General features: G+C 31.6%; 124 protein-coding genes (2 of these 124 running past the window's edge). 51 read left to right on the top strand and 73 right to left on the bottom strand.

Features of this window, described 5'->3' with window-relative positions:
• Nucleotides 1–409, bottom strand: the 5' portion of a protein-coding gene (locus KO500_RS11180; protein WP_215956633.1) for a DUF3592 domain-containing protein. The gene continues 59 nt to the left of window position 1, outside the view; 409 of the gene's 468 nt are visible here — the first part of the coding sequence; its start codon is at nucleotides 407–409; the stop codon falls past the left edge of the window.
• 368 nt (nucleotides 410–777) lie between these two features.
• On the opposite strand from KO500_RS11180, the gene KO500_RS11185 reads away from it, so the two are divergent.
• Together KO500_RS11185 and hpf are read left to right on the top strand one after the other, a co-directional pair.
• Entirely contained in the window at nucleotides 778–1,176 is a 399-nt protein-coding gene (locus KO500_RS11185) for a VOC family protein (RefSeq protein ID WP_215956634.1), read from the top strand.
• A gap of 7 nt (nucleotides 1,177–1,183) precedes the next feature.
• Nucleotides 1,184–1,486, top strand: a complete 303-nt coding sequence (gene hpf, locus KO500_RS11190) for a ribosome hibernation-promoting factor, HPF/YfiA family (RefSeq protein WP_215956635.1) — start codon at nucleotides 1,184–1,186, stop codon at nucleotides 1,484–1,486.
• Between the two features lie 53 nt (nucleotides 1,487–1,539).
• Here the strand turns inward: hpf and KO500_RS11195 are convergent, their stop codons facing one another.
• Nucleotides 1,540–2,088: a DUF421 domain-containing protein gene (locus tag KO500_RS11195; protein ID WP_215956636.1), complete on the bottom strand. Its 549-nt coding sequence runs from the start codon at nucleotides 2,086–2,088 to the stop codon at nucleotides 1,540–1,542.
• Between the two features lie 198 nt (nucleotides 2,089–2,286).
• Between KO500_RS11195 and KO500_RS11200 the strand changes: the two genes are divergently transcribed.
• Entirely contained in the window at nucleotides 2,287–2,439 is a 153-nt protein-coding gene (locus tag KO500_RS11200) for a YqaE/Pmp3 family membrane protein (RefSeq protein WP_215956637.1), read from the top strand.
• Nucleotides 2,440–2,601: 162 nt separating this feature from the next.
• Nucleotides 2,602–4,731 carry a catalase gene (locus KO500_RS11205; RefSeq protein WP_215956638.1) on the top strand — a complete coding sequence of 710 codons (2,130 nt, stop codon included), beginning with the start codon at nucleotides 2,602–2,604 and terminating at the stop codon, nucleotides 4,729–4,731.
• Between the two features lie 76 nt (nucleotides 4,732–4,807).
• On the opposite strand, the gene KO500_RS11210 is transcribed toward KO500_RS11205, so the two are convergent.
• The gene (locus KO500_RS11210; protein ID WP_215956639.1) at nucleotides 4,808–5,218 is read right to left on the bottom strand and encodes a response regulator; all 411 of its coding nucleotides are present in this window, start codon (nucleotides 5,216–5,218) and stop codon (nucleotides 4,808–4,810) included.
• Nucleotides 5,219–5,737: 519 nt separating this feature from the next.
• On the opposite strand from KO500_RS11210, the gene KO500_RS11215 reads away from it, so the two are divergent.
• On the top strand, nucleotides 5,738–7,039 hold the full coding sequence (locus KO500_RS11215; protein WP_215956640.1) for a dipeptidase: 1,302 nt from the start codon (nucleotides 5,738–5,740) through the stop codon (nucleotides 7,037–7,039).
• Between the two features lie 336 nt (nucleotides 7,040–7,375).
• Here the strand turns inward: KO500_RS11215 and KO500_RS11220 are convergent, their stop codons facing one another.
• From KO500_RS11220 to KO500_RS11240, 5 genes are all read right to left on the bottom strand, one after another.
• Nucleotides 7,376–8,785 carry an MBL fold metallo-hydrolase gene (locus tag KO500_RS11220; protein ID WP_215956641.1) on the bottom strand — a complete coding sequence of 470 codons (1,410 nt, stop codon included), beginning with the start codon at nucleotides 8,783–8,785 and terminating at the stop codon, nucleotides 7,376–7,378.
• 87 nt (nucleotides 8,786–8,872) lie between these two features.
• A complete protein-coding gene (locus KO500_RS11225) occupies nucleotides 8,873–10,600 on the bottom strand; it encodes a SulP family inorganic anion transporter (RefSeq protein ID WP_215956642.1) in 1,728 nt (575 codons plus the stop codon).
• A 71-nt stretch (nucleotides 10,601–10,671) separates the two neighbouring features.
• On the bottom strand, nucleotides 10,672–11,448 hold the full coding sequence (locus KO500_RS11230; RefSeq protein ID WP_215956643.1) for an aldose 1-epimerase: 777 nt from the start codon (nucleotides 11,446–11,448) through the stop codon (nucleotides 10,672–10,674).
• Nucleotides 11,449–11,452: 4 nt separating this feature from the next.
• Nucleotides 11,453–12,745, bottom strand: coding sequence for a M20/M25/M40 family metallo-hydrolase (locus KO500_RS11235; RefSeq protein WP_215956644.1), 1,293 nt, complete (start codon nucleotides 12,743–12,745; stop codon nucleotides 11,453–11,455).
• Between the two features lie 29 nt (nucleotides 12,746–12,774).
• Entirely contained in the window at nucleotides 12,775–14,016 is a 1,242-nt protein-coding gene (locus tag KO500_RS11240; protein ID WP_215956645.1) for an ABC transporter permease, read from the bottom strand.
• A gap of 3 nt (nucleotides 14,017–14,019) precedes the next feature.
• On the opposite strand from KO500_RS11240, the gene KO500_RS11245 reads away from it, so the two are divergent.
• Complete coding sequence (locus KO500_RS11245; protein ID WP_215956646.1) at nucleotides 14,020–15,264, top strand: exo-beta-N-acetylmuramidase NamZ family protein; 1,245 nt, start codon at nucleotides 14,020–14,022, stop codon at nucleotides 15,262–15,264.
• On the opposite strand, the gene KO500_RS11250 is transcribed toward KO500_RS11245, so the two are convergent.
• The 3 genes from KO500_RS11250 to KO500_RS11260 form a co-directional block, all read right to left on the bottom strand.
• On the bottom strand, nucleotides 15,261–16,094 hold the full coding sequence (locus tag KO500_RS11250) for a sterol desaturase family protein (RefSeq protein WP_215956647.1): 834 nt from the start codon (nucleotides 16,092–16,094) through the stop codon (nucleotides 15,261–15,263). The genes KO500_RS11245 and KO500_RS11250 overlap by 4 nt on opposite strands.
• Before the next feature lie 85 nt (nucleotides 16,095–16,179).
• Nucleotides 16,180–16,674, bottom strand: coding sequence for a YkgJ family cysteine cluster protein (locus KO500_RS11255; protein ID WP_215956648.1), 495 nt, complete (start codon nucleotides 16,672–16,674; stop codon nucleotides 16,180–16,182).
• Complete coding sequence (locus KO500_RS11260; protein WP_215956649.1) at nucleotides 16,674–17,189, bottom strand: DUF2059 domain-containing protein; 516 nt, start codon at nucleotides 17,187–17,189, stop codon at nucleotides 16,674–16,676. Before KO500_RS11260 ends, KO500_RS11255 begins: the two co-directional genes overlap by 1 nt.
• Before the next feature lie 67 nt (nucleotides 17,190–17,256).
• On the opposite strand from KO500_RS11260, the gene KO500_RS11265 reads away from it, so the two are divergent.
• Together KO500_RS11265 and KO500_RS11270 are read left to right on the top strand one after the other, a co-directional pair.
• Nucleotides 17,257–17,967, top strand: coding sequence for a class I SAM-dependent methyltransferase (locus tag KO500_RS11265; RefSeq protein WP_215956650.1), 711 nt, complete (start codon nucleotides 17,257–17,259; stop codon nucleotides 17,965–17,967).
• Between the two features lie 53 nt (nucleotides 17,968–18,020).
• Nucleotides 18,021–18,851 (top strand): hypothetical protein, encoded by an 831-nt coding sequence (locus KO500_RS11270; RefSeq protein WP_215956651.1) that lies wholly within the window; start codon nucleotides 18,021–18,023, stop codon nucleotides 18,849–18,851.
• Between the two features lie 16 nt (nucleotides 18,852–18,867).
• Here KO500_RS11270 and KO500_RS11275 read toward each other — a convergent pair whose 3' ends face one another.
• Nucleotides 18,868–19,500: a 7-carboxy-7-deazaguanine synthase QueE gene (locus tag KO500_RS11275; RefSeq protein ID WP_215956652.1), complete on the bottom strand. Its 633-nt coding sequence runs from the start codon at nucleotides 19,498–19,500 to the stop codon at nucleotides 18,868–18,870.
• Nucleotides 19,501–19,629: 129 nt separating this feature from the next.
• Between KO500_RS11275 and KO500_RS11280 the strand changes: the two genes are divergently transcribed.
• From KO500_RS11280 to KO500_RS11295, 4 genes are read left to right on the top strand one after another with little or no spacing between them, the layout of a single operon-like run.
• Nucleotides 19,630–21,138, top strand: coding sequence for a helicase HerA-like domain-containing protein (locus tag KO500_RS11280; protein ID WP_215956653.1), 1,509 nt, complete (start codon nucleotides 19,630–19,632; stop codon nucleotides 21,136–21,138).
• Nucleotides 21,139–21,175: 37 nt separating this feature from the next.
• On the top strand, nucleotides 21,176–21,787 hold the full coding sequence (locus KO500_RS11285; RefSeq protein ID WP_215956654.1) for a hypothetical protein: 612 nt from the start codon (nucleotides 21,176–21,178) through the stop codon (nucleotides 21,785–21,787).
• A 38-nt stretch (nucleotides 21,788–21,825) separates the two neighbouring features.
• A complete protein-coding gene (locus tag KO500_RS11290) occupies nucleotides 21,826–22,194 on the top strand; it encodes a cupin domain-containing protein (protein ID WP_215956655.1) in 369 nt (122 codons plus the stop codon).
• Between the two features lie 5 nt (nucleotides 22,195–22,199).
• Nucleotides 22,200–23,027, top strand: coding sequence for an alpha/beta fold hydrolase (locus KO500_RS11295; protein WP_215956656.1), 828 nt, complete (start codon nucleotides 22,200–22,202; stop codon nucleotides 23,025–23,027).
• 17 nt (nucleotides 23,028–23,044) lie between these two features.
• Here the strand turns inward: KO500_RS11295 and KO500_RS11300 are convergent, their stop codons facing one another.
• The 5 genes from KO500_RS11300 to argS form a co-directional block, all read right to left on the bottom strand.
• Complete coding sequence (locus tag KO500_RS11300; RefSeq protein ID WP_215956657.1) at nucleotides 23,045–24,097, bottom strand: PAS domain-containing sensor histidine kinase; 1,053 nt, start codon at nucleotides 24,095–24,097, stop codon at nucleotides 23,045–23,047.
• Between the two features lie 182 nt (nucleotides 24,098–24,279).
• Nucleotides 24,280–25,164 carry a bifunctional 5,10-methylenetetrahydrofolate dehydrogenase/5,10-methenyltetrahydrofolate cyclohydrolase gene (locus KO500_RS11305; protein WP_215956658.1) on the bottom strand — a complete coding sequence of 295 codons (885 nt, stop codon included), beginning with the start codon at nucleotides 25,162–25,164 and terminating at the stop codon, nucleotides 24,280–24,282.
• A gap of 76 nt (nucleotides 25,165–25,240) precedes the next feature.
• Nucleotides 25,241–26,578, bottom strand: a complete 1,338-nt coding sequence (gene ffh, locus KO500_RS11310) for a signal recognition particle protein (RefSeq protein ID WP_215956659.1) — start codon at nucleotides 26,576–26,578, stop codon at nucleotides 25,241–25,243.
• Nucleotides 26,579–26,765: 187 nt separating this feature from the next.
• Nucleotides 26,766–27,548 carry a zinc-dependent peptidase gene (locus KO500_RS11315; protein WP_215956660.1) on the bottom strand — a complete coding sequence of 261 codons (783 nt, stop codon included), beginning with the start codon at nucleotides 27,546–27,548 and terminating at the stop codon, nucleotides 26,766–26,768.
• 16 nt (nucleotides 27,549–27,564) lie between these two features.
• Nucleotides 27,565–29,343, bottom strand: coding sequence for an arginine--tRNA ligase (argS, locus tag KO500_RS11320; RefSeq protein ID WP_215956661.1), 1,779 nt, complete (start codon nucleotides 29,341–29,343; stop codon nucleotides 27,565–27,567).
• 140 nt (nucleotides 29,344–29,483) lie between these two features.
• Between argS and KO500_RS11325 the strand changes: the two genes are divergently transcribed.
• Nucleotides 29,484–29,909: a hypothetical protein gene (locus tag KO500_RS11325; protein ID WP_215956662.1), complete on the top strand. Its 426-nt coding sequence runs from the start codon at nucleotides 29,484–29,486 to the stop codon at nucleotides 29,907–29,909.
• A gap of 9 nt (nucleotides 29,910–29,918) precedes the next feature.
• Nucleotides 29,919–31,349 carry an SDR family oxidoreductase gene (locus KO500_RS11330; RefSeq protein WP_215956663.1) on the top strand — a complete coding sequence of 477 codons (1,431 nt, stop codon included), beginning with the start codon at nucleotides 29,919–29,921 and terminating at the stop codon, nucleotides 31,347–31,349.
• On the opposite strand, the gene ctlX is transcribed toward KO500_RS11330, so the two are convergent.
• The 38 genes from ctlX to rpsL form a co-directional block, all read right to left on the bottom strand.
• On the bottom strand, nucleotides 31,346–32,275 hold the full coding sequence (gene ctlX / locus KO500_RS11335) for a citrulline utilization hydrolase CtlX (protein ID WP_215956664.1): 930 nt from the start codon (nucleotides 32,273–32,275) through the stop codon (nucleotides 31,346–31,348). The genes KO500_RS11330 and ctlX overlap by 4 nt on opposite strands.
• A gap of 35 nt (nucleotides 32,276–32,310) precedes the next feature.
• Nucleotides 32,311–33,222, bottom strand: a complete 912-nt coding sequence (locus KO500_RS11340; RefSeq protein ID WP_215956665.1) for a dimethylarginine dimethylaminohydrolase family protein — start codon at nucleotides 33,220–33,222, stop codon at nucleotides 32,311–32,313.
• Between the two features lie 106 nt (nucleotides 33,223–33,328).
• Entirely contained in the window at nucleotides 33,329–34,612 is a 1,284-nt protein-coding gene (locus KO500_RS11345; RefSeq protein WP_215956666.1) for a citrate synthase, read from the bottom strand.
• A gap of 138 nt (nucleotides 34,613–34,750) precedes the next feature.
• Complete coding sequence (locus KO500_RS11350; protein ID WP_215956667.1) at nucleotides 34,751–36,292, bottom strand: glycogen synthase; 1,542 nt, start codon at nucleotides 36,290–36,292, stop codon at nucleotides 34,751–34,753.
• A 146-nt stretch (nucleotides 36,293–36,438) separates the two neighbouring features.
• Entirely contained in the window at nucleotides 36,439–37,731 is a 1,293-nt protein-coding gene (gene eno / locus KO500_RS11355; RefSeq protein WP_215956668.1) for a phosphopyruvate hydratase, read from the bottom strand.
• A gap of 117 nt (nucleotides 37,732–37,848) precedes the next feature.
• Nucleotides 37,849–38,961, bottom strand: coding sequence for a glutamine-hydrolyzing carbamoyl-phosphate synthase small subunit (gene carA, locus KO500_RS11360; RefSeq protein ID WP_215956669.1), 1,113 nt, complete (start codon nucleotides 38,959–38,961; stop codon nucleotides 37,849–37,851).
• A gap of 212 nt (nucleotides 38,962–39,173) precedes the next feature.
• A complete protein-coding gene (gene rplQ, locus KO500_RS11365; RefSeq protein ID WP_215956670.1) occupies nucleotides 39,174–39,668 on the bottom strand; it encodes a 50S ribosomal protein L17 in 495 nt (164 codons plus the stop codon).
• Between the two features lie 62 nt (nucleotides 39,669–39,730).
• A complete protein-coding gene (locus KO500_RS11370; protein ID WP_215956671.1) occupies nucleotides 39,731–40,723 on the bottom strand; it encodes a DNA-directed RNA polymerase subunit alpha in 993 nt (330 codons plus the stop codon).
• Between the two features lie 20 nt (nucleotides 40,724–40,743).
• Nucleotides 40,744–41,349, bottom strand: a complete 606-nt coding sequence (rpsD, locus tag KO500_RS11375) for a 30S ribosomal protein S4 (RefSeq protein ID WP_215956672.1) — start codon at nucleotides 41,347–41,349, stop codon at nucleotides 40,744–40,746.
• A 106-nt stretch (nucleotides 41,350–41,455) separates the two neighbouring features.
• On the bottom strand, nucleotides 41,456–41,848 hold the full coding sequence (gene rpsK / locus KO500_RS11380; protein ID WP_215956673.1) for a 30S ribosomal protein S11: 393 nt from the start codon (nucleotides 41,846–41,848) through the stop codon (nucleotides 41,456–41,458).
• A gap of 107 nt (nucleotides 41,849–41,955) precedes the next feature.
• Nucleotides 41,956–42,330 (bottom strand): 30S ribosomal protein S13, encoded by a 375-nt coding sequence (gene rpsM / locus KO500_RS11385; protein WP_215956674.1) that lies wholly within the window; start codon nucleotides 42,328–42,330, stop codon nucleotides 41,956–41,958.
• A gap of 2 nt (nucleotides 42,331–42,332) precedes the next feature.
• Nucleotides 42,333–42,449: a type B 50S ribosomal protein L36 gene (gene ykgO / locus KO500_RS11390; protein WP_010181906.1), complete on the bottom strand. Its 117-nt coding sequence runs from the start codon at nucleotides 42,447–42,449 to the stop codon at nucleotides 42,333–42,335.
• A 9-nt stretch (nucleotides 42,450–42,458) separates the two neighbouring features.
• Nucleotides 42,459–42,674, bottom strand: a complete 216-nt coding sequence (infA, locus tag KO500_RS11395) for a translation initiation factor IF-1 (protein ID WP_013751343.1) — start codon at nucleotides 42,672–42,674, stop codon at nucleotides 42,459–42,461.
• A 3-nt stretch (nucleotides 42,675–42,677) separates the two neighbouring features.
• Nucleotides 42,678–44,018 (bottom strand): preprotein translocase subunit SecY, encoded by a 1,341-nt coding sequence (gene secY / locus KO500_RS11400; protein WP_215956675.1) that lies wholly within the window; start codon nucleotides 44,016–44,018, stop codon nucleotides 42,678–42,680.
• A 9-nt stretch (nucleotides 44,019–44,027) separates the two neighbouring features.
• Nucleotides 44,028–44,480 carry a 50S ribosomal protein L15 gene (gene rplO, locus KO500_RS11405; protein WP_215956676.1) on the bottom strand — a complete coding sequence of 151 codons (453 nt, stop codon included), beginning with the start codon at nucleotides 44,478–44,480 and terminating at the stop codon, nucleotides 44,028–44,030.
• 14 nt (nucleotides 44,481–44,494) lie between these two features.
• A complete protein-coding gene (rpmD, locus tag KO500_RS11410) occupies nucleotides 44,495–44,674 on the bottom strand; it encodes a 50S ribosomal protein L30 (RefSeq protein WP_215956677.1) in 180 nt (59 codons plus the stop codon).
• Between the two features lie 11 nt (nucleotides 44,675–44,685).
• Nucleotides 44,686–45,210, bottom strand: a complete 525-nt coding sequence (rpsE, locus tag KO500_RS11415) for a 30S ribosomal protein S5 (RefSeq protein ID WP_215956678.1) — start codon at nucleotides 45,208–45,210, stop codon at nucleotides 44,686–44,688.
• Between the two features lie 6 nt (nucleotides 45,211–45,216).
• On the bottom strand, nucleotides 45,217–45,573 hold the full coding sequence (rplR, locus tag KO500_RS11420) for a 50S ribosomal protein L18 (protein ID WP_215956679.1): 357 nt from the start codon (nucleotides 45,571–45,573) through the stop codon (nucleotides 45,217–45,219).
• A gap of 13 nt (nucleotides 45,574–45,586) precedes the next feature.
• On the bottom strand, nucleotides 45,587–46,129 hold the full coding sequence (gene rplF, locus KO500_RS11425) for a 50S ribosomal protein L6 (protein ID WP_215956680.1): 543 nt from the start codon (nucleotides 46,127–46,129) through the stop codon (nucleotides 45,587–45,589).
• A 19-nt stretch (nucleotides 46,130–46,148) separates the two neighbouring features.
• On the bottom strand, nucleotides 46,149–46,547 hold the full coding sequence (gene rpsH, locus KO500_RS11430; protein WP_215956681.1) for a 30S ribosomal protein S8: 399 nt from the start codon (nucleotides 46,545–46,547) through the stop codon (nucleotides 46,149–46,151).
• Nucleotides 46,548–46,617: 70 nt separating this feature from the next.
• A complete protein-coding gene (rpsN, locus tag KO500_RS11435; RefSeq protein ID WP_215956682.1) occupies nucleotides 46,618–46,887 on the bottom strand; it encodes a 30S ribosomal protein S14 in 270 nt (89 codons plus the stop codon).
• Between the two features lies 1 nt (nucleotide 46,888).
• Nucleotides 46,889–47,440 carry a 50S ribosomal protein L5 gene (gene rplE, locus KO500_RS11440; RefSeq protein ID WP_215956683.1) on the bottom strand — a complete coding sequence of 184 codons (552 nt, stop codon included), beginning with the start codon at nucleotides 47,438–47,440 and terminating at the stop codon, nucleotides 46,889–46,891.
• Nucleotides 47,441–47,442: 2 nt separating this feature from the next.
• The gene (gene rplX / locus KO500_RS11445) at nucleotides 47,443–47,754 is read right to left on the bottom strand and encodes a 50S ribosomal protein L24 (RefSeq protein WP_215956684.1); all 312 of its coding nucleotides are present in this window, start codon (nucleotides 47,752–47,754) and stop codon (nucleotides 47,443–47,445) included.
• Nucleotides 47,755–47,768: 14 nt separating this feature from the next.
• Complete coding sequence (rplN, locus tag KO500_RS11450; RefSeq protein WP_215956685.1) at nucleotides 47,769–48,137, bottom strand: 50S ribosomal protein L14; 369 nt, start codon at nucleotides 48,135–48,137, stop codon at nucleotides 47,769–47,771.
• 2 nt (nucleotides 48,138–48,139) lie between these two features.
• Complete coding sequence (rpsQ, locus tag KO500_RS11455) at nucleotides 48,140–48,397, bottom strand: 30S ribosomal protein S17 (protein WP_047416265.1); 258 nt, start codon at nucleotides 48,395–48,397, stop codon at nucleotides 48,140–48,142.
• Nucleotides 48,398–48,410: 13 nt separating this feature from the next.
• A complete protein-coding gene (gene rpmC / locus KO500_RS11460; protein WP_215956686.1) occupies nucleotides 48,411–48,602 on the bottom strand; it encodes a 50S ribosomal protein L29 in 192 nt (63 codons plus the stop codon).
• A gap of 18 nt (nucleotides 48,603–48,620) precedes the next feature.
• Nucleotides 48,621–49,040, bottom strand: a complete 420-nt coding sequence (gene rplP, locus KO500_RS11465; RefSeq protein WP_215956687.1) for a 50S ribosomal protein L16 — start codon at nucleotides 49,038–49,040, stop codon at nucleotides 48,621–48,623.
• 19 nt (nucleotides 49,041–49,059) lie between these two features.
• Complete coding sequence (gene rpsC, locus KO500_RS11470; protein ID WP_215956688.1) at nucleotides 49,060–49,779, bottom strand: 30S ribosomal protein S3; 720 nt, start codon at nucleotides 49,777–49,779, stop codon at nucleotides 49,060–49,062.
• Nucleotides 49,780–49,782: 3 nt separating this feature from the next.
• Nucleotides 49,783–50,190, bottom strand: coding sequence for a 50S ribosomal protein L22 (rplV, locus tag KO500_RS11475; RefSeq protein ID WP_215956689.1), 408 nt, complete (start codon nucleotides 50,188–50,190; stop codon nucleotides 49,783–49,785).
• Nucleotides 50,191–50,193: 3 nt separating this feature from the next.
• A complete protein-coding gene (rpsS, locus tag KO500_RS11480; RefSeq protein WP_215956690.1) occupies nucleotides 50,194–50,472 on the bottom strand; it encodes a 30S ribosomal protein S19 in 279 nt (92 codons plus the stop codon).
• Between the two features lie 13 nt (nucleotides 50,473–50,485).
• Nucleotides 50,486–51,310: a 50S ribosomal protein L2 gene (gene rplB, locus KO500_RS11485; RefSeq protein ID WP_215956691.1), complete on the bottom strand. Its 825-nt coding sequence runs from the start codon at nucleotides 51,308–51,310 to the stop codon at nucleotides 50,486–50,488.
• 16 nt (nucleotides 51,311–51,326) lie between these two features.
• Nucleotides 51,327–51,617, bottom strand: a complete 291-nt coding sequence (gene rplW, locus KO500_RS11490; RefSeq protein WP_215956692.1) for a 50S ribosomal protein L23 — start codon at nucleotides 51,615–51,617, stop codon at nucleotides 51,327–51,329.
• A gap of 7 nt (nucleotides 51,618–51,624) precedes the next feature.
• Nucleotides 51,625–52,254, bottom strand: a complete 630-nt coding sequence (gene rplD, locus KO500_RS11495; RefSeq protein WP_215956693.1) for a 50S ribosomal protein L4 — start codon at nucleotides 52,252–52,254, stop codon at nucleotides 51,625–51,627.
• Nucleotides 52,254–52,871, bottom strand: coding sequence for a 50S ribosomal protein L3 (gene rplC, locus KO500_RS11500; protein ID WP_215956694.1), 618 nt, complete (start codon nucleotides 52,869–52,871; stop codon nucleotides 52,254–52,256). Before rplC ends, rplD begins: the two co-directional genes overlap by 1 nt.
• Before the next feature lie 154 nt (nucleotides 52,872–53,025).
• Nucleotides 53,026–53,331: a 30S ribosomal protein S10 gene (gene rpsJ, locus KO500_RS11505; RefSeq protein WP_008613600.1), complete on the bottom strand. Its 306-nt coding sequence runs from the start codon at nucleotides 53,329–53,331 to the stop codon at nucleotides 53,026–53,028.
• A gap of 18 nt (nucleotides 53,332–53,349) precedes the next feature.
• Nucleotides 53,350–55,476, bottom strand: coding sequence for an elongation factor G (fusA, locus tag KO500_RS11510; RefSeq protein ID WP_215956695.1), 2,127 nt, complete (start codon nucleotides 55,474–55,476; stop codon nucleotides 53,350–53,352).
• Between the two features lie 9 nt (nucleotides 55,477–55,485).
• On the bottom strand, nucleotides 55,486–55,962 hold the full coding sequence (gene rpsG / locus KO500_RS11515; protein ID WP_215956696.1) for a 30S ribosomal protein S7: 477 nt from the start codon (nucleotides 55,960–55,962) through the stop codon (nucleotides 55,486–55,488).
• 20 nt (nucleotides 55,963–55,982) lie between these two features.
• Nucleotides 55,983–56,357, bottom strand: coding sequence for a 30S ribosomal protein S12 (gene rpsL / locus KO500_RS11520; RefSeq protein WP_013305196.1), 375 nt, complete (start codon nucleotides 56,355–56,357; stop codon nucleotides 55,983–55,985).
• A gap of 417 nt (nucleotides 56,358–56,774) precedes the next feature.
• On the opposite strand from rpsL, the gene KO500_RS11525 reads away from it, so the two are divergent.
• From KO500_RS11525 to rlmB, 5 genes are all read left to right on the top strand, one after another.
• On the top strand, nucleotides 56,775–60,014 hold the full coding sequence (locus KO500_RS11525) for a SusC/RagA family TonB-linked outer membrane protein (protein ID WP_215956697.1): 3,240 nt from the start codon (nucleotides 56,775–56,777) through the stop codon (nucleotides 60,012–60,014).
• Between the two features lie 11 nt (nucleotides 60,015–60,025).
• Nucleotides 60,026–61,702: a SusD/RagB family nutrient-binding outer membrane lipoprotein gene (locus KO500_RS11530; RefSeq protein WP_215956698.1), complete on the top strand. Its 1,677-nt coding sequence runs from the start codon at nucleotides 60,026–60,028 to the stop codon at nucleotides 61,700–61,702.
• A gap of 15 nt (nucleotides 61,703–61,717) precedes the next feature.
• The gene (locus KO500_RS11535; protein ID WP_215956699.1) at nucleotides 61,718–62,602 is read left to right on the top strand and encodes a hypothetical protein; all 885 of its coding nucleotides are present in this window, start codon (nucleotides 61,718–61,720) and stop codon (nucleotides 62,600–62,602) included.
• A 140-nt stretch (nucleotides 62,603–62,742) separates the two neighbouring features.
• A complete protein-coding gene (locus KO500_RS11540; RefSeq protein ID WP_215956700.1) occupies nucleotides 62,743–63,456 on the top strand; it encodes a hypothetical protein in 714 nt (237 codons plus the stop codon).
• Between the two features lie 27 nt (nucleotides 63,457–63,483).
• Nucleotides 63,484–64,239 carry a 23S rRNA (guanosine(2251)-2'-O)-methyltransferase RlmB gene (gene rlmB, locus KO500_RS11545; RefSeq protein ID WP_215956701.1) on the top strand — a complete coding sequence of 252 codons (756 nt, stop codon included), beginning with the start codon at nucleotides 63,484–63,486 and terminating at the stop codon, nucleotides 64,237–64,239.
• 4 nt (nucleotides 64,240–64,243) lie between these two features.
• Here rlmB and KO500_RS11550 read toward each other — a convergent pair whose 3' ends face one another.
• The gene (locus KO500_RS11550) at nucleotides 64,244–64,981 is read right to left on the bottom strand and encodes a rhomboid family intramembrane serine protease (RefSeq protein ID WP_215956702.1); all 738 of its coding nucleotides are present in this window, start codon (nucleotides 64,979–64,981) and stop codon (nucleotides 64,244–64,246) included.
• Between the two features lie 89 nt (nucleotides 64,982–65,070).
• Here KO500_RS11550 and KO500_RS11555 point away from each other — a divergent pair, with 89 nt between their 5' ends.
• Entirely contained in the window at nucleotides 65,071–66,348 is a 1,278-nt protein-coding gene (locus KO500_RS11555) for a replication-associated recombination protein A (RefSeq protein ID WP_215956703.1), read from the top strand.
• Here KO500_RS11555 and KO500_RS11560 read toward each other — a convergent pair.
• The 9 genes from KO500_RS11560 to KO500_RS11600 all read right to left on the bottom strand — a co-directional run bounded on the left by KO500_RS11560 (nucleotide 66,345) and on the right by KO500_RS11600 (nucleotide 74,366).
• Nucleotides 66,345–67,175, bottom strand: a complete 831-nt coding sequence (locus KO500_RS11560; protein ID WP_215956704.1) for a hypothetical protein — start codon at nucleotides 67,173–67,175, stop codon at nucleotides 66,345–66,347. The genes KO500_RS11555 and KO500_RS11560 overlap by 4 nt on opposite strands.
• Nucleotides 67,176–67,187: 12 nt before the next feature.
• Complete coding sequence (locus KO500_RS11565) at nucleotides 67,188–68,621, bottom strand: DUF5723 family protein (RefSeq protein ID WP_215956705.1); 1,434 nt, start codon at nucleotides 68,619–68,621, stop codon at nucleotides 67,188–67,190.
• Nucleotides 68,618–69,148, bottom strand: coding sequence for a hypothetical protein (locus KO500_RS11570; RefSeq protein WP_215956706.1), 531 nt, complete (start codon nucleotides 69,146–69,148; stop codon nucleotides 68,618–68,620). Before KO500_RS11570 ends, KO500_RS11565 begins: the two co-directional genes overlap by 4 nt.
• 34 nt (nucleotides 69,149–69,182) lie before the next feature.
• Nucleotides 69,183–69,872: a YjjG family noncanonical pyrimidine nucleotidase gene (locus KO500_RS11575; protein ID WP_215956707.1), complete on the bottom strand. Its 690-nt coding sequence runs from the start codon at nucleotides 69,870–69,872 to the stop codon at nucleotides 69,183–69,185.
• On the bottom strand, nucleotides 69,865–71,160 hold the full coding sequence (locus KO500_RS11580) for a polysaccharide deacetylase family protein (protein ID WP_215956708.1): 1,296 nt from the start codon (nucleotides 71,158–71,160) through the stop codon (nucleotides 69,865–69,867). Before KO500_RS11580 ends, KO500_RS11575 begins: the two co-directional genes overlap by 8 nt.
• 23 nt (nucleotides 71,161–71,183) lie before the next feature.
• Nucleotides 71,184–71,882, bottom strand: a complete 699-nt coding sequence (gene radC, locus KO500_RS11585) for a RadC family protein (RefSeq protein WP_215956709.1) — start codon at nucleotides 71,880–71,882, stop codon at nucleotides 71,184–71,186.
• A 125-nt stretch (nucleotides 71,883–72,007) separates the two neighbouring features.
• Nucleotides 72,008–72,712: a hypothetical protein gene (locus KO500_RS11590; RefSeq protein WP_215956710.1), complete on the bottom strand. Its 705-nt coding sequence runs from the start codon at nucleotides 72,710–72,712 to the stop codon at nucleotides 72,008–72,010.
• A gap of 16 nt (nucleotides 72,713–72,728) precedes the next feature.
• Nucleotides 72,729–72,944 carry a hypothetical protein gene (locus KO500_RS11595; protein WP_215956711.1) on the bottom strand — a complete coding sequence of 72 codons (216 nt, stop codon included), beginning with the start codon at nucleotides 72,942–72,944 and terminating at the stop codon, nucleotides 72,729–72,731.
• A gap of 48 nt (nucleotides 72,945–72,992) precedes the next feature.
• Nucleotides 72,993–74,366, bottom strand: coding sequence for a UDP-N-acetylmuramate--L-alanine ligase (locus KO500_RS11600; protein ID WP_215956712.1), 1,374 nt, complete (start codon nucleotides 74,364–74,366; stop codon nucleotides 72,993–72,995).
• A gap of 199 nt (nucleotides 74,367–74,565) precedes the next feature.
• Between KO500_RS11600 and KO500_RS11605 the strand changes: the two genes are divergently transcribed.
• Nucleotides 74,566–77,484: an AsmA-like C-terminal region-containing protein gene (locus tag KO500_RS11605; RefSeq protein WP_215956713.1), complete on the top strand. Its 2,919-nt coding sequence runs from the start codon at nucleotides 74,566–74,568 to the stop codon at nucleotides 77,482–77,484.
• Nucleotides 77,485–77,570: 86 nt separating this feature from the next.
• On the opposite strand, the gene KO500_RS11610 is transcribed toward KO500_RS11605, so the two are convergent.
• The 3 genes from KO500_RS11610 to KO500_RS17570 form a co-directional block, all read right to left on the bottom strand.
• The gene (locus KO500_RS11610) at nucleotides 77,571–80,207 is read right to left on the bottom strand and encodes a glycoside hydrolase family 2 protein (RefSeq protein ID WP_215956714.1); all 2,637 of its coding nucleotides are present in this window, start codon (nucleotides 80,205–80,207) and stop codon (nucleotides 77,571–77,573) included.
• Nucleotides 80,208–80,375: 168 nt separating this feature from the next.
• Nucleotides 80,376–80,702 (bottom strand): lipid A-modifier LpxR family protein, encoded by a 327-nt coding sequence (locus KO500_RS17565; protein WP_354668438.1) that lies wholly within the window; start codon nucleotides 80,700–80,702, stop codon nucleotides 80,376–80,378.
• Entirely contained in the window at nucleotides 80,692–81,330 is a 639-nt protein-coding gene (locus KO500_RS17570; protein ID WP_354668439.1) for a lipid A-modifier LpxR family protein, read from the bottom strand. The genes KO500_RS17565 and KO500_RS17570 overlap by 11 nt, the downstream gene beginning before the upstream one ends.
• Between KO500_RS17570 and KO500_RS11620 the strand changes: the two genes are divergently transcribed.
• The 10 genes from KO500_RS11620 (at nucleotide 81,309) to KO500_RS11665 (ending at nucleotide 87,611) form a co-directional block, all read left to right on the top strand.
• On the top strand, nucleotides 81,309–81,488 hold the full coding sequence (locus KO500_RS11620; RefSeq protein WP_215956715.1) for a hypothetical protein: 180 nt from the start codon (nucleotides 81,309–81,311) through the stop codon (nucleotides 81,486–81,488). The two genes, KO500_RS17570 and KO500_RS11620, sit on opposite strands and share 22 nt — an antisense overlap.
• Nucleotides 81,489–81,557: 69 nt before the next feature.
• Entirely contained in the window at nucleotides 81,558–82,112 is a 555-nt protein-coding gene (locus KO500_RS11625; protein WP_215956857.1) for an RNA polymerase sigma factor, read from the top strand.
• 26 nt (nucleotides 82,113–82,138) lie between these two features.
• Nucleotides 82,139–82,423: a hypothetical protein gene (locus KO500_RS11630; protein ID WP_215956716.1), complete on the top strand. Its 285-nt coding sequence runs from the start codon at nucleotides 82,139–82,141 to the stop codon at nucleotides 82,421–82,423.
• 1 nt (nucleotide 82,424) lies between these two features.
• Nucleotides 82,425–82,868: a hypothetical protein gene (locus KO500_RS11635; protein WP_215956717.1), complete on the top strand. Its 444-nt coding sequence runs from the start codon at nucleotides 82,425–82,427 to the stop codon at nucleotides 82,866–82,868.
• A 144-nt stretch (nucleotides 82,869–83,012) separates the two neighbouring features.
• Nucleotides 83,013–83,402 carry an EF-hand domain-containing protein gene (locus tag KO500_RS11640; protein ID WP_215956858.1) on the top strand — a complete coding sequence of 130 codons (390 nt, stop codon included), beginning with the start codon at nucleotides 83,013–83,015 and terminating at the stop codon, nucleotides 83,400–83,402.
• 30 nt (nucleotides 83,403–83,432) lie between these two features.
• The gene (locus KO500_RS11645; RefSeq protein ID WP_215956718.1) at nucleotides 83,433–83,579 is read left to right on the top strand and encodes a hypothetical protein; all 147 of its coding nucleotides are present in this window, start codon (nucleotides 83,433–83,435) and stop codon (nucleotides 83,577–83,579) included.
• Nucleotides 83,580–83,705: 126 nt separating this feature from the next.
• Nucleotides 83,706–85,187, top strand: coding sequence for an aryl-sulfate sulfotransferase (locus tag KO500_RS11650; protein ID WP_215956719.1), 1,482 nt, complete (start codon nucleotides 83,706–83,708; stop codon nucleotides 85,185–85,187).
• 131 nt (nucleotides 85,188–85,318) lie between these two features.
• Nucleotides 85,319–85,903 carry a Tll0287-like domain-containing protein gene (locus tag KO500_RS11655; protein ID WP_215956720.1) on the top strand — a complete coding sequence of 195 codons (585 nt, stop codon included), beginning with the start codon at nucleotides 85,319–85,321 and terminating at the stop codon, nucleotides 85,901–85,903.
• Complete coding sequence (locus tag KO500_RS11660; protein WP_215956721.1) at nucleotides 85,904–86,650, top strand: YoaK family protein; 747 nt, start codon at nucleotides 85,904–85,906, stop codon at nucleotides 86,648–86,650. It begins immediately after the preceding gene.
• Nucleotides 86,640–87,611, top strand: coding sequence for a bile acid:sodium symporter family protein (locus tag KO500_RS11665; RefSeq protein ID WP_215956722.1), 972 nt, complete (start codon nucleotides 86,640–86,642; stop codon nucleotides 87,609–87,611). Before KO500_RS11660 ends, KO500_RS11665 begins: the two co-directional genes overlap by 11 nt.
• 35 nt (nucleotides 87,612–87,646) lie before the next feature.
• On the opposite strand, the gene KO500_RS11670 is transcribed toward KO500_RS11665, so the two are convergent.
• Complete coding sequence (locus KO500_RS11670) at nucleotides 87,647–87,979, bottom strand: hypothetical protein (protein WP_215956723.1); 333 nt, start codon at nucleotides 87,977–87,979, stop codon at nucleotides 87,647–87,649.
• Between the two features lie 108 nt (nucleotides 87,980–88,087).
• On the bottom strand, nucleotides 88,088–89,395 hold the full coding sequence (locus KO500_RS11675; RefSeq protein WP_215956724.1) for a voltage-gated chloride channel family protein: 1,308 nt from the start codon (nucleotides 89,393–89,395) through the stop codon (nucleotides 88,088–88,090).
• 228 nt (nucleotides 89,396–89,623) lie between these two features.
• On the opposite strand from KO500_RS11675, the gene KO500_RS11680 reads away from it, so the two are divergent.
• The 20 genes from KO500_RS11680 (at nucleotide 89,624) to KO500_RS11775 (ending at nucleotide 113,123) form a co-directional block, all read left to right on the top strand.
• Complete coding sequence (locus KO500_RS11680; RefSeq protein WP_215956725.1) at nucleotides 89,624–90,409, top strand: SDR family oxidoreductase; 786 nt, start codon at nucleotides 89,624–89,626, stop codon at nucleotides 90,407–90,409.
• A 104-nt stretch (nucleotides 90,410–90,513) separates the two neighbouring features.
• Complete coding sequence (locus tag KO500_RS11685) at nucleotides 90,514–96,564, top strand: alpha-2-macroglobulin family protein (RefSeq protein WP_215956726.1); 6,051 nt, start codon at nucleotides 90,514–90,516, stop codon at nucleotides 96,562–96,564.
• Nucleotides 96,565–96,818: 254 nt separating this feature from the next.
• Nucleotides 96,819–97,094: a hypothetical protein gene (locus KO500_RS11690; protein WP_215956727.1), complete on the top strand. Its 276-nt coding sequence runs from the start codon at nucleotides 96,819–96,821 to the stop codon at nucleotides 97,092–97,094.
• A gap of 27 nt (nucleotides 97,095–97,121) precedes the next feature.
• Nucleotides 97,122–97,502, top strand: a complete 381-nt coding sequence (locus tag KO500_RS11695) for a DUF7668 domain-containing protein (RefSeq protein WP_215956728.1) — start codon at nucleotides 97,122–97,124, stop codon at nucleotides 97,500–97,502.
• A gap of 235 nt (nucleotides 97,503–97,737) precedes the next feature.
• On the top strand, nucleotides 97,738–98,673 hold the full coding sequence (locus KO500_RS11700; RefSeq protein WP_215956729.1) for a hypothetical protein: 936 nt from the start codon (nucleotides 97,738–97,740) through the stop codon (nucleotides 98,671–98,673).
• A 72-nt stretch (nucleotides 98,674–98,745) separates the two neighbouring features.
• Entirely contained in the window at nucleotides 98,746–99,531 is a 786-nt protein-coding gene (locus KO500_RS11705) for a hypothetical protein (protein WP_215956730.1), read from the top strand.
• A 243-nt stretch (nucleotides 99,532–99,774) separates the two neighbouring features.
• A complete protein-coding gene (locus KO500_RS11710) occupies nucleotides 99,775–100,656 on the top strand; it encodes an alpha/beta hydrolase (protein ID WP_252732486.1) in 882 nt (293 codons plus the stop codon).
• Nucleotides 100,657–101,159: 503 nt separating this feature from the next.
• Nucleotides 101,160–102,101: a DUF6929 family protein gene (locus KO500_RS11715; RefSeq protein WP_215956731.1), complete on the top strand. Its 942-nt coding sequence runs from the start codon at nucleotides 101,160–101,162 to the stop codon at nucleotides 102,099–102,101.
• Between the two features lie 483 nt (nucleotides 102,102–102,584).
• Nucleotides 102,585–104,615, top strand: a complete 2,031-nt coding sequence (locus KO500_RS11720) for a YHYH protein (protein WP_215956732.1) — start codon at nucleotides 102,585–102,587, stop codon at nucleotides 104,613–104,615.
• A gap of 11 nt (nucleotides 104,616–104,626) precedes the next feature.
• Nucleotides 104,627–104,869 carry an EF-hand domain-containing protein gene (locus tag KO500_RS11725; protein ID WP_215956733.1) on the top strand — a complete coding sequence of 81 codons (243 nt, stop codon included), beginning with the start codon at nucleotides 104,627–104,629 and terminating at the stop codon, nucleotides 104,867–104,869.
• A gap of 180 nt (nucleotides 104,870–105,049) precedes the next feature.
• The gene (locus KO500_RS11730; protein WP_215956734.1) at nucleotides 105,050–105,613 is read left to right on the top strand and encodes a T6SS immunity protein Tdi1 domain-containing protein; all 564 of its coding nucleotides are present in this window, start codon (nucleotides 105,050–105,052) and stop codon (nucleotides 105,611–105,613) included.
• Between the two features lie 63 nt (nucleotides 105,614–105,676).
• The gene (locus KO500_RS11735; protein WP_215956735.1) at nucleotides 105,677–106,204 is read left to right on the top strand and encodes a GNAT family N-acetyltransferase; all 528 of its coding nucleotides are present in this window, start codon (nucleotides 105,677–105,679) and stop codon (nucleotides 106,202–106,204) included.
• A gap of 110 nt (nucleotides 106,205–106,314) precedes the next feature.
• Entirely contained in the window at nucleotides 106,315–107,040 is a 726-nt protein-coding gene (locus KO500_RS11740) for a carboxypeptidase-like regulatory domain-containing protein (RefSeq protein ID WP_215956736.1), read from the top strand.
• Complete coding sequence (locus KO500_RS11745) at nucleotides 107,040–108,056, top strand: transglutaminase domain-containing protein (protein ID WP_215956737.1); 1,017 nt, start codon at nucleotides 107,040–107,042, stop codon at nucleotides 108,054–108,056. Before KO500_RS11740 ends, KO500_RS11745 begins: the two co-directional genes overlap by 1 nt.
• 322 nt (nucleotides 108,057–108,378) lie before the next feature.
• Entirely contained in the window at nucleotides 108,379–109,440 is a 1,062-nt protein-coding gene (locus KO500_RS11750) for a YHYH protein (protein ID WP_252732487.1), read from the top strand.
• Entirely contained in the window at nucleotides 109,430–110,068 is a 639-nt protein-coding gene (locus KO500_RS11755; protein ID WP_215956738.1) for a hypothetical protein, read from the top strand. Before KO500_RS11750 ends, KO500_RS11755 begins: the two co-directional genes overlap by 11 nt.
• A gap of 125 nt (nucleotides 110,069–110,193) precedes the next feature.
• Entirely contained in the window at nucleotides 110,194–110,724 is a 531-nt protein-coding gene (locus KO500_RS11760) for a sigma-70 family RNA polymerase sigma factor (RefSeq protein ID WP_215956739.1), read from the top strand.
• A gap of 56 nt (nucleotides 110,725–110,780) precedes the next feature.
• Entirely contained in the window at nucleotides 110,781–111,671 is an 891-nt protein-coding gene (locus KO500_RS11765) for a PhzF family phenazine biosynthesis protein (protein WP_215956740.1), read from the top strand.
• 187 nt (nucleotides 111,672–111,858) lie between these two features.
• Nucleotides 111,859–112,704: an aldo/keto reductase gene (locus KO500_RS11770; protein ID WP_215956741.1), complete on the top strand. Its 846-nt coding sequence runs from the start codon at nucleotides 111,859–111,861 to the stop codon at nucleotides 112,702–112,704.
• Between the two features lie 8 nt (nucleotides 112,705–112,712).
• A complete protein-coding gene (locus KO500_RS11775; RefSeq protein WP_215956742.1) occupies nucleotides 112,713–113,123 on the top strand; it encodes a hypothetical protein in 411 nt (136 codons plus the stop codon).
• Here KO500_RS11775 and KO500_RS11780 read toward each other — a convergent pair.
• The 3 genes in view from KO500_RS11780 to KO500_RS11790 are tightly spaced (at most 1 nt apart) and all read right to left on the bottom strand, a layout consistent with a single transcriptional unit that may run on beyond the window.
• A complete protein-coding gene (locus KO500_RS11780) occupies nucleotides 113,118–113,846 on the bottom strand; it encodes a LytR/AlgR family response regulator transcription factor (RefSeq protein WP_215956743.1) in 729 nt (242 codons plus the stop codon). The genes KO500_RS11775 and KO500_RS11780 overlap by 6 nt on opposite strands.
• The gene (locus KO500_RS11785) at nucleotides 113,843–114,895 is read right to left on the bottom strand and encodes a sensor histidine kinase (RefSeq protein WP_215956744.1); all 1,053 of its coding nucleotides are present in this window, start codon (nucleotides 114,893–114,895) and stop codon (nucleotides 113,843–113,845) included. Before KO500_RS11785 ends, KO500_RS11780 begins: the two co-directional genes overlap by 4 nt.
• 1 nt (nucleotide 114,896) lies before the next feature.
• Nucleotides 114,897–115,343, bottom strand: partial view of a sensor histidine kinase gene (locus tag KO500_RS11790; RefSeq protein ID WP_215956745.1) — the 3' end only. 621 nt of this gene lie beyond the right edge of the window; 447 of the gene's 1,068 nt are visible here — the last part of the coding sequence; its start codon lies off the right edge, out of view — the gene reads right to left on this strand; it ends in the stop codon at nucleotides 114,897–114,899.

Below are 115,343 nucleotides of genomic sequence, written 5' to 3' on the forward strand. Positions count from 1 at the left end.
CTGGAGCCGTAAAAATGATTCCAAACAAACCAAACAAGAGCGTTAAGCCCCACATGTCTGAGAAAAAACTTGAAATGCGAGCTTCCTCGCTTTTTCCTGTAATATAACGTACTTCAACCTCATCTCCTATTCTATCAGTGGTAAATGAAGTTGAACTTGAAGAGCGAATACGAACATTATTACCATCATCATCAACAAACAAAACTTTTGTATATTTATTTCTAGATTTATCTCCATTAGAATCTCTACTATTCTCAGTTTCAAAATCGTATATATATCCTTTTGTTAGTTGTGATGTTTTAATAAAATTTATCGTATCAATAGTACGACTTATAGCTAAATAAAGAAATGTACTTCCTGCAAGAAGTATTATACACAATATGACTTTGATTGGAGTTTGCTTATTCATTTATTATTAAACTTATTTTTACTTTGAAATTGTTTTTTTGATTATAAATACAATAGAGACTTATTTCCCCTGAATTTATGTATTTTGGTTTTATACGACCCTATTATCTATTTATATAATATATTAATTTACACCAACCTTTTACCATTTTCTCTTTGTAGTTTTAAGTTCTAATAATTGATTTACTACACATAGCTAACTAAAAATAAAACAATTAAAAACACCCATTTATTGTTTGTTTCTATTTTACGTTGAAATGTAAAGTTTTATTTTACTATAAGTGCAAAACTGAATTGCATCAAAACTTATTCTTATCGAGCAAATAGCTGTTCTACTAAGTTTATAATTTAGATGAAAACAAAAAAATTATGAACGTACAAGCTTATTTAGCCTTTAATGGCAATTGTCAAGAAGCCCTAAACTTTTATGGGGATATATTTAATGCAGAAATCAAAAACCTTCAAACTTATGAGGACAAAAAAATAGATGTTCCGGGTAACTATCGTAACAAATTACAACATGCCGAATTAAAAGGTAAAGGTGTGAATTTTATGGCTTATGATGCTTCCCCTGACACCCCTATTAATAACGGAAGTCAAATTCACATGAGTGTTGATTTGGACAAAGTTGATGATGCTAAAGAAATTTTCGACCAACTCTCAACTGGTGGTAGAATACACCATGAATTCAGAGAAAGAGAATGGGGACATTTTGGTAGGTGTAATGACCAATATGGTGTCAGTTGGATGATTAATTGTAATAAATAAAAGAACTATGCAGATTATATACGAATACCATGATGTTACTTCAAGTGACAGATTAGAAACAATGGTGAAAGAAAAATTAGATAGGTTAAAAGAAAAAAATGACATGCTTATTAGAGCTGATGTTTTTTTTAAAGAAGAAAACACCTCATCAGACGAAACAGGTAAAATCTGTAACATAAGATTAAGTTTACCTGGTCCGCGATTGTTTGCGGAGTCAAGTCATGAAAATTTTGAAAATGCTATTGCTGATACAATAAATGAATTGGAAAGGCAACTATCAAAACGAAAAGAAAAAATGCGAGAATATTAATATCTCAAATTATAAACCCCTTGAATTTTCAAGGGGTTTATAATTTATTATTTCTAACGCTTCACATCTTTTAATATCCAAGGCTCAATCTCAGTATTATCATCTTTGTGCAATACCACCATATCTCCTGTAGTTTCAAATATTACAGCTTTTACATCTGATAGCCGTATTACATTAGCTTCTCTAAGTTTAGACCTTAAATCACCTTCGGTTACCCTTACTTTTTTTAAGTTCTCTTTTAAAATTTCTTCACCGTCCATTAGTAATGTAGGTTGGTTATCAATTATTTTTCTAAACGTTGAAAACCTTCTAAAATATGCCGCTAATAATTGTAAGGCATAGACCATTACTAAACCAAGTGCTCCTTCACTTAAATTAACCGAGTCTGAAAGTACAGTTGTAGCAATCATTGATCCAACAGATACTGTCATCGCAAAATCAAAACTTGACATTTTTGAAAAACTTCGTTTGCCAAATATTCGCGTATAAATTATTATAGCAATATAAATACCTATAGCTGATAATATAATTAATACTAATGTCTTCTCTTCTATATCAAATAAAGATTCCGTTATCTGACTTAAAATTGTGTTGCTATACATATATAATTTCTTTGATTAATTTTAATACTAAACTAGCCTTAAAGTTGACAATAATTTAATCATATAACACATTTTGTTAGCTCATATTAATATGTTACAGAATTGTGAAATTTTGTATCAGATAAGAAAAGAATAGATTGCGTTAAAAAGAATGGTAGTTAAACTCTAAATTTGTAATAACTTAAAAACAAACAAATTATGTCACTACTAACTATTATTTTAAATATTTTATTACCACCATTAGCTGTATTTTTAAAACATGGATTAGGAACCACTTTTTTAATTAGTGTATTACTAACGCTGTTTGCTTGGCTACCAGGTGTAATTCATGCATTTATAGTAAATAATTAAAAACACCCATTAAATAGATTTTAAAAGTCATTACTTAGGTAATGACTTTTTTTTGTTTTAACCGTATTGCATTAGCGTCAATCATTTTATTTTTATAGTCATTTATACTTGGTACATACATCTAAATTTATGTTCACTTATTACATTATAAAACATAGCAAGATGGAAGACAAAAAAACAGCTACAGAAAAAAGCAGACAATTAGAGAACTCTAAAATTGATTATAAAGATAAGCCACTTACAACGCGACAAGGCTTGAAAGTTAATGACACTAACAATTCATTAAAAGCTGGTGCAAGAGGAGCAACCTTATTAGAAGATTTTCTTTTGAGAGAAAAAATACACAATTTTGATCATGAGCGTATTCCTGAAAGAATTGTTCACGCTAGAGGTAGTGCTGCTCATGGTTATTTTGAACTTTATGACAGTATTGAAGAGTATTCTAAAGCTGGTATTTTCACAGATACTTCAAGAAAAACACCTGTATTTGTCCGTTTTTCTACTGTTGCAGGATCGAAAGGATCTACAGATTTAGCACGTGATGTTAGAGGTTTTGCTGTTAAGTTTTATACTGAGGAAGGTACTTGGGATTTGGTAGGTAACAACATGCCTGTCTTTTTTATTCAAGATGCTATGAAGTTTCCTGATTTGATACATTCTGTTAAACCTGAACCTAATAACGAAATTCCACAAGCAGCATCAGCACATGATACTTTTTATGATTTTGTTTCTTTAACTACTGAAACATTACACAATCATATTTGGGTAATGAGTGATAGAGGTATTCCTCGTAGTTTTAGAATGATGGAAGGCTTTGGTATTCATACTTTTAGATTAATTAATAAAAAAGGAGAAGCTCATTTTGTAAAATTCCACTGGAAACCAAAATTAGGGGTGCATTCTGTTACATGGGATGAAGCTCTAAAAATTAGTGGTGCAGATTCAGATTTTCATAGAAGAGATTTATGGGAAGCTATTGAGGCAGGTCAATTTCCTGAATGGGAATTAGGTTTACAAATTATACCAGAAGCAGATGAACACAAATTTGATTTTGATTTACTTGACCCTACTAAATTAATACCTGAAGAAACCGTACCTGTAAAAATTATCGGGAAAATGGTCTTAAACAGAAATCCTGATAACTTTTTTGCGGAAACTGAACAAGTTGCCTTTTTACCAGGCAATGTAGTTCCTGGAATAGATTTCACGAATGATCCGCTACTTCAAGGTCGTTTGTTCTCATATAGAGATACACAACTATCAAGACTAGGGAGTCATAACTTCCATCAAATCCCGATTAATAAACCAGTTACGGAAACATATAACAACCAAAGGGACGGACATATGCAAACCGAAATTCCTAAAGGACAAACAGCGTATTTCCCCAACTCATTAAGCGGTGGTTGCCCTTACTTATCATCAGTTGAAGAAGGTGGTTTTGAAGCTTACCAAGAGCGTATTGATGCAAATAAAATTCGTACCAGAAGTGAAAGCTTTAGCGATCATTTTTCACAACCAGCACTATTTTATAGAAGTTTAGCGCAATGGGAAAAAAATCATGTAATTGGTGCTTATTCTTTTGAATTAGGGAAGTGTAACCATGAGCATATTAAAAGCCGTATGCTTTGGATAATTGCACAGATAGATGAAGATTTAGCAAGCAGTGTTGCTGAAAACCTTGGTATGAAAATTCCTGATGATATTGAAAGACCAATTAATCAAGCAATTGGAGCTAATGCAAATATTGAAGATCATCAACCTGTTAAAAAGAAGGTATATTTGGAAGAATCTCCAGAATTGAGTCAAGCGAAAACAAAATTTGATTCTATTGCAACAAGACAAATTGCATTTTTAGTTGCGGACGGATTCAATATGAAAGATTTCGATGCTATGAAAAAAGCATTAGAAAAAGAAAATGCAGTTGTAAAACTTGTAGCGCCACATGGTGGCACTATAATTTGTGATGAAAATATGGAACATAAAGTTGATGCTTCAATAATGACCACTGAGAGTGTACTTTTTGATGCGCTGTATGTTCCTGGAGGAAAAAAATCTATTGATGCTTTACTATCTAAAGCAAAATTTACCAAATTTATAAATGAAGCATTTAAGCATTGTAAAGCTATAGCTACTTCAAACGAAGGTGAAGATTTATTAAATAATACAGTTATAGCCAATAACAAATCTGACAAAGCAATTTTGATTAATAAAAATCCTAAAGATTTTATTAATGCTATTTCACAACACCGTAATTGGGAACGAATGGAAGTCGCTGAAAAAATCGCAGTATAATTTTAAAAGCACTTAAAACTATAAAAAACCTCTTAATTAAAATTAAGAGGTTTTTTTACTTTAGACTAATCTTAAATTAACTATTACAAACTTCAATACCCTCAAGTAATTTAGTGAATTTTGCATCTGTTAAAGGTTTCTGAATAAAATCTTTAACTATGCTATAATTTTTTGACTTATTAATATCATCAGGATTAATTGATGAACTTAAAATATAAATACTTGTTTGCGATTCTATATTTGGAATTTTACAAAAATTATCTAAAAAACCCCATCCATCCATAATTGGCATATTTAAATCTAAAAAAATAACCTCTGGTAATTTTTCTTCATTCTTTAATTCATTTACTAGATCTTCTAACGCCTCTTCTCCGTTCTCATAAACCATAATATTAGAACAAAAACTTCTATTATAATTCAAGATTACTTTGGTACCATAAACGAAGATAGGGTCATCATCTATTATGCATACTTTATCAACTCTCATAATTTTTAAATCTAAGGATTCAATATAAATGTAGGTAATATCTTATTAATAATAAGCAAAAATATATATAATTTATAACTCAAATGAGATTTTTTAGCTCATTTAAATGTTAAAAGTTTCATGGCACTAGCACTTTTCATTAAGGTAAAACGGTTTTTTAAGCAAAATGATTTCAAATTATCACCTGTTGCTACTTTGAATAACAACTCTCCCATAGGTTCTGGTATTTCTGCTCTTAGCATAAAAATTTGAGAAAAACCAAAACGCGATGTAAATTCTAAAGGATAAATACCATAACTATTGACAATACAGTTAATATCAATAGGCCCGAAAAAAATAATACAGAAAACATCAAATTCGCAATTAAAGCTAACAAAAATGAATAGTTTAAAAATGCAACAATTAATATTTAGATACTTACCAATTAGATAATTTATTACAGCTATTTTTTTAAATAAAGTCTAAAAAAGCTTAAGTTTAATATAGCAAACTAATTATCAACCAAAATTCATAATTAAAATGAAAAACAAACAAGCACTTTATCTTACAGTGTTAATCGTTACTTTTTTAACCTCCTGCAAAGGTGAGCCAGCAAAAGAAATTAACCCAACTGAAACTATTGAAGAAAAAGCACAACGTATTCACAAGAATGTAATTACTATTGATACGCATAATGACATTAATGTAGATCATTTTAATGACACTATAAATTACACGCAACGTCTAGATACTCAAATTAATCTTCCTAAAATGGAAGAAGGTGGTCTTGATGTTACTTGGCTAATTGTATACACTGGTCAAGACTCTTTAACCCCATTTGGATATAAAAAAGCATCAAAAAATGCGATGGATAAGTTTGATGCTATCCATCGTTTGTGTGAGGTATATGCTCCTGAAAGAATTGAATTAGCTTTAAATTCTGATGATGTAAGAAGAATCCACGATTCAGGTAAAAAAGTTGCTATGATTGGTGTTGAAAACGCATACCCCATTGGTGAAGACCTAACAAACTTTAAAAAGTATTATGATTTAGGTGCTCGTTATATTTCATTATCACATAATGGTCATAGTCAATTTTCAGATTCTAATACTGGTGAAAAAGATAGTATTTGGTTTTATAATGGTTTAAGTGATTTAGGTAAAAAAGGCGTGGAAGAAATGAACAAGCTTGGTATTATGATTGACATTTCTCACCCCTCAAAAGAAGCAATGAAAGAGATGATAGCTTTATCAAAAGCACCAATTATTGCGTCACACTCTTCTTCAAGAGCTTTATGTGAGCACAGTAGAAATTTAGATGACGAGCAATTACTTCTACTAAAAGAAAATGGTGGAGTTGTACAAACTGTTGCGTTTAGTTCATACTTAAACACTGAAAAACACGAAGCTAGAGATGCATATATGAAAGAAGTGTATTCTAAAATAGCTGATTCGCTAAACATCACTTTACATGAACGCTCTGAAATTAAAACACTTTCAGATATTGAAAAGAAAGCTTTTTTTAAAAATTACACTGAGGTAAAAAAAATAGGAAAAAATTTAGTTGCTAATGATAAAATTGCACCACCTGCAGTAAATGTCTCTGATTTTATTGACCATATAGATTATATGGTAAAATTAATCGGTATTGACCACGTTGGTATAAGTTCTGACTTTGACGGTGGTGGTGGTATTGAAGGTTGGTCAGATGCTTCTGAAACTTTTAACGTGACCTTAGCGCTCGTAAAAAGAGGCTATACTGAGAAAGAAATAGCTAAATTATGGGGTGGCAACTTGCTTCGTGTTTTAGATGAAGTTCAAGCCGTTTCTGAAAGTTTGTAAAAGAAAGTCAAAGATAAACCGGAAAAACTTTAGAAATCTAGTTTATCTATGACTTTACTAATTAAAATCATTTTTGCTTTTCACTATTGATAAATGAAAGAATAATTAGAACAAGTACAATAACCACAAGGGCAAAAATGCCAATCATTATAATTCCGTTATTCCAATTTACCAGTGAAATCATTAATTGCTTATACATCGTATTTAGTTGTTGATTATATTACTAAATTATACTTCTTAACAACTAAATAAAATGATAAAAATCAGTTTATTAATAATAATTAGCCCCGTTTACCAACTAAGGCAAACAGGGCTAATTATTTGATTATTATATTTTTAAAGTGTACTTGGGCATACGTAGTTTGAAACCTTTATTGGCGTTTCTTTAATTGCACCAAAACCGCCTGCTATATCAACAAAGTTATGAATTCCTCTACTTTTTAAAATTGATGCTGCGATAACTGATCGGTAACCACCTGCGCAATGCATGTAAAAAGTACCTTTTTCAGGATACGCATCTAAATAGTTATTTAAATCACTTAAAGGCGTATTTTTAGCATTAATCACATGTTCAGAAATGTATTCTGATTCTTTACGAACATCAAATACTTCATGAGCTTCATTAGATAAAACATCAGATACTTCTTTTGCTGTTATAGATGTAATGGTATCTACTTCTTTTGATGTATTTTTCCATGCTTCAAATCCGCCTTTTAAAAACCCAATTGTACCATCAAAACCAACTCGTGATAAACGAGTGATTGCTTCTTCTTCTTTTCCTTCAGGAGTCACCAATAATAATGGTTGCTCTACATCAGCAATTAATGCACCAACCCAAGGAGCAAAATCACCATTCAAACCAATAAATATTGATCTAGGGATGTGTCCTTTTACAAAATCATTTTGATGACGTACATCTAAAACAATAGCTCCAGTTTCATTTGCTGCTTTCTCAAAATCATCAGGTGACATCGCGGTAGCGCCACGTTCTAAAACCTCATTAAAATCTTCGTATCCCTCTTTATTCATTTTTACATTTAAAGGGAAGTATTTTGGTGGTGGCAACAAACCTTCAGTAACTTCTTTTGTGAATTCATCCTTGGTCATATCAGCTCTAAGTGCATAATTCATCTTCTTTTGATTGCCTAAAGTATCAACCGTTTCTTTCATCATGTTTTTACCACATGCTGAACCTGCACCATGTGCTGGATATACAATAACATCATCTGCTAAAGGCATAATTTTAGTCCGTAAACTATCAAAAAGAATGCCTGCCAAATCTTCTTGAGTCATATCAGCAGCTTTCTGTGCTAAATCTGGACGGCCAACATCACCTAAAAATAAAGTGTCGCCAGAAAATATTGCATGGTCTTTTCCTTTTTCATCCTTTAATAAGTATGTTGAACTCTCCATTGTATGCCCTGGAGTATGTAAAACTACTATTGTTAAAGCTCCAACTTTAAACTCTTGACCATCTACTGCTATAATAGCTTCAAAAGAAGGATTTGCATTTGGTCCGTAAATAATTTGCGCACCGGTTTCTTTGGCTAGTGTTACGTGACCACTCACAAAATCTGCATGAAAATGAGTTTCAAAAATATATTTGATTTTAGCATTATCATCAGTTGCTTTTTTAATATAAGGATCAACTTCACGTAATGGATCTATAATAGCAACTTCACCTTCACTCTCAATATAGTAAGTACCTTGTGCTAAACAACCTGTATATATTTGTTCAATCTTCATAATCTATTTCTTTAATAATAAACTTAAATGAATTGTATTTTATATTGTAAAAATATCCTTATTTTTTAATTACCACAGTAACAATAGTTACACTTTCAACCTATTTTGATATGCAATTTTACCTTGCATGCTCGTTAACGATGTTGGGTCATCAAAAAAGTCAACAGCATCTTTCGTCCTAACAAACAAAAATTCTCTATGTAACTCACCAATAATACCACTACTAAATATAATGTCACGTGTAGGCCCTATTGCGCCTGCTATATAAAACTGTATGTTTTTTTGATGTATTTCTCGTATTACTTTTGTAAGCATATGTGCTGCAGATGAGTCTATATAATTTATTGCTTCTGCATTAAGAATTACACCTTTCAATTTACTAGCTTTTTTATCAATTTCATTAAACAACTGCTCTTTAAAATAACTGGTGTTACCAAAATACAGTTGCGAATCAAAACGGATAATTAGTAAGTCATCGCGAACATCAATATCGTTTGTAAATCGGTCTACATTTTTATAGTAATCTGAATCTTTTATTTTTCCTAAAACTGCAAAGTGTGGCTTTGATGTTCTATAAACCATTAATAGTAGAGAACTTAAAACTCCAATTAAAATACCTTGCGGAATACCTACAAATAATGTGATTAAAAATGTAATTAATAAAATTGAAAACTCATCTTTTCGTTTATTCCAAAGTCTCTTAGCATAGGTCAAATCAATTAAACCAAGTACCGATACCATGATTATACTAGCTAATGCCGCTTTTGGCAAATAATAAAAAACCGGAGTTAAAAATAACAAGGTTCCTATCACCATAATTACACTAAATAAAGCCGATAAATTTGTTTTTGCTCCTGCTTCACCGTTTATAGCTGACCTTGAAAAACTACCTGTTGAGGAATACGATTGAAATAAAGAACCTAACATATTTGAAACTCCTAATGCAATTAATTCTTGGTTAGGTTGAATGGTTTCTTCTCCTGATTTATCTTCTAATGCTTTACCTATAGATATAGTTTCTAAATACCCAACTAATGCTAAGGTTAATGCGATAGGCCAAATTTGTAATGCATTATTCAGGTTGATTTCCGGAATAGCAAAACTTGGTAACCCTGTAGGAATTTTGCCTACTATATGAACTCCAAAATTTTCTAAACTGAATAAGTATACCGCTAATATTCCCAAAACGACCACAATTAGTATTGAAGGTATCCGTTTGCTTATTTTCTTTATAACCATGATTATTATAATTCCTAAAACACCAATAGTTATATCATATATGTTAGCTTCTGGAATTTTAGAAATAGCATTTATTACTAATTGGTGAAAATGGTTACTTTTCTCTGTTTCTGTACCTAATAAATGCTTTAATTGACTAAATATAATAACTAAAGCAGCTGCTGACGTAAAGCCACTAATTACAGGTTTTGATAAAAAATTAACCAAAAAACCCATTTTAAATACCCCTAATAAAAATTGAATACTACCCACCATAAAAGCTAAAAAAACAGCCATGGTAATATAATTTTCAACTCCGGTTAAAGCTAATGTTCCTAAACCTGCAGCTACCAATAATGAATCCATTGCTACTGGGCCTACTGATACTTGCCTAGAAGTTCCTAAAAACAAATAGCCTAGAACTGGCATTAACGCAGCATACAACCCATAAACAGGTGGTAAACCTGCTATCATAGCATAAGCCATACCTTGCGGAATTAAAATAATACCAACAGTTAGTCCCGCAATCAAATCTTTTGAAAGGTTTTCTTTTCGGTATTTTGGCAACCATTGTAGTAAAGGTATAAATTTTTGCATGGGGCAAATTTAGGCCAATAGATTTTTAAAAAATGTAACTTTTGTTACCTACAACTTTATAAATAGAATAATTAAACTACTGCTATAGTTAACGTAAACTGCTCCTCTCTATCTTCTAAATACATAAAACCTTCAGCTAAATTTTCTTGCTTTACTTCGTATGGATAAAAAGTAATTGGTTCTATACAAATCATGTTTTCTACTTCTGTCCAAAGCATAAAACTACCAAACCCTTCTGACGTTATTTTTAGTTCTTTTTTATCTTTTAAAACAATTTCAGTACAATTTTTTACTTGATAAGCACGATTACCAACAGCTAAAACCTCAGCTAATGTAATCTCTTTACCTTTAGCTTTAATTATAGGTGCTTTGGTTACTAAATTAAATGCCGGATGATACCCTAGCATAAAAGGCATATTTTGTTCCCCTGAGATAGAAAAACTAATAACTAAGCCGTTTCCAGATAAATTAAAAGATTTCTTAAATGTGAAGTCATACGGCCAAGCTAAAATTTCTTCTGTTGATTTTGCAGGGAATTTTGAATTATTAACCTGTGTACCCGCTATATATTTTTTTTCAAAAACTGCCTTAGTTTCATCTGCACTTTCTAACTCATAATCCATTTCACGTAACAAACCATGTTGATCTTGAACGGCTTCACCTTTAGCTGTTTTTACTCTAAAATTGGCATCAGCAGTCGGGCCAATAATCGGAAACATTTCAGTATCTGCACTTCGCCAACCAGGACTCCCCTTTTGATGAATATACTCATGACCTTCAACAAGATAACTTATCAATTCTCCTTGGTCAATTTTTACAGTTTTATTTTTGTAAGATAGTGTTGTCATTATATTATTGATTTATTAATCTGTAAATTAAAATTGCTGTTCTTTTAGTCAAAGCTTCTATAGTATTTAAGTTTACTGTTTCTTCTGGTGTATGTGCTCCTGTTCCCATAGTTCCTAAACCATCTAAAGCATCAACATATTCGGCAACAAATGAAGTGTCTGCTGCACCTCTTTTTCCTGGGTCATAAGCTAAAACTTCACCTTGACCTAAATCTAAACTTACTTGGTTTAATTCTTTCAATAAAGTTTTATTCCCTTCTGTAGGTCTCATAGCTGGGTAACTATCTTGAAAAGTAATAGTTGTACTTGTATGAGGTAAATTATTTTTAACTATCTCACGCATCTTTGCTCTAGCAGTTTCCTTTTGTTCTTCAGACATGAATCGTAAACCACCTTTTACTATAGCTGTTTGCGCTACAACATTTGTTTTGCCAAAAGCATCTCCTTTACCCGTTTTTGCATCAAAATCAACAAAAGTTCCACCTAATAAAACTCCAGGATTAAAAGTTAGATACTCTTCACCTCTAACTTCTTCATAAAAATCATTTAATATTCTTGACATTTCAAAGACAGCTCCAGCCCCAACTTCATCATTAAATATCCCTGAAGAATGTGCTCTTTTACCTGTAACTTCTACCTCCCAATTTGAAGACCCTCTACGGGCAACGGTTGCATAATTAAAACCTGTAGACGTTTCATAACCCAACGCAATATCACTTCGTTTAGCAGCATCGACTAAATCTTTTCTACTAATAGTTAAAGGTTTACCAGTACTTTCTTCGTCACCCGTAAAAGCAACTATAATTTGTGCATTTTTTAATAGTCCATTTTCCTGTAAGGCTTTTAATGCATACAGAATAATCACGTTGCCACCTTTCATGTCATTACCACCAGGAGCATGAGCAATACTATCGTTAATCATTTCAAATTTTTGAAAAGGACTATCTTCCTCAAAAACAGTATCTAAATGACCAATTAATAATAGCTTTTTGCCTTTAGTACCATTAGTCTCAGCAAATAAGTGCCCTGCCCTATTTAATTCAGCTGGCATTTCTATCCACTGTGTATTAAAATTTATAGCATCAAAAGCATCTTTAAAAACAAAACCAACTTTTTTTACTCCCTCTAAATTTAGAGTACCGCTATTAATGTTCACAACATCTTCAAGAAACTGAATAGCTTCTTTATTATTTTTCGTTACACTAGAAAGAATCTTTTTTTCGGTTTTAGAAACCTTTTGAGAGAAGATGTTTAGGCTTATAAATAGTAGCGCAATTAATGAGTATTTTGTTTTCATAAGTATTCATTGATAATTAGCACTTAAATTTAATCAAACTTAATGGCTTTTACAGGTGTAATTCTAGTAATTATATAAGAAGGAACTATAAGCATTAGCAAACATAAAATCATAACTCCTATATTTAAGAATACCACAGAAGTAATATCTATATGCACCGGAATATATTCCATATAATACTCTTTAGGATTGGGGAATTTGAATAATCGAAATTTATCTTGAGCCCATACAAAACCTAAACCTATAGTGTTACCCAACACCAAACCTATACTAATTAGATAAGCTGCATTGTATAAAAATATTTTACGCACATCCCAATTTGATGACCCCAATGCTTTTAGAACTCCAATCATTGGTGTACGTTCTAATATCAAAACCAATAAAGCCGTGATCATGTTTATACCTCCAACAATAATCATAATACCAATAATTAAAGCGATATTAAAGTCAAAAAGATCTATCCATTGAAAAATGTTCATGTATTTATCTTTTATCGACTTTGTGTTTAATGTTGATAGTGTTTGCCCGTAAATCTCATTATTTTTTTCATCAATGGAATCAAAATCATCTAAAAAAACTTCAAAATTTCCTATTTGATCTGTATCCCATTTATTCATCCGCTGAATGTGGCGAATATCCATAAAAACATAAGTTGCGTCAAACTCCTCAAAGCCACTATCATAGATACCTACAATTTTTGATTTTTGTTGATTTGGTATTTTTGATGCATCATTATCTCGAAGAAAAACAGACATAAATGTATCTCCTAACTTTAATTTTAATCGGCTTGCTAACAATCTTGAGATTAATACATCATCCGTACGTTCTCCACTATAATCTGGTACATGACCTTCTACGACGTATTCTTTAAAAACATCCCAATTATAATCTTTACCAACACCTTTTGCCAAAATACCTTCGACAGTATCATCTGTACGAACAATACCACCTTTACTAGCAACAGCTTGCACATGTTGTATACCTGAAATATTTTTAAATTCTGGATAAAATTCTTGATCTATAGAAACAGGAACGAGAGAAACTTCTGAGTAATTATTATCGTAGTTACTTATTTGAATATGACCGTTAAAAGCGGCTACTTTTTCTCTAATTTTCTTCTTTAAACCAACACCTGTACTAATCGCAATTAGCATCATTACAATACTTATAGCAATTGCAGCAATTGCTATTTTTATTATTGGTGCCGATACACTATTTTTATGCGCTTTACCTACCGAAAGTCGTTTAGCAATAAAATATTCTAAATTCAATTTATGATGATTTTATCTTGTCTCAAAAATACATTTTTATTATTGGTTTTGATACTTTCTTCATGCGGAAAGACAAAGAAAACCATTAGTAACTTAAAAGATATTGTTCAAATAAATACCGAAGAAATTGAAAAACCACCATTGGTTATTGCTTCTAGTAAAACCGAAGCTTACTTTCCGCTATTAAAAAACAAGAATATTGCTGTTGTTGCCAACCAGACTAGTGTTATTTTTCATGAAGAAGGAAATACACATTTGATAGATTCACTTCTAAGCTCCCAAATAAAAATTAGTAAAGTATTTGCTCCTGAACATGGTTTTAGAGGTAAGGTTGATGCTGGTGAACATTTTAAAGATGGTGTTGATACAAAAACTGGACTTCCATTAGTTTCCCTTTATGGTAAAAATAGAAAACCATCAAAAGAACAACTTAAAGATATTGATCTAGTACTTTTTGACATACAAGATGTTGGAGTTCGTTTTTACACATACATCGCTACTTTACAATTGGTAATGGAAGCTTGTGCAGAAAATAATATTCCTATTGTAGTTTTAGATAGGCCAAACCCAAATGCACATTATGTTGACGGACCAACAATGGAAACTGAACACACTAGCTTTTTAGGAATGGCCGAAATCCCATTAGTATATGGGATGACAATTGGAGAGTATGCTACTATGATTAATAGAGAAGCTTGGCTTGAAAATGGGAAGAAAGCCTCACTTACAGTGATTCCTTTAGATAATTACACTCATGAAACTTTCTATAGTTTACCAATACGCCCTTCACCAAATTTACCGAATGATTTATCAATTAAACTATACCCAAGCCTAGGGCTTTTTGAAGGTACAAACATTAATGCTGGCCGTGGAACCGAGTTTCAATTTCAACGCTATGGTGCTTCATTCTTAGATACAACAAAATACGATTTTACTTATATTCCTGAATCTAATTTTGGATCTAAATACCCAAAAGAGAAAGGTAAAACTTGCTACGGAGTAGATTTAACTAAAGTAGACACCAAAAACCTCAGCACCGTTGATTTACAATGGATTGTTGATGCATATACAAATACATCTGATAAGAGTAAATTCTTTTTAACTAGCGGATTTACTAAACATGCCGGAACCACAAAACTTCAAAAACAAATTGAAGCTGGTATGACCGCCACTGCAATAAGAGCCACTTGGCAACCTGATGTAGAAAAATTTAAAAAAATTAGAAGTAAGTATTTAATGTACAATTAATCTTCAACTAGCGTTGTTGGGTTTCTGTAGGTATGAAAAGGTTGTTTCAATAAAGATTTTAAATTTCCATTTTCAAGTTCGTCCGGAAAAGTATCAACCCCATAAACTATAGCATCTCTATCTAATTTCATAAAAGTTCCGAACATTCTATCCCAAATAGAAAATATATTTCCGTAGTTAGAATCTGTATACGGTAATACATAATGATGATGCACTTTATGCATATCAGGTGATACAATCACCCAACTTAGCAAATCATCTAACTTTCTTGGTAATTTAATATTTGCATGGTTAAACTGTGTTGATATTAAAGATAAAGACTGGTATAACATTACAATACCAATTGGGGCTCCAACTACAAGCACTCCAAATAAAGTAAATCCAAAACGCACCAAACTTTCTAATGGGTGATGCCTATTTGCTGTAGTTGTATCTACATTATGATCTGTGTGATGCACCAAATGCACCATCCAAAGGGGTTTTACTTTATGCTCAGTATAATGCGCTAGATAAGCACCAAAAAAGTCCAACAGCATAACTCCTAAAAGTATGTATGCCCATAATGGTAAAGCAATCCAATTAATTACACCGAATTGATTAGCACTAACCCAATCGCTAGTCTTTAAAAGTAAAAAAGCCAATGCAAAATTTATAATTACAGTCGTAAACGTGAAAAACAAATTTGGTAACGCGTGCTTCCATTTTCCGTAATTAAAACGCACCAAAGGAATAGCTCCTTCTAAAACCCAAAAAAAACTAATTCCACCTATTAATATTAACGAACGATGTAATGAAGGGATGTTTTCAAAATAGTTAATTAAACTTTCCATAGGTATAAATATAATAAATATCTATGATGATCTTTATTAAGATCGTATTTTACAGACAATAATTTACAAATAACTTAATTCAAGTTTACTTATTCAACTTACTTTTCATGGCTTCAACAATATTATATGCAGCTGGGCAAATAGCAACATTTTTTATTGTTAAGTTACTAATCTGTTGAAACTTTTTACGATCGGTGTGTGGAAATTCTCTACATGCTTTTGGTCGCACATCATAAATAGAACAATAATTATCAGTACCTAAAAAAGTACAAGGTACTTGCTGTAATACATAATCATTCTCTTCATCTACGCGTAAATATTGCGTTATAAATTGCTGTGGTTTTAATCTAAAATACTTGGCTATGCGTTCAACATCTGCATTGGTAAAAAGTGGACCTGTAGTTTTACAGCAATTAGCACATTCTAAACAATCTGTTCTTTCAAATTCTTCAGCATGCAAATCTTGCATAAGATAATCTAAATTTTTCGGCGGTTTCTTTTTTAGCTTCGCGAAAAATTTTTTATTCTCATTTTGTTTGTCTTTTGCTAGTTTCGGTAAGCCTGCAATAATATCTTCCATTATTTTAATAAACTTACTGCTGTTTCATATAAATTACGACTCCAACCCTCTGAGGCTTTAGATACTTCTTTAGCCAATAAAGGTTGTTTTTCTAATATTAATTTTCCTTCATCAGAAGCGTAAAATTTATTTAATGCAGTCTTTTGCTCTATTGTCATTTTAGTAGGGTCACTAGTTAGTTGTTTACCAGCATCACTCTCATAAAAAGCAGTCATTTTTTTTATTGTGTCTTGGTCAAAATTCTTTTGATAAATCGGAATCAAAAGTTCAGTCATTTCACCCACATATTTTTCTTTATTCGCCATTAAATACGTCCACCCTTCAGAATTTGAATCTGATTTAGGGTATTGTTTTTCAAGCATTTTTAATAACTCAGCATAAGCAAAGTCATATTGTTTTGCTGAACCGTTTACTTTTAAATAAGCTATTACATCTTCTGAAAAGGTTGTTTCTTGAGCGCAACTTGTAACTCCAATTGCTAGAAATAAAATGAATATCTTATTTATTAATTTCATATCGATTCGTTTTTTTTATTTTATAAGTTGATTAAATACCTGATTTTTGTCGCAAATTACAAATTAAATGCCAACTGATATTTTAGGAAATGCCGTTTTAGACTTTCAAAACAAAAAACATACTGCTGATATTATAACTTACTCTTCACTTGATGAGGAAGATACAATACCCGTGCCATATTTGTTTCGTGATTATAAAAATATGCCTAAATTAGAACAAAATGCACTAGCATTATGTAAAGGTGATGTTTTAGATATTGGTTGTGGTGCCGGGAGCCACAGCTTGTATTTACAAGAAAAAGGACACAATGTTATTGCATTAGATTATTCTGCTGGCGCAATTGAAGTTTGTAAAAAAAGAGGTGTAAAGAATGTTGTTTGCAGTAATATATATGATTATTCTGGTAGACAATATGATACACTTTTACTTTTAATGAACGGTATTGGTTTGGCTGGAAAACTAAATCAATTAAATAAGTTTTTCAATCACTTGAAATCACTTTTAAAACCTAACGGTCAAATTATACTCGATTCAAGTGATATTATCTACATGTTTCAAGAAGATGAGGACGGTGGATATTGGATTCCGGATAATGATTATTATGGTGAAGTCACTTTTAATATGGAATATAAAAACCAAAAAAGTGAAGCTTTTGATTGGTTGTATATTGACTACAATACGCTTCAACGTGCTGCTATAGCTAATAATTTTAACTGCAAATTAGTATTTGAAGGTGAACATTATGATTATCTTGCCACACTAAGCTTAATTGTATAATAGAATCAAGATCTAAACGTTATACTAAGTACCTATGTTTTTTAACTTCAATTATGAAAAATAAATCATTTTTAATCTTAGGGCTTTCTGCCTTTTTAATTTGGAATTGCTCAAAGAGTGAATCATCTTCAAGTTCAGAAGAGGAGAATGAAGAAGTTACTACTGTTGTAGACAAAACTCTTAATCAACAAGAAACTGGAGCATCAGCAAATGATTTTTTATCAAATGATAATTATGATAAGTTAATTATTGAAGTAGCTTACGTAACAGGTTACCAACCTGAGGAAGCCGCTATTTTAGATAATTTAGAATTTATAGAAGAAATAACTTTTAAAGAAGATATTGAAGTACAATATTTAGAATTAGACTCACCAAATGAGGCTACTTTATCCACGCAAGAAGTTTATGATTTAGAACAAGAAAATCGTACAGTTTATACTGATGGTACTACATTAGGTATGTACATTTACTTTTCAGACACAACTTTTGAAGATGATGACCCAGATTCTGGCTTATATACTTTAGGTGCTGTGTATTTAAACACTTCTATGGTTATCTACCAAGAATCGGTTAGAGAAATAGCAAAGGCATCTACATTAATTTCGAATGCTACTGTAGAAACTGCTACGCTTAATCATGAATTTGGTCACCTATTTGGATTAGTAAATATTGGTTCTGACATGGTACATGATCATGAGGATGAAACTACAAATGATGATGGAGAAATTATCGGCAATCAACATTGTGACCAAGAAGGTTGTTTAATGCGTGCCGAATTACAATTCAGTAGTGGTATGAGCAAAATGCTTACCGCTAAAAATGGTCAGGTTCCTGATTTAGATGCTGAATGTTTATTAGATGTCGCAGCTAACGGAGGTCGTTAGAATCACACTACTCTTTTTAAGGTATATTTAAATACTTGTGGGTTTGTAATGATACTTTCCATTTTGGGTTTTTCATCACATAATCAACAATAAGTGGCACCATTTTCTCTCGAACACTCCACTCTGGTTGTAAGTATAAAATACAGTCTTTATTAGTTTTTGCAGCTTGCTCTTCAGCAAAAATAAAATCATGCTTGTTAAAAATTATCATTTTTAACTCATGGGCTTCATCGTAAATTCTACCTTCTGGTAATTTGTTTTTCTTTGGAGATAAGCAAATCCAATCCCAAACACCAGATAACGGGTAAGCACCAGATGTTTCAATATGCGTTTGTACATTTTTAGCTTTCAAACCTTTGGTTAAAGGTCCCATATCCCACGTAAGTGGTTCTCCACCAGTAATCACAATAGTATCAGAATATGAGGTCGCATTGGTAATAATTTTATCAATCGCAGTTGGAGGATGTGTTTCAGCATTCCAGCTTTCTTTCACATCACACCAATGACATCCAACATCACAACCACCAACTCTAATAAAATAAGCGGCAGTCCCTTTATGAAAACCTTCTCCTTGAATTGTATAAAACTCTTCCATCAGAGGTAACATTTCCCCTTTATTGACCAATGTCAAAACTTCATTCTCTAACATGCTGCAAAGATACATTTTAGTTATGAGTCTATCACACAACTATTAAATTTGTCTTAATTGAAAAATCTAACCTCCTTTAGATTTTTTCAGTTGCCTAAAAAACGCTTATTTTTATGCAAAATTAACTTGATGAGCAACAAAGACCAATTCTTTCAACATATAACAGAAGGATACCGAACTAAAGGTGATTTTATCACTATGGGAGCTGCAATTTTAGACGGTGAAACACTTACGGATGCATTTGTAAAAATCCCACTAAAAACTTTAAATAGACACGGACTTATTGCTGGTGCAACTGGTACAGGTAAAACAAAAACATTGCAAGTACTTGCGGAAAACTTATCAGAAAAAGGTATTCCAGTCATGTTAATGGATCTTAAAGGTGATTTAAGTGGTTTAGCACAACCTAGCCCAGGGCATGAAAAAATTGATGAAAGACATGAAAAAATTGGATTACCTTTCGAATCTAAAAAATTTCCTGTCGAGATTTTGTCTTTATCAGAGCAAGATGGTGTGAAATTACGTGCAACTGTTTCTGAATTTGGTCCTACACTATTATCAAGAATATTAGATTTAACTGAAACACAAGAAGGTATTGTTGCTGTTGTTTTTAAATATTGTGACGATAATAAATTACCGCTTTTAGATTTAAAAGATTTTAAAAAAGTACTTCAATATGCTACTGATGGTGGTAAAGCTGAATTTACTAAAGATTATGGTAGAATTAGTACGAGTTCTACCGGTGCAATTCTTCGAAAAATTATAGAATTAGAACAACAAGGCGCCGATTTATTTTTTGGTGAAAAATCTTTTGAAGTAAATGATTTGACCCGTATTGATGAAAACGGAAAAGGTTATATAAACATTTTAAGACTTACTGATATACAAGATAGACCAAAATTGTTTTCTACTTTTATGTTGAGTCTATTAGCTGAAATATATGATACATTTCCAGAACAAGGTGACGCTGATCAGCCAGAGTTAATTTTATTTATTGATGAAGCTCATTTAATTTTTAAAGAAGCTTCAAAAGCTTTATTAGATCAAATTGAAAGTATTGTAAAATTAATTCGTTCAAAAGGTATTGGGTTATATTTTGTTACACAAAACCCAACAGATGTACCAAATGATGTATTATCTCAATTAGGTTTAAAAGTACAACATGCTTTGCGTGCCTTTACTGCTCGTGATAGAAAAGCAATAAAATTAACAGCAGAAAACTACCCTGAATCTGAATTTTATGACACAAAAGAAGTACTTACATCTTTAGGTATTGGTGAAGCATTAATATCTGCTTTAGATGAAAAAGGTAGACCAACACCATTGGCCGCTACAATGCTACGCGCTCCAATGAGCCGTATGGATATACTTTCTGAAAGTGAATTGAATGAAGTAATTGATCGCTCATCATTAGTTAAAAAATACAATGATATTATTGATCGTGAAAGTGCCTATGAAATTCTGAATGAAAAAATAGAAAAAGCTGAAGCAATAGCCGAAAGAGAAAAAAGGAAACCAAAAACAAAATCCACATCTCGAAGTAGAACAAGCACTAGGCAAAACCCTGTAATTAAGGTATTAACTAGCGCAACTTTTATTAGAGGAGTATTAGGTGTATTAAAAAAAGTAATACGCTAAAAATTCTTATAAATATTTAATATCCACATTATATAAAATGAAAAAAATTGTATCAGTTGTTTTAACCGTGTCATCACTAATATTTTTTAATTGTGAAAAGGAAAGCACAAATTTTAAGATTACAAATTCAGCTATTGGACAGCTTACGAAAGAAACTAAAATTTCAGATTTAGAAACACTTTACGCTAATGACTCAATTGTAGCCGCAAATGGTATTCCTAAAATGAATTTGAGTAATGTTACATCTGAACCTGAAGATGATAACAGCGAACGTGTCATAAAAGATGGTTTCAGTTATCAAAAAATTGAAGTTTTTGAAAAAGGTGGCGCACATTTATTAAGTTTAACACCTAGTAATGATTCCGTACCCACTGTTGAAAATATTAGAATTTACGATGCTCGTTACAAAACAGAAAAAGGAGTTACTATCAACAGTACTTTTAAAGATATTAAAGACAATTACACTATTAAAAAAATAATTACTACCATGAACAACGTAGTTATTTTATTAAAAGATTCTGGTGTATACTTCACAATTGACAAGCAACAATTACCAGCTAGTTTAAGGTATAATTCAAGTACAAATATTGAAGAGGTTCAAATACCTGATACAGCAAAAATAAAGTACATGTGGATGGCTTGGGAATAGTTCTTTTGTTTATTTAAAATTGCTTAATTCACTTTTTAATGATAAAAAAATTTATAATACAAAAATCTCCTTTTATAGTACCAACAACTGATGGTAAATTAATTGAAGAGCATTTTGGTAATGCTAGTACAAATGATGCAAACCTTAGCTTAGCACATATGGTTGCACCTGCAGGCTGGAATGAACCTTTTCAAACTCCAGAATTTGATGAATATACTTATATCATAAAAGGTAAAAAGCAATTTATTATTGATGGTGAGACTGTGATTTTAAAAGCAGGCCAATCAATAAAAATTAACAAGAACACTAGAGTACAATACGCTAACCCCTTTACTGAACCATGTGAGTATATTGCAGTTTGCTTACCCGCTTTTGATTTCGCAAAAGTTCACAGAGAAGAAGAATAGCTAAAATGAAAAAATACATTCCTAGATTATTTGGTCGCTATATTAATACTCTTTTTAAAGTATCAAAGAAAAAAGCTGTTGAAAAAGCATTTCTACTTTTTTGTACACCACAAAAAGGACGTGTAAAAGAATTTCAAAAAAAATTCTTAGACAGTGCTAAGTTTGAGAAAGTAGAATCAAACAATATAACCCTACAAACCTATAAATGGGAAGGTGAAAAAGAGACAGTTTTATTACTTCACGGCTGGGAAAGTAATGTATATAGATGGCGAAACTTATTAGGCTTTTTAAAAGAAGCTGGTTATAATATTGTTGCTATTGATGCTCCTGGTCATGGTAATTCTACAGGTGATATTTTGCATGTTCCTATTTACACAAAATGTGCAAACGATATTATTACTAAGTACAAACCTAAATATGTGATTGGACATTCTGTTGGTGGTATGACAACGCTATACAATCAATACAAACACCCAAATAATAGTGTTGAAAAAATAGTTTCATTAGGAGCTCCATCTGAGCTTTCTGAAATTATGAAACACTATGAAAACTTGTTGCAACTTAATGATAACGTTGTTGAAAGTTTAGAAGCATATTTTATTGAAAAATTTAATATAATAGTTAATGAGTTTTCAATCGCATCATTTGTAAAAAACAGCACTGTTCCTGGACTTATTATTCATGACAAGTTTGATAAAATTGCTCCTTTTAGTGCTGCAAAAAGCATTCATAAAAATTGGAAAAACAGTACTTTAGTTGAAACAGAAGGTTTAGGACATTCATTACATCAAGATGATGTTAACAAACAGGTTATTTCATTTTTAGAACAGTAAAATAGAATTTTACTGTTCTAAAAAGTAATTGTAAAAGTTGTGCCTTCGTTCACTTTACTTTCAACAGCGATTTCACCATTTAGGTCTTTTATATAGTTATGAATTAAATACAAGCCAACCCCCTTACTATCTTCTAAATTGTGAAATTTTTGACTTATTTTAAAAATTTTATTTTGTACTCTATTCATATCAAAACCCAAGCCATTATCCGAAAAAATAAGTTTCACCTTTTCTCCTTCAAATTTTGAAGATATTTTTATAATTGGAGCAACATCTGTTCTGGCATATTTTATAGAATTTGTTATAAAATTTAACAAAATACTCTCCATATAACTTCTATTAAAGTTTACATTCTCCACTTCAGAGAAGTCAAAAATAAAAGTTGCTCTAGAGTCATTAATCAGCGCCAATATAGAAGATTGTACTTTTTTAAAAGTAGACTCAAAATTAATTTCTTCAATTTTTAAATCTAAGTTATCAACCTCTTCAATACAATCAACATAATCATCTAAGGATTGTTTCAGTCCATCAGACGATTCTTTAATTAAACCAATAATTTCCAATAATTGTTGATCTTCAATTTCATCTAATTCAATTAAATCCACTAAAGTCTGTATATTATTAATGGGTGACCTTAAATCATGTGAAGTCTTATAATTCAAAGTCTTTAAATCTCTACTTTTTTTATCGAGTTCAAAAAGCTTTTCAACACGCTCTGCTTCCAATTTTTTCTTATAGGTAATATCCTTTGCAATTCCGTATATCAACTTATCTTCAGGAACAACCATTAAAGTCCAATGTAACCAGACTATTTCACCAGATTTAGTTACATATCTATTTTCTATATTATTTAAAGGAATACTTTTTCGTAACTCTTCGCCATATTGCAAGGTTCGCATAACGTCTTCTTCGTAAATAAAACTTTTAATATGTTTCGCGTAAAGTTCATCTTCGGTATATCCTAGAAGATTTACAAATGCGGGGTTTACTTTTATAAAATGACTATTATAGTCTGCAATACAAAATATATCTAGTGATTTTTCAAAAAAAGGTTCAATACTTATGCTCATTCGTAATATGAAGTAAAATACCTCGTATACAAGGTATAAATGGTTGGTTTTTAATATTTTGCAATATACAAAATATCACCTAAATTTTAACTCAAATTTAAAACCTTATTAACAAAAAAAATCATTCATAATTAGTAAGAACTAACTACAAATGATTTTATATAAACCGATATAAATATCTCTTATTTTCTACTTCTATGACGTTCTCTCGCTAGTAGTGTATTTTTCAATAACATTGCTATAGTCATTGGTCCAACTCCGCCAGGAACTGGTGTAATAAATGAAGCTTTTTTACTTACATTTTCAAAATCTACATCACCAGTTATGTAATATCCTTTTTCTTTAGTATCATCAGCAACACGCGTTATACCAACATCTATTACAACAGCATCATCCTTAACCATTTCTGCTTTCAAAAACTTTGGTACTCCTAATGCCGAAATAACAATATCTGCCTGTGATATAATTTGAGTTATATTTTTAGTATGACTATGTGTTAAGGTAACTGTTGAGTTTCCTGGCCAGCCTTTTCTACCCATTAAAATACTCATTGGTCTACCTACGATATGACTTCTACCTATTACAACTGTATGCTTCCCTTTTGTATCAACATTGTAACGTTCTAAAAGTTCTAATATTCCAAAAGGTGTCGCAGGTATAAAAGTACTCATATCCAATGCCATTTTACCAAAATTCATTGGGTGAAAACCATCTACATCTTTATCAGGATCAATAGCTAATAACACCTTTTGAGTATCAATTTGCGGTGGCAATGGCAATTGAACTATAAAACCATCAATATTTTCATCTTGGTTTAATTCTTCAATTTTTTGCAAAAGTTCTTGTTCCGAAGTCGTACTTGGCATTTTTACTAAAGTAGATTCAAATCCTATTTTTTCACAAGACCTTACTTTACTACCTACATAAGTTAAACTTGCCCCATCATTACCAACTAAAATAGCAGCTAAGTGAGGTACTTTTTCACCACGTTCGCGCATTTTAATTACCTGAGCAGCAATCTCTTCCTTAATCTCATTAGATACTTTTTTTCCGTCTAATATTTCCATTATCGTGGTTTTCTTTTCGTTTTTGGTTTTCTGATAATATTCTATTATATAACTACTTAAAAAACAACAAAAGAGATTATTTCATCCCTTTCATTGCTCCCATCATTTGCATCATTTTTTTACCGCCACCGCCTTGCATCATTTTCATCATCTTACTCATCTGATCAAATTGCTTAAGTAACTGGTTTACTTCTTGTATGGTTCTACCACTACCTTTTGCTACTCTCTTTTTTCTACTTGCATTAAGTTTTGAAGGTGTAGATCTTTCTAATGGAGTCATTGAATGTATGATTGCTTCAACATGTTTAAAAGCATCATCATCAATATCTAAACCTTTTAATGCTTTACCGGCACCAGGAATCATTCCCATAAGGTCTTTGATATTACCCATTTTTTTAATTTGCTGAATCTGACTTAAAAAGTCATCAAAACCAAATTGATTTTTAGCAATCTTTTTCTGAATCTTCCTACTCTCTTCTTCATCAAATTGCTCTTGTGCTCTTTCTACTAAAGACACAACATCACCCATCCCTAAGATACGCTCAGCCATACGCGAAGGATAGAAAACATCAATAGCTTCCATCTTTTCACCTGTACCAATAAATTTAATTGGTTTATTTACTACAGATTTAATTGAGATTGCGGCACCACCACGAGTATCACCATCTAATTTTGTCAGTATAACACCATCAAAATTTAAAATATCATTAAAGGCTTTAGCTGTATTTACTGCATCTTGCCCTGTCATGGCATCAACAACAAATAAAGTTTCTTGTGGCTTTATTGCTTTATGAACGTTTTCAATTTCGTTCATCATTTCTTCATCAACAGCTAAACGACCAGCGGTATCAATAATTACCACATTGTGTCCGTTTGCCTTTGCGTATGCAATACCTGCTTTTGAAATTGCAACAGGATCAGTATTTCCTCGATCAGAAAAAACTTCAACGTCTATTTGTTCACCAACTACATGTAATTGATCAACTGCCGCCGGACGATATACATCACAAGCAACCAATAAAGGTTTCTTTGTTTTTTTTGTTTTTAGATAATTGGCAAGTTTACCAGAAAAGGTAGTTTTACCAGACCCCTGTAAACCAGACATTAATATTACTGATGGATTTGACCCTAAGTTGATACCTTCAACATCACCACCCATTAACTCAGTTAACTCATCTTTTACAAGCTTCACCATTAATTGGCCTGGTTGTAAAGATGTTAATACATCTTGACCTAATGCTTTTTCTTTTACTCTATTGGTAAATTCTTTAGCAATTTTAAAGTTAACATCGGCATCTAATAAAGCTCTACGGACTTCTTTTAAAGTCTCTGCAACATTAATTTCTGTAATTTGTCCATGTCCTTTTAGAACATGAAGTGCTTTATCTAGCTTTTCGCTTAAATTATCAAACATAGTCTTACCTTAATTATCAAGAATTGCAAATTTAATAATAACAATGCGAAGTGTGAAGTGTGACAGCGAAATAATAAACTAATTATTAACTATTTTACTCTCTTAAATTGCTAAAATAGCTTGTTTAAATTCTGAAAGAAGACTAAAAACCACTATTTACATCCAAAATCATGTTTTAGGCTTTAAATTAAGTGCGATTAACGGGTTGATGGAAATCGAATTTTAGCATACTACCTATTAAAGCATACAACACCGGAAATTCAATTTTAAATTGCTCAGGAGTTTCTACATAATTCTCTGTAGCTACAGCAAAAAATTCATGCATATTGGTACGACTATACGCTCTAAAGTAATTACTATTTTCAAGTTTCTCATTAAAAGTTGAGCTATCAAACATATGATTTACTTTATCAATCTGCTTTTTGAAAAAACGAGCTTCTCTACTGTCTTCAATAATAGAATTAAAACTTAAAGCATGTGCAAATTCATGCACTCCTAAATTTTTATTATCATTTGGAATTTGAAAACCTTGTTTTACGTGCAATGCAGAAACTACTATTGTTTTTAACCCGGGGTTGTATTCCCCAATATGATCTTGTCTCGTAATTTTAGAATAATATTGATCAGGATAAATTATAATTCGTTCAATTGCTGGAATTTTATAATTTTTTAAACCCAAAGTAAGCATCGTTGCTGTTGCACTTAACAACAATGCCATATCATCGTGCCTTGGTATTTCTCCATTAAAAACAAATTGTTTGTCTTTCCGAAACCTAAGTAGTCTGTATTCAAACTTTTGCTTTTGCCTTATAGATAGCTTTTTATATACTGGAAAATTGTTTAATATAATTTTCTTTTCTGATAAAGTAAGTGGTTCTATTTTAGCAAAATATAGGCTATACGCATAATGTAATATGTATAAAAAGTAAGCAAGAATTGCCAACAAAAAAAGTATAGGTCCTATTACCATAAATTAATTTAGAATTCTACATACGTTCTGGCACATCAATACCTAAAAGTTTAAATGATAACTGAATTACATCACTTACTTTTTTAGATAACTGTACTCTAAAGGCTTTTTTCTGATCATCAGCTTCTCCTAAAATTGAAACATTTTGGTAGAACGAATTAAATTCTTTTACCAAATCATAAGTATAATTAGCAATTAATGCCGGACTATAGTTTGATGCCGCCAATTGAATAGTTTCAGGAAATAATTGTAATTGTTTAATCAATTCCTTCTCTTTTTCATGAAGTTCTACTAATCCATCAACTGTAGCTAAATTTAACTCTTTTGCTTTTCTTAATATCGATTGAATACGCGCGTATGTATATTGAATAAACGGCCCGGTATTTCCTTGAAAATCTACCGACTCTTCAGGGTTAAATAAAATTCGTTTTTTAGGATCAACTTTTAAAATATAATATTTTAAAGCTCCTAAACCAATCATTTTAAACAAGTCTTGCTTTTCTTCACTAGAATAACCATCAAGCTTTCCTAATTCTTCTGATATTTCACCAGCAGTATTTGTCATGTCATTCATTAAATCATCAGCATCAACAACAGTACCCTCTCTACTTTTCATTTTTCCACTAGGTAAATCTACCATACCGTAGCTTAAATGGAATAAATTTTCAGACCATGAGAAACCTAATTTTTTCAAGATTAAAAACAAAACTTTAAAATGATAATCTTGCTCATTACCAACAGTATAAACCATACCGCTAACATCAGGATTATCTTTCACACGCTGTATTGCAGTACCAATATCTTGGGTCATGTAAACCGCAGTACCATCTGATCTTAAAACAATTTTTTCATCAAGTCCGTCTTCGGTCAAATCTATCCAAACGCTACCATCTTCTTTTTTGAAGAAAATTCCTTTTTCAAGTCCTTCAGCAACAATATCTTTCCCTAATAAATAAGTATTACTTTCGTAATATAAATTATCAAAATCTACTCCTAAATTCTTATACGTTACTTCAAAACCATCGTAAACCCATTGGTTCATTTTCTTCCAAAGAGCTACTACCTTTTCATCACCAGCTTCCCATTTTAAAAGCATTTGTTGCGCTTCTAATAAAATTGGCGCTTGTTTTTCTGCAACTTCTTTATCAGTACCTTTTGCAACTAAATCTGCAATTTCAGCTTTGTAAGCCTTATCAAATGCTACATAATAATTCCCAACTAACTTATCGCCTTTTAAACCTGTACTCTCTGGAGTTTCACCTTCTCCAAATTTTTGCCATGCCAACATACTTTTACAAATATGAATACCACGGTCATTTATAATTTGAGTCTTATATACTTTTTTACCCGAAGCTTTTAATATTTCAGCAACTGAGTATCCTAATAAGTTATTTCTAATATGTCCTAAATGTAAAGGTTTATTCGTATTTGGCGAAGAATATTCAACCATTACTGCATTTGAGTTATCTGGCTTTACAAATCCAAATGAATCATCTTTAGCAATAGCATTAAAATAATTTACATAAAAATTATCATTAACAACTAAATTTAAAAAACCTTTAATCACATTAAAGGAAGACACCTCTTCAACCTCATTAACCAAATACTCACCAATTTGATTTCCTATTTGAACAGGATTACCTTTTACAACACGTAACATTGGAAAAACGACCACGGTAATATCACCTTCAAAATCTTTTCGAGTAGGTTGAAACTCTACAGTTGGTAATTCGGCTTGGTATAATGATGAAACCGCTTCTTTTACTTTGGTTTCTAAAACGTTCTGGATATTCATAAATATGGACTTATCAGCCTGCAAAACTAATCATTTTTTAATCTTTTACAGTCAATATAATCTCTAAAGCACCCCTATTTTTGTTAACTTTATAGAAAATGTATTAAATTTTCTTTCAAATAAAATTTCAATCAAGTCTTATGCTCTTTAATGTATCTTATAATAACAAACAGATTACCACTAAAATTGATACTGAAGTTGGTAAACCATTTACGCTTAAAGAACGATGGAATATGAACGGTATTGGTTCACCAAAACTATTTATTATTAATACTAGCGTAACTATTAACAACCTACTAATACTTGACAATAACACCAATACTTGTAATATAGAATTAAGACCAAAAGGGATTATCATTAGGTTTAGGTCACTTTTAGAAACTTATGCTTTAGTAATTCCGTTTTACAAACTTGTTATTTACAAAGGTGATTTTGCAGCCTATACTGTATTTAGAGATCATAATTTTATAAAAATAAAAGCTGACACTAAAGCAATTCAAAAATATTTTAAAAAAATATTAGCTTACAAAGCAGATAACTCACCAACTTCTTTAACTGACTTATAACTAACTACTATGAAAATATTACTTACAGGCGCAAATGGCTATATTGGTATGAGACTTATACCCCAATTATTAGCACTTGGTCATCAATTGGTTTGTGCAGTTAGGGATAAAAACAGGCTTTCAGTTGACGAAGAAACCAAAGCGCAAATTGAAGTTATAGAGTTGGATTTATTACATGACGTTACCAACAACAAAATACCTAAAGATATTGATTTAGCTTATTTCTTAATTCACTCCATGAGTTCATCTACACAAGATTTTGATGAAAAAGAAGCTGTTACTGCACATAATTTTAATGATTACATGTCACAAACTAATGTGCAACAAGTCATCTATTTAAGTGGCATAGTTAATGACAATGAGTTATCTAAACACCTAAGCTCACGGAAAAATGTAGAAGATATTTTATATCAAGGTGATTTTAAACTTACTGTTTTAAGAGCCGGAATTATTGTAGGTTCAGGAAGTTCTTCTTTTGAAATTATTCGTGATTTATGTGAGAAATTACCTTTCATGATTACTCCAAAATGGGTGCTTACTAAAACACAACCTATTGCCATTAGAGATGTTATTAACTATTTAACAGGTGTTATAGGCAACGAAAAAACATACAATGATTCTTTTGATATTGCTGGACCAGATGTTTTGACTTATAAAGAGATGTTACATCAATATGCCAAAGTCCGTGGTTTTAAAAACTGGATTGTTACCATACCAATTATGACTCCTAAACTTTCATCATACTGGTTGTATTTTGTTACAGCTACGTCATACAAATTAGCAATAAACTTAGTAGATAGCATGAAAATGGAAGTTGTAGCCAAAGACCAAAGGTTACAGGATATTTTAAAAATTAAGCCCTATACCTACACACAAGCTATTGATATGGCTTTTAAAAAGATAGAGCAAAATCTTGTTATTAGTAGTTGGAAAGATAGTATGGTTAGTGGGCGATTTCGAAAGAATATTGAGAAACATATTCAAGTACCCAAATATGGTGTTCTTACCGATAAAAAAAGTATTACTTTAAAAGACTCCAAATTAGCTTTAAATAATATTTGGCGTATTGGTGGCGAAACAGGGTGGTATTACGCAAACTGGCTTTGGAAAATTAGAGGTTTTATTGATAAAGTATACGGTGGTGTTGGTTTGCGACGTGGCCGAACGCATCCTGATAAAATCTACACTGGTGATTCTTTAGATTTCTGGCGTGTTTTATTGGCTGATAAAAAGAATAAACGCTTATTACTTTTTGCTGAAATGCGTTTACCTGGTGAAGCTTGGCTTGAATTTAAAATAGATGAGCAAAATGTATTACATCAAACTGCCACGTTTAGACCTCGAGGCCTCCGTGGCAGATTATATTGGTATAGTGTATTACCGTTTCACTTTTTTATTTTTGGAGGTATGTTGCGTGGTATTGCTACAAAAAAAGACTAGCCTTTTGGTAAAAATACTTCTGCCATCATACAACGTGCACTACCACCACCGCAAGTTTCAATAGTATCAAGAGAACTATGAATAATTTCGCAATGGTTATTTATCTTTTTAATTTGATCTTCTGTCAAACTATTAAAAGCTGCTGAACTCATTGCTAAATAACGTTTATCATTTGAGCCTAAGACTTGCAACATATTTCCTGCAAACTGATGCATTTGCTTTTCTGTTATTCTAATAATTTCTTTTCCATCATTATTCAAATGTTCCAATACAGCTTTTCTTTCTTTTTTATCATCAATGGTATCCGCACAAATGATTGAGAATTTTTCTCCCATTGCCATCATTACATTAGTATGATAAATTGGCATACGCTGACCATCAACAGATTGATTTGCCGTAAATATTACAGGGAAGTAATCAAAATCTTCACAAAACTCAATAAACAGTTCTTCATCTGCTCTATCAGAAAGTGCACAATACGCTTTCTTATGCATTCTATCTAACAAAATACTACCTGTACCTTCTAAGAAAAAACCTTCTTCTTCTGCTGATGTGTAATCAACAACATTATTAATGACAAACCCTTTTTCTTCTAAAACTTCAAAAATATCCTCTCTACGCTCATTCCTTCTATTTTCAGCAAACATTGGGTACAAACCAACAGTACCGTCTTCATGAAAAGAAATCCAGTTATTAGGGAAAATAGAATCTGGAGTATCAGGGGATTTAGTATCATCTACCACAGTAACTTGTACTCCTTTCTCTCTTAAAACAGTAACAAAAGCATCAAACTCCGTCTGAGCTTTTTTATTTATTTCAGCATTTTTAATATCAAGATCTTCTTGAAAATAGTTGTTTACAGCGGTTTGCTCGTTTTTACGAAAACCAACTGGTCTTATCATTAAAATACTATTGGTAATTTGCATATGCCTTGTCAGGGGTTTTTAAAACAATTAATCTATTATTCTCTTATTAAAGGCATTGTACTACAACGTAACAAGCCTTCTTGTTTTGAGATTTCAGCATACGGAATTTCTTCAACCGTAAAACCTTGCTCTCTTAACCAGTTATTTAATCTTGTAAAGCTTTTTTCTGAAACAATAACCTCTTGTGAGATTGAGAAAACATTACTAAACATAGCATACATTTCATCTCCTGTAATTTCAAAAACATTTTCTTTTCCAAAATAATTAACCAACCAATTATACTCTTCTTCAACCAAAAAGCCATTTTTATGTAGTATTGCTTTATTTTTTCCAATAGGCTGAAAACAACAATCTAAATGCAATGCATTCTCTTTTGCGTTTGTAGATTTTCGTAATTCAAAAGACTTCACCGTTTTATTAGGGAATATCTTTTTAAAATGTGCTACAGCTTCACCGTTTGTTCTAGCTGTAATTTGATCAGGATAATCATCACCTGTATAAGTACCTATAAAAATATGATCATTCCAAGGCATTACATCACCTCCTTCAATATGTACTTCTTCTGGTAAGTGAACAATTTTTGAAGCTTTAATTTGTGCTAACACATGATTTATTGCTTGGTACTCTTCTTCCCTATCAGGTAATATGTTTGCTTTAAACAAAACATTATCAATCACAAAAGCAATATCTCTTGAAAAAATCTGGTTACAATCTTTTAAAACCTTAGGTCTAAAAACTTCAACATCATATTTTTTTAAAACAGTAGCAAAAGCATCCATCTCAAAAATCATATCTTTTTCTAACGGATATGTACCTGCAATTATATGTTCTAATGATTTAGGGTCATACGCCTCTTCAATAGTAGGTATAGGCCCGCAGCTTTCAGCCGTACCTAATATTACCGCCTTTAATTTTGAAGTTTCATTTTTAACATTTAATCGAAGCATATTGATTTTTATGTATTAAGTAGCCAAAAATAAACATATCATAACAAAAAACTGCCTTTTTGTATGAAAACAAAAAGGCAGCTTGTATTAAAATATTGTAAACTATTTATCTCTTTTCCACAGGAACAAAAGATCTTAAATTTTCACCAGTATACACTTGTCTTGGCCTACCAATTGGTTCATTATTTAAACGCATTTCTCTCCATTGAGCAATCCAACCTGGTAATCTACCCAATGCAAACATTACTGTAAACATTTCTGTTGGAATACCTAAAGCTCTGTATATAATACCTGAGTAGAAATCTACATTAGGATATAATTTTCTATCAACAAAATATTGATCTTCTAAAGCTTCTTTTTCTAAACCTTGGGCGATAGCTAAAATTGGATCATCAATACCTAAATCACCTAAAACTTCATCTGCTGCAACTTTGATGATTTTTGCTCGAGGATCAAAGTTTTTATAAACTCTGTGACCAAAGCCCATTAACCTAAACGGATCTTCTTTATCCTTAGCTTTAGCCATGTACTTTTTAGTATCACCACCATCAGCCTCAATAGCTTCAAGCATTTCCAATACAGCTTGGTTTGCCCCACCGTGAAGTGGACCCCATAAAGCTGAAATACCAGCAGATAATGAAGCAAATAAACCAGCATGAGAAGAACCTACGATACGTACAGTTGATGTAGAACAGTTTTGCTCATGATCAGCATGTAAGATTAAAAGTTTATCTAATGCATCTATAATAATCTTATTTTTCTTGTATTCTTGATTAGGTTTTTTAAACATCATTTTATGAATGTTTTCAACATAACCTAAAGTATCATCACCATAATCTAATGGTAATCCTTTTTTCTTACGCATTGCCCAAGCTACTAACACTGGGAACTTAGCCATGATACGTACTATTGCCCAATACATCTCTTTTTCAGAAGTAACATTTACTGATGTTGGGTTAAATGCAATAAGTGCACTTGTTAATGATGATAACACACCCATTGGATGTGCAGATTTTGGAAAACCATCTAAAATCTTTTTCATTTCTTCATCTACGTGAGATTCAGATTTAATATCATTATGAAAATTTTCTAATTGTTCAGAATTTGGTAATTCTCCGAAAATTAATAAATATGCTACTTCTAAAAAATCAGCTTTTTCTGCTAATTCTTCTATTGAATATCCCCTATAACGAAGAATACCTTTTTCACCATCTAAGAAAGTGATAGCACTTTTACAAGAGCCTGTATTTTTATAACCCGGGTCAATTGTTATAATTCCTGATCCTGCTCTTAATGTTTTAATATCAATTGCTAATTCTTCTTCTGTACCCTTTATAATTGGAAATTCATATTTTTTTCCATTGTATTCTAATGTAGCTTTTTCTGACATGTGTTTTTTTAACTTTTAGTACTTCGTAAATTTAAGAAAAAGACCAATGATTCACAATTCAAAAAAACTCATTTGTTGTTTTATTAACAAAAGTTATAATAAAATAGTTATTCTAAACCAGAAAAGCCTTTTTACTTGCTATATCGTTATAGCATATAATAATTTGTAGTATTCATCGACCGATTTTTCCCAAGTAAATCGTTCTTTTTTTGCGTTTGCTTTAATTTTTGACCACTTAATTTTATCATTCTTGAAAATATCAAGCACAATATCGAAAGATTCAATCATATTTTCTATTTTCTCTTCTGTGGAATTTCCATCGAAAACAAAACCCGTTTTTAGGTGTTTTACAGTATCTTTTAATCCACCCGTATAATGAACCAAACACGGGTGACCATTCCGCATTGCCAACATTTGACTTATACCACAAGGTTCAAATAAACTTGGCATAAAGTATAAATCAGACTCCAAATAAATACTATCAATTAAATCTTCTGACTGTCCATTGGTGAAAATAAAGTTATCGTGCTCATAACTTATTTTACGAAACATTTCTTCATATTCTGGAGCTCCAGTTCCTAAAAGCATGAAAATTCCGTTCTCTTTTTTAAGCTTTTCAAGAATACGAACAAATGCATCAGGAGAATGTTTAAAAAAGTAAAATTTCTGTTCTGTTAACCTAGCAACACTTGAGACAATAAAACCTGGTTTCTGATCTACATAAGTCATTATTTTTTCTCCTGTATGGGCTAAAAAATCTGACTTATATTTTTTAGATTCTTCTTGCAACCAACAAAAAAGTGCTTTTACAATATTTCTATATAACCTTCCTTTTTTTGCTGCTCTTATATTTTTGTAATTAGAACCATTTAATATACCAAACAAACGTCCTTCATTATCTGCAACCTGCAAATCATACTCTACATTTTCACCTCCAATAAACACTGGAGGATTACTTGGCTTTAAGACATCCTCTTTGTATGATGGTGAAACAGTATGCACAGCATCAGCAAAACGAACACCTACAGCCATTAAATTAATACAGTCTCTGTAACGGTAATCTAGTAAACGCTCATAGTCTAATGGAATATCAGGAAACCAATTTTCCATTGATGAATAATTACCTCCAAAAGGTCTGATACCCTGTATTGCTAAATTATGAATGGTGTAGACAATTCTTGATTGTTTTAAAATAGTGTACTCATGATGATATTCTCTTAAAAACAGAATTAAGCTTGAATGCCAATCATGCAAATGAATAATATCAACCGTACCAAATGCATTCTGTTTTACGGCCTGAGCGACAGCTGTGCAAAATATAATGTATTTAATAGCATCTGTATAAAAAGGCTCTTCTGGATCGTTATGATAAATGTGAGCTATATCACCAGCTTCTATCTCTGGATGATGTATTACGTAATATGACAAATTATCATATTCTTTTTTTGGTGCAACTTTGTAAAGTTCTGCAGTATACTCAACACCTCTTAAGTAAAAATATAAATTCTCAACAAACTCACCTTCTTTATGTAGTCTAGAGTATGAAGGCACAACAGTATGCACACTATCTCTTCTTTCTGATATTTGGCGTGGCACATCTCTAACAACATCACCCATACCACCTGCTTTGCATTTGGCTATTGCATCATTTTCAGCAGCAACAAAAAGAAAATTATTCATACATGGTTTTTTATAAAAATGAATTTTTGATTACATACATCAATATAATTATTTAATTCTTTAAAAAGTTAAAGATTTTATATAATTAACAAAAAAAAGCCTTTCTAATTACAGAAAGGCTTTTTTATATTATCAAAACGTAAATATTAGCTTAATTTAAACGCTTTTTCTTGTGGGTAATATGCCATATCACCTAATTCTTCTTCAATTCTAAGTAATTGGTTATATTTTGCCATTCTATCAGATCTTGAAGCTGAACCTGTTTTAATTTGTCCTGTATTTAAAGCTACAGCTAAATCAGCAATAGTATTATCTTCTGTTTCCCCTGAACGGTGAGACATTACTGAAGTATACCCAGCATTTTTAGCCATATTTACAGCTGCAATAGTTTCAGTAAGTGTACCTATTTGGTTAACTTTAATAAGTATAGAGTTTGCAGTTGCATTCTCAATACCTTTAGATAAACGCTCTACATTAGTAACAAATAAATCATCACCAACTAATTGAACTTTATCACCGATTTTTTCTGTTAAAGATTTCCATCCATCCCAGTCATTCTCATCCATACCATCTTCAATAGAAATAATAGGATATTTAGTTGATAAATCAGCTAAGTATTGTGCTTGCTCTTCAGAAGTTCTAATTACACCTGTTTCACCTTCAAACTTAGTATAGTCATATTTACCATCAACATAAAATTCTGCAGCAGCACAATCTAATGCAATCATAACATCATCACCTAATTTATAACCCGCCTTATCAACCGCTTTTGCAATAGTATCTAAAGCATCTTCAGTACCACCAGCTAAATTTGGTGCAAAACCACCTTCATCACCAACAGCTGTACTTAAACCTCTATCGTGTAATACTTTCTTTAAGTTATGAAAAATCTCAGTTCCCATTTGCATTGCATGAGAAAAAGATGCCGCCTTAACTGGCATTACCATAAATTCTTGAAAAGCAATAGGTGCATCAGAGTGAGAACCACCATTAATAATATTCATCATTGGTACTGGTAAAGTATTTGCACTTACACCACCAACGTATCTATATAAAGGCATAGACAATTCTGCTGCCGCTGCTTTAGCAACTGCTAAAGAAACACCTAAAATTGCATTAGCTCCTAATTTAGATTTGTTTGGAGTACCATCTAAATCTATCATAGTTTGATCGATAAGATTTTGCTCAAAAACAGACATGCCAATAATTTCTTCAGCGATATCAGTATTTACATTAGCAACCGCTTTTGTAACACCTTTACCCATAAATGCTTTACCACCATCTCTTAACTCAACAGCTTCATGCTCACCAGTAGAAGCTCCAGATGGAACTGCCGCTCTACCTAATACTCCATTTTCAGTAATTACATCTACTTCAACCGTAGGATTACCTCTTGAATCTAAAATCTGCCTTGCATGAATGTTAATTATGATACTCATATTTTTAATTTTGAATTTATGTTTAAATCGCTGTAAATATACAAAAGTAAGGTGTTAGAAAATAGCCACAACACCCTAAAAACTGTGACAAATAACCTAAATTTAAACTATAACGTTTTAGTTAGCTTTAGTTTTTATCATATCAAAAAACTGATCAAATAAATAATCAGCATCATGTGGTCCAGGACTAGCCTCTGGGTGATATTGTACAGAAAAAACATTTTTATCTTTCATTTTTATACCCGCAACTGTCTTATCATTTAAATGCACGTGAGTAACTTCAACATTTTCATTCGCTTCAGTTTCTTCTCTATTAATAGCAAAACCATGATTTTGAGATGTAATTTCACCCTTACCTGTTTGCAAGTTCATTATTGGATGATTAATTCCTCTATGACCATTATGCATTTTATAAGTTGAAATACCATTTGCTAGAGCAATAACTTGATGACCTAAACAGATACCAAATAAAGGTTTGTTTTCAGCAATAATATCTTTGGCTGTATTAATAGCGTCATTTAAAGGTTCTGGATCACCAGGACCATTTGATATAAAATAACCATCAGCATCAAAGTCTTTCATATTTTCAAAACTACTATTAAAAGGGTATACTTTAATATAAGCATCTCTTTTAGCTAAGTTTCTAAGTATGTTCTTTTTAATGCCTATATCTAAAGCCGCAATTTTATAAGTAGCATCTTCATCACCATAAAAATAAGGTTCTTTAGTAGAAACTTGAGAAGCTAACTCTAAACCTTCCATACTAGGAACTTCTGCTAATTGCTTTTTAAGCCCTTCCAAATTATCAACATCAGTAGAAATAACAGCATTCATAGCCCCATTATCTCTAATATAACTTACTAATGCACGAGTATCAACATCCGAAATTGCTAATAAATTATTATTACCTAAAAAATCTTCAAGACTTAAATCTGCTTCAGCTCTTGAGTAATTATAACTGAAATTTTTACAAATTAATCCTGCAATTTTTACTGATTCAGATTCAATTTCTTCAGATGCAGTACCATAATTACCAATATGAGCATTAGTAGTTACCATAAGCTGACCAAAATATGAAGGATCTGTAAAAATCTCTTGATAACCAGTCATACCTGTATTAAAACAAACCTCTCCAAAGGCTGTTCCTTCTTTATCACCAACTGCCTTACCATGAAAAACAGTTCCGTCAGATAAAAGAATTAGTGCTTTTTTTCTAGTTTGATATTTCATTCTGTATTAATCTATATTATAGTTTGACAAAAATAATTTAAAAATAAGTAAGCTTAAATACTTACTTGTTAATTTATGAAGGGTTTAGAAAATCTAACATATTAATTCAATCACGTATACTTTATAATATTCCCTCCAAAAAAAACATAAAAAAAAGGATAAGCTTTTCAACTTATCCTTTTTCAATAATATTATAAATCAAAATTCATTATCTATTCTTCTGATTTAGTTTCTGCTGGTGCTTCTGAAACAGGTGCATCTTCAGTCTTTTTAGCTCTACTTCTTCTAGTAGTTTTCTTAGCAGGTGTTTTAGATGCGTTGTAAAGTTCATTGAAATCTACTAACTCAATCATTGCCATATCAGCATTATCACCTAAACGAGTTCCTAATTTGATAATTCTAGTGTAACCACCTGGACGATCAGCAACTTTTTCTGCAACTTGGCCAAATAATTCTGTTACAGCATACTTATCTCTAAGGTTTTTAAAAACTACACGTCTATTGTGAGTTCCCTTTTCAACTGTTTGGTTGTTTTCAACTTTAGCCTTTGTAATCAATGGCTCTACAAACTGTTTTAAAGCTTTGGCTTTAGCCACAGTGGTATTGATTCTTTTGTGCTCAATTAGGGAACAAGCCATATTTGCAAGCATTGCAACTCTATGTGCTTTTTTTCTACCTAAATGATTAACTTTTTTACCGTGTCTCATTATTGTTTATCTTTTTCTTCCTTATCAGAGTTTATCTCATCTAACAGAAGTAAAATTATTATTTAATCTTTATCTAATTTATATTTTGACAAGTCCATTCCGAAACTTAAACCTTTATTAATTACAAGTTCCTCAAGCTCTGTCAATGATTTTTTACCAAAGTTTCTAAACTTCATTAAATCATTTTTGTTGAAAGAAACTAAATCACCAAGAGTATCAACTTCAGCAGCTTTTAAACAATTTAGTGCACGAACAGATAAGTCCATATCAACTAATTTTGTTTTTAATAACTGACGCATATGTAATGACTCTTCATCATACGTTTCTGTCTGTGCAATCTCGTCAGCCTCAAGAGTAATACGCTCGTCTGAGAATAACATAAAGTGGTGTATTAATACTTTAGCACCTTCTGTTAATGCATCTTTAGGTGTAATAGAACCATCAGATTCAATTTCGAAAACTAATTTTTCGTAATCTGTCTTCTGTTCTACACGAAAGTTTTCAATACTATATTTTACATTTTTAATAGGTGTAAAGATAGAATCAATAGCAATAGTACCTAATGGAGCACCTGATTTTTTATTTTCGTCAGCAGGAACATAACCTCTACCCTTTTCAATAACTAACTCCATATTGAAGTTAACTTTAGCATCCATATTACAGATTACTAAATCAGGGTTTAAAACTTGAAAACCAGAGATAAATTTTTGAAAATCTCCAGCAGTAAGTTGATTTTTACCACTAACAGAAATAGAAACCGTTTCAGAATCTACATCTTCTATTTGTCTTTTAAAACGTACTTGTTTTAAATTCAAAATAATTTCAGTTACATCTTCAACGATACCAGATACAACAGAAAATTCATGCTCAACTTTATCTATTCTTATAGATGTAATAGCAAAACCTTCTAATGAAGAAAGTAATACTCTTCTTAATGCGTTACCAACAGTCAATCCATAACCAGGCTCTAAAGGGCGGAATTCAAATTTCCCTTCGAAATCTGTAGAATCGATCATTATTACTTTATCGGGTTTCTGAAAATTAAATAATGCCATAATTGGATTAGTGTTGTTTATTATTTAGAGTATAACTCGACGATTAATTGTTCTTTGATGTTTTCTGGAATTTGAAGTCTTTCTGGAACAGTCACAAAAGTACCTTCCATTTTTTCAGTGTTCCAAGTAATCCATTCGAATACACTACTATTAGCAGCTAACGAATCTTGAATTGTAGAAATAGATTTAGATTTTTCTCTAACACCAACTACATCGCCCGCTTTAAGCGAGTAAGATGGAATGTTAACTAACTCACCATTTACAGTGATATGTCTGTGAGAAACTAATTGTCTCGCACCACTTCTTGAGTTAGAAATACCCATTCTGTAAACTACGTTATCTAAACGACATTCACATAATTGAAGTAAAATTTCACCAGTTACACCATCTTTTCTCTTTGCAGAAGCAAATATATTACGGAATTGCTTTTCTAAAATACCATAAGTATATTTAGCTTTTTGCTTTTCCATTAATTGAACAGCATATTCTGATTTTTTTCCACGACGTCTAGCGTTTCCGTGTTGTCCTGGAGGGAAATTTCTTTTTTCGAAAGATTTATCATCTCCGAAGATTGCCTCGCCAAATTTACGAGCAATTTTAGTTTTTGGTCCTGTATATCTTGCCATTTTCTAATAATTTGAAAGTATGATTATGAATTAAGGCTTATCCTTCGATAATCGTAACAATACTTTCTGTGAAATATAATTTCCGGGATTCCGGAAAAATTTAAACTTAAACTCTTCTTCTTTTTGGTGGTCTACATCCATTATGTGGCATTGGAGTAACATCAATAATCTCTGTAACTTCAATTCCTGCATTATGTAAAGATCTAATAGCAGATTCTCTACCATTACCTGGACCTTTAACGTAAACTTTTACTTTTCTTAACCCTGCTTCATGTGCTACTTTAGCACAATCTTCTGCAGCTACTTGAGCAGCATATGGTGTGTTCTTTTTAGAACCTCTAAAGCCCATTTTACCTGCTGAAGACCAAGAAATAACATCACCTTTTTTGTTTGTCAAAGAAATGATTATGTTGTTAAAAGATGCTGTAACGTGAGCTTCACCAACAGACTCAACAATAACCTTACGTTTCTTTGTTACTTTTGTATTTGACTTTGCCATAATTTTTTAGTTTCTAGTTGTTAGTTCTTAGTTATTGGAATCCTAAACTTTTACATTTCAAACAGATTCTTCTAACGTCCAAATACTAATTGACTACTGTCTAATTTTTATTTAGTTGCTTTTTTCTTGTTTGCAACAGTTTTTCTTTTACCTTTTCTAGTTCTAGAGTTGTTTTTAGTTCTTTGTCCTCTTAAAGGAAGACCAGATCTATGACGAATACCTCTATAACATCCGATATCCATTAAACGTTTGATGCTTAACTGAGTTTCAGAACGTAATTCTCCTTCAATTGTAAAAGCTGAAACAGCCTCACGAATACGAGAAATCTCGTCATCGTTCCAATCAGAAACCTTAGTATCTTCACTAACTTGGGCATTTGCTAAAATTTCTTTAGCTCTACTATTACCTACACCGAAAATGTAAGTAAGTGCTATAACCCCTCTTTTTTGTTTTGGTATATCTACACCTGCAATTCTTGCCATAACTACCCTTGTCTTTGTTTAAATCTAGGATTCTTTTTGTTTATTACGTACAATCTACCTTTTCTGCGAACAATTTTGCAGTCGGCACTTCTTTTCTTTAATGATGCTCTTACTTTCATCGTCTTATCTTAATATCTATATGTAATTCTTGCTTTACTTAAATCATAAGGGCTCATTTCTAATTTAACCTTATCACCTGGAAGTAATTTTATATAATGCATACGCATTTTACCAGAAATATGTGCTGTAACAACATGCCCATTTTCTAACTCTACACGAAACATTGCGTTTGACAATGCTTCAATTATGCTACCATCTTGCTCTATTGCTGCCTGTTTAGCCATAACTTATGCTACTTTTCTATTTTTACCTGTTTTCATTAAACCATCATAATGACGATTTAATAAATACGAATTAACTTGTTGAACTGTATCTATTGCCACCCCAACCATAATTAATAGTGATGTACCGCCGTAAAACATAGCCCAACCTGCCTGTACATCCAACAAACTAACAATGATTGCTGGTAAAATAGCGAGCAAAGCTAAGAAAATAGATCCAGGTAACGTAATTAAAGACATAATTTTATCTAAGAAGTCTCCAGTTTCAACTCCTGGTCTTACTCCAGGTATAAATCCACCACTACGTTTTAGATCGTCAGCCATTTTATTTGTTGGAACAGTAATAGCTGTATAAAAGTATGTGAATACTATAATTAAGAAAGCAAATAATAAATTATATGCTAATCCGAATATATCTTGAAATTGAACTTCTAACCATTGACCCCAAGCAGTTTCATTAAATGTCTGACCAATTAAACCCGGAGCAAACATAATTGCTTGAGCAAATATTATTGGCATAACACCAGAAGCATTTAACTTTAATGGAATATATTGTCTAGTTCCCATTGCATCTTTTTCATATCCACCAGAAGCAGATCTTCTTGCATATTGAACTGGAATTTGACGTGTAGCCATAACCAATAAAACACATAATAAGATAACAACAAACCAAATAATAATTTCTACTAAAACTAACATTGGACCACCAGTACCATCCCATCTAGAAATAGCTTCTTGTGCAAATGATTGAGGTAAGTTAGCAATAATACCAACCATAATTAATAATGAAATACCATTACCAATACCTTTATCAGTAATTTTTTCACCTAACCACATTGCAAAAACAGTACCTGTAACTAATATAATTACAGAAGGAATCATAAAATCTAATCCTTTTCCTAAAACGAATGCACTATCTGGAACACCAAACTGACCCAAACCTAATAAATAAGTCGGAGCCTGTAATATACATATACCAATAGTCAACCATCTTGTAATTTGATTGATAGTTTTTCTACCACTCTCACCTTCTTTTTGCAATTTCTGCAAATAAGGGATAGCGATACCCATCAATTGAACAACAATAGAGGCTGAAATATAAGGCATAATACCTAATGCAAAAACAGAAGCCTTCGCAAAGGCTCCTCCTGTAAATGCATTTAATATTCCAAAGATTCCATTTTCCGTTCCTGAAGATAAAGCTCCTAATTGCGCAGTATCAATACCTGGTAACGCAATTTGCGCACCAAATCTATAAACTAACAACAAACCAAGAGTTACAAGGATTCTTCCTTTTAATTCCTCTATCTTCCAAATATTAGATAATGTCTCGAAAAATTTCTTCATAGTATATTTTTATAAACTTATTGCTTCGCCACCAGCAGCTTCAATAGCAGCTTTTGCAGTAGCAGTAAATTTATGTGCAGTAACTTTTAAGGAAGCTTTTAATTCACCTCCACCTAATATTTTAACCAAATCAGATTTTCTTGTTAATCCGTTTTCAATAAAAACATCTAAGTTAACAGCATCTTTAATTACACCATTATCAACTAATAATTGTAATTTATCAAGATTAATACCTGCGTATTCTTTTCTATTGATATTTGTAAAACCAAATTTAGGAACTCGTCTTTGTAAAGGCATTTGACCACCTTCAAAACCAATCTTTTTAGAATAACCAGATCTAGATTTAGCACCTTTATGACCTCTAGTAGCAGTACCACCTTTACCAGTACCTTGTCCACGACCTACAATTTTACCTGCACGTTGTGTAGCTCCTTCAGCCGGTTTTAAACTATTTAAATTCATCTTTATATAATTTTTTAAGCTTCCTCAGTTGAAACTAAGTGATTAACTTTAGCAATCATACCCATAACACTAGGAGTATTTTCATGCTCTACAACTTGTCCTATTTTTTTTAATCCAAGTGCCTCAAGAGTTCTCTTTTGGTTTAATGGTTTTTTAATACCACTCTTCACTTGTTTAACTTTAACTTTTGCCATAATATCTTAATTTATCCCTTAAAAACTTTTTCAAGAGAAATTCCTCTTTGAGTAGCAACTGTTTTAGCATCTCTTATTTGCAATAAAGCATCAAAAGTAGCTTTAACAACATTATGTGGATTTGAAGATCCTTGAGACTTAGAAAGTACATCATGCACACCTACTGCTTCAAGTACCGCTCTAACAGCACCACCAGCAATAACACCTGTACCATGTGAAGCTGGCTGAATATAAACTCTAGCCCCTCCAAATTTACCTTTTTGCTCATGAGGAATAGTCCCTTTATTTAAAGGTATTCTAATCAAATTTTTCTTAGCGTCTTCAATCGCTTTAGCAATAGCTGTAGCAACTTCTTTAGACTTACCTAAACCTTGACCAACTACACCATTTTCATCACCAACAACAACAATAGCAGAGAATCCGAAGGCTCTACCACCTTTTGTTACTTTAGTTACCCTTTGTACACCTACCAAACGATCTTTTAAATCAAGACCTCCTGGTTTTACAAGTTCTACGTTTCTGTATTTCTGGTACATATATATTTAGAATTTAAGTCCTGCTTCTCTAGCTCCTTCAGCTAATGATTTTACTCTACCGTGATATAAACAACCACCTCTATCAAAAGCAACAGCTTCAACACCTGCTTTTTGTGCTTTTTCAGCGATAGTTTTACCTACTAAAGTTGCTATTTCAGACTTAGTCCCTTTAGTTCCTGCTATATCTTTATCTCTTGAAGATGCCGCTACTAACGTTACACCTTTATTATCATCTATTACTTGTACATAGATTTCTTTGTTACTTCTAAAAACCGCTAATCTTGGTCTTTCAGCTGTACCAAAAGAAACTTTGCGTATTCTTCTTTTAATTCGAAGTCTTCTTTCTGTTTTTGATAATCCCATAATCTCTTAATTATTATGCTGATTTACCAGCTTTTCTTCTTAATTGTTCACCTACAAACTTAATACCTTTTCCTTTGTAAGGCTCTGGCTTACGGAAAGATCTGATTTTAGCAGCTACTTGCCCCACTAATTGCTTGTCAAATGATGTTAATTTTACGATTGGGTTTTTACCTTTTTCAGATATTGTTTCGATTTTAACTTCAGGAGCTAAATCAATAACTATATTATGTGAAAAACCTAATGCTAAATCTAACTTTTGACCTTGATTACTTGCACGGTAACCTACACCTACAAGCTCAAGCTCTTTAGTCCAACCTTTAGACACACCATCTATCATGTTATTGATAAGTGATCTATATAAGCCATGCTTAGCTTTATGTTCTTTAGAATCTGATGGTCTAGTTACTAAAACTTGACCTTCTTCTACTTTTACTTCTACTGCTGAAAATTCTTGAGTTAATTCTCCTAATTTTCCTTTTACAGTTAGTATGTTTTCTTTTACCTCAACGGTTACCCCATCTGGGATCGCTACTGGATTATTACCTATTCTAGACATTTCTTAAATCTTTATAGTATTAATAAACATAACATAATACTTCACCACCAACTTTTTCTAGCTTAGCTTGCTTACTTGTCATAACTCCATGAGAAGTAGAAACAATTGCAATACCCAGTCCGTTAAGTACTCTTGGTAAATCAGCAGAACCAGCATACTTACGTAGACCTGGCTTACTTATACGCATAATTTTTTTAATAACGGGTTCTTTAGTTAACTTATCATACTTCAAAGCTATTTTTACCGTTCCCTGAACCTTGTTTGGCTCAAATTTATAACTTAAAATATATCCTTGCTCGAATAATATTTTAGTTATTTCTTTTTTCAAATTAGAAGCAGGAATATCTACTATTCTATGACCAGCTCTGCTGGCATTTCTAATTCGAGTTAAATAATCCGAAATTGGATCTGTTACCATATTTATTAATTTGCAGTAACGGTTTTCAGCACAATTGCCAAACCTGAAACCAGTTTATACTCTTAATTGACTACCAGCTTGCTTTTTTAACACCTGGTATTAAACCTTGATTAGCCATCTCTCTAAAAGTCACACGTGAGATACCAAAAGTTCTCATATAACCTCTAGGTCTTCCTGTTAATTTACATCTATTATGCAAACGAACTGGATTAGCATTTCTAGGTAATTTTTGTAATGCTTCGTAATCACCAGCTTCTTTCAAAGCTTTTCTTTTCTCAGCATATTTAGCTACAGTTTTTTCTCTTTTAACCTCACGGGCTTTCATTGATTCTTTAGCCATACTATTTCTTTTTAAAAGGTAATCCTAATTGAGTTAATAATGATTTAGCCTCTTTATCTGTTTGTGCAGATGTTACAAAGGTAATATCCATTCCATTAATTCTATTGATTTTATCAATATTTATCTCAGGAAAAATTATTTGTTCAGTAACACCTAAGTTATAATTACCACGACCATCAAAACCAGTAGCTTTAATACCTTGAAAATCCCTAACTCTTGGAAGTGCACTAGTAACTAAACGATCAAGAAACTCATACATTCTTTCACCTCTTAAAGTAACTTTACACCCAATTGGCATTCCTTTTCTAAGTTTGAAAGAAGCAACATCCTTTTTAGACATTGTAGCAATAGATTTTTGACCTGTGATAGTTGTAAGCTCTTCAACCGCATGATCAATTAACTTTTTATCAGCTACAGCAGCACCAACACCTCTACTAACTACTATTTTTTCTAATTTAGGAACTTGCATGATATTCTTATACCCAAACTCCTCTTTAAGAGCGCCAATAACACGCTCATTATATTCTTTTTTTAACCTTGTAACGTAAGCCATAACTATATTACTTCATTAGATTTTTTAGAAAATCTTACCTTTTTACCATCTCTAACTTCGTAACCAACTCTTGTAGCGGTTCCTTTAGCATCTATCAATGATAGATTAGATATATGAATAAGAGCTTCTTTCTTTACGATACCACCTTGAGGATTTTTTGCACTTGGCTTTTCATGTTTAGAAACTAAGTTAGCTCCTTCAACAATTGCCTTGTTTTTATCAAAATCAACCTTCATAACCTTACCTTCAACACCTTTATGGTCTCCAGCTACGATTCTTACTGTATCTCCTACTTTTATTTTTAGCTTTTTCATCTGTATTCTAAATGTTATAGCACCTCAGGAGCTAATGAAACAATCTTCATGAACTGCTTATCACGAAGTTCTCTAGCTACAGGACCAAATACACGTGTTCCTCTCATCTCACCCGTTGGGTTCAATAATACACATGCATTATCATCAAAACGAATGTAAGAACCATCTTGTCTTCTTACTTCTTTTTTAGTTCTAACAACTACTGCAGTAGAAACGGCACCTTTTTTTATTGTACCATTTGGAGTAGATTCCTTAACAGAAACTACAATCTTATCTCCTACAGAAGCGTATCTTCTCTTTGTACCACCTAATACTCTAATAGTCAAAACTTCTTTTGCCCCAGTATTATCAGCTACTTTTAATCTTGATTCTTGCTGTAACATAATTATTTAGCTCTTTCAATGATTTCAACTAATCTCCAACATTTGGTTTTACTCAATGGACGAGTCTCCATTATTTTTACTGTATCACCAATATTGCAATCGTTTTTCTCATCGTGTGCAACATATTTTTTAGTTCTTAATACGAACTTTCCGTACATAGGGTGTTTTACTCGCTTAACTTCCGAAATCACAATTGATTTCTCCATTTTGTTACTAGTAACAACTCCTACTCTCTCTTTTCTTAAGTTTCTTTTTTCCATAAAGCAGAACCAGTTATTGGTTATCCCTTTTAGTTAATTCTGTCGCTAATCTAGCTACAGTTCTTCTCACTTTTCTGACCTGTAGTGGATTCTCAAGCGGTGTAACGCTGTGAGCTATTTTCAAATCTGAATGCTGCTTTTTGGCTTCTGCTAACTTAACAGATAAATCCTCAACAGATAATTCCTTTACTTCTGATTGTTTCATAATATCTTACAATTAAAATTAAGCTGAATAATCTCTAGCAACAATAAACTTTGTTTTCACAGGTAATTTCTGAGCAGCAAGACGTAAAGCCTCTTTTGCAACATCTTGAGATACACCAGCAATTTCGAACATAATTCTACCAGGCAATACCGCAGCAACAAAATATTCAGGAGCACCTTTACCTTTACCCATACGTACTTCTAATGGCTTTTTAGTAATTGGCTTGTCTGGGAAAATTTTAATCCACATTTGCCCTTCTCTTTTCATATATCTAGTTGCAGCAATACGAGCCGCTTCTATCTGTCTTGACGTAATAAAACTTGTTTCCAAAGATTTTATACCGAACATACCATTTGAAAGCTGATGACCTCTTCCAGAGATCCCTTTCATTCTACCCTTCTGTGTCTTACGAAACTTGGTTCTTTTTGGTTGTAACATTTTTCTACTTCTTTAAAAATTACTTTCTACGACGTGGCTTCTTGTTACCATCCTTATTTCCACCTTTATTTCCTTGGCTTTTTTCCATACCAACTAAAGGAGATAAATCTCTCTTACCATAAACCTCACCTTTCATAATCCACACCTTGATACCTAATCTACCATAAGTAGTATGTGCTTCATGTAAAGCATAATCAATATCAGCTCTAAAAGTCGATAATGGTATTCTTCCATCTTTATAAGATTCAGAACGTGCCATTTCAGCACCATTCAAACGTCCAGAAATTTGAATTTTAATACCTTCTGCATTCATACGCATTGCAGCAGCAATAGCCATTTTTATAGCACGTCTAAAAGAAATTCTATTTTCAATTTGACGAGCAACACTAGCAGCAACTAGATTTGCATCTAATTCAGGTCTTTTAATTTCAAAAATATTAATTTGAACTTCTTTTCCTGTAATCTTCTTAAGCTCTTCTTTTAACTTATCAACTTCTTGACCACCTTTACCAATAATGATACCTGGTCTTGCAGTTGTAATAGTTATAGTGATTAACTTTAAAGTACGTTCAATAATTACTCTTGACACACTAGCCTTTGCTAAACGTGCATGAACGTATTTTCTAATTTTATTATCTTCGGCCAATTTATCACCGTAGTCGTTTCCACCATACCAGTTAGATTCCCATCCTCTGATAATACCTAAACGAATTCCAATTGGATTTGTCTTCTGTCCCATACTTTAGCTTTGTACGTTATTGTTAGAATCCAATACTAATGTAACATGATTGGAACGTTTTCTAATTCTGTGTGCTCTACCTTGAGGAGCAGGTCTAAGTCTTTTTAACATAGCCCCACTATCAACTCTAATTTCCTTGATAAAAAGATCAGCATCTTCAATACTAGCATCTTCATTCTTAGATTGCCAATTTGCAATTGCAGATAAAAGTAATTTCTCTAATTTACGAGAAGCTTCTTTAGAATTGAATTTTAAAATAGCTAATGCTTTTTCAACTTGTACACCTCTAACTAAATCCGCAACTAAACGCATTTTTCTAGGTGATGTAGGACAGTTATTCAATTTTGCAAAAGCAATTTGCTTTTTCTCTGCCTTTATTCTTTCGGCCATTTGTTTTTTACGAACTCCCATAGCTTACTTTTTACCTTTATTTTTCGAACCACCATGACCTCTAAAAGATCTAGTTGGTGAAAATTCTCCTAATTTATGACCAACCATATTCTCTGTAACAAATACAGGAACAAATTGTCTACCATTATGAACAGCGATAGTTTGACCAACAAAATCTGGTGTTATCATTGAAGCTCTAGACCATGTTTTAACAACTGTCTTTTTACCAGAATCAATATTCTGTTGAACTTTTTTTTCTAAACTAAAGTGAACGTAAGGTCCTTTTTTCAGTGAACGTGCCATTTCTTTTTACTTTTTATTTCTTTCTACGTTCTAATATATATCTATTTGTAGCCTTAGTCTTAGAACGAGTTCTAAATCCTTTTGCAGGAATACCGTTCTTAGATCTTGGATGACCACCTGAAGCTCTACCTTCACCACCACCCATTGGATGATCGACAGGGTTCATTGCTACTGGTCTAGTTCTTGGCCTTCTACCTAACCACCTACTTCTACCTGCTTTACCAGATACTAATAATTGATGATCAGAATTAGAAACCGCTCCGATAGTAGCCAAACATAAAACTAAAATTAATCTAGTTTCACCTGAAGGTAATTTTACCGTAGCAAATTTACCATCTCTCGCCATTAACTGAGCAAAAGTACCTGCACTTCTTGCCATAACAGCACCTTGACCAGGACGTAGTTCTATACAAGAAATAATAGTTCCCAAAGGAATAACACTCAAAGGAAGCGCATTTCCAATTTCAGGAGTTGCATCTGAACCAGAAGTAATCTCCTGACCAACTTGCATACCATTTTGAGCTATTACATACCTCTTTTCTCCATCAGCATACTTCACTAAAGCAACGAATGCTGTTCTGTTTGGATCATATTGAATTGACTCAACGACACCAGCAACACCTTGCTTATCTCTTTTGAAATCAATAACACGATACCTTCTCTTATGACCACCACCTTTATGGCGCATAGTCATCTTACCTTGACTGTTTCTACCTCCGGACTTTTTTAACGGAGCAAGCAAGCTCTTCTCCGGCTTATCAGTAGTAATCGCGTCGAATCCGTTTACTACTCTAAAACGCTGTCCTGGAGTGATTGGTTTTAATTTTCTAACTGACATTTTTTGTCTTTAGTTATTATAGATTACTGTAATAATCAATTATATCTCCTTCAGCTACATCGATAATTGCTTTTTTATAAGCATTTGATTTACCATGTTGCACTCCGGTCTTTGTATAACGAGTCTTTCTTGAAGGCCCGTAATTCATTGTTCTAACTTTATTTACCGAAACTCCGTAAGTTGACTCAACAGCTTCTTTAATCTGAAGCTTATTCGCATTAGGATTCACAATGAAACCATAACGGTTATACAACTCACTATCTGAAGTCATTTTTTCAGTAATAATAGGCTTTATTAACACACTCATGATTACATTATTTTGTTAAATTCGATTCAATTCCTTCTAGAGAACCTTCTAAAAGCACAATACTGTTAGCATTTAAAATTTTATAAGTGCTTAATTCTGAGTTTGTTACAACTTCAGAACCTTTCAAATTGCGTGACGACAAATATACATTATTATTTGATTCACCCAACACAAATAAAGATTTTTTATTTTCTAAGCCTAAAGACTTTAAAACATTCTTGAAATCTTTTGTTTTTGGAGCTTCAAAATTGAAGTCTTCAACAACAACAATTGCTTTCTCACCCGACTTAATTGTTAAAGCAGATTTTCTAGCTAATCGTTTTAAGTTTTTATTCAATTTTTGCTTGTAGTCTTTTGGTCTAGGGCCAAAAATACGACCACCACCTCTAAAAACTGGAGATTTAATACTACCCGCACGAGCAGTACCTGTACCTTTTTGTTTTTTAATCTTTCTTGTACTACCAGCTATTTCAGCTCTTTCTTTAGCCTTGTGCGTACCTTGTCTTTGGTGCGCCAAATACTGTTTAACATCTAAATAAACAGCATGTTTATTAGGCTCTATTGCGAAAACAGAATCAGAAAGCTCAACCTTTCTACCTGTTTCTTTTCCTTTAATATCTAAAACTGCTACCTTCATTACTTTTCAATAGTTACGTAAGCGTTCTTATGACCAGGTACACAACCTTTTAAAACTATAAGGTTTTTTTCTGGTACTACTTTTAATACTTTAAGGTTTTGAACAGTTACTCTATCTCCACCCATTCTTCCTGCCATTCTCATACCTTTAAAGATACGAGCAGGATAAGAAGCCGCACCAACCGAACCAGGAGCCCTAAGTCTGTTATGCTGACCGTGAGTAGCTTGACCTACACCACCGAAACCATGTCTTTTAACAACACCTTGAAAACCTTTACCTTTTGATGTTCCAACTGCATCAACAAATTCTCCTTCTTCAAAAAGGTCAGCACCAATGGTGTCACCTAATTTGTAATCTCCTTCAAAATCTCGGAATTCAATGACTTTTTTCTTTGGAGAAACACCTGCTTTTTTAAAATGACCTGCTTCGGCCTTATTTGCACGTTTTTCTGCCTTGTCATCGAAACCAAGCTGAAGAGCACTATACCCGTCAACCTCTAAGGTTCTGACTTGGGTAACTACACATGGACCTACTTCGATTACCGTACACGGCATATTTTTACCGTTTTCATCGAAAATACTAGTCATGCCTACTTTCTTTCCTATTAACCCAGACATATTTAATTTAATTAATTAGTATTAACTTATTTATTTATTTTGCAAAAAATAAGGGTCAAAAATAAATCGACCCTGATTTTATTTTTTCCGTTTTTCCCTTGCGAAACGCTCAGGACATGTAACCCGCAACCAATAAATTGATTGCGAGAGGTAATTATACTTTTATCTCAACTTCAACACCACTTGGCAACTCTAATTTCATTAGAGCATCAATAGTTTTTGAAGAAGAACTGTAAATATCTAAAAGTCTCTTATAAGAACTTAATTGAAATTGCTCTCTCGACTTTTTGTTAACGTGAGGAGAACGCAATACAGTAAATATTTTTTTATGAGTTGGTAATGGAATTGGTCCAGTTACAACAGCACCTGTAGTTTTTACAGTTTTAACGATCTTCTCAGCAGATTTATCCACTAAGTTATAATCGTATGATTTTAGTTTTATTCTAATTTTTTGACTCATTTTGCTAAAATTAAGCGATTATTCTCCTTTTGCGGCTTTAATAACTTCTTCAGATATATTTGAAGGTGTTTCTGCGTAGTGTGAAAATTCCATAGTAGAAGTTGCTCTACCAGAAGACATAGTTCTCAAAGATGTAACATACCCAAACATTTCAGATAATGGAACTTCACCTTTAATAGCTTTCGCTCCAGCTCTATCACTCATGTTACTAATAGTACCTCTTCTTCTGTTTAAATCACCAACTATATCACCCATGTTTTCCTCAGGCGTAAGAACCTCAATTTTCATAACAGGCTCCATAATAACAGCTCCAGCAGCTTTACCAGCAGCCTTATAACCCATCTTAGCAGCTAATTCAAAAGATAAAGCATCAGAATCCACAGGGTGGAAAGATCCATCTTTTAATACCACTTTCATAGTATCCATTTCATAACCCGCTAAAGGACCAGCTTTCATTGCAATTTCAAAACCTTTCTGTACAGAAGGAATAAATTCTTTTGGAATACGACCACCTTTAATTTCATCAACGAATTGCAAACCTTCGCCTTCGAAATCAGAATCAGCAGGACCCATCTCAAATACAATATCACCAAACTTACCACGACCACCAGATTGCTTCTTATAAGTTTCTCTATGTGCAGCAGTTTTAGTTACAGCTTCTTTATATTCAACCTGAGGTTGCCCTTGACTTACATCAACTTTAAACTCACGCTTTAAACGATCAACAATAATATCTAAGTGAAGCTCACCCATACCAGATATAATCGTTTGACCTGAAGCTTCATCTGTTTTAACTTGGAAAGTCGGATCTTCTTCTGCTAATTTAGCTAAAGCCATACCTAACTTATCAACGTCAGCCTTAGTTTTAGGCTCAACAGCAATACCAATTACAGGGTCTGGAAAATCCATACTCTCTAAAATAATCGGATGCTTTTCAGCAGACATAGTATCACCAGTCTTAATATCTTTAAAACCTACAGCCGCACCAATATCTCCAGCTTCGATAAAATCGATAGCATTTTGCTTATTAGAATGCATTTGGTAAATTCTAGAAATACGTTCTTTTTTACCAGAACGGTTATTCAATATATAAGAACCAGCATCTAAACGACCTGAATACGTTCTAAAGAATGCTAAACGACCAACAAAAGGATCCGTAGCAATTTTAAATGCCAATGCAGCAAAAGGCTCCTTAACATCTGGCTTACGAGTAATCTGCTCACCAGTATCAGGATCAGTACCTACAATATCATCCTTATCAATAGGAGACGGTAAGTAACGACATACAGCATCTAACAAAAACTGAACACCTTTATTCTTAAACGAAGAACCACAAATCATAGGAATGATCGCTCTATCCATAACAGCAGCTCTTAACGCAGCGTGAACTTCTTCCTCAGTAATAGAGTCTTCATCTTCAAAAAATTTCTCCATTAACTCCTCATCATATTCAGCCACAGCTTCAATTAAAGCAGCTCTATACTCCTTTACCTCAGCTTTCATATCTTCAGGAATATCAACAACATCAAATGTCGCCCCGAAGTTATCTTCATGCCATACAATAGCTCTATTCTTAGCTAAATCTACAACACCTTTAAAATCAGCCTCTTCACCTATAGGCAAAACAATTGGAACTGCATTAGAACCCAACATCTCTTTAACCTGCTTACACACATTTAAGAAATTAGACCCCTGTCTATCCATTTTGTTAACAAAACCGATTCTTGGAACTTTATAGTTATCAGCAAGTCTCCAGTTAGTTTCTGATTGCGGTTCAACACCATCAACAGCACTAAATAAGAAAACCAAACCATCCAACACACGTAACGAACGGTTTACTTCAACCGTAAAATCAACGTGACCCGGAGTATCAATAATATTAAAGTGATAATCCTTAGTACTAGGTAATGGTTTTGCATTTTCAAGTGGAAATTTCCATGTACAAGTCGTAGCCGCAGAAGTAATAGTAATACCACGTTCTTGCTCTTGCTCCATCCAATCCATAGTAGCCGCACCATCATGCACCTCACCTATTTTATGACTCACACCTGTATAAAAAAGTATACGCTCAGTCGTTGTAGTTTTACCTGCATCAATATGAGCAGCAATACCTATATTTCTAGTAAATTTTAAATCTCTAGCCATTTCTGATAATTAAAATCTAAAGTGAGAGAAAGCTTTATTTGCTTCCGCCATTTTGTGAGTATCCGTTCTTTTCTTAACCGCAGCTCCTTCTTCTTTAGCAGCCGCTAATATTTCACCAGCAAGTTTTTGAGACATAGCTTTCTCGTTTCTCTTACGAGCAAAACTAATTAACCACTTCATTGCTGTCGATATTTTTCTATCCGGTCTAATCTGCATCGGAATTTGGAATGTAGCACCTCCAACTCTTCTACTTCTCACCTCTACATGAGGCATAACATTTGAAAGCGCATCCTTCCAAATCTCTAAAGCCGTTTTTTCTTCGTCTGTTTTCTTTTCTTCTACAATATCGATTGCATCATAGAATACTTTGTACGCTATAGACTTTTTACCATCCCACATCATCATGTTAACAAAACGCGTCACTAACTGATCATTAAATCTTGGATCCGGTAAAAGAGGTCTCTTTTTAGCCTGTTTTTTTCTCATTGTTTCTGTTTAAAGCTTGATTACTTCTTAGGTCTTTTAGCACCATACTTAGATCTACGTTGAGTTCTTCCAGCAACACCTGCTGTATCCAAAGCACCTCTAACAATATGATACCTAACACCTGGTAAATCCTTAACTCTTCCGCCCCTTACTAATACTATCGAGTGCTCTTGGAGGTTATGTCCTTCTCCAGGGATGTAAGCATTTACCTCTTTACCATTTGTCAACCTTACCCTTGCAACTTTACGCATTGCAGAGTTAGGTTTTTTTGGTGTAGTTGTGTAAACACGAGTACAAACCCCTCTTCTTTGAGGACACGAATCCAAAGCAGCCGATTTACTCTTCTTAGTAATCGTGGCCCTTCCTTTTCGTACTAATTGTGAAATTGTTGGCATACTATAATTGTATCTTATATATAACTTACCCTCTTTTAAGGGTCGGCAAATGTAGTGTTTATTTGCTAATATTCAAACAATGAAGTGGTTATTTTTAATAAAAATAAATTATCTTAAAATTTTAACATAAAATAAATCTAAAATCTACATCAGTAATAACTAGTTACCTAAAAGTATTTATTCAAAATATAAGGCTTTGAAATTACTCTAAATATTATAACTAAAATTAAAAACGCCAAAGTCAATTAACGAATAATCAATAAAATCCCTAAAAATAACTATATGAATAAAAAATAAGTGTTATTTCAACTTTATTAATATTAAGTTAAAATTTAAATAATATTAAGTTAAATAAAATTTGGAGAATTAACTTTTAATTATGATTTTCGTCTTGACTAATTTTAATAAAAACAAAAAATGAAAACAAAAGTAAAAGGAATCTTTACGCTTCTTTTAGCGTTTGTTGTGCATTTAACATTTGCGCAAGAAAAAATGATTTCAGGTACAGTTACAGACCAAGACGGTTTACCATTACCTGGAGTTAACATTGTAATTATGGGTACAACAAATGGAACCCAAACAGATTTTGACGGAAACTATTCAATCTCTGGTTCCACTGGAAGCACTCTATTATTTACCTATGTAGGGCAAAAAGAAGTAAAAAAAGTCATTGGAACAAGTTTAGAAATAAATGTTCAGATGACTGAAGATGCACAAAGCTTAGACGAGGTAGTAGTAACAGCTCAAGGTGTTAAACAAGAGAAAAAAGCACTTGGTTATGCTGTAGCAACAGTTTCCAGTGAAGAAATTGAATCTAGAGCTGATACTGACATTGGTAAAATTTTAAGAGGTAAAGCTGCCGGCGTTAGAATTACAGGTACTGGTGGTGTCTCTGGTAGTGGTTCAAACATTATAATAAGGGGAGCTTCTTCAATTACAGGGAATAATCAACCATTATTTGTAGTTGATGGAATTCCATTTGATGCGTCTTCAGATGTGGCAAATCAAGATAGTTCTTCTGGTTCTTTTCAATCAGGAAATGTAGCTAGTAGATTTGCGGATTTAGATCCTAATAACATTGAGAACGTAAGTATATTAAAAGGTTTGAGCGCTACAGCTATCTATGGTAGTGCCGGAAGAAATGGTGTTATTTTAATAACAACAAAAACAGGAGCTGGAAGTAATAAAAAATTCGAAGTTACAGTTAATCAATCTATATTTTTTAATGATATAGTATTACCAGACTACCAAGATACTTGGGGTAATGGATTTCAAAACGTATACGGAGCATTTTTCAGTAACTGGGGTTCTCGTTTTGATAGTCAAGATACTATTGATAATGCATTTAGAACTTCTATCTTAAATAACTTTGGGGTTGAACCATCTGTTCTTTTCCCTAATCGAACAGATTTAGATTCTCCAACAGTAGAATACAGACCTTACAATGCTCAAGAAGATTTTTTCAAAACAGGAACAATATCTACAACTTCTTTAACTGCTGCTGGTGGATTTGAAAAAGGAAATTATAGTGTATCTTATGCTAATACTCAAGATCAAGGATTTATACCTTCTAATAAAATGATTAGAAATAATTTTTCTGCTGGAGGTTCTTATAAATTCGACAATAAATTTACTGTAACAGCAAAATTAAATTATGCCAAAACAGATATTAAGTCTCCTTTTACAGATGCTTCAACAGGTAGTGATGTTACTTCTTCTACAGCTGGAACTGGAGGAATTGCATCAATTTGGAATGTTTTATATTTACCAAGAAGTGTAGATATCACTCTTCCATATCAACATCCGGTAACCGGAGAAAGTATTTGGTACAGAGGTGGAAATGACAGAACTAATCCACAATGGGTTGTTGACAACACTAGAGATATAAACAATACTAATAGAGTTTTTGGTAATTTTGTAGTTAATTATGAATTAAATGATTGGATAAATTTAAACTGGAGAACAACACTAGATAATAGTTTCACAAACACTGAAAGATCTATTAACAAAGGTTCTAATGATGGACTTCATCCAAATGGATATTTACAAACTACAAGTCAAAGAAGTACCATATGGGACCATACATTATTTGCTTCATTTGACTCGGACTTATCTGAAAAAATTGGAATTCTAGGTACAATTGGCTTAACTAGCAGAAGAACAGAATTTGATAGAATAGGTAATGAAAGTAGAGATCAAATTGTATTTGGCTTACAAAACCATGGAAACTACCTAAACCACAGTCCAATACAAGAAGGCACATTATTCCCGGCAAACACAGCTACGTACCAATATTATGAAGAAAGTAACAACCCTGCAGTTTATGCTACAACTACTTTAGATTACGAAGGGTACCTTTTTGTTTCTGGAAATGCAAGAAATGACTGGTTTTCTGGATTAGAACCAGATAATCGTTCTCAATTTTCTTGGAGTACTTCAGTATCATTTATACCTACTGAAGCATTCCCAGAGCTTAGAACTCAAAAAGGATTAAACTATTTAAAAGTTAGAGCTTCTTATGGAACAGCTCCCGGATTTCCTGGATTATATAGAACTAGAAACGTTTTAAACTTAAATCCGTCTCGATTTGAGACTTCAGACGGAACTACTATTACCACTACAAGTGTAGATAATTCATTAGCTAACATTGATTTAAAACCAGAGTTATCTAAAGAGTATGAAGTTGGTATCGAGGCTAGATTTTTAAATAATAGACTTGGTTTTGATTTTACGTATTACAATAAAGAAACAAAAGATCAAATTATTGACAGACCATTAGCTCCGGAAACTGGATTTACTTCAACAACAGTAAATGTTGGTAATGTAAGTAATAAAGGTATTGAACTTGCTTTTGACGGAACACCTGTTGAAACAACCAACTTTTCATGGAGTATTAATGGTAATTATACCATAAATGAAAGTTTAGTAACAGGTTTAGAAGATGGCGAACAAATTTACGTTGGAGGTATATTCACAACTCCGTCAAATCAAGCAATTAATGATAAACCACTTGGTGTTATATTAGGTAGCGCTGTTTTAAAAGATGATGAAGGAAACCGTCTAGTAAATGAAAACGGTTATTATATTCAAGATCCTGAAAACCAGATAATAGGTGATCCTAATCCAAAATGGTTCATGACTTTAGGTAACACTTTTAAATACAAAAACTTAAGTTTGAGCATGCAATGGGAATACCAACACGGAGGAGATATCTATGCAACTACCGTTGCATCTCTAGTTGGTAGAGGTTTAGTTGAAGACACAGATTTTGACAGAACTCAAGGTATTATATTAGAAGGTGTTAGACAGTCAACAGGTCTTGCTAATGATATTCAATTAACAGCAACAGAAGCATATTTCAACAACATAGGTTTTGGAACTGATGAATTAAAAATATATGATGCCACACACATAAGATTAAGAGAAGCTTCTTTAGCTTATGCAATGCCTTCAAAGTTTTTAGATAAAACACCATTTGGAAGTTTAACTATATCATTAATTGGTCAAAACTTATGGGTTAAAGCTTTTAATACTCCAGCTAGTGTAAACTTTGACCCTGAACTTAATAGCCTTGGTGTTGGTAACTCACAAGGGCTAGATTACCTTACATCATGGAATTCAAGAAGGTACGGATTAAACTTTAAATTAACTTTCTAAAAAAATTGGTAATGAAAAACAAAATAAATAATATATTTTCTTTCGTTCTTATAATGGCATTATTAGGGTCATGTGAAACGACCGAATTAAATTTAACAACGGATCCTAATAGTCCCAACCCAGAAAATTTGGATGTGGACTTTACATTAAATAATATTCAATTAGATTTTGCAGAGGTTTTTGAACAAGCTACTGAAGCTGGTGGTGAAGCTGTGAGATTAGAATATATGTTTGATGAATATGATGTTAATTACAATAGTACAAATTCAAATACAACAGTATTATGGAGAACAGCTTACGCTAATGTTTTACAGGATATCGAAACGTTAATTCCGATAGCTGAATCTTCAGAACTATTTGTTCATTCTGGAATTGCGAGAGTAATAAAAGCATATACCTTAATGACATTAGTAGATTATTTTGGTGATGTGCCATTAACAACAGCAAATAATGGAGATGAAGGTGAACTTTTCCCAACAGTTGATGAAGACACTGCAATATATGATCTAGTTTTGACTGAATTAGATAATGCAATAGCAGATTTTGAAAAAACTTCACTAGAAGATCCTGCTAATGATTTATATTATGATGGAGATGTTGCTAAATGGACAGCATTAGTTAATACACTAAAACTGAAGTATTATCTAAATCTTCGATTATCAGATGAGGCTGGAGCAACTACAGCAATTAACACCCTATTAAATGAAAGTTTAATTGATAGTCCTGATTCTAATTTTGTATTTCAATTTGGGACATCAGACTTACCTCAGAGTAAACACCAATACTATGTTGAAGAGTATGAAGCTGCTAGCCCTGGTGAGTATATAACAAACTATTTAATGTGGTCTCTTGCTGTTGAAAAAGGTATTGATGACCCAAGACTTAGATATTATGTTTACAGACAAGTTGGTTCTTTTCCGTCTGATGAAGCAACATTAGATAATGAAATTGATTGTTGGAACGATCCTAGACCTGCAACATATGGCCCAATTGACGCTATGATACCTGTGCCATTACCTTTTTGTTCACTTTTTGACAGAGGAGATGGTTATTGGGGTAGAAATCATAGTGATAGTGATGGTATTCCACCTGACAACACTAAAAGATCAACTTTTGGAACTTATCCAATTGGTGGTAGATATGATGCAGATGATTTCGAAGGAATAAATTCTGGAGATGGTTTAAATGGTCAAGGAATTTGGCCAATAATGATGAATTCATTTACATATTTTATGAGAGCTGAAGCTGCTTTAATACTTGGAACATCAGACGATGATGCAACAATGTTAGAAGAAGCTGTAAGAGCGTCTATAACTGATGTTCAAGCCCTTGGAGCTTCTTACATTTCTGGTTTAGATCAAACTTACGTTCCTACATCTGACGATGTTGATGAATATGTTACTTATGTAATGGATCAATATAACGCTGCCACAACTGAAGATGCTAAGATGGCTATTATCGGTAAAGAGTACTGGATTGCATCTTTTGGTAATGGAGTTGAAGCTTACAACTTATATAGACGTACTGGAACCCCTATCAACATGACTCCTACTCTATTAGGTACTAGTGATTTCCCAAGAACATTCTTGTATCCTGCAGAATCTGTTGATAGAAATTTCAATATTGATCAAAAATCATTAACAGATAAAACTTTCTGGGATACAAATGCAGATGGATTTATATACTAAATAAAAAAAAACAAAATGAAAAAATATAGATTTAAACAATTGAAGTATATTTTATCGATATCTCTTCTACTTATTATTATTTCTTGTAGTGATGAAGATAAATTTCCGATAAATTATGATGAACTTAAAGTAAGTGGTGGTGCATTTGCTTCTGAATTAAGTACTGACGGAAGTACTGATATTGACAGAGAAGATCCTGCTTCTTCTACATTTACTAAAACATATCAACTAAATTCTTTAGAGGATGGTTTAGATGTAACTAAAGTAGATTTGTATGTTAGCTTTAGTGGATCATTAGTAGATGCAGATGAAGTTTTATATTCATCTACTGATACATCAGGTTCTGATGCTGAAGTTACTTTAACAGTTAATGGAGAGTTATTACTTGATGCACTTAATTTAGAATCAAGTGACCTTGATGGTGGAGACACCTTCAATTATAGATTAGCATTAACAAATTCCGAAGGTGAAGAATATTCTACAGTAAGTGCAAATTTTGATAACCAATCTGCGGATCATACATTCTCATCTACTGTTATTTGTATCTTACCTATAATACCTGATGGCGATTGGGTAATACAAATGGGTGATTCATATGGTGATGGATGGCAGACTACAACTGCAAGTGGAGGACCAGGTATTACAGTAACATTGAGCAACGGTGATGTTTTTGAAGTAGGTTTATGTCCAGCAGCGTCTACTGTTTGTATAAATGATGGTACTAGTGGTACCGATACAATTACGATACCAACAGATATAACATCTGCTGAGTGGTATTTCCCAGGTGATTTTTACGGAGAAATATCATTTACAATAACGGCACCTAGTGGTAATGTTGTTGCAACTTATGCAGAAGGTTCTGCCGCAGGAGTTATAGCGTTAAACTTATGTGACGAATAGAATAAACAAATTTTTATTCATCTAAATAAATTAAAAAGCTGACTCTATGAGTCAGCTTTTTTTATTTGTCTGTCTCGTACTGAAATAAGTTGACCAAAAATCATTATCTTTTGATTTAAATTCTTAACTAACAAAACACTATGAAAAAAATTATTTGCATTTTATTATTAATTATTAGCCCAAAATTAACAATAGGTCAAGCTGGAACGACGAGTAAACCGAGTGAATTTGAAAGCACATCTCAATTATATGATGTACTAAAAAGAAAGCTTATGGAGAATAAGGTAGTTAAATATGATCTAAAAAATGTCATAGGTAGCCCATATTATAAAGACAATTTTACTTCAGGTAATATGCTTTTAAAAGAGAAAAACTTTGGAAGGTATTTGTTTAAATATAATATTTATAGAGATGAAGTTGAGCTAAAAGTGAATGAATTAAGCGAATTAGAATCAGTTAAAAAAATTGTAGGATTACGTATAAAATTGGATGACTCAACACTATTAAAAGTCGTTAATTTAAAAAAAGATAATGAATCTCAAAAACATTTTGTTGTAAATCTCGTTAATGGAAATTACAACCTTGTAAAAAGAGTATATGTTAATTTTAAAACTCCTAAAGAGGCTGAAAACTCTTTAACCACAAACAAAAAAGCAAAGTTTACTCGTTATGAGGAATATTTTATAAAAAGTCCTGAAAAACAAAACTATAGCAAGGTTGAAAAAAACAAAAAAAAATTCTACAATCTATTTACAAATAATTCAATAGGAATTGAAAATTATGTAAAAGAAAATAAATTAAACATTAAAAAAGAAGAAGATTTGATTAAGTTAATTAACTTTGCTAATCAATAATACTAGTTTAGTATAAATATTAAATTTTTGGAGAGCACAAACAACAACAATACTCAAATTTACGGAATCAGAGCAATTATTGAAGCAATAAGTGTAGACAAGCCAATAGATAAAGTTTTTATTCAAAAAGGGTTAAAGGGTGATTTATTCAAAGAGCTTGAAACTCTTATTCGTAAAGAAGGTATTAATTCTTCATATGTGCCAATTGAAAAGTTAAACAGACTTACAAGAGGCAACCATCAAGGTGTTATTGCAAACATCTCCCCTATTCATTTTCACACCTTGGAAAATTTAGTTGAGAATGTGACTGACACAAAAGAAACCCCATTATTTTTACTATTAGATCAACTATCTGATGTTCGTAATTTTGGGGCAATTATCAGAACTGCAGAATGTACTGGTGTAGACGGTATTATTATCCAAAAAAAAGGTGCCGCACCGGTTACTGCTGATACTATAAAAACTTCTGCTGGCGCTGCTTTTAAAGTGCCCATTGCTAAAGTAGACCACATAAAAGATGCTGTGTATTATTTACAAGCATCAGGAGTAAAAATTATTGCAGCTACAGAAAAAACGGAAAACTCAGTTTACGATGTATCTTTCAAAGAAGCTACTGCAATAATAATGGGTTCTGAAGATGTTGGTATTTCCCCTTCAATATTAAAAGCTGTTGACTATAAAGCTAAACTTCCTTTGCTAGGTGAAATAGGCTCATTAAATGTATCTGTCGCATGTGGCGTATTTTTATATGAAGCAGTTAGACAAAGAGGGTTAAAAGAATAATAATTTATTCTTTTTCTTTATTCTCTACGTAATGATAGGTGTATTTTATCTCTGAATTTTCATCAATTACAGGGTCAGCTTCTTTTTCTATAAAATTTCCGTTTTCATCAAAATGTTGTAAAAACTCATCATTTTCTTCATTATAATCATCTCTTTCCCATTCATATTTTTTTTGATGTGAAAGTTTTACTTTATAAAGCAATGCGAAAATTACTCCTGTTAAGAAGCCTCCTAAATGTCCTTCCCATGATATTCCTTTTTTTATAGGGAATATATACCAAAGCATGCTTCCGTATATAAAAACAACAATTAAAGATAATGCTACAAGTCTATAGTGTTTTGTGAAAATGCCTTTAAAAAAAATAAAACTAGCTAAAACATAAATAAGTCCGCTAGCTCCTATATGGTAAGATTCTCTTCCTATAGCCCAAGTTATTACTCCTGACAAAAGAACTCCATAAACTAAAACCTTAAAAGCAATTTCTCTATAAAAGTATATTAATGAAGAAGTTAAAACTGCTAATGGAATTGTATTATTATATAAATGCTCAGCTGAACCATGAATAAATGGACTAAATAATACACCTCGTAAACCTATCAATGTCCTTGGATAAATTCCGTATTTATTGAAATTGACACCGAAACGAATTTCAACTAAAAAAACTGTCCAAATAATTAACACCAAAACAATTGGAACAATTATTACTTTATTTGAAAAACGGAATTGAGTACTATCAGTCATTCTTCTAATTTAAAAAAAGAAAATCAAAAACGCTACCAAATTTAGTTAGCATGATAAATTGTCATTTGTAGAATTTGTACTTTTGCCAGATGAATGAACCACTTGCAGAAAGAGTACGCCCTAAAAATCTAGATGATTACATTAGTCAATTACATTTGGTTGGTGATAATGGTTCGTTAACTAATCAGATTGAAAAAGGAATTATTCCATCTTTAATTTTATGGGGACCTCCCGGTACAGGAAAAACCACTTTAGCAAATATTATTGCACAAGAAAGTGGTAGACCTTTTTACTCACTAAGTGCTATTAATAGTGGTGTAAAAGATATTAGAGAGGTTATTGACAAAGCTAAACAGAGTGGCGGTTTGTTTACTTCAAAAAACCCTATTCTTTTTATAGATGAAATTCACAGATTTAGTAAATCGCAGCAAGATTCTCTTCTAGGTGCTGTAGAAAAAGGTTGGGTTACTTTAGTTGGTGCAACTACTGAAAACCCTAGCTTTGAAGTTATTCCCGCATTACTTTCAAGGTGCCAAGTTTATATATTAAATGAATTTGAAAAAGACGATTTAGTAGCTTTAATAAAACGAGCTATGGAGATTGATTCATACCTCAAGACAAAAGATATTGAACTTAAAGAAACAAAGGCTTTATTACGCTTATCTGGTGGTGATGGTAGAAAATTGTTAAATATATTTGAACTAGTAATAAACTCTGAATCCAGTGATAAAATTATCATTACAGATGAACTAGTACTTCAGAAATTACAAAAAAACACTGTTCGCTATGATAAAACTGGTGAACAGCATTATGATATAATCTCTGCATTTATAAAATCAATTCGTGGTAGCGATCCTAATGGTGCCATTTATTGGTTAGCAAGAATGATAGAAGGTGGCGAAGATGTGAAATTTATAGCAAGAAGAATGCTAATAGCAGCTTCTGAAGATATTGGATTAGCAAATCCTACTGCTTTAGTTATGGCTAATACTACTTTTCAAGCCGTGACAACAATTGGTTACCCTGAAGCTAGAATCATACTAAGCCAATGTGCAATTTATTTAGCCACATCACCAAAAAGTAATGGGAGTTATATGGCTATAAACAGGGCATTAAAAACTGTTTCAGAAACTGGAGATTTATCAGTGCCTTTATCTTTACGAAATGCACCTACTAAGCTCATGAAAGACTTAGGTTACGGCTCGCAATATAAATATGCACATGATTACCAAAACAACTTTGTAGAAGCTGAGTTTTTACCTGATGAATTATCAGGAACATCGTTTTATATTCCGAACCAGAACCAAAGAGAAAATGCCATCAAGGAGTTTTTAAAAAACAGATGGAAAGATAAATATGACGTTTAAAACTTAATATTTAAACTTTTAACTTTTAACTCATCAGCATCATAAAATTCAAAAAACCATTTTCCGTTTTTAATATATACTAATCCTGAATGGCCTTCAACTTCTTTTCCTAAATAGATATTAGGTTGGGAAGTCTTCTGAATTTTCATTGTTATTTTAGGAGTCTTATCAACCAATTGATATCCATTAGCGATTTCTTGCGCATAGTAAATATCATTTTGAGTAACAGGCTTAGCTACATTTACACTTTGAACATCATTTGCAAATGAAACTGTAGTAGTTTCTTCGGCCTTTCTCTGAGCCATTCTTTCTTTTAGAACACGAACTTCTTCTTCGTCTTTTTCAAAAGCAGCTTCTTTTTTAGTATCTAAAGACAAAGGCATTGGTTTAGATGTTTTTGGAGCGTTATATTTATAAGCATACCCTTTAAAAGAAATAGCTGCTTTTTTTATAGCTTCATTATAAGCCTCTCTGTATTCTTTTATTTTACTAAACCCTTCTATTGACGTAAAAACTTCTTTAGAGTTACAATCTTTTAAAACGATTGAAACTTTAGTTGAAAACATGTTAGAAACATCATTTAAAGTCGCATTTAACCCCATACACCTGTTATTAGATAATTCTGGTGGTAAAGCGTCATCATACACAACATTAAACCCATTCTCTACAAGAAGAAATTTAACTAGTGTACTAGTTTGATATTGGTTTTGGGTTTTAAAAGCATCAAATTGCTTAGGCACAATAATATATTTATAATTATTTAATTCATTTTGAGCATAAGTTGAAGCACAAAATACTAGGAACAATAATGGTACTAATTTTTTCATTCTAAACTAAAATTATTTTTTACCCCAAGATATAATATTTAATCCGAATAACACAGAAGCATAATTTGTATTTGCAAGATTACTATAACCAAATAAATTATCGGCCATCAAATACATATTTACAGGCCCTGCTTGTAAACTACCCCCTAAACCAACATTAGCAAACGAGTATTTATCTACCGTATATGTAGCTTTTAAAGACATTATATTACCAAACCTATGTTGATAAAAACCAGTCAATGCTGCTTGTGGTCCACGTGGTCTATTAATTACATATAACTGACCACCAACACTATTTTTATAAATATTATCTACATAGCCACCCCCTGGTTTTGTCGTACAATTACAATCTTGTCTTGGTTCAATTTCATCACCAAAATCATGACCTATTGAGGCATATAATTTTGTAGGTCTGAATGTAACATACCTTTCTTCCGTTTCTTCGTATGGTACTAAACTTTCTAAATCATCAACTAATTCCCTCCACTCGTCGCTTCCTGAACCTAAATCATCAGGCAAAATAACGTTAATACCTTCTGAAGTTGCTTTACCTTTTAACGAATATGTTCTTAAATCATTGGTATGAGAAATAAAACCGATATCAAGTATACTACCTGTTATGTAAGTTTGTCTATCTAATTTATACGTAAAACCCAAATCAAAACCTAAGCCCAAATCACCACCAAATAAAGCTCGTTTCGTTATTATATCTGCAATACTCTCATCATTATCAATAGCATCTTTCAATTCAAATATACCAGATGTATTAATTTTTAAATCCGCAACTAATGTTGCTTGTAATAAATTCTCATCTCCTTCGGTAGTTACAAAATACCCACTATTATCGGTTGAAGAAAAATTCAATATACTTGAATATACTTTGGCCCTAAAACCCAAGTCTAATTGTCTTGAAACCTTTTTGTTTATTCCGAAATGATAAACATTTACAACTTCTCCTCTAGTTTTTAAATCACTTAAATCAAAACGCTTATCTATATTATTTGTATTTCCTTCAAAAGCTAATAATGCATAATCTTCGAAGTAATATCCAATGGCATCACCTTCATTGTAAATACCAAAAGAATAAAAATTATTCGGGTTTTTTCTACCTCTGAAACCTACATTCAAAATTTCTATTTGATACGTACCACTCAATTCATCTTTTGAGTCCATACCGTAAACAACTTTGTCTAAAAATTTTGTATTAAAATCTACACCATCAACGGCAAAAAGATCATTTGAAGTTATGCCAGTTACTCCTGCTTGAAAAGATACCCCTGATAAAACTGGAACACCTGCATACCATTTAAAACTAGTAGAAGTACCTGGATTTAAAAGTAAAGATTGTGGAACTTCGTTAAAGTTATACAACAACTCTTTGTTCTGGCTTATTCCAGACAAACATGCTATAAAAAAAACTACAATACTTAGATATATACTTTTCATTCTAAAACTTCTATTATAAAACTTCCGCTTGATTGAAATGTAAATTTGGGGTCATCCAAAGATGATACGCTAGTTGTACCACTATTATTTTGCACACTTAGAGCTATACTTGAAATGTTTTTTAAAATTTCAAGATTAGAATCATCATAAACTATAGAATCTAATACTATTTGCTCAGGTGGAGCTTCGTCTATTGTCATAAACTTGGTATCAATAACAGCACCGCCATCGTTTAGAAAGTCAACAGTAACATCTAACTGTTTGCTAGTTGTATTATTTAATTGAAAATTTATAACACCTGAAAGTACTCTATCTGAAAAATTTTCGTTTTGAAAGCCATCAAAATTAACTTCTTGGGTTGCAAAAACACCTGCATTAAGTACATCTTCTGAGGCTTCTACCGATAAAATAGGTCCTGATAAATCTGTTGTAACTTCTAAATCTTTTGCTTGACTAAAGTCCTGCTCATCAGAACATGAAGCCAATACCAAAATGAATATTGGTATGAGTTTTTTTAATAATTTCATCTGAAGTACCATATAATGTTCAATTAATATAACTTTATAAATACGTTTTTATTTCACTTAATTCTGTTATCATATCACAAAATTCATGCCTATCTTCATTATGCGCATTAAAATGAAGTGTATGAAAACCACATGCTTGCGCTCCTAAAATGTCTGCCTCAATACTATCGCCAATCATTAAAGAATGTTCTGGTAATACATTAGCTTTTTCTAAAGCCAATTTAAAGATTATAGGATTTGGCTTTTTTACACCTGCCATTTCAGAATCTATTATATGAGTAAAGTATCTGTCGATTTTTGAATTCTTAATTTTTCTATTTTGAACTTCATTAAAACCATTAGTAATAACGTGTAATTTATATTTAGGTTTCAAATAATCTAATATTTCAATAGCATGCGGAAATAAATGATTATAACTTGATAAATTCGCTATATAGTCATCGGATAACTGGTAAATAAGTTCATCTTTGACTTCAACCCCTAAAGTATCGAACGTAGTTTTTAAACGTTGATATCTTAAATCTTCTTTACTTATGTTATTTTCTCTAAATAATTTCCAGAACACTAAATTATTGGGCACATAGACTCTTAAAAAATCATCAAGACTAACCATAATTTTATTTTCAGAAAGAATTTTACTAAAAGTAAGTGCTGAGTTTTTTTCAAAATCCCAAAGGGTATGATCTAAGTCAAAAAAAACATCGGTCACTAATTTACTATACATGATACTTTTTTAAGATGGTTTCGTATAAATTTCTCCACGAAATTTTATTATCCTCACCCAATAATTCATTTGAAAAAATTGTGATAAAACTACCGTTCACATTTTTGATTGCTTCATATATGGTTTTCACCTTAGCATCGGCCTCTTCTAAGCTTTTATTTTTTAGAAAAGCATAGTCATGAATTGCAAATGGAAAAATTTTAATTGGATGTTGAACCTCTAAATTTATGTCATAAAAGTAAAACGGTGTGCAAGTACTCGCTCTAAAACCTATTTCATGGGTGTAGCCCATTGTAAAATCTTTTGTGAACTCAGTTTCAACCAAATTTCTGTAAGTAGTTGGTATATCAATTCTATTGTATCGTAAGCGAGAATAGTGTACTGGTCTGTTAATCACATTACTTAAACTCTTTTTTTCTTTTTTAAGAATTTCTTTATTGTGTAATGAACTGTATGACGCACATAAAGCAACTGTACTATAATCGGATACAGACTTTATTAAATACTTAAAATTGTTATTGTTAATAGACACATTTTTATCATAAGCAGAATATGATGCAAATTGAAAAAAGAACATACTTTTAATCTTGTATTTTTTATGTAAATTAATAAGCCACGTGAAATTATTGTACGGATCTTTTTCCGTATTAAACCAAACCGATATTCGTTGTGCAACTCTTTTAAATTTAAATGAAGAAATATCTAAAAATAAGCCTGCAATACTACGTGCTATACCTTTGTGTGCAAAACAATGCGAGGTGGTTACATCGACAATTGAAGTATATGAAAATTTGTTTTGTTTAGATACTAGGTCTGGAAAGCGCTCTTTTAATTTTTTTAATAATTTTTTTGCCCATAAATCTATTACAGGTAACTCAAGAAAATCATTCTGATACGCAATACTCTCTGCTGGAGGAAACCTACCATGAACATCTTTTACATGAGGTAAATACTCTTCGTATCTACTCAATAAATAAAAACTAGCGGAAAAAATATCAAACGGAATTGAACTACGTTCCCCAGTTGTAAAAAAACATGGAACGCCATCCCAATCTTTTATTGTTATTTGTAAATCATTTATACCTTGTTCAAATAACAAATCATTGCTTCTAACAAAAAACTCATTCTGCAAAGGCAATTTTGTATATGTAATTTTAGCCCCAGAGTGCTTTATAAAATCTTCTACTTTTGCGGTGTATTGCACTTCAATACCCAAAATACGATTGAATATTTGTTTCATTACAAAACTAAATCGTGGTGTTATTTTATGGGTATATATTAAGAGCATATTTATTTTTTATATTTAATTGTCTACAACAAATTATCGTCTGCAAAGCTAAAATAATCGTCTTTAGTAATAATTAAATGATCTAGAACTTTTATATCTAAACCAACAGCTGCATTTTTAATTTTTTGAGTAATTTGTTTATCGGCCTCACTAGCTTTTAAAGTACCCGACGGATGATTGTGTGCCAAAATTAGAGCCACTGCTCCTAACTCAAGTGCTTCTTTCATAATTAACCGAACATCAACTAAAGTACCTGTAATACTACCTTTACTTTGTTGTGATGAATGCAATACCTTATTTGAATTATTCAAATACACTACCCAAAACTCTTCATGTGGCAACTCACCTAAAATAGGTTGTAGTAATTCAAAAACATGTTTACTACTTGATATTTTAGTAATTTTTTGAGCATTTTCTCCTCTACGCCTTCTGCCTACCTCTAATGCAGCAACAATTGTTACTGCTTTTGCTTCACCAATACCTTTAAATTGCATTAGCTTTTTTACAGTTAATGTACCGAGTTCATTTAAGTTATTATTTACTGATGCCAAAATTCTTTTTGATAACTCAACCGCACTTTCGTTTCTACTACCTGAACCAATTAAAATAGCAATAAGTTCAGCATCGGATAAGACAGATTTTCCTTTTTGGACTAATTTTTCACGGGGTTTATCATCATCTGACCAATTTTTTATAGAAAATGATGTTGTATTCTCTTGCATTTGTTAAAGATAAGCAACATTTATTTTATCTAAAATCTAGTGAAAAATATGTCCAATCTTTATTGGAAATTAAAAAAGCCAAACAAATAGTATTTGTTTGGCTTTTAAATATTTGTTATAAAAAATTACTGCTTAGATAATTTTGAAACTTTTTGAATTTTTTCAGAAGAGCTATTTACTTTCTCTTTTCCTTTATTTATTGACGCTTCTAAATTATTTAATTTAGTTTCTGCCTTTGTAATTGCTGCTTGTTTTTTAGCTAATTCGTCACCAGAAATACTTTTGTCTGCTTTTTGCTTCTCATAGTTTGCTTTAGCTGTCGCCAGCTTTTCTCTACCATTAGTCAAAACTTTTTGACTACTTTCTAATTTTTGTGATGAAGCTGTTACTTTTTCTTGTGCAGCTTGAGATCTGTATTGTCCAAATTCCTTTGCAGACATATCGCCTTTATCACTGTAAGATTTAACGGTTGTTTTCTTCTCTGCAACTGTATTCTTAGCATTATTCTTCATATCATTTTTGGCAGACATGGCATCATTTTTTGCTTCCATACCTTTTGACTTAGCATCATCAATCTTGCTATTGGCTTGGCTTTTCATGTCAGCACCTTTGTCTTTAGCTTGATCTTTTGCTTCTTGAGCTTTAGCCTGTCCTTGATTTTTTAAATCTTCACCTTTAGCCTTTGCATTTTCTTTAGCTTCATTTGCTTTTCCTTTTTGAGCCTCTATCTTCTCTTTACCTTCTTGATATTTAGTTTGCGCATTAACTGTACTTAACGTAAATACAGCACACAAAATACTTAATATCGCTATGTTTTTATTTATTTTCATAATTGCTTATATTTTATTAAATACTATCTAATGCCATTAAAGCATCTTCTACCTCTTCTGTTTTCTGAGTTACTTCCTCTACGGTTTCATCTAACTCCGTCTCTACCATATTCAAGCTGTCTACTTGAGCTTCAATAGCTTGTTCTTCTTTAACTTTTTCAGCATCTGTATCTTTACAAGCTGCAAATGCCGTTATAAAAGCGGCAACTAAAATAACTTTAATTGTTTTCATATTTTTATTATTTAGGGTGTTCTGCAAGTTCTAACTAAATTTATTAGACTACAAATTTGAGTGTCCTTTTTCGATAAAATTCTTTAACTCAATCAAATCTAAACCACCATAGTTACCAGAACTCATTAATAAAACAACAGAATTATGAAGATCTTGTTGGTATAAAAAATCTTTAAATGCTGTAGGTTCTGTCATAATTTTCAAATCATCACGTTGAAAAGCAACTTCAATTTGTGAAGCTGATACTGGTGCTAACTTTTTAATTGCAACAGATTCCGGCACGTAAAAAACTATAGGCAAATCTGCTGCATCCAATGCGCCTTTATATTCTTTTAAAAACTCAGGATTAAAACTACTATAAGTATGCAATTCTAAACATGCAATCAACTTACGGTTTGGAAACTGTTCTTTTACCGCTTTAGTTGTAGCAGCTACTTTACTTGGTGAATGAGCAAAATCTTTGTAAGCAATACAAGAGCTACTTTCTGCAATTTTTTCTAATCGTTTTGAAGCTCCTTTAAATGTAGCAATAGCCTCATAGAAATCATCTTCATCAAGCCCCATATTCTGACAAATCCATTTTGCGCCAGATAAATTACTTAAATTATGCTTTCCAAAAACTTCAATAGGCATAGCTCCTTCAGGAGTTTCTAAATAAGTTTCACCATTTTCAACAGCATATTCCGGTGTTGTATAAGCCAATTTTCTAATTGGATTTTCCGATGCTTCTACAACTTTACAAACATTCTCATCTTCTTCATTGTAAGTTATACTACCACCTTTTACAATACTATCAACAAATATTTGAAATTGCTCAACATAATTATCAAAAGTTGGAAATACGTTGATATGATCCCATGCAATACCACTTAACAAAGCAATATTTGGTTTGTATAAGTGAAATTTTGGACGTCTGTCAATTGGAGAAGACAAATACTCATCCCCTTCTAAGACAATAAAATCATTTTCATCAGTCAAATGCACCATACGGTCAAAACCATCTAATTGTGCACCAACCATATAATCTACTTCACGACCATGGTAATTCAAAACATGTAATATCATTGAAGTAATTGTGGTTTTACCATGACTACCACCAATAACTACACGGGTTTTATTTTTAGACTGCTCGTATAAAAACTCAGGATACGAATATATTGGCAATCCTAATTCTTGGGCTTTTAACAACTCAGGGTTATCTGCTTTTGCATGCATTCCAAGTATAACAGCATCTAATGTATTTGTAATTTTTTCAGGAAACCAGCCAAAAGATTCTGGCAGTAGGCCTTCAGCTTCTAAACGTGATTTTGAAGGTTCAAAAATAACATCGTCACTACCAGTAATACTGTCTCCTTTATGATTTAATGCCAAAGCAAGGTTATGCATTGCGCTTCCGCCAATGGCAATAAAATGTATGTTCATGAATAAAATATTATGCCGTAAAGATAGTAATTGCGATAACTATTTTCAAAAATGAAGCTAGATATTCATTTTTGACTTTTACCTAACTTAAAAAGATACAACTATAAAATATTTACAAATCTTTAAACATATGTTAGCTTAGCGTATTTAAATTAATTTTATTTTTGGCTATTAATTTATCTTAATTAAGCTTCTTTTAATGAAAAAGGCAGTTAAAGGCAAAAGCATCCTTCGTAAAGTAATAACTTGGGTATTAAGTATATTCGTTATTCTTTTAATTAGTCTTTTTGCTATTCCTAGTATTTTTAATGATCTTATTGCTAATGAAATAAAAAAAGGAATCAATCAAAACCTAGAGACTGAACTACAGTTTAAAGATTCAAATATTTCATTTTTCAATCACTTCCCTTCTCTAACTTTTTCATTTGAAAATGTAAATTTATCAGGCTCTAAACCTTTTGAAAAAGACACTTTAGTTGTTGCTCAAGAATTAGGTTTTGGCATCAATGTTTTTAAGCTTATTTTTTCTGACCGTGTTGTAATTAATGAAACTTATTTAACCAATTGCAAAATTACCCTTATGAATGATAAGGTAGGCAATAACAACTATAATATTTATAAAACTAGTGACACAACTACTACTGAAGTTGATAGTAGCGGTATTGATTTAAGATTAAACCTCAAACATCTTAAAATTGAAAATGCTACTGTGGTTTACAAAGATGCTGAGACCGGTATTAGTGTAAGCTCCATTAACTTAAACTACAATGGCAGAGGGGGTATTAAAAATGGAAAATTAAAACTTGGCTCGCAACTAGAAATTGCAAGTATAAATGTTGTTTTTGATAATATTGATTACCTAAGTGGTAAAAAGTTGAAAGCAAAATCGTTAACTATTTATGATACAGAAAATTTTTCTATTGAACTTGATAGAAACGATATTTCATTAAATGATTTAGATGTTAGCTTTAATGGTAAATTAAACATCTTTGATGAAGGTTTTGCGTACGATTTAAATTTTAACAGCGAAGATGGTACTATTCAAGATTTAGTAAGTGCATTACCTCCTAAATATGCCGAATGGTCTACAGCTGTAGAACTTGACGGAGATTTAGATGCCACTTTACGCCTTGCAGGTTATACAGGTAATGTACCAAAAACATCACAATTAAACCTTACTGATGTATCAATAAATATTTATGATGGTACTATAAAACACAATAGCGCAGACCAGCCAATAAAAAATCTTTATTTAAAATTTAAAGGAAGTCTCGAAAACAATTTTATTGATGCTAGTTTAGACAGTTTAAACTTCTCATTAAATAACGAAATCACCAGAGGTAAAATAAAACTTCTTGGTACTACTGATTCATTATACATAAACTCAAACATTACATCAAATATTAACCTAACCACCCTCAATCAGACTTTAAAATTACCTGATTATAATTTTAATGGTGTTTTAGCTACAAATATTAAAATTGATGGCATCTACCAACCATCAGCCTCTCACCTGCCAAAAACAAATGGTAATTTTAAATTATCTAATGGTTTTTTACAAACTTCACATTACCCTGAGCCAATTAAAAATATTGAGCTTGATGCCATTACTGAAAATAATGGCCAAACCTATTCTGAAGCTTCATTAACCATACGTAAGCTAAATTTCAGCTTTCTTGACAACCAATTTACAAGCGCTGCCAATTTTAAGAATTTTGATGACCCAGAATATGATCTTAGTGCCAATGGGTTTATAGATTTTACAACTCTTAACCAAGTAATTGATTTACCGTTAATCATTGAAAACGGTCAATTAATTGCAGATTTAAAATTAAAAGGAAAGCTAAATAATCCGCAAAGCGAGAATATAAATAGTGGAACTTTAGAGGTTAAAGATGTGACGCTCAATACTGAGCAATTGCAATATTCAGTTTTAATTAAAGAAGGTAAATTTGCTTTTTTTAATAATAAAATGGCTTTTTCTAAATTAAGCATTCTTCATAAATCTTCTGATTTAGCAATGGATGGTTATTTTCAAAACTATTTAGATTATGCGTTAATGTCTAAAGGAATTTTGAAAGGCGATGTGAAGCTAAAATCACCTAAAATAGATATCACTGAATTTTTTCCGAAAGAAAAAATAATACAACAAACAGATAGTACCTCAACAATAAAGAAGCTTGAAGAAGTTGCCAGTGGCGTACTACAAATACCCGAAAATATAGATTTAAATTTTCAGGTTAATATTGATTCTCTAATATACAACGCATTAAATATTACTACTCTTGAAGGTCAATTAGCTCTAAAAGAACAAAGCTTATTATTAAAAAACACCACCCTACAAATGGCTGATGGAAAAGCTGAAATTGATGTTGTGTATAAACCCTTAGATACTAAAAAAGCATTATTTTCTATGGATATAAAAGCTACTGATTTTAATATAGAAAAAGGATACAACAGCGTTGCTATATTCAAAGAGTTAGCACCTGCAGCGGCTCAAGCATCGGGTATAATTTCAATTGATTATTCGTTAGCTGGTACTTTAGATCAAACTATGTTTCCTATAATGCCTGAACTTAGTGGTAAGGGAACATTAAAAGCGCATAGCATTAAGTTTGACGGCTACAAACTAATGGGTAAGGTTTCAAAAAAATCTGGTTTTGAAACACTGGATAACCCTGAAGTATCAGAAATTACGATAAATTCAACTTTAAATAATAATGTTTTAAACTTAGAACGTTTTAAGTTTAAAGTACGCCCCTTTAAATTAAGAGCCGAAGGGCAAACGTCATTAGAAGGTGATTTAAGTATCAAAATGAGAATAGGTTTACCGCCTTTTGGACTTATAGGAATTCCTGTTGTAGTAGAAGGAAGTAGTGATGATTTTGATGTGAAAGTAGGAACAAAAACTTCTGACCTTGACACCTTAGGCGATGATACTGAAGACAGCTATTCTGAGGAAGATTTACTACGGATGAACATGTTAAAAGACTCTATTCGCGACGGCATGTCAATAGATGAGATAAATAAAATGCAAGAAAAAATTGAAAGCATACAATTAGATTCACTAAAAACACAACCTATAGATTCGCTTAATGTAAGTATACAAAGTTTGTAACAAAACAATTATAATATACAAAAACCAAAGACTGGCGTAATAATCAGTCTTTGGTTTTTGTTGCTTTATATTTTTAATAAAAATTATTATTCAATCGTTATTATTTCTTTAGACATATTCCAACCCGATATTTCAACCTTCGCATTAATTTTTTCAAGATCATCGTATTCTAAATTTACGATTTTAGTAGCACCAGGAACTAATGAAATATAATTATCGCTATAAAATGTAGGCATAACACGGTCATAAGTTTTTCCATCTAATAGAGAAATTCTATTAAAAAAAGACACTGTATTATTCTTATTATTAGTAATACTAACCTCAACGGTAGTTTTATTCTTCTTTTTCGCAACTACATTTAAGCTTGTATCACTTAATGTCTTCAGTCCTGAATAATTTCCTTCCGCATCAGGAAGCCAATAAAAATTATCATCAATTATATTTTTATCAACATCTAATAACTCAACTGAGATAAAAGCACCCTCATCAACTATTAAGGGTTGTATTTTCTTTTGAAGATTATTAATTAAACGAACGCTTGTTTTTTCAATATTACAGAAGACTTGTAAAAGTATTTTTTCATTTCCTTTCATATCATAAGAGGTAACTCTAAGCATAATATCATATTGTGGTTCAAATGTATTGTTCACTATCATCACATCCCCTTTTATCGCATTATACATAACATGCAAAGGCTCACTCCCCTTTCTTGTACCGTACAAACATGCATTAGGGTCTAAATAATAATCATACATTTGCCCTCTTAGTGCTGTCCATGGGTTCTGAGTTTTCCAGATAATAGTACCCGTATACCAATCCCACATATGCGCACTAAAACCTTCCATTAAACCACGGTATTGATCGTAATTTATCAACTGTGCTTTATTTGCAAAATCTTCCATATCTGTAGGCTTTCCGTATGCATTTATATAATCACGATAACCTATATATTTATGGTAACTCCACACTTTATCCGTTACTCTTTCTTTCCCCTTTATTTCTTGCGGAACTACTTGATTTTCTTCTGGAAGAAATCTTTTTAAAGAAACAGCATCACCTGTACCAACAGAACCTACTTCAGAATTAAATGGCCAGGTACGTTCGTTCCAAAACACGTTTATATTTTGAATTCCGTAAGGTCCATCGCCATTTCCACCTTTAAAATTAAATGACATATCATCAGAATTAGAATAGTCAATAAACCAACGAGTAGTATCTAACCTTGGCAGAATATCTTCTTTTAAAGCATCCATTATATCTGCAGGTGGCGTAATTTCATTACCACCACACCACATTGCAAGTGACGGATGATTACGAATCATTTTCACCATATCTTCTGCTGAAGTAATAAACAATTCATGATCATCTGGGTATTTTCTTCTGGTCCATTGATCTTCACGTTTCTTAGGATCTAACCAACGGCCGTTACCATCACCACTTATCCAGAAATCTTGAATTACCAACATACCATATTTATCACAAGCTTCATAAAACTCAGGGCGTTCTGTTAATGAGCCTCCCCAGATTCTAATTAGGTTTAAATTCATATCGCTATGATAGCGGATTTCAGCATCGTATCTTTTTTTAGATAAACGCAACATAGCGTCTGACATAATCCAATTTCCACCTTTAATAAAAATCTTTTGTCCATTTACTAAAATTTGCTTGCTTCGGGTATGTTCATTCCATTCAGTTTGAATTTCACGAACTCCAAAACTAACTTTTTCATGATCTGAAACTTTTTTCTTGACTGAGAACCTAATATCAATGTCATACAAATTTTGCTCACCATAACCATTTGGCCACCATAACTTAGGATTTTCAATAACAAAATCAGGCAATGAAACTTCAGTTAATGAATTAGCATTTAAAGTAACCTCCTCACTTATATTAATTCCATATAAATCATATTCTAAAAGACCACTTATAGCTTTATCGCTGGTATTCTCAAGTTCCGTTGACACTTTTAATGTAGCAGGTGCTTGGTCTTCATCTGGCATACGTACACCCGGCACTAAGGTTACAACATGAGGATTTTTAATATTTACAACTCCTGTTTTCTCGATAAATACTTTATCCCAAATTCCTGTATTTCTATCTCTAATTGGTTGAATCCAATCCCAACCTGCTACGTATTGAGATGATACATTTTTAGCAATTAAACCATCACCACCTTGACCACCATTTGGATTTCCAACCACATCTACAGGGTGTACTAAAACGGCTAGTCTGTTTTCGCCGTTACCATTTAAAAAATTGGTAACATCAAAAGCTTTTCGCAAAAACATTCCCTTATACGGCTCTTTATTGACCTTTTTACCATTTATAAAAATATCAACACTATAGTTTATACCTCTAAATTTTAACCATACTTTTTCTCCTTTGTTTGCTTTTTCTTTAAAGTCTTTCACAAACCAATACGTATAATAATCACGCCCTGTATCGTAAATATCTTTAATGTCATCATTATTCATTCCGTAAAAAGGATCAGGAACTTTTTCATTATTTAATAAACTTGTTAATACAGATCCTGGCACTGTTGCAGGCATCCAGTCATTAATCGGATAAGATTTTTTAGATATCTCATAACCATCTACATTAGTTTCATTTATAGGATTACAATACCAATTGCTATTTAATTCATACTGCTCTTGAGCATATACAATTGATATTGAAATGAAGGCAATAAGCGTACTTAGGTAAGTTAATTTAGGTTTTTTCATAGGTCTGTTCTGATTGAATTTATATGTTAAATTTTATAAACAAACTTTATAAACAATAACTATTTCGACCAATAACATACTTCAACCAACTAAGGAAAAAAATTATAATACCATACCATTTTTTTAAATAGTAGCTTTTAAAACGCTATAAGCGTAAGAGTTAAAAAATTAAAAAGTAAAACCTGTTTTAACACCACCCCATTTATAAGCTTCACCGCTAGAAAATTCTTTGGTAATTGCGGTACGTGAATATTCAAAATACAATGTTTTTGTTTTCAAAATAACCCCAAAATTCAATTGTCCTGTAAATCGTTCAATACCACTTGGTGAGATAGTATACGAACTCTGCCTATTAAACAAACCACCTTGCAAAGTAGCATCATAACCAATAACATTTAATAAAGGTTGTGCATAAACGTATAACTTAAACCTACTTTGTTTTTGTGAAGATGAAAATGGTGTATTTATAATGCCCAACGTGGTATTAAAACCCATAGATGCATTTGTGAAAAGTGTACCAACTTTGGCATTCATATTTGTTTGAAGAGAAAAAAAAATCTTTATATTTAAATATTTGTTTTTCAAAGCCTAATTCATAATTAATAACAACGTCATTCTCTATTTGATTTTGCCAGCCTAGTGGTATTTTATTACCTGTAGCTTTATGGATAGCTTCTTGCATATCACCACCAAATGCACTTGGACCAATAATTCCTAAACTAAAAGATGAAGTAAACCTGCTTTTACACTCTTGGCTAACTGCAATCATAAAACTCTTAAGCATAATAGCCGCCGCAAACGGCCTATCGCCAAATTGTATTTCAGGAAGGTCGAAATCATGAGGTGTGAACCCTATATGTTCAAGCGCTAAACCGTAATGAGCTTTTACTTTTTCAGGTTTGTAAAATAAATAATTTACAGGGTTATTCTTTAAAAAAGGTGCTACTAATTCAAAACTATAGCCTTGCGTATAGTTTTTATCAGTAGCCGTAAAAAAATCATTATCATAATTGAATCTGAAGTATTTCTCACCTTTAACATCTCTAAAAGAAGCTAAATTATCTATTTTTTGAGCATGAGTATATTGCTGAAATACAATTAATGTTATACAAAAAATCATCATATTTTTCATATTTATTCTTACGAGAAAAAGGCATGACTGGTTTTAATTCTGGTAATTTAGACTCTATAAAAGATAAGACTACGCATTTAAAATTGAGGTATGTCTACGAGCAAAGTGTTAAACATAGAAAAGCTTCTGAATTAAACAAACCTTTATAAATATTGCTATTTTTGACTTTTACAAAAATTTATAATGAAAGTGCTCTTGTACTTCTTTAAAATAAAAACATCGAAAATAAACTCTTACAAAAAATAGCGGAAGGCGATCAAAAAGCTTTACATAGTCTATACCATTTGTACAATAAAAAAGTGTACAATACGGCTTTAGGCTATTTGCAAAACGTTGAAGAATCTGAAGAGATAACTCAAGATGTTTTTTTGACTGTTTTTAATAAAGCTTGTTCATTTAAAGGAAACTCAAAAGTAAGTACTTGGATATACCGGATTACAATTAACAAATCACTCAATCAACTTGAAAAAAGAAACAGAAGGCCTACATCAGACAGAGAATTAAAAGAACATTATAAAATTGATTTTGAACATCCAGGAGTTTTATTAGAACATAAAGAAAAATCAAAATATTTATTTGCTGTAATTGACACGTTGGCAGAAAAACAAAAAACTGCCTTTATCTTAAGTTATGTAGAAAATTTACCTCGCCAAGAAGTAGCAGATATTATGAATACCTCTTTAAAATCAGTAGAAAGCCTATTACAACGAGCAAAATCTAATCTGAAAAAAAAGTTAATTTCAATTTATCCCGAAGGAAATAAAAAAAAATAATGTCTAACTTAATAAATAGGTGAATTATGGATAATAAAGAACAGTGGGCAGGCGACGTATTAAACAGTTTAAGTGGTATTGAAAAAGCAACACCTAATATTGATTTATTCGCTAAAATTACTGCACAATTACCACAAGAAAAAATGGTTAATATTATTCCTTTACAGCGCTTATCGTGGGTAGCAGTTGCTGCATCAATCATTATTGCTGCTAATATTTATGTGTTCTCTAACAAAATCAAATCAACAGAAACTATAGCTTCTGTTAAGACTGAATTAATAAAAGATTATTCGCTTTACACCAAATATTAAGATGAAAAAAGAAAATGTATACAAGCTTATTATAGCTATTCTACTATTCATAAACTTACTGCAATTAGCATCATTTTTATTAGCACCCAAACCGCAACAACACCCTAATGATCGTTTTCAAGATAGAATAATACAAACATTAAATTTGAATGACGAGCAACAAAAAACCTTTCATTCATATGCTAAAGAGCATGCAGAACACATAACTACATTACTAGAGCAACAAACTCAAATTATAAATCAATATTTTAAAAATCCATCGGATGATTTATTACATGAGATTTCAGCTATTGAGTCAAAAAAAATTACAGCAACTGCGCAACACTTTTTTAACATAAAGTCAATTTTAAAGCCTAATCAATTACAGAATTTTGAAGCATTTAAAAAACTTGCTTTGCAACACATTTTAGGAAATGAAGAGCCAAAATCTCGACCTCCTCATTAAATAAATTTAAAACGTAAATAATTTACAAAAGCATCACTTGTTTAAAGTGATGCTTTTTTATTTTAAAAAATTAGGATTAGCCCGAAGGATTTTAAAAAACTAGCTGTCTAACTACATAAATACATCTATAAAAAAATTAAAATTATGAAACGTCAACAAATATATAAAGTTGGATTTTTAGTATTAAGCTTAACACTAGCTACTGCATGTGGTTCTAAAGAAAAGAAAACACAAACTGAACAAACGGAAGTAGAACAGACTACGCAATTAGACGATAGACCTAGCAAACAAATTCCCGGTGAAGACAGACCTGATAGACCAGGACCTGGTGAAGGACAAGGTAGACCAACAATTGAAGAAATGTTCGATGAAATGGATACTGATGATAACGGAAAATTATCTGAGAGCGAAGTTAAAGGTCCTTTAGCTGATGACTTTTCTAGCATTGACAATAATGGTGACGGTTTTTTAAGCGAAGAAGAATTAACAAATGCGCCTAAGCCACAAGGTGGTGGCCCACAAGGACAACATTAAAATAAATATTTACCTCAAATTGAAACAAAAATGAAAAAACAAAGAGTTTTAACAGTATCACTTATCGTTTTAGTACTCACAATATTTAGTGCTTGTAGAGAGCAACATAACAAAGACAATAATAAAAACGGTGATAAACATAAAGGCAGAGCAGTTGTGCAAACCGTAAAAAACTAATAGATTATTTTACAATAGTTTATAATATTCATGATGAAAAAAAAACATGCTATTACAAACTTTTTTTCAACCACCAACACTTTAGATTAAAAAGACCAACAACTTTTAATTCATAAAAATCTAAAAATGAAAAAAAAATCAATTAAAATTATTTTATTATTAGCAGCTATAGTGTTTTTTACAAACTGTGAATCGGATGATTCTGTAACGGAATCGGATGTAGAAGACACTACTAGTACAGATAGTGATGATGACGGAACAACGGTAAACAACTCAGATTATACTGTTGGTTTAATAACTAAAACTGAAGATGTAGCAGATGGTTACACTCTTTTCTCTCCAATTAGAAGTACGAGTACATATTTAATTGATAACTGTGGAGAGTTGCAAAAAAGTTGGTCATCAGACTATACACCACAAGCTGTCTATTTATTAGAAAATGGTCATTTATTACGTACTGCTACTTTAGATGCTGTAAATTCTGAATTTGAAGAAGCTGGAGGTCAAACTGGTCGTGTTGAGTTATTTGATACCGATGGTGATCTTTATTGGTATCATGAGTTTAATAGTAGCACAGAATTTATGCACCATGATGTAGAATATATTGAAAGTACAGGAAATGTTATGGTAATGGTTTGGGAAAAACATTCAATAACTGAAGCTGAAGCTGCAGGTTATTCTGATGGTCATGCGCTTTGGAGTGAGAGAATTGTAGAGCTTGACCCTGATACAGATGAAACTGTTTGGGAATGGGATGCTTGGGATCATTTGGTACAAGACGAAAATTCTGATGAAGACAACTATGGTGTGGTTGCTGATAATCCACAATTATTAAATGTGAACTACGCTTCAGGAGATGCTGAATATGAAGCTGATTGGTTGCATATGAATTCTGTTGACTACAATGAGAGTTTAGATCAAATTGTAATTAATAGCCGTAATTTAAGTGAATTTTTTATCATAGATCATTCAACTACAACAGCAGAAGCTGCTTCTCATGAAGGTGGTACTTATGGTGTTGGTGGTGATATTTTATTCCGTTGGGGAAATCCACAAACGTATGACATGGGTGATGATGATGATCAAAAATTATTTTTACAACACGATGCTAACTGGATTGATTCTAGTTACCAAGATGGTGATCAAATAATGGTATTTAATAACCAAACTGGTTATAATGAGAATATTGATTATTCAACAGTTGATGTTATTGATACTGAAGTTAATTCTGATGGTTCTTATTCTTTAAATACAGATGGTACTTATGGCCCTGATGATTTTACTTGGACGTATGAAGCATCAACAAATACAGATTTTTACGCAGCAAATATTTCTGGGGCTCGTCGCTTATCAAATGGCAACACGATGATTTGTGAAGGTACAACTGGTACTTTTTTCGAAGTTACTTACGCAGGTGAAGTAGTTTGGGAATACATTAACCCTATTGATGAAACTGGAGCTCTTGCACAATACAGTACACCTAGTAAAAACTTTGTTTTTCGTTGTACTAAAATTGAGACTGATTATGCTGGTTTAGATTATATTGAATTAACATCACAAGGTACTATTGAAAGTGGGTCTGATTATACGTGTACAGTTTCTGAATAAGATACAGTACATTTTTCTATAACCAATAGGAGAAAAAATATAAAATGGCGGATAATATCTTTGTATTTAAGGTTTTATTCGCCATTTTTATATTTAATTTAAAGTTGTTCTTATTTTCAAATAACTGTCTTATGAAAGTAATAAAATTAATACTTGTTTTTCTTCAAATGACACTATTGATGATTAGTTGTAAAGAGCCTGTTAAAAAGCAGATACTAACTACAAACAAAGCAAATTATTTAAACAAAGGAAAGTCCATAGCTCAAGCTACACAATTAGTTTTGGGTAAAAATTTAATCAATGCAATAGAAACTAAAGGAATTACAAATGCCTTAGAATTTTGTAATGAAAAAGCTATCCCGTTAACTGATAGCATGGCTATAGTTAAAAATGCAAGTGTAAAAAGAGTATCCGATAAAAATAGAAACAGTAATAATTTTGCAAATGATTTAGAACTAGAATATATTAATCAGGCTAAAATTGAAATTGAAAAAAAAGGAAGTGCAAAGCCTAAAATAATTGAAGATAATAATCAGGTTATTACATACTACCCTATAACAAGTACAGCTATGTGCTTAAAATGCCATGGAAATACCCAAACTGATATAGATAGCAAAACTCTTAAAATGATTAAGACCAAATACCCTAAAGATAAAGCAGTCAATTATTTAAGTAATGAACTAAGAGGTATTTGGGTTATAAAAATGGACAAATAAATGTTCAAACACCAAGGTAAAAATAGATCCTTAAAACATAATTTAAGAATTGCTACAATTTTATCTTTTGTTGCAGGTATTGTAAATGTCACTGGCTACTTATCATTTAAGCAATTAACTACAAATGTTACTGGTCATTTTGCACTTTTCATTTATGATGTAGCTGGTTTAAAGTTTTGGAAAGGAACAATATATTTTCTTTATATCTTTTCTTTTCTTTTTGGATCATTTTTTTCAAGCTTTTTAATCGAAAAGTTTAAAGGGAATAAAAAACTTAACATATTTGTACTACCTACTCTAATTGAGGTTTTCATATTAACTGCAATTGGATTCTTGAGTAATTTTATTGAAATAGTAAATTCAAACCTAATTGTATGTATTTTACTTTTTGCTATGGGGCTTCAAAACTCTTTTGTCACTAAAATATCTAATGCTGTGGTTAGAACAACACATTTAACAGGACTTTTTACTGATTTAGGTATTGATCTTTCTCAATTGTTCTTTATTAAATTACCTGAACAACGAAAAAAAATTAAATCTTCTATTAGATTGAGAATTTACATTATACTTTTCTTTTTTTCAGGTGGATTAATTGGTGGCCTCTTATATTCAAAACTTGATTTAAAATTGAATACTTTAGCATTTGGAGCTCTAATTTTATTTGTCAGCTTATTCTATGATGATTTTAGATATCAATTTATAAAAAGAAAACGAAAATTACATCAAATAAAAAATTATGAAAATTAAGATTGATAAGTTTGTCTTATCTATAATTGCGGTTATTATTATTGCTTATTTCTTTCCAAAATGGGGAACTGCTGACAGTAAAATACCTCTTGATATTATTAGTACTATTGGCGTTTCGCTTATTTTCTTTTTCTACGGATTAAAACTTAGTCCTTCTAAATTAAAAAATGGTTTAAAAAACTGGAAGCTTCATATTTTAATTCAAACATCAACATTTTTAATATTTCCATTATTGGTATTAATTTTCAAACCTTTAATTCAAAATGAAGAACAAGAAGTTATCTGGTTGGCATTTTTCTTTTTAGCAGCTTTGCCATCTACCGTATCATCATCAGTAGTAATGGTCTCTATTGCAAAAGGAAATATTCCTGCTGCTATTTTCAATGCAAGTATTTCAGGTATTATTGGAGTTTTACTTACTCCACTCTGGATGGGTTTGTTTGTACAAAATGCTACAACAGATTTTAATATTACCGATATTTATATCAAACTATTCACACAAATAATTTTACCCGTAGTAATCGGTGTATTTTTACAACGCTTTTTAGGTGTATTTGCTCAAAAATATAGCAAGCAACTTACCTTATTTGATAAATCTATCATCTTACTAATTATTTATAAGAGTTTTTCTAATTCATTTAATGACAAAATTTTTAGTTCTGTTTCTGTTTTAGATTTATTACTTCTCTTTATATCAGTTATAGTATTATTTAGCGTGTTATTCTTTTTAACTGGATTCTTAGCTAAGAGAATGAAATTTAATACTGAAGATCAAATAACGGCTCAATTTTGCGGAACAAAAAAATCACTGGTTCATGGTACCGTTTTTTCAAAAATAATCTTTGGTAATATGGCTTCAATAGGTCTTATTTTGTTACCGCTCATGTTATTTCATACCATACAATTGCTTACTATAAGTGTAGTTGCCTCAAAATTGGCTAAAAAAAATCAAAATTTATAGTCAATTTCCATGTATGTTTTCACTTAAAAAAGCTTTTAATCATTGCACCCACCAACTACTTTTGAAAAGTCATACGATTCTCCACGCTTAAAATATACATATGAATTTTCAACGTGAGTAGTTTCTTTAAATAGAATATAATCATATTCTACAGCAATAACATACATAGTAGTTCCTGGTACTGGATTTAAATTACCGAAAGTTACATTTGCAATTTCAGCCTCTTCAGGCACATTGTTACAATCTTTTATAATTTTAATTTTTGAGATATCTTTTATTATCTGCTGTTCTAGTGTCAGTTTTTCTCCGCAAGAATATGAAAGTATTGATAAGAAAATCACAACTACAATTGTTAGTTTTTTTTTCATTTGGTCTGATATTTTTTAGTTTGAAAATTTAAATTTTTAATAATCGAACAAATTTTTACACTTAGTATTCAAAATAATTGAAGATTATTATTTGTCTTAAAACAATCATTACTCTCTTTCCTCCCGTTCTGCTTCAACATTAGAAAGTAACAATCCCTTTTCACGGTTAAAAAAATTGGTTTTCGGGCTCCCGATAATTTGAGAACCATACACTCCTGAATGTCCTGAAAATAAATAGGCAGTAGCACAAGCAATTGCAATAAACACGCCTGGTTCTATTCCGAATAACTCAATACCCATAACTGTACAAGCAATTGGTGTATTTGTAGCACCTGCAAAAACAGCTACAAATCCCATTCCTGCAAGTAATCCCATTGGTAATGGTACAAACCATATTAAAGCATTACCCAAAGTAGCACCAATATAAAATAACGGAGTTACTTCACCACCTTTAAATCCTGCTCCTAATGTAAATGAGGTTAATAGTACTTTTATTAAAAAATCATATGAGTTCATGTTTTCAGTAAAAGACTCTACAATAGTTGGTACACCCAAGCCTATATATTTAGTAGTTCCCATAAAAAAAATGGTTACAGCTAATATTGCTCCTCCAACTACGGGGCGTAATGGTGGATACTTAATATACTTTTTAAATAAGCTAGACCAAAAATGGGTAGATTTTGAAAATAACATAGCTACTAATCCAAATATAATACCTGCTAAAACTGCCCATAAAAGATTAGCTGGGTTCATTTCAGCAACAGCATCAATATGGTAATGTGTATGGCCTATTCCCCAAATGGTACAAAAGTAATTTCCTAAAACAGCCGCTAAAAAACTAGGTACAATAGCATCTAATCGAATACGCCCAATGATAATTACTTCGAGCGCAAAAATAGCTCCTGCCAGTGGTGTACCGAAAACGGAAGCAAAACCCGCACTAATACCTGCAATTATAATTATTTTTCTATCGCGTTCTGATAGTTTAAACAGGTTAGTAAAACTATCTGCAATAGCACCACCAATTTGCACAGCAGTACCTTCACGACCGGCAGAACCCCCAAAAAGATGGGTGATAATTGTCCCGAAAAGCACTAAAGGTGCCATTTTAAACGGAATTACTTTTTTAGGTGAATGTATTTCTTCCAGTAATAAATTATTCCCTTTTACTACGCTTGTGCCATATAGGTGATATACAATACCAATTATAAATCCACCAACGGGTAGTAACCAAATAATCCACAAATTAGCTTCTCTGTAATTAGTTGCCCAATCTAAACTCCAAAGAAAAAAAGCATTGGCACTACCTGCTAAAGCACCTAAAAGTGTACAGAAAAAAAGCCATTTAAATAGATATAGTAATGATGGTCCTTGCTCAAAAGAGAAAAATAGTTTTTTAATTTTAGCTAGCATCATAGTTCATTACCTAGTGTTTCTCAATCATCATAAAACATAAGAATTTATAGAGAAAACGTTAATTAGTTCGGAGTCACAAATTTAAACGGAATAATTAAAAAGTACTTCAGAATTATAAAAAATCAGCAAAAACCATTCTTTACTTTATTCAGAAAATAGTTTTGATGTATTTACTTACATTAAAATATATCTTTCTTTATTTTTACAAGACACGAAATCTTATACATAATGAACATTTCTTTAAAAGGTAAAAAAGCATTAGTTGGAGGAGCCAGTGGTGGTATTGGTAAAGCAATTGCAATACAATTAGCAAAAAGTGGTGCTAGTGTTACGGTTGTTTCTAGATCTGAAGATAAATTAAAAAATGTTGTTGAAAATCTAGAAACCTCAGAGCATCAAAAACACCAATATTTAGTGGTTGATTATAATAACTATCAGAGCTACAAAACAATTATAGATACTTATTTTGAATCTAATATTATTGATATTTTGGTGAATAATACCCAAGGTCCCGATGCAGGAAATACGTTAAGTAAAGGTGTTACGGATTATCAACAAGCTTTTGATTTGCTTTTTAAAACTACAGTTTACACTACAGAGCAGGCTTTAAAAAGTATGAACAACAATAAATGGGGACGAATTATTAATGTGGCTTCCGTTTCTGTAAAAGAGCCACTTTCGTACTTAGCATTATCTAATACGATAAGAGCGGCAGTAGTTACTTGGGGAAAATCATTAGCTACGGATGTTGGAATTAATAATATTACGGTAAACAGTATTCTTACAGGTTATTTTGATACAGATAGAATTAAAAATTTAAATGCTACTAAAGCGAAGGAACTAAATATTCCAGAAGAAGAGGTACGCAACCAAATGGAAGAAAAAGTATCTTTAAAACGAATTGGTAACCCTGAGGAATACGGGTTTTTAGTTGCTTTTTTAGCTTCTGAAAATGCTTCATATATCACAGGAACTTCAATTCCAATTGATGGAGGCTTATTAAAGTCTATTTAAAAAATTACGTTTTAATAACTTAAACTAACTGAAAACAGGGTTTTACTCATTCTATATTGTAAATACTTTTGTACTGTGTCATATTTGACATTCAATTAATAATTATGAAAAAAGCAACAGCAATACTTATACTTATATTATTCTCACAGATGACACAGGCACAAGACAACAATTCATCATACAAAATTTTATGGGAGAAAGTTAAAAAGTTAGAGAATGATAGGCTCACTAAATCTGCTCTAGAAACTGTTGATTTTATTAAAACTAAAGCAAGAAAAGAGGAGAATACATCTCAAATAGTAAAATCGCTTCTTTTTTCTTCTAAATATATATTGATACTTGAAGAAGATGCACAGCTTGCTATTATTAATGATTTTAAATCTGAAATTGCACAAGCAAAAGCGCCTACTAAAAATGTTTTAGAAAGTTATTTAGCAAATTTATACTGGCAATTTTTTCAACAAAACAGGTATCTGTTTTATAACCGAACTAAAACTGAAGAAAAAGTTGATGCTACTGATTTTAGAACTTGGGATTTAACGACACTTTTTAATGAAATAAGCATTCATTTTAATGCTTCATTAGAAAACAGTGCTTTTTTAAAAGGAGTGTCTGTTCGTGATTTTGAAGTAGTATTAAACACACAAGATCAATCTGAAAAATACAGACCAACTTTATATGATTTATTGGCACATACCGCATTGGATTTTTATACCACTACTGAAACAAGTATTACGCGTCCTGCTGATAAATTTGAGATTGACAACCCAGAAATGATTTGCGAAGGGTATCAATTTATCAATCAAAAAATAGCAACTACAGATGCTACTTCATTGCAATCAAAGGCATTGCTTATTTATCAAGAATTATTAAAATTTCATGCCAATGATAAAAATTTAGACGCTTACGTTACCGTAGATATTGAACGTTTGAACTTTATTAAAGAAAATGCGACCTTCAATTCTGTTTCAGATTTTATGCTGACAACACTGCAAAACTCATCAGAGCACATAAAAAATGATGCTAACTGGGCGTTGTACCAATACGAAATAGCAAATTTATATTACCAGCTGGGTAATTCTTATTCACCTAATGCAAAAGAAGAACACCGATGGAAAAAGAAAGAAGCTATAGCGCTTTGCGAAACAATTATTGCAAAATTTCCTAAGAGTGTAGGCGCATCAAAAAGTCATAATTTAAAAAATAACATAACACAAAAAAGTCTTTCATTAACCAACGAAAAGTTTATTTCGGTAAATAAACCTTCTCGAATACTTTTAAAGTATACCTATATTAATGACTTAGAGTTTACGGCTTATTCTATCAATTCAAAACAGCTAGAGGAGTTACATAAAATTTATCAAGATGATAAACAGTTGGCCTTTATAAAAAAATTAAAAACCTATAAAACTTGGAGTGATACGCTAAAAGATGAAAGCGATTACCAATCACACAGTATTGAAGTTGTAGTTCCTGAATTAAAAAACGGACAATATGTTATCGTTGCTAGACCTAAAAATGATACTACAAACTCTTTTGCATTTAGCACCTTACAAGCGACAGATATGGTTTTGGTGGAATCACAATCAAATTCAGAACATATTTTTCAGGTAATTGACAGAGAAAATGGTAAACCACTGATTGATGTAAAATTGGCATTGACTTACCGAATAAATTATGACAACAAGTTTATCACTAGAAATTTTACTACAGATAAAAATGGATTGGTTACAATTTCTAAATCTGAAGACGATTGGACAGAAATTCATATAAAAGTATCAAACAGTACTGATGTAGCATATTTTGACAATTTTTACATTAACCGAGATTATACAAGAATACCCAATAAAGATACACAATATAGTAGCTTTTTATTTACAGATAGAAGTATTTACCGCCCAGGCCAACCTTTGTACTTTAAAGGAATTGCAATGGCTAGTAAAGATAATAGTCAATCCGTTTTAACGGATACTACTGTTGAAGTAAGATTAGTTGATGCTAATTATCAAGAAGTAAAAAGCTTAAGCTTTAAAACAAACGAATACGGTTCATTTACAGGAGAATTTATTTTACCAACTAATGGATTAACAGGTAATTATCAATTACAAGTAAGTTCAAAACAAGTGCGCATAAATGGTAGTGCCTATTTTAATGTTGAGGAGTATAAGCGTCCTAAATTTAAAGCCTCTTTTAACCCTGTAACAGAAACGTATAAAGTAAATGATACGGTAAAAGTAACAGGAACTGCAGTGGCATATGCAGGTAGCACTATTAGCGATGCTAAAGTAAGTTATACTGTAAAACGTAACGTTTATTATCCAAGATGGTATTATTGGTCACGTTCATATTACAATAATTCTTCTAACCAAGAAATTGCATTAGGAGAAACTACAACCGATGGTTCAGGTAATTTTACGGTACCTTTTAAAGCAATACCTGAGTCTGGTGCATCTCCTGCAAATTCACCAACATTTAGCTATACGGTTACTGCGACAATTACTGATGTTAATGGCGAAACGCATGACACATCTACAACAGTAAATGTTGGGTATCATACACTCACAGCGCGTATAAATAGTAGCGATGTTATTGACAAAAATGCTAAGGATAATAAACTTTCAATAAGTACAAGTAATTTGAACGGGCAATTTGTACCTGCAAAAGGAACATTAAAAATGTACAAATTAGTGGCTCCTGAACATGTGCTTAGAAACAGACCTTGGTCTGCTCCTGATTATAAAAGTTTATCTAAATCAGAATTTAAAAAATTATTCCCGCACGAGGCTTATGATGCCGAATACGATAGTAAAAATTGGGAGAAAGGTAAATTAGTTTGGTCTACAGATTTTGATAACGGTAAAAATAGTACAGTAGAACTCCCGAATACAAAAAAATGGGAATCAGGAGCCTATGTTATTGAACTTGAGACCAAAGATAAATTTGATCAATTAGTGAAAGATAAAGTAATCACTAAATTATTTAGTGAAAATGATAAAACTTTAGCTGACCAACAATTGTTTACTATAGCTACTGATAAAGAAAGTTATGAGATTGGTGACAATGTAAAAATTACTTTAAAATCGGCCATAAAAGATGTGTATGTTACTGTTGCTGTAGAAAAAAATGAGAAGATTATAAGTACTAAAATTATTCATTTAGAAAATACTATAAAAAGCTTTACGGTTCCGGTAACTAAAGAAGATCTTGGTGGTTTTGCTTTAAGTTATAGTTTTTCTGCTTTCAATGCGTTTACATCAGGAGTTGCACAAATTACAATACCTTATCCAACTACAGATTTACAGATAGAAACAATTACTTTCCGAGATAAATTACAGCCGGGAACTGAAGAAACATGGTCTTTTAAAATTAAAGGTCCGAAAGGCGATAAAGTTACAGCTGAAATTTTAGCGAGTATGTACGATGCCTCTTTAGATGCTTTTGGTGGTAGCCGAAATAACTGGTATTTAAATGCTATTTCAAAACCAAGGTATTACTCGCAATTTCGTAAAAATGCAAACAATAGTTACGGGAACAAGAGTTTTGATACCAACTGGAATTTTAACTCAGGCTATTCACATTCTTGGCAAGGGTATGACTCCTTTAATTGGTACGGTCTAAATATTGGTTATTACAGCCGTAATCAGAATTTTTCTACGATGCGTATGAAAAGAAGTGCTTCCCCTGCAATGCTTGAAGATAGTGTAGAGATGGATTTTAATGAGGTTAGTGAAGTTATTGCTGTTAATGATAATGCTACGGGTATCGCAAATGAACCTGCTCCTGAGCTTAATAGTCAAGTTACGAATGAAACGGATTTTGATGCTATTGCTATTCGCGAAAATTTACAAGAAACAGCCTTTTTCTTTCCACAATTACAAACGGATAAGGAAGGGAACATAAGTTTCAGTTTTACAACACCTGAAGCCCTAACCGAATGGAAATTTCAATTATTAGCACATACTAAAAATTTGGCATCTAGTGTTACTCATTTATCAACCGTAACACAAAAAGAACTGATGGTAACGCCAAATGCTCCTCGTTTTTTAAGAGAAGGCGATCAAATTGTAATCAGCTCAAAAATTTCAAACCTAACTGATAAAGAATTAAGTGGTGAAGCAAAATTGGTGTTAACAGATGTTATAACCAATAAAGATATTTCTACAAGTCTAGCAAATGAGCAATTAAAAACATTTACTGTAGATGCTGTTGGGAATACACAAGTATCATGGACACTTACAATTCCTAAAAATTTACAAGTAGTGCAATATAAGGTGATTGCAAAAACAGGAGAGTATAGTGATGGTGAACAAAATGTATTGCCTGTACTAAGTAACCGTATGTTGGTGACTGAAACTCTGCCAATGTGGGTGCGTAGCAATCAAACTAAAAACTTTAGTTTAGATAAGTTGAAGAACAACACATCAAGCACCTTAAACAATCATAAATATACGCTCGAAATTACATCAAACCCGGCGTGGTATGCCGTACAAGCATTACCGTATTTAATGGAATATCCGTATGAATGTAATGAACAGACATTTTCAAGATATTACGCAAATACTTTGGCGAGCCATATTGCAAATAGCAACCCAAGAATACAAGAAGTATTTAACCAATGGACAAATTCTGATGCTTTGTTGAGCAATTTAGAAAAAAATCAAGAATTAAAATCGCTATTAATACAAGAAACACCTTGGTTGCGTGATGCACAGTCAGAAACTGAACAGAAAAAACGTATTGCTTTGCTTTTCAATATGAATAAGATGAAAAATGAGCAAGCTTCAGCATTAAATAAATTGCAACAAAACCAAATGAGTGCTGGCGGATGGTCATGGTTTGCTGGTGGTCGTGCAAACAGATACATTACACAACATATAATTACAGGCTTTGGGCATTTGAACAAATTAGGCGTAACTACTACAGATGCTAGCACAGAAAAAATGATTAAAAATGCGGTCAAATATTTAGATGATGCTTTTGTTGCAGAGTATGAGTACATGAAAAAGCATACGAAGAATATTAATAATAACCATTTAACCAATAGCCAAATTCATTACTTGTACATGCGTAGCTTTTTTAGCAATATAAAAACAAGTAGTAAAGTAGCTAAAATTACAAGCTACTATAAAGGGCAAGCACAAAAATATTGGAAAAACAACAACTTATATGCTAAGGGAATGTTGGCTTTGGTGCTGCATAGAATGGATGATACAAAAACAGCCAATAAAATTATTCGTGCTTTAGAAGAGAATAGTATTGTTAATGATGAGTTGGGTATGTACTGGAAAGAAAATACCAACTCGTGGTACTGGTACCAAGCACCAATAGAAACACAAGCCCTATTAATTGAAGCTTTTGCCGAAATTAAAAATGATGTTGATACCATTGATAATTTAAAAATATGGTTATTAAAAAATAAGCAAACCAACCAATGGAAAACTACCAAAGCAACTACGGAGGCTGTATATGCTTTGTTACTACAAGGTAGCGATTGGCTTTCTGTTACTGATGCCGTTACTGTTTTAGTAGGTGGTGAAAAAATACCTGATACAAAGTTAGAAAACGTAAAAGTAGAAGCAGGCACTGGTTATTATAAAACCTCATGGGCAGAAAATGAAATAACACCTAAAATGGCCGATGTACAAATTTCTAAAAAAGGAAATGGCATAGCATGGGGTGCTGTATACTGGCAATATTTTGAAGATTTAGATAAAATTACTACTGCCGAAACACCACTAAAATTAAAGAAAAAGTTATTTAAAACTAACAATACAAAAACAGGTGAAGAACTTACTGAAATAACCAATAATACTGATTTAAAAGTGGGCGATTTGGTACGTGTACGTATTGAGTTAAGAGCCGACCGTGATATGGAATACATTCATATGAAAGATATGCGTGCCTCAGGTTTAGAACCTGTTACAGTATTTTCGCAATACAAATGGCAAGATGGTTTAGGCTATTATGAAAGTACAAAAGATGCTAGTACTAATTTCTTTTTTGACTATTTACCAAAAGGTGTATATGTTTTTGAATACGATTTAAGAGTGAATAACGCTGGCGATTTTAGTAACGGTATTACCACCATACAAAGCATGTATGCACCAGAATTTAGTAGCCATAGTGAAGGTGTACGTGTAAAAGTGGGTAAATAATTATCATTATTTTTTGCATTTGCGGTTTTCCCCAATTGAGAGTAAGAATTTTATAGTATTTTTAAAAAGTGTAAAAGTTAGGATATGTGTACTAGTACACATATCCGTACGTTAGCAAACATTTAATGAGAGTTTGGAATATACTTTTGATTTTAGCAATAGCTTATGGTTGTCAAAATGACCGAAATCTTGAAGGAAACTATTTTGTATGCAGCAATGGCGAATACTCAGAGGTATACTTCAAAAAGGACTCAATGAGCATGGCAGCAGATAATGAATGGATTTCACTTACTGAATGGAGAAAAATCGAACTTAAAAATGATACTCTTTATTTTGATACGTTTGGAGAATGGCGAGAATCATCGAGAGCTCAAATAAAATACGTCGGTAAAGATAAAATCCAATTGAGAATTTTAGAAACTAACAAAACGATAGAACTAGAACCTATTTATGAAAATCTAAACTTTGAAAAACCTAAAAAACTCTGGGATAGCTTTATAAGGCGGCTGAATTCCCATAAATGTGAATAATAAAAACGTTGGCTAACTTTTATCAAAATGAAGGAAATTATTGTTGAGAAAAATGAAGAAGATGAAGGTCTAATACCTCATGTATGGCGACCAATTTTCAAGGAAATTGTTAGTGCTTTTGTAAAGAAAGACTACGCTTTAAGAACAGGAATTGATAAGGTAACTTCTGTCTCTGAAAATACAGCTGAACAAATCAAAGAGTACATCGAAGACTATGGTGAGGAATTGGTTGAACTTCCCGAAGAATCTTGGAAAACATCAGTTTATATTTATTACGGTGAGTATTGGAATTTACTAATTGATTTATGGACAAAGGCTGAGGGATTGAGTGACTTGGTGCTTAATGCTGAAGTAAGAGAAGAGAACGATGGATATGTGGTAAAAATTAGACTAGTCTATGTTCCTTAGAATTGGAAAATAAAAACGTTTGCTAACAAAACCTAAACGTAATGCGGACTTTAGGGCAAAACCGAAAGGTCAATGTATATTTATAAAGTCGCTAAATCTTATGGATTTAGCTTTGGACAAGAAAAAAATAATACTAAACAATAAGCTTTAGCTTCGTGCGTAGACGGAAACGAAAAGTTTCCTTGCCTCCGGCACTACGCTTAGCTCAAGCGTTGTAAACAAGGCAAAAAAATTAATGAGAAAGGAATTATTAGACTCGAAAAAGAAATCCGCAAAAAAGCTTCGAGTTTGTATGTTTGATAATTGTAATAAAACAGCGATTAAATCTCATGTATTACAGAAAAATGGTATTTTAAGGGAAATATCAGTCAATAATCACCTCATTCAGCCTTTACCACCTAGTCCATTTGAAACTGAAAACAAAGGCGTTTTTGATTTCAAGAAAATAGGGGTTAACGATGTTTATACTTTTAAAGGCTTTTGTAAAGAACATGACAACGATTTATTTGAAGTAATCGAGTCTAATGAAAATCTGAACTTTGATAATGAAGAACAAAAAGCGTTGCTTAGTTATAGAGGTTTATGTCAGGAAATTAGGAGAAAAGAAATTGCCCATGAGTGGCTAAGTGATGTGATAAAAGCATGTCCCATTCAGAGCATACATATGATGCAATCAACAATGTTAGGCTATAAACATGGAATAGAAAATCTAACGTATTTTAAAACTGAATTTGAAAAAGCTATAAAATCAAATGACTTTTCTTCATTTGTACTTCGAACGATAAAAATTCCAAAAATCGAATTATGTATTTCTGTACCGTTAAACATTGACGATAATAAAGGGATTGATAAAATTCCATATACTACTTCTTTTATTAATGTTTTTCCAAAAAACAATACTTGCTACATTATCGCAGGATTTCATAAAGACTATAAGTGTAATTGGACAAACAAATTTTTAAAAAACATAAGTACTGGCAAAAGGAAAATAATATTTAAAGAGCTAAGTGATTTGGTAACCACTAGACTTGAATTCTGGACTATGTCTCCAAATTTGTTTAATAAAATATCAGATAAGAATATTAAAAAATACAAAAAACTGTTCACAGATAATCTTTTCAATCATAGTCAAAGTTTAAAAACCGAATTGAACTTATTTAGACATATTTGAAAAGCCCAGTTTACAACAAAACCTATGCTTAATGTGGGCTAAGGTGATTATTCGCAGCGTTTGCGTATTTTTATGATGTCCACAAAATCTTTAGGATTTTGCTTTAAACAAGGAAAAGAAAAAACAAAACAAAAAGATTTTGCTATGTGTGCGACGGAAACGAAAAATTTCCTTAATTCCACACTACGCTTAGTAGCAACGTCAGCCAAAAAAAAAAACTTAATGAGATTAATATTGAAAATTTTTATTATAATTCCAATTATATTGAGTGGTTGTATTACTCAAGAAAATAATGAAAAACATATATTTTATATTCACGGCAGGATAATTGAGCAACAAGGAAAAAATGCTATTAGTGAAAAATTCGGAAAATATGAATTTGACAGTATTATATCTGCTATAGAAGTAGAAAATTCTATTGTTCACTATGAGATTCGAAAAAAGAATGTAGAACCTAGGAATTATGCAAATAAAGTTTCTAAACAGATTGATAGTCTAATTAAATCTGGAATAAAACCTATTGACATTACTGTTATAGGAGCTTCTAAAGGAGCAATAATTGCCTCTAATATTTCTGACATTAATGAATCTCAAATTAATTATGTTTTTCTTGCTGGCAATAACGAATATCAAGAAAATAATAACGAGTGGAAGTTTCATGGACAAGTGTTATGTATATATGATTTGTCTGATGGAATTGCGGGAAAAAATTACAGTCATTGGAAAAATAAAGAAAACTTTACAACAAAATTTGAACAACTTGAAATAGAAACAAATTTAGGGCATGGATTTTTATATAAACCTTTAAGAGTTTGGACTGAACCAGCAAAGACATGGATATTGACACAAACCTTATAAAAAAAGAAAACAGCCGAACGCACGACAAAGAACTGAGGTAAAAAACAAACAAAACCTTCATTAAATTTAGATAATATTATTCTAGGCTTATAGATTCAAAAAAATGTATTTTAGTACACATATATAAAATTGTAGTAGGTTATTAGATAGAGTGCAGTTAACTACAACTAAAAACAAAAAGAGTCCAATTTGAAAAACATGTATTATAGAAAAATAGGCGTTGCACTTGGAGCGATTTTTGTATTGGCAAATATCGTAGCATTTTCACATGCCTATAAGTTCACTCACTTTTCTGAAAATGATTTAAAAAAGACTAGTAAAGATTTGACTTTTACTGAAAAAGTAAAGATTATGGTATTTGGAATTAATAATCCAAGACCTAAAACCAATTCATATCCAAGTCAAAATTTTGAAACATTTACGGTTGATAGTAATGTTAAACTAGAATGCTGGAAAATTGAAATCGAAGACTCAAAAGGAACCGTTATCCTTTTTCATGGTTATGGTGGTGAAAAATCCTCATTACTTGATAAATCAGAATTATTTAACGAGCTAGGTTTTACCACAATTTTGGTGGACTTCTCAGGAAGTGGTGGGTCTGAAGGTAATCAGACAACAATTGGATTTAATGAAGCGCAACAAGTAAGAGATGTTTATAAAAAAATCTTGGCAAATGATGAGAATAATATTTATTTGTTTGGAACTTCAATGGGTGCAGTCGGTATTATGAAATCCGTGAATGAAGGAGGAGTTTTCCCAAGTGGATTAATTTTAGAGTGTCCTTTTGGTACTATGTATGAAACTGTTCAATCTAGGTTTGAAATTTTGAATGTACCTTCATTTCCTATGGCAGAATTATTAATGTTTTGGGGTGGAATTCAAAATGGATTTTGGGCATTTAATCATAATCCAAAAGAATATGCTAAGAAAATTAAAATACCTGTAATGTTAATGTATGGAGCTCATGATGAAAAAGTCAGTTTATCAGAAATAGATGAAATATTTAATAATTTTAAAGGGGAAAAGGAACTAAAAATATACCCTGAATCTGGACATGAGAATTACTTAATAAAATATAAAAAAGAGTGGAAATCGGATGTGGAAGCGTTCTTAAACAAGAAATAGGTAGCTACTAACAATGAATAAGCATTATGCGGACTTTAAGGCTAAACCAAAAGATCTGTGTATATTTATAAAGTCGCTAAATCTTAGTATTCATCTAATTCAAAAAATATATTTTAGTGCACATCTATAAAATTACAGTAGGTTATTAGATAGAGTGCCGTTACCCAACATTTGATTAAAAAACCGCAGAAATTGAAATTTAAAATTGGACTTTCATTATTTTTTATTTTCGGATTTTTCTTTTTTAGAATAATCGGACCAATAATTACTGGGAAATTGAAAGATTTTCATATCAGAAATAATACAGGATTAGTTGAGAAAGCACCAGGTATTTTTAAATTTTTTATTCTTTTTTTTAAGTGTTTCGAAATATTCTGTTTGATTTATGTGGTAATGATTTGGACTGGATTTGTAAAAATACCAAGCGAATAATGTTCTAAAATATAATAAAGCACTTTACCCAACAATAGTAACCGTTGCACAAGCCTATAATTTATAAAATAATGAGATTTTTTTTGACAATACTAATCTTAGTACTAAATATAGCATCTTGTAAAGAAAAAGATAGTTTGAGTCTTACAGTTTTAAAAAGCCAACTAATTAATAATGTACCCAGTGGTTCCGGAATGGGAGCATCAAAAAAGGGTTGTTATGTAATAAGTGACGATTCTCCTTATCTTTTTAAATTAGATAGTAGCAATCAAATAATTACTAAAACAGAAATATTTGCTACAACTCATTTACATGAAAATCGTATTTTAAAAAAATACAAACCCGATTTTGAAGCTTTAGAAGTAATTAATGAAAATGAACTAATTATTTTCGGTTCTGGCTCAAGCACACCACAAAGAGATTTGTTTTTACATATCTCATTAAAAGATAGTGTAGCAGTTAAAACCTATCAAATAACCTCTTTCTACAATAATTTAAGAAAATCTAAATTATTAAAAAATGCACCGCTTAATATAGAAGGCGTAGCGGTTTACAATGACACTATTTATTTATTCAACCGAGGTGAAAATGTAATTTTCAGTTTTATATATAAAGATTTATTAGCATATTTTAAAGGAGAAGCCGCTTACCCTGAACCCAAAACCACACTTTTTTCATTACCAAAAATCAATGGGATAGAATCTGGGTTTTCAGGCGCTACAATTTTGAAAAATAGACCTCTAATCATTTTTACATCTTCAGTAGAAAATTCAGGAAATAGCGCCTATAATGATGGTGAAATATTGGGTAGTTTTATTGGAACTATTGAGATGTCGGAGAATAAAGTTTCAAATCACTACAAATCGGCACCTATACCTAATGTTGAAAAAGCTTTAAAAGTTGAGGCAGTAACTATTGTAAATGATGATACTCCTGAAAAAATAGAAATTTCGCTTGTAACAGATGATGATATGGGAAGCTCAATAAAAATAGATTGTATACTTAAATTATAATGTTCACTCAAACCGTGATTTTATTATAGTTGATTACTAATCAGTTTGGTCCTTTACCACCGTAAAAGAAGCCAGAACATCATTTTTTTTAAAGGCTGGAAAATTGAAGCAGAAATTCTAAAAAATAGACCTTAGATAAACTGTAATTAAAAACAAGACAGATAGTTTTTTTAGCCCAACAAGCAGGAGTTACCTTAGAAGGATGCAGTGCTTTGATCTTGAAAAAATAGATTATCACTATATAACTTCAATGCTATCTAATATTAATAAAGTTACAAATTAAATGGTGTTTGAAAATCTTAAAAAATTAATTTATCATTTGAACAAGAATAAGAAAAAACAAACATAAGTTATTGATTATTAAGTGGTAAAAAAAATACAAAATTTATATTTCTACACTGCGCACAATTTAATTTGATAATTTACTTGTATTGTAAATTAAACTATTAATAAAAAAATGTGTCTATAAACTAAAGGTTTAAAATGATGAAATATTTAGTTTTAATAATTACATTTATAAGTTCACAGCTTTTTGCGCAACAAAATAACAATCATTTAACAGCAACGATAATTGGCTCTGGCTCTCCTAAATTTAATATAGAACGCTCTGGTCCTTCTGTATTAATAAGCTACAAAACTACCCAAATTTTAGTTGATATGGGAAATGGCACTCAAGCCAACTTAAATAAAAATAATACTAAAATTAAAGATTTAGATGGTTTGCTTTTTACGCATCATCATTTAGATCATAATGAAGAATTTGCTCCAATTTTTATTCAGTCGCTTCTCGGCGGTAGAAAAATGACTATTGCGGGGCCTAAACAAACCACATCAATCCTTGATCATATTATTGATATTTATGAGGAAGATATTGAGTATCGATTATCAAAATCTCAACGAAGTTTAAAAGATATTACAGGAAACTTTACAGCTAAAAACTTAACAGGAAATGAACCATTTTATATTGGAGACATTAAAATAACGTACACCCCAGTAAACCATACTATTGCCACGCTTGCCTATCGTTTTGAAGCTGGTGGAGAAGCTGTTGTGATTTCTGGAGATTTAACTTACTCTAAATCGCTTCCCGTTCTGGCTAAAAATGCCGATTATTTAATTATGGATTCTGGTGGCGCTATTGAATTAGGAAAAAAAAGACATCATAAAGGCGTTAGCAATAATAATCCTAAGAGAAATACTAACAAAACAACACAAAAAGCACACGTTAATTTATCTGAGAGTTCACAAATGGCTAAAGAAGCTAATGCTAAACATTTGGTCTTAACTCATTTCAACTTTACGAATATTGATGAGGAAGCTACCACTACCGAAATACGCAAAAATTATAGTGGTGAAATTCTATATGCTAAAGACTTGATGGTTTTACCTAATAATATAGACACCAACAGTCATGATGGCGTAACACACTCGCATAACAATGAGTATTTATCAGAAATTAAAAATACTAATAAAGAAAAACTATCACTTCAAAACAAAGTTTCTATTACAGAAGATAGACAAAATGATGTTCGAATTATAAAGTCAAATGCGATTCCTAACCATACTGTTGGTACATTCCCCACAAAAGGAAACCCGAACACGATTACAGAACAAAATAAAGTATACACTATTGATTTAACACCGACATTAGCAAATAAAATTACCTACGTGTATGACTTAGGCATTGATAGCGGAAGACCGAGTTATGTGTTTGGTGTTGCTGTTAATGGTGTAAAATTTGAACCTTCGGCCAACGAATATTTTAGAGATACAGAAACAAATGAACCTAATTACGAATGGACACTTGAGCCATTGAGTGACGAAGTAAATTTAGGTGAAGATTATAACAATGCTCATGTACAGCCCAATGGTGAATATCATTATCACGGAACTCCCACAGGATTGGTTGCTGATTTTGACAAAACAAAAATGACATTAGTAGGTTGGGCTGCAGACGGATTTCCTATGTATTACAAAATGGGATATAAAGACCCTATGGATGCAAATAGTGAACTTATCCAATTAAAATCTAGCTACACTCTAAAACAAGGTGAAAGACCTGGTAATGGTGTTGCTGCACCAAATGGAACTTATTCTGGGAAATATGTTCGTGACTACGAATTTCAAAATGACTTTGGCGATTTAGATGCCTGCAATGGAAGAACTGGAGTAACACCAGAATTCCCAAATGGAACCTATTATTATATCGTGTCTGACGGATTTCCTTCTGCTAGTAGATGTTTTATGGGAACGCCAAGTAATGATTTTAAAATTGGAGGAGGTAGAAGTCAATCGGAAGAGGGTAAAAACAAGAAACAGCAAAGAGCAACACAACAGCAACCATCAAACACAGTGCCTAGTTTTGCAAATATGCTCAAGAATATGGATTCAAATAATGATAGTAAAATATCAAAATCTGAAGCCAGAGGAAAACTAAAAGAGAACTTTAAAAATAGAGACAAAAACAATGACGGTTACATCACTGAAGATGAAATGACAAGAAGGAACAGATAAAAACAAAAACAATGAAAAAACAATTCAAAATTTTAACAGCAATAAGTTTAGTAATAGCTTTTACAAATTGCCAGGCTAAAAAAGAAGTAACTAATAACAAACGTCAAAAAACATCTAAACTATTTGCTAGTATGGATACTAACAATGACGGCAAAATATCTAAATATGAAGCTAAAGGTGAACTTAAAAAAAACTTTAAACAAAGTGACAGAAACAATGACGGCTTTATTACCAAAAATGAAATGAATAGGTAAAAAATACTATGGTTGCTTTCCTTTATATTCGAACATTCTCAGTTTAAAATTGAGTGATTTTTATTTAAAAATAGTTTGACAGATAAAAGTCAAACTATTTTTGAGAAATTAATTATCACTGAAAACCGTGACAAAAAGATAGCTTATAGCGTATACTTTAGTACTCATAAAATATACCTAATGAAACAATTTAAAGAATTATTTACAATACAAGAAAACGCAACCCTAGCGCCTGAACATATTATTAATGAATATAAAGACAAGCTTCCTGAATCGTTAATCGAATTATGGAAATCTAACGGGTTTGGTAAGTATAATAACGGACTTATTGAAATTGTAAATCCGAAAGATTTTGAGTCTGTACTTTCAACTTGGTTAGGCAGAGCAGTTGATAATTATGTGCCTTTTGCAATTACTGGTTTTGGCGAGTTATTCTACTATCGTAAACTTACTGAAATAGACGAAGATGTTTGTATGATTGATATTCAATATCGAAAAATAGAAACTGTGGTCTGGAGCTTAACTTCTTTTTTTGAAGATTTTTTAACTGATGAAGAAGATCGAAAAGACTGGCTTAGAGAAACATTATTTAATGAAGCAATAACTAACAAAGGACTTTTAGAAAATAACGAAATATTCACCTTTACTCCTGTTTTGGCTATGGGTGGCGCAGAAGAACTTCAATATTTAAAAAAAGGCAATGCTCAAGTGTACCAAAATATTGTTTTTCAAATGACGATGTAGTGTTTTAAACCCTTAATATTATTTAGTTTCGCAGCTATTATATTAAATTCTTGCACTTAAAAAATGACATCAATAAGACTCAACACTACAACAGATACTTATTTTCAAGAAGCTTGGGAAATATACAATAGTGCATTCCCAGCCGAAGAACGAAGATCAGTAGACAAACAAATTGCTGTAATGAAAAACTCAAATTATCATTTTGAGGCTTTTGTTATTGACAAACAAGTAATTGGTTTTATTCTTTGGTGGAATTTTGATAGCTTTAGATATGTTGACCATTTTGCAACGGCAAGTTCTCAAAGGAATAAAGGATTCGGGAAAATAATACTTGAAAAATTTATTACAAATAACAACAAACCCGTTTTATTAGAGGTCGAATTACCTGAGTCTACTATTAACCAACGTAGAATAAAATTCTACGAAAGAATTGGCTTTAAACTTAATCCGCATTACTACGAAGTACCTTCAATGGTCAGTGGTGAATCTCCTTTACAATTACTGCTGATGACCTACCCTAATGCAATATCTGAAGAAGAAACCAAATTGTTTGTAACAAAGAACCATCCTGAATTATTTAAAAAAGAGTAACTAAGTCAAACCTCAACTTTACGCATTCAACTAATACGTTGCCTCAATACTCATTTAATAGGTTTAATAAAGCAACTATTTTAGTAAGTAACTACTAAAAACCAGTAATTATGAAAAATATGATAAGCGTATCTGTTAAAAAACCATGTTCAGAGAAATTTAGTAACTTTAATACTACCAAAAATGGTGGTTTCTGTTCTTCATGCCAAAAAGAGGTTATTGACTTTACAGCAATGACAACTACTGAAGTTCTATCTTTTTTAAGTGCAAAAGAACAAAACACCTGCGGTCGTTTCAAAAACTCACAGCTAAAGGAATTAAAAATGGTAAATTATAACACCTCAAATTCATTAAATTATTTTACAAAAAGTATTGCTACAATGGGCTTTTCCTTACTAGCCTTATGTGCTGTGAATAATTTAAATGCGCAAGACAATTTGGGTATTAATACGAGCCAATTTCAAACAGAAGTACAAACTAGCACTACAGCTGAACAAGATGATACATACACGGTAAAAGGTGTTGTTATGGACGAACATAATATGCCTTTAGCAGGGGTTTCAGTGGTTTTAAAAGGAACAAATGATGGTGTTTCAACAGATTTTGATGGTAAGTTTGAATTTTCAAAACCCTTGAAAGTAGATGATGTTTTGGTTTTCAGTTCTATAGGTTACGATACTAAACACTTCACCGTAACTGAAAATAAAACAAGCACTATTGATGTTACCATTACCTTTGAATCTTCTGATATTGAACTTATGGGTGAGATTGCTATTGAGGGTACTTATAAGCCAAAAAGAAATATTTTTCAAAAAATTGGCTCAATTTTCAACTAATGAAAATAGTCAATCTACTACTATGTATTTTATGCGTACAAATTGGTTATTCACAAAGATCTGATTTTGCTGAAATTAGTTTTACAAAGGCCGATAGTATTGCCATGCATTATAAAGGTGCTAGCCTTAATAAGTTGCCAATTTTAGTTCATAACCTAACGGTAAATCTAAAAACTGATGTTGAGAAATTTAGAGCAATATATACTTGGGTTAGCACCAATATTGAAAACGATTATGATTCGTATGCAAAAACAAAAAGGAAACGTAGTAAAATATTGAAAAATAAGAATGCTTTTTTAGATTGGAATAAAAGCTATACACCTAAAGTATTTAAAAAATTAATTCAAAATAAAAAAACAGCTTGTACTGGTTACGCATACCTACTTCGTGAAATGACGAATTTAGCTTCAATTCCCTGCGAGATTGTTAATGGTTATGGTAAAACTGCAACGGTACCTTTGAACCTTAAAAGTTTACCCAACCATTCTTGGAATAGGGTTTTATTAAACAATAAATGGTACTTGTGTGACGCTACGTGGTCTGCAGGGCAAACTAACTTAGATGAAAACAATATTCCTAAGTTTAATTTTGAATATCATGACGGTTATTTTTTAGCAACTCCTGAACTTTTTATATTAAACCACTACCCCTTAGATAGTCTAAATTCAGGGTTAAAAAAAGAGGTTACATTTAAAGAGTTTATCGCATTCCCTATTGTGTATAATAATGCTTTTAAATATGATATAATCCCTACTTCACCCACAACACTAGAGCAGCAATTGACTAAAAATGAAACTTTAAATATTACGCTATTATCCTTAAAAAAATATGAGGTAACTAAATTAAATTATAAGATAGGGAATGGTAGTTCATATAAAGACGGTAATCTTATTGAACTAGTTAAAAGTAATAAAGTTACGCTAGGCCATACATTTACAAAAACAGGTGTATTTGATATTCAAATCTATTATGGTGATCAGATACTTTATACATATGTAGCTAAAATAAAAAGATAGTAACAGTAATTTTAATTCTCTTATAAAATAAGTTTGTTAAATTAAATTAGTATCTTAAAGATGTCATTACTAATACTATTTATCCAGTATAAATTTAAATGATCCTACTTTTATTTGAGTTAAAAATTAATCTAAATACAATATAGGGCGACCTGTTTTAAACCTAGTTTTATAAACTTTTACTTATTACTTTTATTATCTGACCTATAGGTCACTATCTTATACTGAAAGTGTACTATATCTAAATAAGTAAATTGTAATTTAGTTGTTCATTTTATCAAATATAGCACAGAACTCATAAAAAATTTTAACGTTTACTACTATGAAAAAAACTACTTTTAAATTATTAACATTAACCCTACTACTTGCTGGTTTTTCAGCCTGTAAAGATAAAGCTAAGAATAGCACTAGCACTTCGGAAGAAAGTGGAGAAGTTGTTGTTAATGTAAAGAAAGAAAACTTTCTTACTGCTAGTTTGGTTGAACCTATAACTATAGTAAGTAAAGAAATGTCTGATGGTACTACTGCAGATTGTTATAAGATTGTAGCATCAGGCACACCTTCAGAACATGAAATGGGGCCTTGGTGTCCTGATAATATTTCAGATGATGCATCAAAAGGTGGTGTTTGGGCCGTTGATGGTGAACTTTACGATATAGATGGTGAGTTTATTAAAAATTTAGGTAATTTACTTGGTGACGATACATGGATGCTTTACGATAAAGAAACAGGTGAAATCACTAAAACCAAAACAAAGGATGAATGCAACGATGCTGCCAACCCTAATGTTGGTGAAGAATATAAAAATTATTGCGTTGAGTGTTTACCATCTTATGTTACCGGAATGTCACACACCTATTATATTCCTGTTACTCCTAAAAAAGCTGAAAAAGCATATAAATTTTTAAAAGGGCACCCAGGTGGTGGTCCTAATGACGGCGAAAGACCTGAAAGACCAAAAGATGGCGAAAGACCTGCGGGCCCACCTCCAGGTGAAAATTCTACAGCTCCTTCAAATAGAGGTATCGCATTTAATGGTGTAGTATTCAATGCACCTGCTCCAGTAGATGCAATACTATCTGCCTATACTATTGCTCCTTTTGATGATGCTGGTGGACACATTAACTTACACGAAGGTTACCATTACCATGCTGCGACTGGTGTTTCTAAAAAAATAGCTCAAGATGATAATCATGCTCCTATGATTGGTTATGCAATGGACGGTTATCCAATTTATGCCAATACAGATGCTGATGGTAATGAAGCTACTGACTTAGACGAATCAAGAGGTCATTATGATGAAATTAGAGGATACCACTATCATGTAGATAAAGCAGGAAGTAATAATTTTATTGACGGTTTACGTGGTGTTTATGCTTTATAAAAAATCTTATTTTAAAATAGTTGTTTGCGCTCTACTTTTTGTAAGTAATAGCATATTCGCTCATAGTCCAGATTTTTCTAATATTATTATTTCAAAAACAGAAAGCGGGCAGGTAATCATGCAAATAAATACCTCGTTGACTGCTTTTCAGCATGAAATTAATTTTTTAAACGGTGAAGGTGCTTACAAAACACCTGATGAGTTTAAAACTATGGCCCTTGATCTTTTTAAAAATAATTTTTCAATTGTTATTAATGAAAAAGACACCTTACAGTTTAAGAACTCGCAAATTTTCTTAGGTCACGAAACTAAAATAGTTACCGAATTAATCGGAATGCCAGAAACAGTAAATGTTATTCAAGTACAGAATAATATTTTTAAAGATATTACAAACAACCAATGTGTGTTAATATTTATGATGGACGGGTTTCCGAAAGAGAAATATACTTTAGATCGCGATAATAATGATCGAATAGATTTAGAATTTGAAGATGGTAAATGGGTACAAATTACAGAAGATAATTCTGGATTTGATTATAAGTACATCTTACTATCAATCGGAATTCTATTTGTCGTATTCATTATGTTTTATCTGATTAAAAAACGGCAAACAAAAAAAATACAATAACTTAAAAGTGAGTAGGCAAACCCTACTCACTTTTTTTATTTTTAAAATACTTTGATTCACAGTAATTTACTATATTGAAAAGGAAAATTTTAAAAGAGTATTTTTAATAGTAAAAACATATAGTTTTGAAAGATAAAATTAATGCTATCTGGATTGATCTTAATGAAGAGCTGTACCTATTTATTTTAAAAAAAATAAAAAATGAAGAAACTGCTAAAGATCTTCATCACGAAGTATTTATAAAAGTACAGTCAAAAATTCATCAATTAAAATACTCTTCTAAACTTACCTCTTGGGTCTACCAAATTACAAGAAATACAATTATAGATTATTATCGAAACTTAAATAGAAATGAGTTTATAAATATTGATTTTGACATCCCTGAAAAAGATCATGAAAATTTTGAATACTCAAAACTAACTAATTGTATCAATCACAAAATAGAAACTCTATCTTCTGAACATAAAGAAGCAATTCTATTAACTTCTTTTAAAAATTATTCACAAAAAGAACTAGCTGAGCATTTAAAGCTTTCATACTCTGGCACTAAATCTAGAGTACAAAAAGCTAAATCTATTCTCAAAAAAAATATTCTTGATTGCAAAAATCTTGAAACTGATACTACTGGAAAAATAATAGATTTTGATAATAATTAATTTTTACTACGTCTTTTTTATACCCAAACCGTCTATTAATTATAAAAACAATTTAAATGGACAATTCAAAAAAAATTACGGTACAAATTATTAATGCTTTTGTAGAAAATGAAAAAGGAGGAAATCCTGCGGGTGTTGTATTAAATGCCACAAACTTATCAAACAAAAAAAAACAAGCCATTGCTAAAAAAGTAGGCTTATCAGAAACTGCTTTTGTTTCTGAATCTAAAACAGAAGATTTTAAATTAGATTTTTTTACACCAACTAAACAAATAGCCCATTGTGGACACGCTACAGTTGCTACATTTTCTTATTTGAAACAAATTGGTGCATTAACATCAAATAATTCCTCAAAAGAAACTATTGACGGTAGGCGAAAAATAAAACTTTCAAATAAGTTTGCCTTTATGGAGCAACTAGCACCAAAATATACCGATATAAGTGAAAATGAAACTGCAATATTAAAGTCATTAAGTATCACAAAAAATGACCTTTTACCAAATGCTTCTATTCAAATAGTAAACACCGGAAATTCTTTTTTATTAATTCCTGTAAAAGATACAAGCGTATTAAAAAATCTGACACCAAATTTTGAGTTGGTAAATAATATTAGCGGGCAGTATGACTTAATAGGCTATTATGTATTTACTACTGCAATTGATAACACAAAAAATGATGCAACAAGTAGAATGTTTGCTCCACGCTATGGTATTTCTGAAGAAGCCGGAACAGGTATGGCTGCAGGACCTCTTGCTTGCTATTTACACGACATTTTAAAAGTTAACAAAACTAGATTTTTAATTCAACAAGGAAAGTTTATGAAAACACCATCTACAAGTTTAATTATTGTTGATATAAACATAAAAAAAGGAAAAATTAAAAATCTTATGGCAGGCGGAGAAGGAAAGTTAATAAAAGAAATTTTTATAACATTAGATGAAAAGTAACTATATATAAATTAAAATATTCTATTAAATAGAAACATTTATCAGGTATTAAAATAAGACTATTTTAAAGAAATTATAACATAAAAAACCACTTAACATTTAGTGTTCTCTCTTTATTGTTTAGTAACTTTAGATTTCAATTTAATTGACTACTAAAACCAAATTTAAGAACTCAAAATTTAAAAAAATGAAAGAAATACTCTTAAATGATGGAAGAAAACTACCTATTGTTGGTTTCGGTACTTATAAAGCGAAAGAACAAGACGGAGTAGATGCTGTTGCTACAGCAATAAAAAATGGATACACTTTAATTGATACTGCATCTATTTACGGCAATGAAGAAGCTGTAGGTAAAGGAATTAAAAAAAGTGGCATCGATAGAGAAGAACTTTTTATAACCACTAAGTTATGGCGCGAATGTTTAAGCTACGAAGAAACCAAAATAGAACTTGAAAAATCTTTAGAAAGATTAGCTGTTGATTATATAGATTTATACTTGATTCACTGGCCAGCAAATGCTAAAAATTATGACAACTGGCAACAAGCTAATGCTGATAGTTGGCGTGCTATGGAAGAATTACAAGCTGAAGGAAAAATTAAATCTATTGGGGTAAGTAATTTTTTTCAAGAACATTTAGAAGCCTTATTAAAAACAGCTAAAGTAACACCATCCGTAAATCAAATAGAATTTCACCCAGGTTATTGGCAACAAGAATTGACGGAATATTGTCAAAAACAAAATATTGTTATTGAAGCCTGGTCTCCCTTGGGCAAAGCAGTAGTTTTTGATAATGAAGTACTTACTTCGATCGCTACAAAACATAACAAATCTGTTGCGCAAGTGTGTTTACGATGGGTGATACAGCATAATGTAATTGCTATACCAAAATCTACCACACCAAAACGTATTATTGAAAATTTAGAAATTTTTGATTTTGAATTGACAGAAGATGAAATGAGTAGTATTGATGCCTTACCAAAAATGGGTTTCAGTGGTGAAATGCCAAATTCATGGCCTGATAGAGTTAAATAATACTATAAATGGGCATTGAGAAAGATTTTATAAAGCGTGAGTTTGAAAAATTAAGTTTGTTTTTAACCGGCTTAATTGATACAACTAAGGTTACTGAACCAAATGAAGGCCAGAAAACCATTGATAAAGTTAATGATGCTTTAAAGGAAGTTTTTAAGCTAAGTCTTCATGAAATTTCAACTAGTAATGATCATGAATTCATCACTAAATTATCAACTTACGATGAAGTACATCTTGAAAAGTTAGCCACATTACTCTATGAAATTATTCAAAATCCTGACTTCACTATGCTAGGTCAGGATTTTGAAAAAAATAGCCTTAGTAAAAAAGCTATCGTTTTACTTAATTATATTGATAGTATTTCAACAACATTTTCAATAAATAGGATGCAAATAAAAAATGAACTTAAAGCATTATAAACTCATACGATCTTTAAATATATAAGACTGCCTACGAGACACTTCTACCTCTTCCCCATTATTCATTTTAAGTTTTAGCTTTCCACTAAACCACGGAATCACTTCTTTAATATGATTCATATTAATCATTTGTTGCCTGTTTACTCTAAAGAAGTTCTCAATAGGCAACTTCTCTTCTACTTGATTTAATGATTTGTAAAGCATAGGCTTTTGATCTTGAAAATATACTCGAGAATAATTACCCACAATCTCAATTAAAGCAATATCACCAATTTTTACTAGCCAGCATTTTTCTCCATCTTTTATAAAAATCTGACTGCTTTCTGTTAATCTTTGTGAATCTGAAACTGCATCAACAGCTCCATCTAACTTAATTTTTACTTTATCAATAGCTTGTGCAAAACGTTTATCATTTATCGGTTTTAAAAGATAATCTAAAGCATTGTACTCAAATGATTTAATGGCATACTCATCAAAAGCAGTGGTGAAAACTGTAATTGGTACTTCATCAAGCATTTCTAAAAGCTCAAAACCATCTTTTTCGGGCATGTTTATATCCAACAATAATAAATCGGGTTTTGTATTATTTATTAATTCAAAACCTTCATCTACATTGGCCGCTTCACCAACCAATTCAAGTTCTGAATGTTGTTTTAAAAGCTCTTTAATTTCGTTTCTTGCCAAACGAGAATCTTCAACAATAACTGTTTTTATTTTGCTCATGCCATTGGTATTTTAATTGTTGCAACCACCTCTTCATTAATTTCTTCTAAAGAGAATGAAGCTTTTGGTCCGTATACTAATCGTAATCTTTGTCTAATATTTTTAAGTCCTAATTTAGTAGAATTTTTACTGATGCTCAATTTACCCGTATTGGTTACAATTACTTGCAGTTCATTATTATTAAATAATGTTTCTAAAACTATAGTTCCTCCATTTTTAAGATTTGAAATACCGTGTTTCGCGGCATTCTCAACTAACAACTGAATAATCATTGGTGGAATAGAAATAGACAGTGTCTCTGCTGCTATCTTTTTTTCATACACCAAGCGATCTTCCATTTGAATTTTAGCTAGGGCAATATAATTATCGACCATTTCTATTTCTTCTTGCAACACAATTAAATCTACCGTGTTTTTTGATAATGCATATTGCAACATATCAGAAAGCTTAGTAATCATTTCACGGGATTTGTCAACATCTTCAAGCATTAATCCTCTAATATTGTTTAAGCTATTAAACATAAAATGCGGATTCACCTGCCCTTTTAATGTATTTAACTGTGCTTCTTTTAAAGTAGCACTTAACGCTAAACTTTCTGCTCTATTTTTGTTTACTGCCAAAATAAATTTGACACCTAAATAAATACATGTCCAGATTAAGATTGTTATAGTACAACTAATAAAGTTTTGTACAAAAGATACGTTAGCTTTAATCCAAGCTATTTCTTCTTCTGTTTTAGTATAAAACAAATCATAAATTTTATCCGCCAAAACAGAAGCTTGATAAAATAAAACAACACAAAAAATAAAGGCCAACATTAGCTTTACAAAGCTAGTTTTGGTGAAATTATTTATATCTATATTTCTTTTTAAATAAAAACGATAAGCACTTGTTATACCAATACTAATAGCAACTGATAGTATAAAAGAAAACCATTTGTATGTGGGACTTAATTCTGGTATCACAAAACCAACAGCACCAATCATGGTCCATGCAACAAATTGCAAAACCCAAAAAAGAAGCTCTTTATATGTTTTTTTTAACTCCATATTAATTTGAATCAGTTATTGGTAACGCCAACCACAATGTGTTTTTATTTATCTCATAATTACTCATAAATTTAGCCTTAGCCCCGTAAATAAGCTTTAGTCGTTGCTTAATTTTATTTTCTAATACCAAACGATCTTTACTGTGAGTGGCTTTCCCGTTGTGAATTACTCTTAGCTGTAGTGTATTATTTTTTAAATGAGTAACTATCTCTAATTCTCCATTTTGCTCCATATTTAAAACACCAAATTTTGTCGCTAATTCTATAAGGTTTGATAATAGCATTGGAGGTACTTCTAAAAATAACGTTTCTGGTGCAATTGCTAATTGAACACTAAATCTATCTTTATCCGCTATTTTTAAAAGTTTAATATAATTTTCAATTATGGTTAACTCTTCTTCAAGTTTTACAAAATTGATATTGTTTTTAGTTAATGAATAGCGTAGCAT

Source organism: Cellulophaga baltica (assembly GCF_018861125.1).
GTDB lineage: Bacteria > Bacteroidota > Bacteroidia > Flavobacteriales > Flavobacteriaceae > Cellulophaga > Cellulophaga baltica_A.

Bases quoted from the DNA above. Each gene is read 5' to 3' on its own strand.
- KO500_RS11185 (WP_215956634.1), top strand. From the start codon at position 778: ATGAACGTACAAGCTTATTTAGCCTTTAATGGCAATTGTCAAGAAGCC.
- hpf (WP_215956635.1), top strand. From the start codon at position 1,184: ATGCAGATTATATACGAATACCATGATGTTACTTCAAGTGACAGATTA.
- KO500_RS11195 (WP_215956636.1), bottom strand. From the start codon at position 2,088: ATGTATAGCAACACAATTTTAAGTCAGATAACGGAATCTTTATTTGAT.
- KO500_RS11200 (WP_215956637.1), top strand. From the start codon at position 2,287: ATGTCACTACTAACTATTATTTTAAATATTTTATTACCACCATTAGCT.
- KO500_RS11205 (WP_215956638.1), top strand. From the start codon at position 2,602: ATGGAAGACAAAAAAACAGCTACAGAAAAAAGCAGACAATTAGAGAAC.
- KO500_RS11210 (WP_215956639.1), bottom strand. From the start codon at position 5,218: ATGAGAGTTGATAAAGTATGCATAATAGATGATGACCCTATCTTCGTT.
- KO500_RS11215 (WP_215956640.1), top strand. From the start codon at position 5,738: ATGAAAAACAAACAAGCACTTTATCTTACAGTGTTAATCGTTACTTTT.
- KO500_RS11220 (WP_215956641.1), bottom strand. From the start codon at position 8,785: ATGAAGATTGAACAAATATATACAGGTTGTTTAGCACAAGGTACTTAC.
- KO500_RS11225 (WP_215956642.1), bottom strand. From the start codon at position 10,600: ATGCAAAAATTTATACCTTTACTACAATGGTTGCCAAAATACCGAAAA.
- KO500_RS11230 (WP_215956643.1), bottom strand. From the start codon at position 11,448: ATGACAACACTATCTTACAAAAATAAAACTGTAAAAATTGACCAAGGA.
- KO500_RS11235 (WP_215956644.1), bottom strand. From the start codon at position 12,745: ATGAAAACAAAATACTCATTAATTGCGCTACTATTTATAAGCCTAAAC.
- KO500_RS11245 (WP_215956646.1), top strand. From the start codon at position 14,020: ATGATGATTTTATCTTGTCTCAAAAATACATTTTTATTATTGGTTTTG.
- KO500_RS11250 (WP_215956647.1), bottom strand. From the start codon at position 16,094: ATGGAAAGTTTAATTAACTATTTTGAAAACATCCCTTCATTACATCGT.
- KO500_RS11255 (WP_215956648.1), bottom strand. From the start codon at position 16,674: ATGGAAGATATTATTGCAGGCTTACCGAAACTAGCAAAAGACAAACAA.
- KO500_RS11260 (WP_215956649.1), bottom strand. From the start codon at position 17,189: ATGAAATTAATAAATAAGATATTCATTTTATTTCTAGCAATTGGAGTT.
- KO500_RS11265 (WP_215956650.1), top strand. From the start codon at position 17,257: ATGCCAACTGATATTTTAGGAAATGCCGTTTTAGACTTTCAAAACAAA.
- KO500_RS11270 (WP_215956651.1), top strand. From the start codon at position 18,021: ATGAAAAATAAATCATTTTTAATCTTAGGGCTTTCTGCCTTTTTAATT.
- KO500_RS11275 (WP_215956652.1), bottom strand. From the start codon at position 19,500: ATGTTAGAGAATGAAGTTTTGACATTGGTCAATAAAGGGGAAATGTTA.
- KO500_RS11280 (WP_215956653.1), top strand. From the start codon at position 19,630: ATGAGCAACAAAGACCAATTCTTTCAACATATAACAGAAGGATACCGA.
- KO500_RS11285 (WP_215956654.1), top strand. From the start codon at position 21,176: ATGAAAAAAATTGTATCAGTTGTTTTAACCGTGTCATCACTAATATTT.
- KO500_RS11290 (WP_215956655.1), top strand. From the start codon at position 21,826: ATGATAAAAAAATTTATAATACAAAAATCTCCTTTTATAGTACCAACA.
- KO500_RS11295 (WP_215956656.1), top strand. From the start codon at position 22,200: ATGAAAAAATACATTCCTAGATTATTTGGTCGCTATATTAATACTCTT.
- KO500_RS11300 (WP_215956657.1), bottom strand. From the start codon at position 24,097: ATGAGCATAAGTATTGAACCTTTTTTTGAAAAATCACTAGATATATTT.
- KO500_RS11305 (WP_215956658.1), bottom strand. From the start codon at position 25,164: ATGGAAATATTAGACGGAAAAAAAGTATCTAATGAGATTAAGGAAGAG.
- ffh (WP_215956659.1), bottom strand. From the start codon at position 26,578: ATGTTTGATAATTTAAGCGAAAAGCTAGATAAAGCACTTCATGTTCTA.
- KO500_RS11315 (WP_215956660.1), bottom strand. From the start codon at position 27,548: ATGGTAATAGGACCTATACTTTTTTTGTTGGCAATTCTTGCTTACTTT.
- argS (WP_215956661.1), bottom strand. From the start codon at position 29,343: ATGAATATCCAGAACGTTTTAGAAACCAAAGTAAAAGAAGCGGTTTCA.
- KO500_RS11325 (WP_215956662.1), top strand. From the start codon at position 29,484: ATGCTCTTTAATGTATCTTATAATAACAAACAGATTACCACTAAAATT.
- KO500_RS11330 (WP_215956663.1), top strand. From the start codon at position 29,919: ATGAAAATATTACTTACAGGCGCAAATGGCTATATTGGTATGAGACTT.
- ctlX (WP_215956664.1), bottom strand. From the start codon at position 32,275: ATGCAAATTACCAATAGTATTTTAATGATAAGACCAGTTGGTTTTCGT.
- KO500_RS11340 (WP_215956665.1), bottom strand. From the start codon at position 33,222: ATGCTTCGATTAAATGTTAAAAATGAAACTTCAAAATTAAAGGCGGTA.
- KO500_RS11345 (WP_215956666.1), bottom strand. From the start codon at position 34,612: ATGTCAGAAAAAGCTACATTAGAATACAATGGAAAAAAATATGAATTT.
- KO500_RS11350 (WP_215956667.1), bottom strand. From the start codon at position 36,292: ATGAATAATTTTCTTTTTGTTGCTGCTGAAAATGATGCAATAGCCAAA.
- eno (WP_215956668.1), bottom strand. From the start codon at position 37,731: ATGAGTATCATAATTAACATTCATGCAAGGCAGATTTTAGATTCAAGA.
- carA (WP_215956669.1), bottom strand. From the start codon at position 38,961: ATGAAATATCAAACTAGAAAAAAAGCACTAATTCTTTTATCTGACGGA.
- rplQ (WP_215956670.1), bottom strand. From the start codon at position 39,668: ATGAGACACGGTAAAAAAGTTAATCATTTAGGTAGAAAAAAAGCACAT.
- KO500_RS11370 (WP_215956671.1), bottom strand. From the start codon at position 40,723: ATGGCATTATTTAATTTTCAGAAACCCGATAAAGTAATAATGATCGAT.
- rpsD (WP_215956672.1), bottom strand. From the start codon at position 41,349: ATGGCAAGATATACAGGACCAAAAACTAAAATTGCTCGTAAATTTGGC.
- rpsK (WP_215956673.1), bottom strand. From the start codon at position 41,848: ATGGCAAAGTCAAATACAAAAGTAACAAAGAAACGTAAGGTTATTGTT.
- rpsM (WP_215956674.1), bottom strand. From the start codon at position 42,330: ATGGCAAGAATTGCAGGTGTAGATATACCAAAACAAAAAAGAGGGGTT.
- ykgO (WP_010181906.1), bottom strand. From the start codon at position 42,449: ATGAAAGTAAGAGCATCATTAAAGAAAAGAAGTGCCGACTGCAAAATT.
- infA (WP_013751343.1), bottom strand. From the start codon at position 42,674: ATGGCTAAACAGGCAGCAATAGAGCAAGATGGTAGCATAATTGAAGCA.
- secY (WP_215956675.1), bottom strand. From the start codon at position 44,018: ATGAAGAAATTTTTCGAGACATTATCTAATATTTGGAAGATAGAGGAA.
- rplO (WP_215956676.1), bottom strand. From the start codon at position 44,480: ATGAATTTAAATAGTTTAAAACCGGCTGAAGGAGCTACACAACGTGCA.
- rpmD (WP_215956677.1), bottom strand. From the start codon at position 44,674: ATGGCAAAAGTTAAAGTTAAACAAGTGAAGAGTGGTATTAAAAAACCA.
- rpsE (WP_215956678.1), bottom strand. From the start codon at position 45,210: ATGTACCAGAAATACAGAAACGTAGAACTTGTAAAACCAGGAGGTCTT.
- rplR (WP_215956679.1), bottom strand. From the start codon at position 45,573: ATGGGATTATCAAAAACAGAAAGAAGACTTCGAATTAAAAGAAGAATA.
- rplF (WP_215956680.1), bottom strand. From the start codon at position 46,129: ATGTCTAGAATAGGTAATAATCCAGTAGCGATCCCAGATGGGGTAACC.
- rpsH (WP_215956681.1), bottom strand. From the start codon at position 46,547: ATGGTAACAGATCCAATTTCGGATTATTTAACTCGAATTAGAAATGCC.
- rpsN (WP_215956682.1), bottom strand. From the start codon at position 46,887: ATGGCTAAAGAATCAATGAAAGCCCGTGAGGTTAAAAGAGAAAAAACT.
- rplE (WP_215956683.1), bottom strand. From the start codon at position 47,440: ATGGCTTACGTTACAAGGTTAAAAAAAGAATATAATGAGCGTGTTATT.
- rplX (WP_215956684.1), bottom strand. From the start codon at position 47,754: ATGAAAAAGCTAAAAATAAAAGTAGGAGATACAGTAAGAATCGTAGCT.
- rplN (WP_215956685.1), bottom strand. From the start codon at position 48,137: ATGTTACAGCAAGAATCAAGATTAAAAGTAGCTGATAATACTGGGGCA.
- rpsQ (WP_047416265.1), bottom strand. From the start codon at position 48,397: ATGGAAAAAAGAAACTTAAGAAAAGAGAGAGTAGGAGTTGTTACTAGT.
- rpmC (WP_215956686.1), bottom strand. From the start codon at position 48,602: ATGAAACAATCAGAAGTAAAGGAATTATCTGTTGAGGATTTATCTGTT.
- rplP (WP_215956687.1), bottom strand. From the start codon at position 49,040: ATGTTACAACCAAAAAGAACCAAGTTTCGTAAGACACAGAAGGGTAGA.
- rpsC (WP_215956688.1), bottom strand. From the start codon at position 49,779: ATGGGACAGAAGACAAATCCAATTGGAATTCGTTTAGGTATTATCAGA.
- rplV (WP_215956689.1), bottom strand. From the start codon at position 50,190: ATGGGAGTTCGTAAAAAACAAATGGCCGAAAGAATAAAGGCAGAGAAA.
- rpsS (WP_215956690.1), bottom strand. From the start codon at position 50,472: ATGGCACGTTCACTGAAAAAAGGACCTTACGTTCACTTTAGTTTAGAA.
- rplB (WP_215956691.1), bottom strand. From the start codon at position 51,310: ATGTCAGTTAGAAAATTAAAACCAATCACTCCAGGACAGCGTTTTAGA.
- rplW (WP_215956692.1), bottom strand. From the start codon at position 51,617: ATGAGTGTGTTAATAAAGCCTATTATTACTGAAAAAATGACTTCAGAT.
- rplD (WP_215956693.1), bottom strand. From the start codon at position 52,254: ATGAAGGTAGCAGTTTTAGATATTAAAGGAAAAGAAACAGGTAGAAAG.
- rplC (WP_215956694.1), bottom strand. From the start codon at position 52,871: ATGTCTGGGTTAATAGGAAAGAAAGTAGGCATGACTAGTATTTTCGAT.
- rpsJ (WP_008613600.1), bottom strand. From the start codon at position 53,331: ATGAGTCAAAAAATTAGAATAAAACTAAAATCATACGATTATAACTTA.
- fusA (WP_215956695.1), bottom strand. From the start codon at position 55,476: ATGGCTAGAGATTTAAAATTTACTAGAAATATAGGTATTGCTGCTCAT.
- rpsG (WP_215956696.1), bottom strand. From the start codon at position 55,962: ATGAGAAAAAAACAGGCTAAAAAGAGACCTCTTTTACCGGATCCAAGA.
- rpsL (WP_013305196.1), bottom strand. From the start codon at position 56,357: ATGCCAACAATTTCACAATTAGTACGAAAAGGAAGGGCCACGATTACT.
- KO500_RS11525 (WP_215956697.1), top strand. From the start codon at position 56,775: ATGAAAACAAAAGTAAAAGGAATCTTTACGCTTCTTTTAGCGTTTGTT.
- KO500_RS11530 (WP_215956698.1), top strand. From the start codon at position 60,026: ATGAAAAACAAAATAAATAATATATTTTCTTTCGTTCTTATAATGGCA.
- KO500_RS11535 (WP_215956699.1), top strand. From the start codon at position 61,718: ATGAAAAAATATAGATTTAAACAATTGAAGTATATTTTATCGATATCT.
- KO500_RS11540 (WP_215956700.1), top strand. From the start codon at position 62,743: ATGAAAAAAATTATTTGCATTTTATTATTAATTATTAGCCCAAAATTA.
- KO500_RS11550 (WP_215956702.1), bottom strand. From the start codon at position 64,981: ATGACTGATAGTACTCAATTCCGTTTTTCAAATAAAGTAATAATTGTT.
- KO500_RS11555 (WP_215956703.1), top strand. From the start codon at position 65,071: ATGAATGAACCACTTGCAGAAAGAGTACGCCCTAAAAATCTAGATGAT.
- KO500_RS11560 (WP_215956704.1), bottom strand. From the start codon at position 67,175: ATGAAAAAATTAGTACCATTATTGTTCCTAGTATTTTGTGCTTCAACT.
- KO500_RS11565 (WP_215956705.1), bottom strand. From the start codon at position 68,621: ATGAAAAGTATATATCTAAGTATTGTAGTTTTTTTTATAGCATGTTTG.
- KO500_RS11570 (WP_215956706.1), bottom strand. From the start codon at position 69,148: ATGAAATTATTAAAAAAACTCATACCAATATTCATTTTGGTATTGGCT.
- KO500_RS11575 (WP_215956707.1), bottom strand. From the start codon at position 69,872: ATGTATAGTAAATTAGTGACCGATGTTTTTTTTGACTTAGATCATACC.
- KO500_RS11580 (WP_215956708.1), bottom strand. From the start codon at position 71,160: ATGCTCTTAATATATACCCATAAAATAACACCACGATTTAGTTTTGTA.
- radC (WP_215956709.1), bottom strand. From the start codon at position 71,882: ATGCAAGAGAATACAACATCATTTTCTATAAAAAATTGGTCAGATGAT.
- KO500_RS11590 (WP_215956710.1), bottom strand. From the start codon at position 72,712: ATGAAAATAAATAAAAACATAGCGATATTAAGTATTTTGTGTGCTGTA.
- KO500_RS11595 (WP_215956711.1), bottom strand. From the start codon at position 72,944: ATGAAAACAATTAAAGTTATTTTAGTTGCCGCTTTTATAACGGCATTT.
- KO500_RS11600 (WP_215956712.1), bottom strand. From the start codon at position 74,366: ATGAACATACATTTTATTGCCATTGGCGGAAGCGCAATGCATAACCTT.
- KO500_RS11605 (WP_215956713.1), top strand. From the start codon at position 74,566: ATGAAAAAGGCAGTTAAAGGCAAAAGCATCCTTCGTAAAGTAATAACT.
- KO500_RS11610 (WP_215956714.1), bottom strand. From the start codon at position 80,207: ATGAAAAAACCTAAATTAACTTACCTAAGTACGCTTATTGCCTTCATT.
- KO500_RS17565 (WP_354668438.1), bottom strand. From the start codon at position 80,702: ATGGGTTTTAATACCACGTTGGGCATTATAAATACACCATTTTCATCT.
- KO500_RS11620 (WP_215956715.1), top strand. From the start codon at position 81,309: ATGTTATACAAAAAATCATCATATTTTTCATATTTATTCTTACGAGAA.
- KO500_RS17570 (WP_354668439.1), bottom strand. From the start codon at position 81,330: ATGATGATTTTTTGTATAACATTAATTGTATTTCAGCAATATACTCAT.
- KO500_RS11630 (WP_215956716.1), top strand. From the start codon at position 82,139: ATGGATAATAAAGAACAGTGGGCAGGCGACGTATTAAACAGTTTAAGT.
- KO500_RS11635 (WP_215956717.1), top strand. From the start codon at position 82,425: ATGAAAAAAGAAAATGTATACAAGCTTATTATAGCTATTCTACTATTC.
- KO500_RS11640 (WP_215956858.1), top strand. From the start codon at position 83,013: ATGAAACGTCAACAAATATATAAAGTTGGATTTTTAGTATTAAGCTTA.
- KO500_RS11645 (WP_215956718.1), top strand. From the start codon at position 83,433: ATGAAAAAACAAAGAGTTTTAACAGTATCACTTATCGTTTTAGTACTC.
- KO500_RS11650 (WP_215956719.1), top strand. From the start codon at position 83,706: ATGAAAAAAAAATCAATTAAAATTATTTTATTATTAGCAGCTATAGTG.
- KO500_RS11655 (WP_215956720.1), top strand. From the start codon at position 85,319: ATGAAAGTAATAAAATTAATACTTGTTTTTCTTCAAATGACACTATTG.
- KO500_RS11660 (WP_215956721.1), top strand. From the start codon at position 85,904: ATGTTCAAACACCAAGGTAAAAATAGATCCTTAAAACATAATTTAAGA.
- KO500_RS11665 (WP_215956722.1), top strand. From the start codon at position 86,640: ATGAAAATTAAGATTGATAAGTTTGTCTTATCTATAATTGCGGTTATT.
- KO500_RS11670 (WP_215956723.1), bottom strand. From the start codon at position 87,979: ATGAAAAAAAAACTAACAATTGTAGTTGTGATTTTCTTATCAATACTT.
- KO500_RS11675 (WP_215956724.1), bottom strand. From the start codon at position 89,395: ATGATGCTAGCTAAAATTAAAAAACTATTTTTCTCTTTTGAGCAAGGA.
- KO500_RS11680 (WP_215956725.1), top strand. From the start codon at position 89,624: ATGAACATTTCTTTAAAAGGTAAAAAAGCATTAGTTGGAGGAGCCAGT.
- KO500_RS11685 (WP_215956726.1), top strand. From the start codon at position 90,514: ATGAAAAAAGCAACAGCAATACTTATACTTATATTATTCTCACAGATG.
- KO500_RS11690 (WP_215956727.1), top strand. From the start codon at position 96,819: ATGAGCATGGCAGCAGATAATGAATGGATTTCACTTACTGAATGGAGA.
- KO500_RS11695 (WP_215956728.1), top strand. From the start codon at position 97,122: ATGAAGGAAATTATTGTTGAGAAAAATGAAGAAGATGAAGGTCTAATA.
- KO500_RS11700 (WP_215956729.1), top strand. From the start codon at position 97,738: ATGAGAAAGGAATTATTAGACTCGAAAAAGAAATCCGCAAAAAAGCTT.
- KO500_RS11705 (WP_215956730.1), top strand. From the start codon at position 98,746: ATGATGTCCACAAAATCTTTAGGATTTTGCTTTAAACAAGGAAAAGAA.
- KO500_RS11715 (WP_215956731.1), top strand. From the start codon at position 101,160: ATGAGATTTTTTTTGACAATACTAATCTTAGTACTAAATATAGCATCT.
- KO500_RS11720 (WP_215956732.1), top strand. From the start codon at position 102,585: ATGATGAAATATTTAGTTTTAATAATTACATTTATAAGTTCACAGCTT.
- KO500_RS11725 (WP_215956733.1), top strand. From the start codon at position 104,627: ATGAAAAAACAATTCAAAATTTTAACAGCAATAAGTTTAGTAATAGCT.
- KO500_RS11730 (WP_215956734.1), top strand. From the start codon at position 105,050: ATGAAACAATTTAAAGAATTATTTACAATACAAGAAAACGCAACCCTA.
- KO500_RS11735 (WP_215956735.1), top strand. From the start codon at position 105,677: ATGACATCAATAAGACTCAACACTACAACAGATACTTATTTTCAAGAA.
- KO500_RS11740 (WP_215956736.1), top strand. From the start codon at position 106,315: ATGAAAAATATGATAAGCGTATCTGTTAAAAAACCATGTTCAGAGAAA.
- KO500_RS11745 (WP_215956737.1), top strand. From the start codon at position 107,040: ATGAAAATAGTCAATCTACTACTATGTATTTTATGCGTACAAATTGGT.
- KO500_RS11750 (WP_252732487.1), top strand. From the start codon at position 108,379: ATGAAAAAAACTACTTTTAAATTATTAACATTAACCCTACTACTTGCT.
- KO500_RS11755 (WP_215956738.1), top strand. From the start codon at position 109,430: ATGCTTTATAAAAAATCTTATTTTAAAATAGTTGTTTGCGCTCTACTT.
- KO500_RS11765 (WP_215956740.1), top strand. From the start codon at position 110,781: ATGGACAATTCAAAAAAAATTACGGTACAAATTATTAATGCTTTTGTA.
- KO500_RS11770 (WP_215956741.1), top strand. From the start codon at position 111,859: ATGAAAGAAATACTCTTAAATGATGGAAGAAAACTACCTATTGTTGGT.
- KO500_RS11775 (WP_215956742.1), top strand. From the start codon at position 112,713: ATGGGCATTGAGAAAGATTTTATAAAGCGTGAGTTTGAAAAATTAAGT.
- KO500_RS11780 (WP_215956743.1), bottom strand. From the start codon at position 113,846: ATGAGCAAAATAAAAACAGTTATTGTTGAAGATTCTCGTTTGGCAAGA.
- KO500_RS11785 (WP_215956744.1), bottom strand. From the start codon at position 114,895: ATGGAGTTAAAAAAAACATATAAAGAGCTTCTTTTTTGGGTTTTGCAA.